Below are 112,188 nucleotides of genomic sequence, written 5' to 3'. Positions count from 1 at the left end.
ACCCAAGGTGTCGCGAGCCAGCCGTTTACTCACCCTGTTGCAGATGCTGCGGGGCAAGAGCCGTCCCGTCACCGCAGCCACCCTGGCGGCGGAGCTGGAGGTGTCCGAGCGCACCCTGTACCGCGATATCGCCGAGCTCACTTCACTGGGCGCGCCGATCTACGGTGAGGCGGGCATCGGCTATGTGTTGCGCAGCGGGCTGTTCCTGCCGCCCTTGATGCTCAATGCCGACGAGACCGAGGCCGTGGTCCTGGGCTTGCGTTATGTCGATCAGCGTGGCGACGAGGTGCTGAGCAAGGCTGCGGCTGATGCCATGGCCAAGATCGCCGCCGTGCTGGCCCCGGCGGCCCAGGATGCCCTGCGCAACCCGACCTTGCTGCCGGGCCCCGCGGGCTGGGGCTTTCCCGACAACAGCGTGTCGTTGAACGTGTTCCGCCAGGCGATCCGGCACCAGGCCAAGCTGTTGATCGACTATGCCGACGTCAATCGCAACCCCAGCCAGCGGCTGATCTGGCCCTTGGCTCTGGGGTTTCTCAACGAGGCCCGGGTGATCGTCGCCTGGTGCGAGCTGCGGGGCGATTACCGGACCTTTCGCACCGACCGCATTGCCGCGGCCCAGGAGCAGGGACAGGCCTATCCGGGGCGGCGCAGCGATTGGCTGCGAGCCTGGCGCCAGTGCCTGCAAAAGGACGAGCAGGGCGGTCAATTCACTCCTGACAGGAAATGACGCGCGGGGCTTTTAACATGGCGCGATCATCGACTCATCAGGAGCTTTTCTCATGTCAGGTATCGACGCTTCACTGGCCCCGGCGATCCGCGCCTACGTGATGGCGGCCAACACTGGCGACAGCTCGGTGGCGGCGGCGATCTTTGCCGCCGAGGCCCAAGTGTTCGACGAGCGAGAGCACCGGGTAGGGCCGCAGGAGATTGCCCGCTGGATGGACGCCAGCCATCGCGTGCGTCCACGGCTGCAGATCCTCGGGGTCCAGCAGCGCACCGGCAAGGTGTTGCTGGACAGCCTGGTCTGCGGGGATTTTTCCGCCAGCCCGCAGACGCTGCGCTACACCTTTCGCCTGGACCCGCAGGGACGGATTGCACGGCTGGATATCTCCCGCTGAGGCTTGTCGACCGGTGTGTCGGGCGGTTCGCCGGCAGCCGGTTCCTCCATGGAATGGGGCGCGGTGGCATACTGCGGTTTTTTTGCCGGGAGGCCAGCGGCCCATGCCATTCGATTCCCCCTTGAGCGCCTATCGGCATGCCCTGGAGCAGGACGGCTTCGTCGCCGATGAGGCACAGGCGCGGGCCGTGCAAGCCTTGCAGAACTGCCACGAGGCCCTGCATCAGGGGCGTACAGCGGTGCAAGGGGTCTATCTGTGGGGTGCGGTCGGGCGGGGCAAGACCTGGCTCATGGATCAGTTCTACCAGAGCCTGCGGGTGCCGGCGCGGCGTCAGCACTTTCATCACTTCATGGGCTGGGTGCACCAGCGTTCGTTCCAGCTCACCGGCACCGCCGATCCCTTGCGGGCCCTGGCCCGGGAGCTCGCCGAAGAGGTGCGGGTGCTGTGCTTCGATGAGTTGTTCGTCAACGACATCGGTGACGCGATCATTCTCGGACGCCTGTTCCAGGTGATGTTCGAGCAGGGCGTGGTCATGGTCTGCACCTCCAACCAGCCTCCCGAGCAGCTGTATGCCGAGGGCTTCAATCGTGAACGTTTCCTCCCGGCCATCAGCGCCATCAGCCAGCACATGCAAGTGGTGGCGGTGGACGGCGAGCAGGATCACCGTCTGCATCCGGGGGCCGCGGCGCAACGCTACTGGCTCAGTGTCGAGGGCCAGCCCAGCGCCCTGGAACCCTTGTTCCAGCAGTTGAGCGGCGGCCAGGCGGTCTCCACCGAGCCGCTGCTGATCGGCTATCGGCCGGTGCAGGTGGTCAAGGCCGCCGGCAGCGTGATCTGGTGCCGTTTTGCCGATCTGTGCGAACAGCCGTTTTCCGCCATGGACTTCATGGCGCTGTGTGACAGGTTCAGTGCGATCCTCCTCAGCCAGGTCCCCAACCTCAGTGCCCAGCAACGCCCGGGACGCATTGCCCGAGGCACCGAGGATGGCGCCCAGCGGGTGGTGGCAGGGGATCGCGAATTGCCGCAACTGTCGATCCATGACGACAGCGTGCGCCGCTTCATTGCCCTGGTGGATGAATGTTACGACCGCAAGGTGCCGCTCTATCTGGAGGCCCAGGTACCGATGGAGCAGCTGTACACCGAGGGTTACCTGGAGTTTCCCTTCCGCCGCACCCTGAGCCGCCTGCAGGAAATGCAGTTGCAACGCTTTGCCAGCCAGCCTAGCGCTTGAGGGGAAGGGCTTCCGGCTGTGGTTCATCCTGGCCAATCATTAGGATTTTTCTGCAGAAGGAGGGAGAAAAATCTTCGTTTGGTCAAATCCCCCAGCCTACAATCGAGGCTGCCTGAGCCCTGAACGCTCACTTTCACTGCATTGATCGAGGATGAACATGGACGTTGCCGATGTCGTGGTGCTGCAAGCCAGTTACAGCAACCCGGTGCATGCCGAAGCCATAGGCGTGCTGCTCAATCATTACGCCCAGGACCCCATGGGCGGCGGCCAGGCCCTGGCGCCGGACCAGCTTCAGCAACTGCCGGCAGAGCTGGCCAAGCGACCTCAGGCGTTCAGCGTACTGGCCTTTGCCGGGGGCCAGCCGGTGGGGCTGGTGAACTGCTTCGAGGGCTTTTCCACCTTTGCCTGCCGGCCCCTGGTGAATGTTCACGACGTGGTGGTGCTGGACAGCTTTCGCGGCCAGGGCCTGAGCAAGCGGATGCTGCAGAAGGTCGAGGACATTGCCCGGCAACGGGGTTGCTGCAAGATCACCCTGGAAGTGCTGGAAGGCAACGCCCAGGCCCAGGCTGCCTACCAGGCCTGCGGTTTCGCCAATGCCATGCTCGATCCCGCCCATGGCCGCATGCTGTTCTGGAGCAAAGCTTTGTAATGTCCGATGCCAGGCCCCCCGGCTGATTGGCGCCCTGGTGCTGTAGGGGAGCGGGGCTGACTGCTTTAAGCGTCGTGCAATGCCGGGTCGAGCTTGGGGAACACCAGGCGGAACTCGGTGAGGCTGTCCGGTACGCTGTCGACCTCGGTGCGGCCCTGATGCAGGTTCATGATCGAGCGCACGATTGCCAGGCCCAGCCCGGTGCCGCCTTCGGCTCGGGTGCGGCTGCTGTCGACCCGATAGAAACGCTCGAACAGATGGGGCAGGTGGCAGGCGGCGATGCCCGGCCCGGGATTGCCCACGGCGAGGCTCACGCTCTGCAGTTGGCGCTCGATCCGCAGGTCGATCCGGCCCTGATCCGGGCAATGGCGGATGGCGTTGGACAACAGGTTGGAAATGGCCCGCTGGATCATCAGGCGATCCCCCAGCACCCAGGCGTCACCGCGCAGTTCCAGCTGCAGTTGCCTGTCCTCGGCGCTGAGGGCAAACAGGTCCATGACCCGCCGCGCCTCCTCGCCCAGAGACACCCGGGCAAAGCGGGCCTGGGAAGCCGGCTGGCTGACCTGAGCCAGGAACAGCATGTCGGCGACGATTCGTGTGACCCGTTCCAGCTCCTCGATGCTGGCCTCCAGCACGGCCTTGTATTCCTCCGGGGGGCGCTCGCGAGACAGGGTCACTTGGGCCTTGCCCATCAGGTTGCTGATGGGCGAGCGCAGTTCGTGGGCCAGGTCGTCGGAGAACTGCGACAGGCGTTGTACGCCGCCATCCAGGCGCTGCAGCATGACGTTGATGCCCTGGCCCAGTTCCGCCAGTTCCCGGGGCAGCTTGTCCAGGTTCAGGCGATGGGTCAGGTCCTGGGTGGTGACCTTGGCGGCGACCCGGGTGAACTGTTGCAGGGGTAGCAGGCCCCTTTGCACCAGCCACCAGGCACCCATGCCGATCAGCAGCAGCAACAGGGGCAGGGCAATCACCGTGGAGCGCAGGTAGGCGCTGAGCAGTGCCTGGTCATTACCGCGGTCCAGGCTCAACACCACTCGCACCGGCTCGCCATTGCGCAGGTTCATTTGCCGGGTGGCGCTGAGCAAGGGATTGCCGCGGCTGTCACGCCAGTCGAGGTAACCCTCGGTGCTGCTCTCCCTCAGGGCCCGGGGCAGCGGTTGTTCAGCGATGCCGCCAACATTGAGCAAGGGTTCGGCCAGGGGCGCGCTGCTCAGGATGTTCAATTGCAGATTGTCGTGGCCCATCACCAGGTCCAGCAGGGAGTGGGGGCGGGCGGCCAGGTCGCTGCTCTTGAGGTCGCTGGTGAGGCTGTGCTGGATCTGTTCCAGCTTGCTCTCCAGGCCCTTGCGCGCCAGGTTGTCCAACTCGTGGTTCAGGGCCAGATAGGCCAGGGTTGCCAGCAGCAGGACCAGGGCCGCCCCCATCAGGCTGACGGTCAGCCCCAGGCGCATGGACAGGCTGCTGTTGGTCGGCGCCGCCGGCTGGGGCGTCATTGGCGCACTTCCAGGACATAACCGACACCGCGCAGGGTGTGGATCAGCTTGACCTCACTGGCATCATCGATCTTGGCCCGCAGGCGGCTGATGGAGACTTCCACCACATTGGTGTCGCAGTCGAAGTTCATGTCCCAGACCAGGGAAATGATTTGCGTGCGGGTCAGCACTTCCCCCGAGTGGCGCATCAATACATGCAACAGGGTGAATTCCTTGGTCGTGAGATCTATTCGACGGTCGCCGCGATAAGCCCGATGCCGGCGAGGATCAAGTTGCAAGTCGGCCACTTGCAATACTTGCGGCTGGGACACGGGTTCGCTGCGGCGAATCAAAGTCCGGACCCGGGCCAGTAACTCGGGAAATTGAAAAGGTTTGACCAGATAATCATCGGCGCCCATATCCAGCCCTTTGACTTTGTCTTCCAGGCGCCCGCGAGCGGTCAACATCATGACCCGGGCCGGAGAATGTCCGCGCATATGTTCCAACACTTGCCAGCCATCTTGGCCCGGCAGGTTTATATCCAGGATCACCAACTCGTAAGGTTGTTGCTGTATCAGGTGCAGACCGTCCACGCCATTGTTGGCGCGGTCCACGACATAACCACTTTCACTCAGGCCTTGATGCAGGTAGTCCGCTGTTTTGGGTTCGTCTTCAACCACCAGAATACGCATTGCCAGATCCTCTCCAAACCGCTTGGGCATTATCGAATGAGTGCAGGGTGAAGCCTGAAGTAGCTATAGGGTCAAGAAAAATAATCATCTAATTCATAGAATTAGCCAGGTCAGCCGATAGCGGGTGAGCGCTTGGGCGCAGGCATGCTAGTTGATTGCACGCAGGGAAAGTGGCGGATGACAGAGTTGTAATATTCCTGTCATTGGCGTGACAGTGAGGGCCTGCCAGCGGATATAAAAAAGGCGCCCTGTAGAGGGCGCCAAACGTCCATCTCTGCCAAAGGAGCGCATTGTCCAGAGTGGGTACTGCGTTGAAGAGGTATCAGGCGCCGGGCTGTTGTTGCTTGGCGTCCGGCGCGGAATAGTGGGTACCGGCCTTGTCTTGCTCGGTCTTGGCGAGGTTCTGGTTTTTATCGCCGTGAATCTGTTGCTGATTGACGCGGAAGTTCTCGTAAAAGCGTTGCATATGCTCGGCTCCGCCTTCGGCAAAGGCTGCACTGGAAGTGGCGAGAATCAAACCGCTAAATACCAAGGTTGAAAGTTTCATACTGCGTTTCCTACTTAAGAGTGTTCGGTAACTTGTTTCGTCCCTGCACAAGAAGTGATGGGGCAAGTTTCAGCGAAGTGTATTAAGTGAGGGTTAACGTCAGCCTGAGCGGGATATTACATTCTTGACATTATGTGTCTGCAGACAATCAAAGCCTGTAGCAACTGGTTGACCAGTGAGGGCGTCGCAGAGCTCGCTGCAAGGCAGGGTGGCGCCTTTGCCGGCATGCCGGGCGCAGCAGGGATGGGGGCCGTTGCGGCCCCCGAGTCGGGTTCTTACTTCTGGACCACGGTCGCTTCCGTCGGCGCTTTGGGTTTCATCAGGCTGAAGTCGATCAGCGCCTTGCTCTGGCGCGAGTAGGGGTCGCCAATCAGCAGCGGGCGCGGCTTGAAGCTGTCGCTGACCAGGCTGCGGCTGTGGTCCAGCTGGTCGAAACTCAAGCCCGCCAGGTCGGCCCAGGTATGAATCAGCTGGGAGCTGCTGTAAGGGCGGCTGAGGTCGGAAGCAAAGTTCCAGTCATGGGTTTGCCGCCACTTCGGCGAGGCCCAGGCCATGAACGGGATGGTGTACATCGGCGCCGTGGGCTTGCCTTCGTTGCGTCCCAGGGTGTCGTGGCCGGCGGAGTCGAAGACGTCTTCGCCGTGGTCCGACAGGTACAGCAGGAAACCGTTGGGGTCGGTCTTGGCGTAATCCTTGATCAGGCTGGAGACCACGAAGTCGTTGTACAGCACCGCGTTGTCGTAGCTGTTGTAGGTCGGCAGTTGATCGTCACGCACACCGGCCGGCACGCCCTGGCGATCGGTGAATTTGTCGTAGCTTGGCGGGTAGCGGTACTGGTAGCTCATGTGGGTGCCCAGCAGGTGGACCACGATGAACTTGCGCGGGGCGCTGTCGGCCAGGGCCTTGGAGAAGGGCTCAAGCACGTCGCCGTCGTACTGGCGGGCGTTCTGGTTGCGATTGTTGTTCAAGTACACCTGCTCGTCCGCCTGCTCGGAGAAGGTGGTGAGCATGGTGTTGCGCTTGGTCATGGTCTGCTGGTTGGTGATCCAGTAGGTCTTGTAGCCGGCCTGCTTCATCACGCTGACCAGGGACGGCGTCTTGAGGTAGAGATCGGGGTTTTCTTCGTCGGCGAAGGTCAGCACCTGTTGCAACGCCTCGATGGTGTAGGGGCGCGGGGTGATGACGTTGTCGAACACCGCCAACTGATCCTTGAGCTTGTCCAGCTCCGGGGTGGTCTGGCGCGGGTAGCCGTAGAGGCTCATGCGCTGACGGTTGGTGGACTCGCCGATCACCAGCACCAGGGTGGCCGGCTGATTGGCCATGCTGTCCTTGAGGTTGGTCAGCGGCGGGATCTTGCTGACGCTGTCGAGCATGCCCTGCATGCCGTTCAGTTGCTCACGGTAGCGGCGATAAGCGACCACCATCTGCCACGGCACGGCGGGTTCGATACGGGTTTCAAATTTCTCCAGGCCGTCGGCCAGGGTGTCGGTGCGAGCGATTTGCTTGATCAGCGGGTAGCCGACAATCGCCACCAGGATTGCCACGGCAGCCGCCAGGGCCTGGCCCCGGGGCAGGTACACCGGGCGCAGGCGGGTCCAGAGGAAGAGGGCGAAGGCGGTGTGGGCCAGGAACGCCAGGAGCATCCACCAGGCAAAGTACTGCGTCAGGTATTCACCGGCTTCCGAGGGGTTGGACTCGAACATGATGAAGATGACGCTTTGCGAGAACTCCTGCTGATAGACGAAGAAATAGCCCAGGCTGGCCATGGAGCAGGCCCAGAGCACCACGCCGATCACTGCCGCCATGACTTTGGTGCGTGCCGGGAACAGCAGCATCGGCGCCAGCCAGATGGCGCTCATGAAGAACGCCTGGCGGAAACCGGCGAAGCCGGACGTGTCCGTCAGTTGAATCAGCAGTTGGGTGATGCCGGAGAAATACCAGAAGAACAGGAACAGCCAGAGCAGCCCCATCCAGTCAAAACCTGTCGCAGACGTGTTACTGCGTTTGAACAATGCCATTCAGCGCTCCCCGCCGTTCCGTGATCATTGCGCGCCGGTTCAGCGCTGCGAATGAAGGCCGCCGTCTGTAACAAGACGGCCACAATGGCCGGGAGTATCGATAGGCAAGTGTGAAAAGTTCGTTAGCGCAGCGTTGGATTTTTGTCCGGCGTAGCAGGCGGCGGGATCAGGTGTGGCGGCAGATGGGTGGCAGGAAAGGGAGTGGGTAGAGCGGGGAACGCAGGCCGGGCCTGCGTTCCGGGGCACAGCTGAGGTTGCTCAGGGGCGCTGCAGCGCTACGGCAGGGGCTTGTCCCTGGTTCTGCAACATCAGGCGCAATTGGGCGAGTTCCCGTTGCAGTTGATCGCGCTCGTCTTTGAGTTGGCGCAATTCGTCACGACGAATGGTCACGTAGAGAGTCTGTGCTGGTCGTGCCGGTAGTACTGTGCCCATTGCTTCACCTCGCAAATGGAGTGCCTCAACTATGCTTCGCTGGTCGCATCCCTTGCGCAAAGCACCATCGTTGGCAGCGCGAAAATGACGGTGTCAGGCAACCGTCTTGCCTTCACTCGTGACGTTTCCACGCAGCCTGAAGGCGGCAATTTTATTTCTTTTTAGCGCAATTGGAACTTTTTTATTTTTCGTGGTCGTTGTGCCTTCCTGGTGTTTTGCGTCGTTATCCCCCCAAGTTCTGAGAAACTTCGCCCCCAGTGCCGGGACTAATCTCCACGCGGTTCGCGCCGGCCGAGGGGCAAGAGATCGGGCTTGGGCGCGCTGCGTTGCGCGCAGGTGGCCGCAAAAACTGGCGTTATGTCTGAAGATTGCGCTGTCTTGGAGCGTCTCGCCTTGTATAGTTGCGCCCCTCGACGTTTGCACCCAGCCCTTTGGGCTATACATTTTTGATCTGATTTTTTTGCAGTAGGAGCATCAGCACATGCAACTGGGGATTATTGGACTGGGCCGCATGGGCGGCAACATTGCACGGCGCCTGATGCTCAATGGGCACGAGACCGTAGTCTTTGACCGCAACACCGATTTCGTCAGCACCCTGGCCGCCGAAGGCGCCAAGGGCGTCGCCGACCTGCCGGCCCTGGTGGCTGGCCTGGAAAAACCGCGCGCGGTCTGGGTCATGCTGCCCGCCGGCGCACCCACCGAAGAGACCATCGACACCCTGAGCCAGTTGCTGGAACCGGGTGATGTGATCATCGACGGCGGCAATACCTACTATAAGGACGACATCCGCCGTGCCCGGGACCTGGCGCAAAAGGGCCTGAAGTACATCGATGTCGGCACCTCCGGCGGCGTCTGGGGCCTGGAGCGCGGCTACTGCATGATGATCGGCGGCGATGCCGATGAAGTGCTGCGCCTGGACCCGCTGTTCGCGGCACTGGCCCCTGGCCTGGGTTCGATTCCACGGACCAAGGACCGTGTTTCTGATGACGACCGTGCCGAGCGTGGCTATATCCATGCCGGTCCTGCCGGTGCCGGGCATTTCGTCAAGATGATCCACAACGGCATCGAGTACGGGATGATGCAGGCCTTCGCTGAGGGCTTTGACATTCTCAAGACCAAGTCTTCGGACATCCTGCCGGAGGATCAGCGCTTCGACCTCAATGTGGCGGACATCGCCGAAGTCTGGCGGCGCGGCAGCGTGGTGTCCTCCTGGCTGCTGGACCTGACCGCCGATGCCCTGGCCGGCGATCCGAAGCTCGACGGTTTTTCCGGTGCCGTGGCCGACAGTGGTGAAGGGCGCTGGACCATCGAAGCGGCCATGGAGCAGGCGGTTCCGGTTCCGGTGCTGTCCAACTCGTTGTTCTCCCGCTACCGCTCCCGCGGCCAGGGCACCTACGGCGACAAGCTGCTGTCGGCCATGCGCTTCGGCTTTGGCGGCCATGTGGAGACCGGTAAGAAATGACCTCTACGCGAAAGAAGTCCAAGGCGTTGCCCGCGCCGCCGACCACGTTGTTCCTGTTCGGCGCCCGCGGTGATCTGGTCAAGCGCCTGTTGACGCCGGCGCTGTACAACCTGAGCCGCGACGGTCTGCTGGATGAGGGGCTGCGGATTGTCGGCGTCGACCACAACGCGGTGAGCGACGCTGAGTTCGCCACCTTGCTGGAAGACTTCCTTCGCGATGAAGTGCTGAGCAAACAAGGCCAGGGGGCGTCCGTGGACGCCGCCGTCTGGGCCCGCCTGACCCGTGGCATCAGCTACGTCCAGGGCGACTTCCTCGACGACTCCACCTATGCCGAACTGGCGGCGCGAATTGCCGCCAGCAGCACCGGCAACGCGGTGTTCTACCTGGCCACCGCGCCGCGCTTCTTCAGTGAAGTGGTGCAGCGCCTGGGGGCTTCGGGGTTGCTGGAGGAGGGGCCGGAGGCCTTTCGCCGGGTGGTCATCGAGAAGCCCTTCGGCTCCGATCTGCAGAGCGCCGAGGCCCTCAACGCCTGCTTGCTCAAGGTCATGAGCGAAAAGCAGATCTATCGCATCGACCATTACCTGGGCAAGGAAACGGTGCAGAACATTCTGGTCAGCCGTTTTTCCAACAGCCTGTTCGAGGCGTTCTGGAACAACCATTACATCGACCACGTGCAGATCACCGCGGCGGAAACCGTCGGGGTCCAAACCCGTGGCAGCTTTTATGAACACACCGGCGCCCTGCGAGACATGGTGCCCAACCACCTGTTCCAACTCCTGGCGATGGTGGCCATGGAGCCCCCTGCGGCCTTTGGCGCCGATGCAGTGCGCGGCGAGAAGGCCAAGGTGGTGGGGGCGATCCGTCCCTGGTCCCTGGAGGAGGCGCGGGCCAACTCGGTGCGCGGCCAGTACCGCGGCGCCGAAGTGGCGGGCAAGGCCCTGGCGGGTTACCGCGAAGAGGCTAATGTCGCGCCGGACAGCAATACCGAAACCTATGTCGCGCTGAAGGTGATGATCGACAACTGGCGCTGGGTCGGGGTGCCGTTCTACCTGCGCACCGGCAAGCGCATGAGCGTGCGCGACACCGAAATCGTCATCTGCTTCAAGCCGGCACCCTACGCGCAATTTCGCGATACCGAAGTCGATCAGCTGTCGCCGACTTACCTGCGGATTCAGATCCAGCCCAACGAAGGCATGTGGTTCGACCTGCTGGCGAAAAAGCCCGGGCCGAGCCTGGACATGGCCAATATCGAACTGGGCTTCGCCTATCGGGATTTCTTCGAAATGCAGCCGTCCACCGGCTACGAGACGCTGATCTACGACTGCCTGGTCGGTGACCAGACGCTGTTTCAGCGGGCAGACAATATCGAGAACGGTTGGCGCGCCGTGCAGCCTTTCCTCGATGCCTGGAAGCAGGACGCGAGCGTGCAGACTTACCCTGCGGGTGAGGATGGTCCGGATGCCGCTGATGAGTTGCTGGCCCGGGATGGTCGCGTCTGGCACGCCCTCGGGTGAAGGGGGGCAAGGTGCGGTCCATCGCGTTCCTGCTTAGCGATATGGACGGCACCCCGTTGCACCCGGATCAGCGCCTCAACCCTTCAAACATCCTCCAGCGCTACAACCAGTAACTCACCGCGTACCAGCCCAGCAGGCCCATCACCACGGTGTAGGGCAGGGCCATCCACACCATCCGTCCGTAGGACAGGCGTACCAGCGGCGCAATCGCCGAGGTCAGCAGAAACAGGAAGGCGGCCTGGCCATTGGGCGTGGCAACGCTGGGCAGGTTGGTGCCGGTGTTGATGGCGATCGCCAGGGTCTCGAAGTGTTCGCGACTCATCTGCCCGGAGACAAAGGCCTGTTTCACCTCGGTGATGTAGATGGTGGCGACGAACACGTTGTCGCTGATGGCCGACAGCAGGCCATTGGCAATGAACAGCATGCCTGGCTGCTGGTCCGCCGGTAGCGCCAGCACCCACTGGATCAGCGGCACGAACAGCTGTTGCTGGTGAATCACCGCCACCACGGCAAAAAACACCACCAGCAGGGCGGTGAAGGGCATGGCGTCCTTGAAGGCGTTGCCCAGGCGGTGCTCGTCGGTAATACCGGTGAAGGCGGTGATCAGCACAATCACCAGCAGGCCGATCAGCCCGACTTCCGCGACGTGCAGGGCCAGGCCGACAATCAGGATCAGCGCCGCCAGCCCCTGGACCAGCAACGCCGCCCGCTGCCGCGCGGTGCGCTGGGCGTCGTCTTCGGCCGCGTAGTTGGCCAGCACCTTGCGCACGTTATCCGGCAGCAGCGTGCCGTAGCCGAACCAGCGCAGTTTTTCCAGGAGTACGCAGGTCACCAGTCCGGCGGCCAGCACCGGTAGTGAAACCGGCGCCACCTTGAGGAAGAACTCGGCGAAGTGCCAGCCCATCTCATGGCCGATCAACAGGTTCTGTGGTTCGCCCACCAGGGTGCATACGCCTCCCAGCGCCGTGCCTACGGCGCCGTGCATCAACAGGCTGCGCAGAAAGGCGCGGAACTGCTCCAGGTCGTCGTGGTGCAGGGTTGGCAGATGCTGATCGTCGCCATAGCCGCTGTCCTGGCGCGGGTCATTGCCGGAGGCCACCCGGTGGTACACCGAGTAGAAGCCCACCGCGGCGCTGATGATCACCGCGGTCACGGTCAGGGCGTCGAGAAAGGCCGAGAGGAAGGCCGACAGAAAGCAGAACAGCAGCCCCAAAAGCGTCTTGGAGCGTACCCCCAGCAGCAGCCGGGAGAACAGGAACAGCAGCAGTTCTTTCATGAAGTAGATGCCGGCCACCATGAACATCAGCAGCAGGATCACCGGGAAATTGTGCACCAGTTCGTCGTACAGCGCCTGGGGCGTGGCCATGCCCAGCAATAGCGCTTGCACCAACAGCAGACCACCGGGCATCAAGGGGTAGCACTTGAGGGCCATGGCCAGGGTGAAGATGAACTCGATCACCAGGCACCAGCCCGCTGCGGCCGGGCTGACCGCGAAGAACAGCAGCGGATTGAGCAGCAGGAACGCGACAATGCTTGCCTTGTACCAGCGGGGTGAGTGGCCGAGAAAATTGTGCGCGAACGCCTGGGCCATTGAGCCGGACATGGGCTGCTCCTAATAGTGAGAAGCGCGCAACTTGCCGCAAGCCGGATTGAGAATCAAGAACCCATGAAATCTTTTGCCACAATCTGCCCGAGCCAAGCATCTGCACAAGCGCCGGCACACTCTTGCAGGAGCCAGCTGGCTGGCGAAGGCGTTCTCAAGTGCAACAGCGTCGTGAGGGCCATTCGTCGGCAAGCCGGCTCCTACGCTCAGGGGGTGCGTTTGGCAACCAGGGTCAGGATGTCGTAGCTGGCCACCAGCTCACCCAGTTGATTGGTCACTTCCACGTCCCAGGCCACCACCCCCTGCGGCGTGCCCTGAGGGCTCTGTTTACCCTGGTCGATCTTGCGCTTGCAGGTCAGCCGCGCTTGCAGGGTGTCGCCAATGCCCACCGGGCTGATGAAGCGCAGGCTGTCCAGGCCATAGTTGGCCAGCACCGGGCCCGGTGCCGGGGACACGAACAGCCCGGCCGCCGCCGAGAGCACGAAGTAGCCGTGGGCAATACGCTTGCCGAATTGGGAGTCCTTGGCGGCAATCTCGTCGAAGTGCATATAGAAGTGGTCCCCGGACAGGCAGCCGAAGTTCACCAGATCGGTCTCGGTCACGGTGCGGCGGTGGGTCAGCAGGGACTCGCCGATCTGCAGGTCCTGGAAGTGCCGGCGGAACGGGTGGACCTCGGTTTCGATGACCTTGGCGCCGCGCACGTATTCACCGGTCACTGCCGCCAGCATGCTCGGCGAGCCCTGCACAGCAGCTCGCTGCAGGTAGTGCTTGACCGCCCGCAGGCCGCCCAGCTCTTCACCGCCACCGGCGCGACCGGGGCCACCGTGCTTGAGTTGCGGCAATGGCGAGCCGTGGCCGGTGGATTCGCCGGCGCACTCGCGGTCCAGCACCAGCAGGCGGCCGTGCCAGGCCGCGGCCCGGGGAATGACCCGGGCGGCGATGCCTGGGTCCTTGGTCACCAGGCTGGCCACCAGGCTGCCCTTGCCGCGCGCGGCCAGTTCCAGGGCCTGGTCCAGATCGTCGTAGGCCATCAAGGTACTGACCGGGCCAAAGGCCTCGATATCGTGAGCACCACCCTGGGCCAGGGGATCACGGGACAGCAGCAGGGTCGGGGCAAAGAACGCGCCCTGGCTGACGTTGTCGCCCCGGGGCTCGAAGCCGTCCCGGGCGCCGAACAACAGGTCGCTGCTGTGCAGCAGGCTTTCCAGGCGCTCGGCCACGTCCCGCTGTTGCGCGTGGGAGGCCAGGGCGCCCATGCGCACGCCTTCCAGCGACGGATCGCCGACCACCACCTTCGACAGGCGCTCGCGCAAGCCCGTGGCCACGGCGTCCAGCTGTTTGGCCGGAACGATGGCGCGGCGGATGGCGGTGCATTTCTGTCCGGCCTTGACCGTCATTTCCCGCACCACTTCCTTGATGAACAGCTCGAATTCCGGGTCGTCCGGGGTCACGTCCGGCGCCAGGATCGCGCAGTTCAGCGAATCGGCCTCGGCGTTGAAGGGCACCGAGTGGCGGATCAGGTTGGGGTTGGCCCGCAGCGTGGCGGCGGTGACCGCCGAGCCGGTGAAGGTCACCAGGTCCTGGCCTTGCAGGCGATCGAGCAGATCGCCGGTGCCGCCGATCACCAGTTGCAGGCTGCCTTCGGGCAACAGGCCGGACTCATGCATCAGGCGCACTGCCGCCTCGGTCAGGTAGCTGGTGGCACTGGCCGGTTTGACGATGCAGGGCATGCCGGCGAGGAAGCAGGGGGCGAACTTTTCCAGCATGCCCCAGATGGGAAAGTTGAAGGCGTTGATGTGCACCGCCACGCCGCCGCGGGGCACCAGGATATGGGTGCCGGCAAAACTGCCAAGCTTGCTCAGGGTCTGTGCCGGGCCTTCGTGCAGCAGGTTGCCCGAAGGCAGCTCGCGGGCGCCGAGCCCGGCATAGCTGAACAGGGTGCTGTTGCCGCCCTCGATGTCGATCCAGCTGTCGGCCCGGGTCGCGCCGCTGTGGTGGGACAGGGCGTACAGCTGTTCCTTGCGCTCGCCAAGGTACAGCGCCAGGGCCTTGAGGCGCCGGGCGCGCTCCTGGAAATCCAGGGCCAGCAGGGCCCGGGCTCCGTTCACGCGCCCATGTTGCAGCGCTTCGGCGAAGTCCAGGGGCTCTTCATGGGTGCGCGCCACTTCATGGCCATCGATGGCGCTGCGCAAGGCCTGGGCCGGGTGCTGGCCGATCCAGCGGCCGCCGATAAAGCTTTGCAGGGTAGGAGACTGTGGCATGGGAGAAAGGCTCCGAAGGGTCAAGTGGGGGCCGGCGCACCGTACCGGGCGCCGGGAGACAACTCAGTGATGGCTGGCGCCGCCAGCGCCGATGCCGGTCATGGAACGGATGAACTGCGCCAGGTAGCGGCCGCGCTCCAGCTCGGCCCGGGGCGAGCGGTCGCTGACGGACAAGGCCCAGGCCGTAAGGAACGCCAGGCTCATGGAGAACAGCGCCGGGTTGGCGTAGGGAAACAGCGCCTGGGGGTGGTGCAGCACATTGACCCAGACCGCCGGGCTGAGGATCAGCAGGACAATCGCCGAGATCAGCCCGGCCAGGCTGCCGCCCACCGCGCCCCGGGTGGTCAGGCCTTTCCAGAACATGGAAAGAAACAGCACCGGGAAATTCACCGACGCGGCAATCGCCAGCACCAGCCCCGAGAGAAAGGCGATGTTCTGCGACTCGAACAACAGCCCCAGCAGCACCGCCAGGACACCGATGCACAGGGTGGCGATCTTCGAGACGCGCATTTCCTGCTGGGTGCTGGCCTGGCCTTGGCGCATCACGCAGGCATACAGGTCATGGGACACCGCCGAGGCGCCGGACAGCGCCAGCCCGGCCACCACCGCAAGAATGGTGGCGAAGGCCACGGCCGAGATGAAACCCAGGAACAGGTTGCCACCCACCGCCTGGGCCAGGTGCACCGCGATCATGTTGGCGCCGCCGATGATCGCGCCGCTGGCGTCGCGATACTCGGGCTCGGTGCCGACCATGACGATCGCGCCGAAGCCGACCACGATCAGCAGCAGATAGAAGTAGCCGATGAAACCTGTGGCATAGAGCACGCTCTTGCGCGCTTCCCGGGCGTCGCTGACGGTGAAGAAGCGCATGAGGATATGGGGCAGCCCGGCGGTGCCGAACATCATTCCCAGGCCCAGGGAAATGGCGTCGATGGGGTTCGACAGCAGCCCGCCGGGGGCCATGATCGCGCTGCCCTTGGCGTGCACCTCGCTGGCGCGGGCGAACAGCGCCTCGCTGCTGAAACCGAAGTGCTTGAGCACCATGAAGGCCATGAAGCTGGTGCCCGAGAGCAGCATCACCGCCTTGATGATCTGCACCCAGGTGGTGGCCAGCATGCCGCCGAAGGTCACGTAGCAGACCATCAGCAGGCCCACCAGCATCACCGCGTGGAGGTAGCTGAGGCCGAACAGCAGTTCGATCAGCTTGCCGGCGCCGACCATCTGCGCCACCAGGTACATCAGGGCCACGGTCAGGGTGCCGAACGCCGAGGTCAGGCGCACCGGCGTCTGGGCCAGGCGATAGGAAACCACGTCGGCGAAGGTGTAGGTGCCCAGGTTGCGCAGGCGTTCGGCGATCAGGAACAGGATGATCGGCCAGCCGGCCAGCACCCCGAGGGCGTACAGCAGGCCGTCGTAGCCGTTGAGGAACATCATGGCCGAGATGCCGAGGAAGGACGCGGCGGAGATCATGTCACCGGCAATCGCCAGGCCGTTCTGCAGGCCGCTCATGCCGCCGCCGGCGGTGTAGAAGTCCTTGGCCGAGCGGGTGCGCAGGGCGGCCCAGCGGGTGATGCCCAGGGTCAGCAGGACGAACACCAGGAACATGCCGATGGCGTTCCAGTTCAGCGCGCGGGCGCTGTCGTCGGCGGCCAGGGCCAGGTCCCAGGCCAGCAGGCAGGGCAGCAGGATGACTCCTGCACCGCGTTTCATGACCGGTACTCGCGCTTGAGTTTGTCGTTCAGCGGGTCCAGCAGCCGGTTGCTGCGATACACATAAAGACCGGTGAGGGCAAAGGCCAGGAGAATCATCGCCACGCCCACCGGCATGCCGACGCTGGTGGCCCCGCCGGACAGCGAGCGGCCCAGCAGGCCGGGATTGAAGGCCACCAGCAAAACGAAGCCGTAGTAGGCCAGGAGCATGACCAGGGTCAGGGACCAGTAGAGTCGCTGCTTGCGCCGGACCAGCTGGATAAAGTCCGGGTGGCGGGTGATGCGGTCTATTTCTTGCGGGCTCATGGGCGGGTTCTCTCTTGTTGTTGTTCTGGGGCACGCGTACCGACGCTGGGTTCAGGGCTGGTCGAAGTCCAGGACCACCTTGTCGCTGAGGGGATAGGACTGGCAGGACAACACATAACCGGCCGCCACTTCGTAGTCTTCCAGGGCGTGGTTGCTGTCCATTTCCACCTCGCCTTCGATGACCTTGCACTTGCAGGTGGAGCAGACCCCGGCCTTGCACGAATAGGGCAGTTCGGCGCCCTGGGCGTTGCCGGCATCCAGCAGGCTCTGGCTGTTGCGCGGCAGGTCAAAGGCCAGGGCCCGACCGTCGCTGATCACGGTGATCCGGCTGACCTGCGGGTCCTGGGCGCGGGCGGCTTCCCGGGCCTGGCGCTTCTGCCCGTCGCCGGCGGCATGGAACAGCTCGAAGTGGATGCGCTCGGCCTTCATGCCGGCGGCCTTGAGGCTGTCGCGCACGGTTTCGGTCATGGCCTGGGGGCCGCAGATGAAGGCCGCGTCCAGTTGCCTGACATCGAGCCAGCGGGAAAACAGTTGCCGGCATTTGTCCTGGTTGATGCGGCCGTTGTAGAGGTCGATGTCCTGCTGTTCGCGACTGAACACGAACACCAGGTTCAGGCGCTGCAGATAGCGGTTCTTCAAGTCCTCCAGCTGTTCGCGAAACAGCGCCGAGGCGCTGGAGCGGTTGCCGTAGAGCAGGGTGATGCGACTCAGCGGCTCGCCTTCCAGGGTGCTCTTGATGATCGACAGGATCGGCGTGATGCCGCTGCCTGCGGCCACCGCCAGGTAGTGGCCGTGACGCGCCGGATCAAGCTCGACATGGAAACGGCCGGCCGGAGGCATGACCTCCAGCGACTGCCCGGGCTTGAGCCGTTCGTTGGCGAAGGCCGAAAAGCGCCCGCCGCTGACGCGTTTCACCGCGATGCGCAGCTCGTCGTCATTCACCCCGCTGCAGATGGAGTAGGAGCGTCGGACTTCCTCGCCCTCCAGTTCGGTGCGCAGCACCAGATGCTGGCCCTGGGTGAAGTGGAACTGCCCTTGCAGGTGCCGGGGAATCTCGAAGGCGATGGACACCGCATCGCGGGTCTCGCTGCGTACATCCTTGATGGTCAAGCGGTGGAACTGGCTCATGGTGATTCTCCTCTGAGGCGCGGGCGGCTCAGATGCACTTGAAATAGTCGAAGGGTTCCAGGCAGTCGCGGCAGCGGTACAGGGCCTTGCAGGCGGTGGAGCCGAACTCGCTGAGGCGCTCGCTGTGGGCACTGCCGCATTGCGGGCAGTGCACCTGGGGCGCGTCCCCCAGCAGGCTGCGCTTGCTGCTGCCCGAGGGCGGCGCGATGCCGTAGGCCCGCAGGCGCTGGCGACCGCGCTCAGTGATCCAGTCGGTGGTCCAGGCCGGGGTCAGTTGGTGCACCAGGCGCGGAGCCTTGAAGCCGGCCTGTTCCAGGGCCTGGCGAATGTCGTTCTCGATCACCTCGGTGGCCGGGCAGCCGGAGTAGGTGGGGGTCAGCGCCACCTGCAGATGGCCGGCTTGCCAGTCCAGGTCGCGGACGATGCCCAGGTCGAGCACGCTGACCACCGGCACTTCCGGGTCCATGACCTGATCCAGGGTGCTCCAGGCCAGGTCCAGGTCGCCCCGTTGCAGGCTCCGCGCGCCCTGGTCGCTGCCGATCAGTTCACCAGACCGCATCGGGGTAGGCCCTCGGCAGGAATTGCATCTCGGCCAGCAGTGGGCCCAGGTGCTCGGTGTGCAGGCCCCGGCGTGCATCCAGGTAGAAATGGCTCGGCGCCTCGGGCACGGGCAGGGTGGCCCGGGCGAAGTGGGTTTCGACGGTGGCGCGCCAGCCCTCGGCCACCTGGACCGGATCGGCCCACAGGCCGGCCCGGTGCAGCTCGATTTCCGTGGCGTGGTGCTCGACCAGCTCGCCGGTGAAGCGCCACAGCCGGGGGATCGCCTGCAGCATGCGCTGGTGGCTTTCCTCGGTGCCGTCGCCCAGGCGCTCGACCCATTCGCTGGAGCGCCGCAGGTGGTAGGTGACTTCCTTGAGGGCCTTGGCGGCGATGCCGGCCATCCGCTCGTCCGCCGACTGGCTCAGGCCCTTGAGGGTTTCCAGGTGCCAGGCGTCGTAGAAGAACTGCTTGAGCAGGGTCACCGCGAAATCGCCATTGGGCTGCTCCACCAGCAACAGGTTGCGGTAGGCCCGCTCGTCACGACGGAAGGCCAGGTGATCGGCGTCGCGGCCATCGGCCAGCCGTTCGGCGGCATAGTCCAGCCAGTTGCGGGCCTGGCCCACCAGATCGAGGCCGACGTTCATCAGCGCCAGTTCTTCTTCCAGGGCCGGCGCCCGGCCGCACCATTCGCACAGGCGCTGGCCCTGGATCAGGGCGCTGTCGCCCAGGCGCAGCAGGTGGTTGATCAGATGGTTTGCAGGGTTCATGGCCGGCCTCACATGTGTCCGACTTCAGGGGGCAGCTGGTAGAAGCTGGCGTGGCGGTAGACCTTGTCGTCGGCCGGATCGAACAGCGGGTCCTTGTCATCCGGGGAGGAGGCAACGATCTGCGCCGAGGGCACCACCCACAGGCTCACGCCTTCGCTGCGCCGGGTGTACAGGTCCCGGGCGTTGGTCATGGCCATGGCGGCGTCGGCGGCGTGCACGCTGCCCACATGTTTGTGGTTGAGGCCGTGCTTGCTGCGCACGAAGACTTCGTAAAGGGTCCATTCAGACATGGGATTGACTCCGGATCAGGCAGGCGCGCTCAGGCGGCGTTCTTGTTGGCTTTCTTCTGGGCGTGGGCCACGGCGGCGGCCCGCACCCAGGCGCCGTCGTCGATGGCCCGGCGGCGGGTTTCCAGGCGCTCCTGGTTGCATGGGCCATTGCCCTTGAGCACCTCGTAGAATTCCTGCCACTGGATTTCGCCGAAGTCGTAGTGGCCGCGTTCGGCGTTCCACTTCAGCTCCGGGTCGGGGCAGGTGCAGCCCAGCAATTCCAGTTGCGGGATGGTCTGGTCGATGAAGCGCTGGCGCAGTTCGTCGTTGCTCTGGCGCTTGATTTTCCAGGCCATGGACTGGGCGCTGTTGGGGGAGTGTTCGTCGCTGGGGCCGAACATCATCAGTGCCGGCCACCACAGGCGGTTGATGGCGTCCTGGACCATCTCCCTCTGCGCCTGGTTGCCCTCGCGCATCATGGTCAGGAGGATTTCGTAGCCCTGGCGCTGGTGGAAGCTCTCTTCCTTGCAGATGCGCACCATGGCCCGGGCGTAGGGGCCGTAGGAGGTGCGCTGCAGCACCACCTGGTTGACGATGGCGGCACCGTCCACCAGCCAGCCCACCGCGCCCATGTCGGCCCAGTTCAGGGTCGGGTAGTTGAAGATGCTCGAATACTTGGCCCGGCCGCTGTGGAGCTTGGCGATTTCCTCGTCGCGGTCGGCGCCCAGGGTTTCCATGGCGCTGTACAGGTACAGGCCGTGACCGGCTTCGTCCTGGATCTTGGCCATCAGTTGCAGCTTGCGCTTGAGGTTCGGGGCGCGGGTGACCCAGTTGCCTTCGGGCAACATGCCGACGATTTCCGAGTGGGCGTGCTGGGAGATCTGCCGGATCAGCGTCTGGCGGTAGGCATCGGGCATCCAGTTCTTGGCCTCGATCTTGATTTCCCCGTCGATTTTTTCCTGGAAGGTGCGCTCCTGCTCGGACATTTCTGCCAGCGGCTTGATGCGCTTGATCCCCGTCTCTACCAGCTGTGCGTACATGAGTGTCTCCCGGGTTGCAGGTGTGGGTGAGGCTGTGAATGTTTATATGTGATACATAAATAAATATCAAACACAAAATAGCGTGTCATGTTTGTTTCTGTATCGCTTTGCCTCACAACTTGAATGGCAGGCGAAAAAAAGCCCCGTCATGACGGGGCTCCAATGCTTGCGGCAACGCTATTTGCGGCGATCGACCACGCGGCAGGCCTTGCCTTCCGAACGCTTGATGCTGAAGGGGGGCTGTAAAACGATACGCGAGCTGATGCCGATATGGGTCTTTATGTGGCGACTGAGCTCGCTGCAGATGGCCCTTTGCTGTTCATCCCCCAGTTGCTGATGCTCGCTCTTGAGCTCGACGTGAATGTCGACGCTGTCGAGGTTGCCGTGGCGATACAGATGGATCTCGTAACAGGGGGCCAGGTGCACGGCTTTGAGCACTTGCTCCTCCACCTGGGTGGGAAACACATTGACCCCGCGAATGATCAGCATGTCGTCGCTGCGCCCGGTGATCTTGTCGATGCGCCGCATGGGCCGCGCCGTTCCCGGCAGCAGGCGGGTCAGATCGCGGGTGCGGTAACGGATCATCGGCAGTGCCTCCTTGCTCAGGGAGGTGAGCACCAGCTCGCCCATTTCGCCATCGGGCAGCACCTGAGCGGTCAGCGGGTCGATGATTTCGGGGTAGAAATGATCCTCCCAGAGGGTCGGGCCGTCGCGGGTCTCGGCGCATTCCATGGCCACTCCCGGACCGATGATCTCCGACAGCCCGTAGATATCCAGGGCGCGGATGCCCAGGCGCTGCTCGATGGCGCTGCGCAGTTCGTCGGTCCAGGGTTCGGCGCCGAAGATTCCCAGGCGCAGGGCCAGTTTGTGGGGATCGAGGCCCTGGCGTTCGATCTCGTCGGCGATATTGAGCATGTAGGACGGCGTGACCATGATGATGTCCGGCTGGAAATCCTTGATCAGTTGCACCTGCTTCTCGGTCTGGCCGCCGGACATGGGAATCACGGTGCACCCCAGGCGTTCGGCACCGTAGTGCGCCCCCAGGCCGCCGGTGAACAGGCCGTAGCCATAGGAGACATGCACCTTGTCGCCGGGCCGGCCGCCGGCCGCGCGGATCGACCGGGCCACCACCTGGGCCCAGGTGTCGATGTCGTTGCGGGTATAGCCCACTACCGTGGGCTTGCCGGTGGTGCCGCTGGAGGCATGCAGGCGCACCACCTCCTGCATGGGCACCGCGAACATGCCGTAGGGGTAGTTGTCCCGCAGGTCGGACTTGGTGGTGAAGGGCAGTTGGGCAAGGTCCTCCAGGCGCTGGATGTCCTGGGGGTGCACGCCCAGGGCGTCGAAGCGCTGGCGATACAGGGGGACGTTGGCGTAGGCGTGGTTCAGGCTCCAGCGCAGGCGCTCCAGCTGATGCTGGCGCAAGTGGTCGATGCTGGCGGTTTCCATCGGGTCCAGCGGCGCTTCGGGCACGGTTCTGGCTATCGGCATGTTCATGGTGTCACTCGTATTGTTGTTGTCGTTCAACCCGTCACTGCGGGTTCTGAGTGCATGACCCGCAAGAGGCACGAAGGGCTTGCGGGGAGTTCTGCAGGCGCGGGCTGGCGCCTCTGGAGGATCAGGGTGGTGCCCACGCCCCGGCACCCACTGCGGCAGTTTCTGCGGTACGACGCAGCGGGGCCATGTCAGCGCCCCTTGAACACAGGAGGGCGCTTGTCCATGAAGGCACTGACACCTTCTCGATAGTCTTCGCTGCGTCCCGCCAGGCGTTGCAGGTCGCGCTCCAGCTCCAGTTGCTGGTCGAAGCTGTTGTGCAGGCTGGCATTCAGGCTGCGCTTGATCAGCGCCAGGCCATAGGTGGGTTGAGTCGCCAGGTGTCGGGCCAGGCTCAGGGCTTCATCGCGCAGCAAGGCGTCGTCCACGCACTGGTAGATCAGTCCCCATTGCTCGGCCTGTTCGGCGCTCAGGCGGTTGCCGAGCAGGGCCAGGGCCTTGGCCCGGGCCATGCCCACCAGCCGTGGCAGCAGCCAGGTGCCGCCGGAATCGGGAATCAGCCCGAGTTTGCAGAAGGCCTGGATAAAGCTCGCGGAGCGCGCCGCCAGCACCAGGTCGCAGGCCAGGGGCAGGTTGGCGCCAGCGCCGGCGGCCACGCCATTGACCGCGCAGATCACCGGCAATGGCAGGTCGCGCAGCTCACGCACCAGCGGGTTGTAGAACTGTTCGATGGATTCCCCCAGGTCAGGCGCTGCATCGCCGGGGGCGACGTCGCGCTCGCCAAGGTCCTGCCCCGCGCAGAAGCCGCGGCCTTCGCCGGTCAGGAGCAGGACCCGCACCTCGGGGTTGTTGCGCACGTGCTTGAGGGCCGCCTGCACCTCGCCATGCATCTGTGGGTTGAAACTGTTGAGCTGTTCGGGACGGTTGAGGCTGAGGAGGGCGACGCCCTCGCTGATGGAGAACAGGATGGTGGCAAAGTTCATGGTCGGGTGTTGAGGCATGGTGGATGTCCTCGGAGTGATGCGGCCGGTTGCCGGCTCGATTGTCGGGTCGGCCCGGGAGCCGGTTTTCGCCGAGTATATCGCCAATGTGATACATAAAATCAAGGTTAATGGATTGTTAATGTGTCCTATCTTTCGGCTTCAGCTGTGTTCTATTCGGGGCGGAAGGTCGACGGAATGCTGACTTGGGCCGGTAATTGAGGCCGTATCCTTTATGCTTTGCGGGTTGTGGCGCCTGTGGCGAGCCAGGCCTGTGTCTTGGAGAACGGTTGTGTACCGAGAATAACCTGATACAAAATGCCGTCCGCGTTGTATCGGTATCCTGGATTGGGTGGCGTCGTGCATTCTCGGCGTTGTATTCGCGGGCAAGTGCAGCGCCCCCCAGCCGCTCCAACAACAGCAGTTTCTGCTGATCAGAGAGGGAAGCAGCATGACGTGCTACAGCCTTGATGGCTTGATTCCGGTGGTCGATCCCAGTGCCTATGTGCACCCTTCGGCGGTGCTGATCGGCGATGTGATAGTCGGCCCCCGTTGCTATGTCGGCCCCCTGGCCAGCCTGCGGGGGGATTTTGGCCGGATTGTCCTCGAAGAGGGGGCCAATCTGCAGGACACCTGCGTGATGCATGGTTTCCCCGATAGCGACACGGTGGTGGAGCGCAATGGCCATGTCGGCCATGGCGCAGTGTTGCACGGTTGCCGAATTGGCGCCGACGCGCTGGTGGGCATGAATGCGGTGGTGATGGACAACGCCTTCATTGCACCGCGTTCCTTCGTTTCGGCGGCGGCGCTGGTCAAGGCCGGTTTCGAATGCGCGCCGCAATCGCTGGTGATGGGCGCGCCGGCGCGGGTCACGCGTCAGTTGAGCGACGAGGAAGTGGCCTGGAAGCTGGCCGGCACTCGGGAGTACCAGCACTTGACCCGTCGCTGCCTGGAGCAGATGCAAGTCTGTGAGCCGCTGTCTCGGGTCGAGGTTGATCGGCCGCGAATCGCCGACGGCGGCTTTCGTCCCAAGGCCGGCCAATGAACACCCCGGGCCGCTGCGACGGCCTGAAACCGGCTATATTCCTTCCTTTTTTTCCGGTACGCCCATGTCGTCCCTAGCGCCACTGAACCACCTGATCAAACGCTTTCAGGAGCAGACCCCGATCCGCGCCAGTTCGCTGATCATCACCCTGTACGGCGATGCCATCGAACCCCATGGCGGCACCGTCTGGCTGGGCAGCCTGATTCAACTGCTGGAGCCCATGGGGATCAACGAGCGGCTGATCCGCACTTCGATCTTTCGCCTGAGCAAGGAGGGTTGGCTGACTGCCGAAAAGGTCGGGCGCCGCAGTTACTACAGCCTGACCCTGGCCGGTCGCCGGCGATTCGACAAGGCGTTCAAGCGGGTCTATAGCGCCGGTGTGCCGGCCTGGGATGGTTCCTGGAGCCTGGTAATGCTCGGACAATTGCAACCGGAGTTGCGCAAGCAAGTGCGTGAAGAGTTGGAGTGGCAAGGGTTTGCCGCGATGTCGCCGCTGATGCTGGCGTGCCCGCGCAGCGATCGCGCCGATATCAATGCCACCTTGCTGGAGCTTGGTGCCCAGGACGACACCATTGTCTTTGCCACTGCACCCGAGGACGTGCTCGGCTCCAGAGCCCTGCGCCAGCAGGTGCGCGAGAGCTGGAACATTGACGAACTGGCAGCCCATTACAGTGAATTCATCCAACTGTTTCGCCCCCTCTGGCAGGCCCTGCGCGAGCAGGAGCAGTTGCAACCATCCGACTGTTTCCTGGCTCGCCTGCTGCTGATTCATGAGTACCGCAAGCTGTTGCTGCGCGACCCGCAGTTGCCGGACGAACTGCTTCCCGGCGATTGGGAGGGTCGTGCAGCGCGCCAGCTGTGTCGCAACATCTATCGCTTGATCCAGGCCAAGGCTGAGGAGTGGCTGGCCACGGCTCTGGAGAGCGCTGATGGACCGCTACCGGATGTGGGGGAAAGCTTCTATCGGCGCTTCGGTGGGCTGCTCTAGCTTGAATAAGGATTGACCTTGGAATTTGTCTTGTTCTAGGGTCGCCAGAGTCCGCTGGGCAACTAAGGCTGAGTGTTTCAGGCTTGTTGCAGTGAGATGAAGTTCAGGTGATTGGCAGTAGTGAGTGCACGGCCAGAGGGAGTATCCGGTCTTGCAGGGAAAGCAGGCAGATAAAGGAACTATCAATGAGATCGATACGCAAGGTGGCAGTGCAACTATGTTTGGCTGGAGTCTTAGTTGCTTTTGGGAGTCTGGCCGGTGCCTCGCAACTTGTTCCGGCACTGGGGCTGGCCAATGATCAATATGCCAAGTCTCCAGGGCCGTACAAGGTCACTACCAATGCGGTCTTGAGTGACTGTCGCGGTCTGTTGGGTGTATTGGCGAGGATCATGCTGCTGGACAACAGCGTTCAATGTAATTCGTCCTTTCCCTATGGATTTGCCAGTCCGGTTTCCACCAGTGTTTATTACCCGAGCAATATAAGGAATCTGGACAAGTTGCCGGTGGTCAACTTTGTTGGCGGCATCCTTTCCAATCAGGGGCAATACACCGATTTGATGAGGCTGTGGGCGAGTTACGGCTTTATCGTGATCATCTCCTCCGACTTCATCAATACCGCGCCCACCATGCATGTCCTGGGTGCCCTTGAGCTGAGCAAGCTCAACCAGGACCCAACCTCAGCGTTGTTCGGCAAGGTCGATCTGTCTCGCACCATAGTGGCGGGGCACTCCGCTGGCGGCGGGGCGTCGATCCTCTCGTCGAGCCTGCTGCCTGGCACCTTGCAGGACATCGATCCACAGCTGCGCTACATCGGCTCGCTGCCCATCGAACCTGGGCCCATAGGCCTGGGCTCCACCGTCAAGACCCCAACCCTGGTGCTTACCGGGGCCGCGGATGTGGTGGTGCCGGCCTGGGCCTGGCCGCGGCTCTGGCAGGGCGGGTTGATCAAGGCGGTGCCGGGATGGAGTGCCACGGCCCATAACGCCACCCATTTCAGTCCGGTGCGCAGTGTCCGGGAAAACGAGTTCGCCGGTATTACAACCGCCTGGATTCTATATCTCGGCAAGCATGATCCGGGGGCCAAGGAGTACTTTGTCGGTCCGGACTACAAACTCGCGCGGGACCCGCAGTTTATCCGGCTGGCGTTCAATCCGTTGCGGGTTCAACGCAATGAAGTGGCGGACAATCTTCAGTAAGGCAACGGGTCGATATTGTTTCTGGACCTGGCCATTGATGACAAGTTTGCAGGCTCGGGTGTTTTCTTCATGAAACATTCTTTTGCAACTTTGAAAAAATGGTCTATTTGCGAAGTCTCAGGTCTGGGCAATACCGGCTTGATGTAATTGCAATGGCAATGTCACTGCCTTGTTATTTGAAATGAATACTTTTGCTTGCAGCGTCATATATCGCGCTGCAACCACAAGGATTCAAAGACCCATGCCCAGTCTTTCACGCAGGAAGCTATTGCAAGCGGCCGCTATCGGTTCATTTTTTTCATCCTTGCCCCTGGCTATTCGCCAAGCCCTGGCCATACCGGCGAATAACCGTACGGGGACGATCAAGGATGTCGAACACGTAGTGATCCTGATGCAGGAAAATCGCTCTTTCGATCATTACTTCGGTACTTTTCCCGGGGTACGGGGCTTCAGCGACCGCTTTACCATTCCACTGCCCGGTCAGCGCACGGTCTGGGAGCAACAGGGTAAGGGCCGGCTGGTGATGCCCTATCACCTGGACAGCAGCAAAGGCAACGCCCAGCGCGTCAGTGGCACGCCTCATTCATGGGTGGATGCCCATTCGGCCTGGGACAACGGCCGCATGAGTGCCTGGCCGACCCACAAGACAGCGACGTCCATGGGTTATTACCGTGAGCAGGAGCTGCCATTCCAGTTCGCCCTGGCCAACACCTTCACCCTGTGCGACGCCTATCACTGTTCGGTACACGCCGGGACCAACCCCAACCGGTTGTTTCTCTGGACCGGCAGCAACGGCCCGAGCGCGGCAAAGGTCGCCGCGGTGGTCAACGAATGGGATGGCCCGGGTGCGGTAAACGTCGGCTACAGCTGGAAGACCTATCCCGAACGCCTGGAAGAGCAGGGTGTCAGTTGGAAGGTTTACCAGCACCTGCCGGACAATTTCGGCGACAACCCCCTGGCCGGCTTTCGTCAGTACCGCGCCGCCAGCGTACAGGTGGGCAATCCGGCCCAACCGCCCAAGGACTTCAATGCCTTTGTGCCTTACAGCGATGCCTTGAACGCCGTCGCTGCGCTGTACAAGGGCAATGGCAATACCTTGCCGGCCAGCAGCGGCAGCAATCTGGAGGCGATCATTGGTGGATTTCGCAATGACGTGCAGGCCGGCAAGTTGCCCCAGGTCAGCTGGATTGTGGCGCCGGCCGCCTATTCCGAGCATCCCGGCCCATCGAGTCCGGTCCAGGGCGGCTGGTTCACCCAGGAGATTCTCCTGGCGTTGACTGGCAATCCCGAGGTCTGGAGCAAGACCGTGCTGTTACTGACCTACGATGAAAACGATGGCTTCTTCGATCATATGCCGTCGCCGTCGGCACCTTCCCAGCGTCAGGATGGCAGCTTTGCCGGCAAGTCCACGCTGGGTTTCGACAGCGAACTGTTCAAGCATCCGGCGCCACCCGGTTCGACCCAGCAACCGCTGCCCGATGGCGGCGTGTATGGCCCCGGGCCGCGGGTACCGATGCTGGTGCTGTCTCCCTGGAGCCGGGGAGGCTGGGTCAATTCCCAGGTGTTCGATCACACCTCGGTGCTGCAATTTCTCGAAAAACGCTTTGGCGTGCGCGAGCCCAACATCAGTGCATGGCGGCGGGCGGTATGTGGCGACCTGACGTCGGCGTTGAATTTCGTCGACCCCAACCATGAGCCATTACCGGCGCTGCAGACCACCACCCGGCAGGCCGCCGACGGTTTGCGCCAGCGCCAGGAGAAGCTGCTCCAGGTGCCGCTACCCTTGGCCAGCCAGCAGTTGCCACCGCACCAGCCGCGGCTGGCCCGACCTTCACGGGCACTGCCTTATCGTCTGCATGTCGATAGCCAGGTGGACCCCAAGGCCAAGACCCTGTCCCTGAGCCTGCAGAACACTGGCGAGCAGGGCGCGGTGTTGCATGTCTACGACGGCCTGCACCTGAGCGATATCCCGCGGCGCTACACGGTGGAGGCCGGCAAGGCGCTGCAGGACAGCTGGCCCGTGGTGGAGCGCTACCAGCTGTGGGTATTGGGACCTAATGGCTTCCACCGCAGCTTCAGCGGCCAGCTGCAACAGCTCCAGCCTGAGCTGTTGGTGACGTCCAGCAATAACCAACTGCAATTCACCCTGAGCAATCCGGGTGTGCATGGGGTATCGGTCACTATCGATCGCTGCCCTTATACCCAACAGGGGCCATGGACCCTGGTCGTGCCTGGGGGAGCAGAGGTGCGCCAGGTTTTCGCCTGTGAGTCCAGCGGTGGCTGGTATGACTTGACCCTGCGCAGTGACGCAGGCTGGTTGCGCAGGGTAGCCGGACGACTGGAAACCGGGGCACACAGTATCAGTGACCCGCTGATGGGGCGGCCCTGAGAGGGCATCGATGAAGCACAAGGGACACTAGTTGGAAATAGCGAGGAGGTGCAGCTTCTGCACTAGCGAAAACAACCACTACGCTACAGATAAAAGTTGCTGCGAGGGAAAAATAGATAGCGTGCTTAGTTGTTTTGCCTAAATAGCGGATCACCTGTTCGGGTGATCCGCTAACAGCATCACTTACTTGGGCATGGCCCAGGACTGCAAGATATAACCTTCCTGGCTCAGTTCAGCGCGGGCTTGTTTGAGCAGGTCTTCCAGTTGGGCTGGATCGGAGTAGGCACTGCTGGGAATCTGGGTGTGACCGATACGGGTACTGGTACGGTCGATGACGCTCAGGCTGAGCTCGCCGTTCCCGTCCTGTGGGGCCCAGGCCACGCATTGAAAAGGCTTGAATGCGCGGTCGGCGATCAAAAGTGCTTCGTTTCTACGGAGCGGGGCGTTCATGGGGTCTTCTCTCTATGTGCCCAATCAGATGATGTGCCGTCGGTTGGGCTTACCGTTCGGCTGGTCACTTGTACTGATGCACTGAGGTAGTGATCGGGTCACACTGAAAAACAAGTTTTTACAACTTTCGTACGTGGGCCCTGTGACAACACCATTAGTTACGGGGTTCTTAAAAAATGACTGCGACAATCAGTCGCTCGGGACGAAGTTCTGGTAGCGCCTTAGTTCCTTTGGTAAGCAGCGCTATAAGCAATTGATACATTCAAGCGTCAAGTTCTTGCTAACGTTACAGCCAGGTTTGCCAAACCACTGTTTCTAATAACTTTTCCCTCTTTTGGCGCCAAGGACCAGTCATGCTCGAAGCTCCCGTGCAGCGCCGCTTGCTGGTGGTCGACCCCTGTGATGACTGCCATCGTCTTCTGCCCGGGCTGCGTGCTATCGGCTGGGATGTGGACAGCTGTGACCTGGAGTCTGCCCGCGAGCGCTCCTGCGATGTCGGCTTGCTGCGCCTGCAACCCTTTCACCTGGAGCGTCCGGAAGCGGTCAAGGACCTGATCAGCCACAGCGGCACCGAGTGGATCGCGGTGCTGAGTCCGGAGGTCCTGCGCCTGCAAAAGGTCGGTGACTTTGTCTGCGAATGGTTTTTCGACTTCCATACCCTGCCGTTCGACGTCTCCCGGGTCCAGGTGACCCTGGGACGGGCCTTCGGCATGGCCCGCCTCAGGGGCCAGGGCGCGGTCCATGTGGACCAGCCCGAGCACGAGTTGTTGGGGAGCAGCCGGCCCATCCGCGACCTGCGCAAGCTGCTGAGCAAGCTGGCGCCCACCGAGTCGCCGGTATTGATCCGCGGCGAGAGCGGCACCGGCAAGGAGCTGGTGGCGCGTACCCTGCATCGCCAGTCCCAGCGTCACGACAAGCCATTTGTGGCGATCAACTGCGGGGCGATTCCCGAACACCTGATCCAGTCCGAACTCTTCGGCCATGAAAAGGGGGCTTTTACCGGGGCGCACCAACGCAAGGTAGGGCGCATCGAGGCGGCTCATGGCGGCACCTTGTTCCTCGATGAGATCGGCGATCTGCCGCTGGAGCTGCAAGCCAATCTGCTGCGCTTCCTGCAGGAAAAGCACATCGAGCGTGTAGGCGGCAGCCAGCCGATACCGGTGGATGTCAGGGTCCTGGCTGCGACCCACGTGGACCTTGAGGCGGCCATCACCAGCGGTCGTTTTCGTGAGGACCTGTATTACCGGTTGAACGTGCTGCAGGTGATTACCGCGCCACTGCGTGAGCGTCATGGCGATTTGGGGATGCTGGCCAGCCACTTTGCCCACTTCTACAGCCAGGAAACCGGACGCCGGCCACGCAGTTTCAGTGAGGACGCCCTGGTGGCCATGGGCAAGCACGACTGGCCGGGCAATGTCCGCGAACTGGCCAACCGGGTGCGCCGGGGACTGGTACTGGCCGAAGGCAGACAGATTCAGGCCAGTGATCTGGGCTTGCAAGGCCTGCAAGCCCAGGAACTGCCCATGGGCACCTTGGAGGACTACAAGCACCGCGCCGAGCGTCAGGCCCTGTGCGACGTGCTCAACCGGCACAGTGACAACCTCAGCGTTGCCGCCCGGGTACTGGGCATCTCGCGTCCGACTTTTTACCGTTTGCTGCACAAACACCAGATCCGCTAGGGCGGCAAAAACGCCAGGGCCCGCTGCGATTGGGGAATCGCTGCGGGCCTTGGCGTTTCTGCCGGTGGATCAGAAGTAGTAAGGGAATTTCAGGCTGAAGGTGAAGGCCGGGGCGTCCTCGGTCATGCCGATGGACAGGTTGGGCACAATGGTCAGGTTGTCGGTAGCCGCAATGGTCATGCCGACGTTGAAGTAACCGGCGTTGGCGTCGCTGGAAACCACCGATTGCCAATCGCCGCCATCCTGCTTGAGTTTGCTCTTGCGCTGTATCAGGTCGGACACCGAGAAGGACATGCTCATCTTCTCGTTGAGGGCGAACGCCACACCGGCGCCGATCTGGAAGCTGTCGCCCAGGCGAACTTTGCCAGGGGTCTTGCTGCCAACCGTGGAACTGATGTCGTCAAACGACTCTTCCAGGTTGTGGGTGTAGGCCAGGGTGCCGAACAGCACCGCCGGATCGAAAGTCTTGACCAGGGAGATCCCGGGGGTGATCGACCAGACACCGTTACCGGTCGGCAGGCTTTCAGGCACGTACAGGTTGTTGTTGCCCGCGGATTGCACCAGCTTGATCCCGAACGGTTCCTTGCCGGTGGGGGCCTTGACTCGCAAGGTGGCCACGGCGTCGGGCCAGAACTCCGATTCGTCGAGGAATTTGTAAGCCACGCCGAAGTTCACGTCCCCCAATGTCGGGTCACGGGTCACCGATTCTTCGGTGGTCTGGGTGCCGGCACCGCCGCCGCCACCGGACTGGAAGGTGGACTCGCGATACAGCACGGGGGCGTTGATGTCGAATTGCCAGCGGTTGTTGAGGTTGTAGCGAGCGGTCAGGTCCAGGGTCCAGGTATCGGATTTGATCCGGTCCAGGTTGATGTTGCCGAGAAAGATCGAGTCCAGCGCAAGGAAGCCGTTGACCGTGAGTTGCCGAGCGTCGTAGCGGGCGTAGGTCAAGCCGGTCTCGACGCTGAACTTGCCGCCACCGAAGAAGCCACTGGCCTCGTCGTACAGGTTGCTGACGCTTTGGGCCGGAGCCGAATCATCCTTGAGCGACTGACCGTAGGAAGCGCCCCCGGCTGCTCCTCCGGACGCCGCTGCGGCGCCAGTGCCGGCAACCTGTTGATTGCCTCTGAGATCGGCTGGCGATTTGGCCAGGCGCTTGGGCGGTGGTGCCGCGGGTTGATCTTCTACCTGCCGGACTCGCTGCTCCAGTACCGCCAGGGCCTTCTGCTGCACTTCGTAACGTTGCTTGAGCTCCAGAAGTTCGCGTTTCAGGGTCTCTACATCGGCATCCGGCGCGGCTTGAACCAGCGCCGCTGGAAATAGAGTGCTTAAACAGATGACAGCGCGCAGTGAAACCGATCGATACATGAAATAAACCGTCCCTTTTGAACCCCAATGGTCGAGAATCAGCGTAGTTCAAGATCAGAATTTGCGTAGAGCGTCGAGCGTTGTCAGGTTGCAGTCCAAAACACCGTTGCTCGGCCCGTTGTTTCTGAGCACCACATTGAGTTGAGTCAGGTTGTTGACCAGGTTGCTGTTACCCATCAACTGGGTGTTCTGCAACAGATTGCCCTGGGCCACTTGCTGCAGGGCGCTGCCCTGATTGCCGTTGGCCTGTATCGCCATCTGGATACCGCCATTGAGGGCCGATACCGCCACGCTACCGGCGGCGTTGCTGCCGGTGATGGTCTGGCCGCTCATCAAGGCCTGGCCGGCGCCAGCGGCCAAGGCGGGCGCCTGGTTGGCCTCTGTGACATTGATGCTGATGTTGTTGTAGGCAGTATTGCCATCCCCGGCGGCTCTCACGCTCTGTGTCACGCCCTGGCCACTGGCCAGGCCTGCACCACCGATCACATTGCCGGTGCCTGGGGGCGGCGTGGTGCCGTCACCGGTCTGGGTGATGGTGGAGACGTAGAATTCCGGTTTGATGGTGGCTTGCTGGATCTGCAGCGAGGTGGTCGCACCGATCAGGTCACCGCTGGCGTTGCGCCAGGTACTGCTCATGACGATGCCGAAGCTGATAATCCGCCCCGGCATCACGTAACGGCCCCGTAACTGCGATAATTCCTGATCCTGGATAAGTTCGGGCTTGAAACCAGCATGGGCTGGAAGAGCTGCTGCCAGGCAAGCGGCGGCCAGCCAGTATGAAGTCTTCATCTGCTTGCTGCTCCCGGAGCGTCCTGCTCCTTTATGATTGTTCGGGCTCCTAGAAGAAGTCGCTCTGAATGAAACCGAAGTCCATCAGGTCCGAGTCTTTGACCGGGTAGAATCCATCGAGCTTGTTTTTCGCGGTCAGCGGGGCAGGCGGGTCGAGCAAGGCGTTGGTCTTGTCGTAGCCGGGACCGATGATGGCGAACACGATTCCATTCCAGCCTTTGACGAAATCTTCATGGGTGTAACGCTTGTGACCCAACACCGGATCACCGATGTAGACCCAGCCTTTCTGGGCGCGCTGCATCACCACGAAGTGCTTGTAGCCGCGAATGTCCATCAGTACCACCACCGGAATGGTCACCGCTTCGAGCTTGTCGGGCGGAATCCGGTAGCCTCGGGCGCGCATGCCGATGCTTTCCACGTAGCGCTTCATATCGAGCATGGAGAAGCCCTGGGTGCGGACCAGATTCTGATCCGAATTGACCAGCATGCCCTTGATGACGTGCTCCTCATCGACATCAAGCCAGTAGGCCTGGCGCAGAACGGTCGCCAGCGCGGCGGCGCCGCAACTGAAGTCGGTCTTCTGCTCGACGATGTCGCTGAACTTGCGTTCACGCACGCTCTGCACCTGTTTGAAGATCAGGTTGCCACCGGGCAGGCCGGCGACGGCCATCTGTGCAGCCTCAACGGGAACACAGAGACACAGCAGGAGGGAGAGGATCGCAGTACGCATGATCGTTACGCCTGAGTCGGACTGTGGAAAAGCCCCGTTTCCGGGGCTTTCGTTACGATCGCGATTACATGCAGGCTTTGCAGCCAGCGGCGATGGACAGCGAGTTGCTTTGTTGGTTGCCCACACCGGCCGAGACGTTGGCGCCACCGTTGCCGGAGAAGCCGTTCATCGAGTTGGTCATGCTGGCGTTGTTGACCACTGGGTTTTTCCAGCCGTCTTTGGTCAGCACTTGCTGGGTCCAGTAGCCAGCCAGTTCGATGGTGCCTTGTTCCTTGAAGGTGAATTTTTGATCGTCGTTGTCGTGGCCACCACCGCGGTTGTTGTTGCCATAGCCGCCGCCGTGATGATCGTCGCCTTCGATCTTGCCGCTGCCGGTGCCTTTATAGGTGCCGTAGGCCACGAAGCCGCCCGAGAGGGTGTCTTTTTTGTAGGCCTGGACGCCTTTGTTCTCTACGACCAGATTGGTCGAAGATTGGTTGGCCGCCGCTGCTGCGGTTGCCACGCGGCCGCCGGACACGGCGATGGCCAGGTTGTTTTTCTGTTGGTTGAAGTTGCCGGCGGTGACGTTGATGCCGATGTTGCCGGAACCGTTGTTGCCGGAGTTGTTCAACACAGCGTTGTTCTGTGTCGAAGAGTTTTTCACATGGTTGTTGCTATTGATCTGGGTGGCGCTGGAAGCCGCCACGGCGCTGCCGAAGATGAAGCTTTCGTCAGCGGTTGCCAGAGCAGCGGCGTTGTCTTGTTGGTTGCCGTCGCCGGCGGCGACGTTGGCGCCCATGTTGCCGTTGGAGTTGTTGAGGGAGTTGTCCATCTTGGCGTTGTTGTTGGTGCCCTGGTTTTTCACCACGTTGGAGGTGCTGGTCTGCACGTCGATCACTGCAGCACCGGCCCCGGCGGTGATTTGCAGCAGAGTGCCGAGGTCTGGACCTCTATCATGATCGTCATGGCCATTGCCATGACCGCCGTTGTGACCGTTGTTATTTCCACCTGCCTGGGCGGCCATTGCCATGACTGCGGCCAGTGCGAAAACCAGTGGTTTGAGAGCCATTGTAGGTTTCATGGTGTTTCTCCGGTGCTTATTAGTTGGTTAAGTGTTGGTACTTTCTAATTGCACTACGAGGGGTCAATCTGCGACCCGTATGCTCAGGGTGTTAGCCATTCGGTTCCCCACCCCGGCACTCTGGTTCACCTGAATCACTCCACGGCTGCCGGTGAAGGCCTGGTCGCTGGTAACGACCTGGCGGCTGCCTTGTTGAGCGCCAGTTGCTCCCGAGTTTGGTAACAGCGCCACGTTCTGTTGGGACAGGGCGCTGTCGTCAATGCTTTGCGGATTGGCGCTGATGCTGATCCGCAGGGCATTGGCCATCTGGTTGTTGGCCCCGGCCGACTGGTTCACGCCCAGTGCGCCGCTGCCGTTGCTGAAAGAGTTGCCGCCGATGGTGCTGCTGGTATTGACCGAGCGGTCGGCTGGCGTGGTGATGCGTTGGTTGACGCTGGTGGTGGCCGTGGCGTTGGTGCCGATGGCAATGGCCCGCACGTTGGTCTGTTGTTGCTGGTCGCCGGCGGCCTGGTTGACGTTGAAGTTGCCTGTGTAGCCGGTGCCGGAGTTCTGGATGCTGGAGGTGGCGGCGGCTTGATTGGCGGAGTCGGCCATGGCCCCGGAGCAGGCGAGCAAGGCAAGGAACAGGACTGAGTGATTCATCTTATTGGCCCCCGATATTTTTCAAGGGAGCCATGCCGGTGTTGATGCTCCGATTGATCGAGCCGGAAATACTGGCCCCGGCACCGCCACCATGACCCACTGCCATGCCTGGCAGGCCATGGCCATTGCTGTTGCTCAGGACATTCATCCCCGGTACACCGCTGTTGCCGGACAGCACGGTGCCGCGGATCAGCGCGCCAGTCCTGATGCCGGCAAAATCGCCATCGGTCATTTCATTGCCGGTCATCTGATTGACCAACGCCGAAGGGTTGGTATTGACCGAAATCGGATTGGGGTCTTTCTGCAGAGGCGCACGGCCAATGGGCTGTGCCTGTAAGGTGCGCTGGATGATGATCTCGCCATTGCCCGCCGCCAGAACCGGAAGACTGGACACCGCGCTGACGGCACAACCGATCAGCAGTAGGCGGGTGAAACTTTTGTTCAGAGTCCCCACGGCGGTATTCCTTCTTCTCAGTGCTGGCCCTAGTCAGCGTTGAGAGGGAGAGAGCAGAAGCCGTGCCGCTTTTGATTTCTTGCGAAGAATCAATGGGTTGGGAAAATGCTGGGGGGAAAGGGCGCAGCAGGTGTTTCAGGATTGAGACAGGCGCCACCGACGGCCATTGGCCATAAGCGGGACAATGCTCTGGAACAAGGGTTGCTGCGGGGGTGTATCAGTGGCGCAACAGTTTCGCCGACAGTGGGCGCCGCCCCCGAAAATGGCGGCCTGATCGCCAGGGGAGTGTTTCAGGAATGGACACTCTGCGGGGTGGCGCGCACCTGCGGCGGGATCAGTCCAGCAGCAGTTGCCGAACCAGGGCGAAGGCTTGCTGCCGGCGCTCCTGCCAATCGCCGCGAATGACCCGATAAGGCTGCGCGTGCAGGTCCAGCCACTGCTGCGTGGCGTCGAAGAAAGCCTGACGCTGCGCCAGTTGCGGCTGGCAGCGCTGACCGTCGTCGCTCCAGGCCACATCCTCCGGGGACAGCAGCAGGTGCAGGTGGTAATGCCGGGCCAGCAACTGGGTTTCCAGCCACGGCGGGCAGTCGCCGAACAGGGTCCGGCTCCACAGCAGGTTGCTCAGCAGGTGGGTGTCGAGAATCAGCAGGGCGGGTTGCCGGGCCCGGGCCTGGTCTTCCCAGGCCAACTGGCCACGGGCGATCTCGGGGATGTCCGCCAGGCAGGTATCGCGGCACTCCTGCTCGATGAAGTGGCGCACGTACTCACCCACCTGGATGCCGCCGAAGTGCGCTTGCAGCTCGGCCGCCAGCCAGCTTTTGCCACTGGACTCGGGGCCGGTCAGCACCAGTACCTTCACGGCTGCAACGCCGGGTCGGCGCGCCAGGTGCGCCAGCCCTGGACCGCCAGCAGGGTGAACAGGGCGTAGAGGGCCGCGGTCAGGTACAGCTCCTTGTAGATGAACAGACCCACGAAGATCACATCCACGGCGATCCACAGCGGCCAGCATTGCACGCGCTTCTGCGCCATCCACCATTGGGCTACCAGGCTGAAGGCGGTCAGGGCGGCGTCGAGCCAGGGTTGCGCGGCATCGGTCCAGTGGGCCATGGCCGCTCCCAGCATCAGGCTGCCCAGTGCGCCGAGGGCCAGGCCCTGGAGCAAGCCGCCGGGCTGCAACTGGCTGACCGGGCGCCCCTGATGCTGGTCGCCGCCACGGGTCCACTGCCACCAGCCATAGAGCTGCAGCACGGCGTAGACCACCTGCAACAGCATGTCGGAATAGAGCTTGACCTCGTAGAAAATCCAGCTGTAGAGCAACACCATGACCAGGCCGATGGGCCAGCACCAGGGATTCTGTTTAACCGTCAGCCAGACGGCGATGACGCCTAGCGCAGCGGCAAACAGTTCAAGCCCGGACATGGCGGTTCCTTGGGGAAGTGGAGGAGGGGGCGGATTGTACCCAGTCTGGGCCTTGGGCGTCAGCCCGGGGCCCAGACCCTGAAGTGACTCAGACGCGGAACTGACGCAGCAGGCCATTGAGCTGTTCCGACAGCTCCTTGAGGTGGCGGCTGGCGGCGCTGGAGTGCTGGGCCGCCAGAGCGGTGCCCTGGGACAGGCCTGCCGCCTGGCCGACGTTGTGGTTGATGTCTTCCACCACATGGGCCTGTTGCAGGGTGGCGCTGGCAATCGAGGCGTTCAGGCCGTTGAGGGTCCGCAGCGCCTGGCCGATGGCATTGAGGCTGGTACCGGCCAGGCCCGCCTGCTCGATGGTCAACTGCGACGCGCGGCTGCTGTCGCCAATCACCTTGACCGCCGCTTCCGAGTGATTCTGCAAGCGCTCGATCATGCCCTGGATTTCTGCGGTCGATTGCTGGGTGCGCTGGGCCAGCAGGCGCACCTCGTCGGCCACCACGGCAAAACCCCGACCCTGTTCCCCGGCCCGGGCCGCCTCGATGGCGGCGTTCAGGGCCAGCAGGTTGGTCTGTTCGGCAATGGAGCGGATCACTTCCAGTACGGTGCCGATCTGGGTGCTTTCTGCCGCCAGGGTGCGAATCACTTCCACCGCCTGATCGATGGCGCTCGACAGCTGATCGATCTGCTGCAGGCTGCCGTCGATATTGACCTGGCCTTGCTGGGCCTGGGCTTCGGCCTCGCGCACTTCACTGGCGGCGTGCTCGGCATTCTTCGCAACATCCTGAACGCCACTGGTGACCTGACTGATGGCTGCGGCCACCTGTTCCATCTGCTGGGACTGTTGCTGGCTGCGCTCCTGGGCCTCGGCGGCATTGCTGCCCAGCTCGCTGGAGGACTGTTCCAGGGCCGCGGCGCTGGTCTGCAACTGCGTCACGACCCCACGCAATTTGGCGGTGAAACCGTTGAAGTGTCGGGCCAGCTCGGTGACTTCATCCTGGCCATGGGTATCCAGGCTGCGGGTCAGGTCGCTTTCGCCGCTGGCGATATTGGCCATGGCGTGAACGGTCTCGCGCAGCGGGCTGACGATGCTGCGCACGATCAGCACCACCAGGCCCGCCATCAGCAGGGCAATCACCAGGCCGACAGAGGAGGCCCGCAGTACCTGGGCATAGAACTCCTGTTGCAGGTCATCGATGTAGATCCCGGAGCCGATGATCCAGCCCCAGGGCTGGAACAGCTGGATATAGGAGGTCTTCTGCACCGGCTGCTCGGCCCCGGGCTTGGGCCAGCGGTAGTCCACCATGCCGGCGCCCTTGGACTTGGCCAGGGCCACCATTTCGTTGAACACTTCGAAGCCGTCCGGGTCCTTGACTGCCGCCAGGTTCTGTCCGTCGAGCTTGGGGTTGGCCGGGTGCATGATCATGACCGGCGTCAGATCGTTGATCCAGAAGTAGTCGTTCTGGTTGTAGCGCAGCCCGCGAATCACCTGCAGCGCCTGTTTCTGCGCCTGTTCGCGGCTCATGCTGCCGGCGGCTTCCAGGCCCTGGTAGTAAGTGAGCACGCCGGCGGCGGTCTGCACCACGTGCTGGGTCTTCTGCGCCTTGGCCTGGTACAGGTCGCCATGAATCTGCTTGAGCATCATCACGCCCAGGGTCACCAGGGTCAGCACCGCCACGATCAGGATCAGCCACAAACGCTGACTGATGGATATCTTGCGTAAGCTATTCATCATCCGGTCACTCCAGATTCTTGTTCTTGTCATAAAAGGCCGTGAGCATCCAAGCACGCCTGCCTTCGAGCGCCAACCCTACGGAAGTCCAATAACACCACAGGCGCATTTTGCGCCTGTCTGTTAGGATTTCGGCGCCTTCACGCAAAACCTGAACCTTTCTGAATTTTTCACAGAATTTTCATAGGTTTGTGTTGATCTTATGGGCGCCGAAAACTCGGCTACGCTCGTCGCAGCAATGGCTTTGAATACTTAAAAAAGAGGCATGCCTGGAGCATCGCCTTATGGGGGATTGATGGATTTTTGGACCGCCGCGCAGGCATTGATACTTGGGATTGTCGAAGGCCTGACCGAGTTTTTACCCATCAGCAGTACCGGGCACCAGATCATCGTCGCCGACTTGCTCGACTTCGGGGGCGAGCGGGCGATGGCCTTCAACATCATCATTCAACTGGGGGCGATTCTTGCGGTTGTCTGGGAATTTCGGCGCAAGATCTTCGATGTGGTGCTGGGCTTGCCCACCCAACCCAAGGCCCAGCGCTTCACCGTCAACCTGCTGATCGCTTTCCTGCCAGCGGTGGTGCTGGGGGTGATCTTCGCCGACCTGATTCACGCTTACCTGTTCAACCCCATCACCGTGGCTTCGGCCCTGGTGGTTGGCGGCATCATCATGTTGTGGGCCGAGCGCCGGCAGCATCAGGTACATGCCGAGACGGTGGACGACATTACCTGGAAGGACGCGCTCAAGGTCGGTTGCGCCCAATGCCTGGCAATGATCCCGGGGACCTCGCGTTCCGGCTCGACCATCATTGGCGGGCTGCTGTTCGGCCTGTCGCGCAAGACCGCCACCGAGTTCTCGTTCTTCCTGGCGATGCCCACCATGGTGGGGGCCGCGGTGTACTCCGGCTACAAGTACCGCGACCTGTTCCAGCCGGATGATTTTCCGGTGTTCGCCATCGGCTTCGTCACGGCCTTCATCTTTGCCATGATCGCGGTCAAGGGCCTGCTGAAGTTCATTGCCAGCCACAGCTATGCGGCGTTTGCCTGGTATCGCATTGCCTTCGGCCTGCTGATCCTGGCGACCTGGCAGTTCGGTTGGGTCGACTGGACGGCAGTTAAGCCGTGACGACGGGCCGCAGCGAACCGCGCGCCGGCAGTGGCGCGCACATCCACAACCTGAAGCTCAAGTTGCTGGTAGGGGGCCTGCTGTGCGCACTGCCGTTGTTCGGCTCGTTATCCCTGTGGTGGCGAGCAATCTCGATCATCCCCCTGGTCGCCTATGGCGCCGTCAGCCTGTTGACCTTCCTGCTGTACTGGCACGACAAGCGCCGGGCCAGGGCCCAGGGGCAGCGCACGCCGGAGAAGGTCCTGCACGCTCTGGAGCTGGCCGGTGGCTGGCCCGGTGCCTTGCTGGCTCAGCAACTGTTGCGGCACAAGACCCGCAAGGTGTCCTATCAGACGCTGTTCTGGCTGATCGTGGCCTTGCATCAGGTCTATTGGATTGATCGGTTGTTCCTGGAAAGCGGTCTGCTGAGCCTGTTCTAGAGCAGCAGGCCGACCTGGGTGCGCTTGGGCAGCTTGCTCACCACCAATTGATGGGACGCTTGCAGCAGGGCCTTGAGTTCATCGGCCCCCAACGGGTAGGGGCTGTGCATGATGATCCAGTGAGCCCGGGCCAGGTAGGGCGCCGGGGCAATGCCCGGACGGTCGACATGGCCAAGAAACAGTTCCCGGTCGACCTTGAAGGCCAGGGACTCGCCCCGCAGGTTCTGCAACGCAAACATCTTGTTGCCGGCAATCGAGAACACCCGCACGCCGCCCCATTTGTAGTCTTCCCGCGCGCCTGGCAGGCCCAGGCAGAATTGCGCCACTTGCTCTTCATTCAGGGTTGCAGCTTTCACAGGGCACGTTCTCCACAACGTTCGAAGGATTCACTCAGGTGTTCGATCCAGGCCCGCACGGCCGGCAGCACACCCCGGCGGTGAGGATACACCGCTTGCAGCCAGCCGCCTGGCAGTGACCACTGGGGGAGCAGTTGCACCAGCTGACCGCTGGCCAGTTCGGCCTCGCAGTACAGCATCGGCAGCACGGTGCAGCCCAGGCCGGCGAGGGCGCAGGCGCGACGGACGATGAAGTCATCGATGCCCAGGCGCGCTTCCAGGGCCAGGTCGCAGGCGTTGCCCTGTTGATCCAGCAGCCGCAGGTGTACCAGCCGGTCGGCCTCCAGGGCGCCGAGTATGGGCAGGTGCCTCAGGTCTTGCGGGTGGGTCACCGGGTTGTCCCGCAGGAAGGCCGGGGAGGCGACCATCGCCGTCTGCGCCGGGCGCAGGCGCCGGGTGACCAACAAAGGGTCTTCGTCGCCTTGCTCGCGTACTCGCAGGGCCACATCTATGCCTTCGGTCACCAGGTCGACACGGCGGTTGAGCAACAGCATCTCCAGCTGCACCTGCGGGTATTTCTCCAGAAAGCTGCTCACCAGTGGCGTCAGCAATTCATGGGCCAGGCCCACCGGGCTCGACACCCGCAGGCGTCCCCGGGGCTCGCTGGCCATGCTGGCCACGGCTTCGTCGGCCATCTCCGCTTCCAGCAACATGGCCTGGCAATGGCGCAGGTAGCGCTCGCCCACGGCGGTGAGCTTGAGCTGCCGGGTCGTGCGCTGCAGCAGCCGGGCCTTGAGGCGCTCCTCCAGTTCGGCGATGCGCCGCGACAGACGCGACTTGGGAATGCCCAATTGGCGCCCGGCGGCGGCGAAGCCACCGGCTTCCACCACTTTGGCGAAGTAATAGAGATCGTTGAGGTCTTGCATGGGGAAAGGTTCGATTGTCCTATTGGTAGGACGAACTATCGCATTTATGCCGACTAATCAGCTATTGAATTCATCTGTAGGATTGCCAGCATCCGATCGCCCAGCGGCGGTCCTCACTTGGAGATCCCACATGAAACTCTTGCATATCGATTCCAGCATCCTGGGTGACAACTCGGCGTCCCGCCAACTGAGCCACGCCGTGGTCCAGGCCTGGAAAACCGCCCAGCCTGACCTGGCAGTGACCTATCGCGACCTGGCCGGCGATGCCATCAGCCACTTCTCCGCTGCGACCCTGGTGGCCGCCGGCACCGCCGCCGAGCTGCGTGATGCGGCGCAAAAGCACGAAGCCGAACTCAGCGCCCAGGCCCTGGCCGAATTCCAGGCCGCCGACGCGTTGGTGATCGCGGCGCCCATGTACAACTTCACCATCCCGACCCAGCTCAAGGCCTGGATCGACCGCATCGCCGTGGCCGGCCAGACCTTCCGCTACACCGAAGCCGGCCCGCAAGGCCTGTGCGGCGGCAAGAAGGTCTTGGTGGTCTCCACCTCCGGCGGCTTGCACGTCGGCCAGGCCACTGGCGCGGCTCATGAGGACTACCTCAAGGTGCTGTTCGGCTTCCTCGGTATCACCGATATCGAATTCGTTCGCGCTCACGGCCTGGGGTACGGTGAAGACGTGCGCAACAAAGCCATGAGCGACGCCCAGGCGCAGATCAGCGAGCAGCTTTTCGCCGCGGCGTAAGGCTTGTGTAAAGACGCTTTCCGGCACGGCAAGCGCCACTAGACTCCGTATTCTGATGACTGCTTGAAGTGATCAGAATGCGGAGTTTTTTTGTGGGCGTTTCCAGTGTTGCTGGCCCAGGTTATGCAGGTTTTTCGAGGCCGGGAGTCGTGCTCCCTGGCGGTGCATTCGCATTCATGGGCCAATCTGGCTTCAAGGCCTTGGCAGCAAGGGATGGCAGGGGTAACGGGCTTTCTCGATCCGGCGGCAAAGGTGGGCGTGTGATGAAGCGTGTTTGTGCAGTGTTACTGATGTACCTGCTCGGCAGCCCGATTTCAGTGCAGGCCGCTCCCGCGCCCCACCCGCACTGGAGCGTCGGCTTCCATGAAATGAGTTTTCTCGATCCCCTGGACCGGCAGCCGATGCGCGCCATTGCCTTTTACCCGTCCACCGGCATCGAGCACCCCAGTTTGGTCGAGGGGTATCAGATCGCCGCATCCCGGGATGCCAAGGTCGCCATCGGCCGCTTTCCGATGCTGATGCTGTCCCACGGCAATACCGGTACACCCCTGGCCCTGCACGACCTGGCGACGTCCCTGGCACGCAAGGGTTTTGTCGTGGTGGCGGTGATTCATCCCGGTGACAACTCCAAGGACCACAGCCGCCTGGGCACCTTGAGCAACCTCTACGGACGGCCGATCCAGATTTCCGAAGCCATAACCGCCACCCTTGGCGACCCCATGCTGTCGCCCTTCGTCAATGCCGATCAGGTCGGGGTCATCGGTTATTCCGCCGGCGGCGAGACCGCCTTGATCCTGTCCGGCGCCACGCCTGACCTGGACCGCCTGCGGCGTTACTGCCAGGAACGTCCCGATGATCGCGATGCCTGCAATACCCAGGGCGAACTGATTGTCGACCGCGAGGATCTGCAGCCAGTGGCCGACCCGCGGGTGCATGCACTGATGCTGATGGCGCCCCTGAGCCTGAAATTCGGTCGCCAGACCCTGGCCGGGGTGCATGTGCCCGTGCTGCTCTACAGCGGCGATGGTGACCAACTGGTGGCCCTGGACAAGAATGCCGCGGCCCTGGCGCGCAAGCTGCCCGTGGCTCCGGACTTCAAGCTGCTGGCCGGTGCCGGGCACTTCGTGTTCATGGCGCCGTGCAGCGCCGAGCAGTTGGCGGCCATGCCGGCCCTGTGCACCGATGCCGACGGCGTCGACCGCGAAGATATCCATCGCAACCTGATTGCCGAGGCCGGCAGGTTCTTCACCCATACCCTGGGCCGGCCGAGCCGGGCAGGGATGCAGACCGCCGACCAGTAACTCAGGCACCGGCCCGGCGCTTGAGCAGCAGCGTCAGTCCCAGGCCGGTGATCGAGAGCAGGGCGGCGCAGAAGAAAATCCACGAATACCCCAGGTTCAGGGCCACCGCGCCCATCAAGGGACCGGCGATGGCCAGGGCCAGATCGAAAAACACCGCATAGGCACTCAAACCGGCACCGCGGCTGCTGTTGGGCACCTGCTTGATGGCTTCCACCCCCAGCGCCGGGTACACCAGCGACAAGCCGAAGCCGGTGAGCCCGGCGCCAATCAGCGCCCAGGCCGTGGACGGCGCCAGCCAGAGCAGGGTCAGCCCCAGGGTCTCGACGCACATGCAGGCAATGGCCGAGCGAAAGCCGCCAAAGCGGCTGATGCTGGAGATGAACAGCAACCGCGAGCAGATGAAGCACACCCCGAACACCGTCAGGCAATAGGCGGCGCCGGTCCAGCCGCGGCTCAGGTAGAACAAGGTAATGAAGGTGGTCAGGGTGCCATAGCCGATGGAGGCCAGGCTGAGGCTGGCGCCGAAGGGGGCAATGCGCCCGAAGACCGCCCAGAACGGCAGGCGCTCGCCGCGAATCACCGGCACCGAGGGTTTGTTGCGAATCAGCAGCAGGGCCAGCACCGCCAGAACCGACAGGGCGATGCCCAGGCTGGTGAAACCGTATTGCTCAACCATCACCACTCCCAGCGGCGCGCCGATGGCAATGGCGCCGTAGGAGGCAATGCCGTTCCAGGAAATCGAGCGGGCCGTGTGTTCCGCGCCCACCTGGCCCATGCACCAGCTGATGGTGCCGACCCCGATCAAGCCCTGGGCCACGCCCAGCAGCAGGCGTGCGCCCAACAGCACGGCAAGGCTCAGCAGTGGCCAGTGTTCCAGCCACACTGAAATCAGGGTCAAAAGCCCGCTGAGGAGAATCCCCAGCAAGCCGTAGATGATCGAGCGCTTGGTGCCCACGGTGTCCGACATGCGCCCGGCCATGGGCCGGCTGAGCAGGGTGGCCAGGTATTGCGCGCCGATGGTCAGCCCGGCAATCACCGCGCTGAAGCCCAGCTGTTCGTGGACGTAGCCCGGCAGCACGGCGATTGGCAGGCCGATGCAGAGGAAGGCGATAAAGGTATAGAAGACGATGGAGACGATCTGCAGGGTGATCGCCATGGAGCTTTGAGCGGAGGTCTGTGGCTCGGGCATGAAGGCTCGTTCGCGGGCGGCGGTTAGAGAGCCGCATCATCGCGTGCCGCGATCATAAAAGGAAGCAGGCTAACGATCTTTCCCCAACGCCTCGCAGACCGCTGATGTGCAAGGCCTGAAGGCTGCTTCGCCGATAAGCCCAGCGGCGCTGCGAGCCCTGCAAGCGCGGGCTTACCGGCGAACACGCTGATCGATAGTGCACAAGGTTCGAAGGTTTCTGCACCGGCCAGCGAGGCCCAAATGAAAAAGCCCCGTCACACTGGACGGGGCTCTTTTCTGGTCGCTTGACGCTCGCTGCCGCTTTAGAACATCACGCCCTGGCTGCGCAGGTAGTCGTCGTAGGTGCCGCTGAAGTCGGTCACGCCGCTTGGGCTCAACTCGATGATGCGGGTGGCCAGGGACGAGACGAACTCACGGTCGTGGCTGACGAAGATCAGGGTGCCCGGGTAGTTTTCCAGGGCCAGGTTCAAGGCCTCGATGGATTCCATGTCCAAGTGGTTGGTCGGTTCGTCCATCACCAGCACGTTGGGCTTTTGCAGGATCAGCTTGCCGAACAGCATGCGGCCTTGCTCACCACCGGAAATCACCTTCACCGACTTGAGGATCTCGTCGTTGGAGAACAGCATGCGGCCCAGGGTGCCACGGATCATCTGCTCGCCCTGGGTCCACTGGCCCATCCAGTCGAACAGGCTGACGTCGTCTTCGAAGTCATGGGCGTGGTCCTGGGCGTAGTAGCCGATTTCCGCGCTTTCAGTCCACTTGACGGTACCGGCGTCCGGGGTCAGCTCGCCCACCAGGGTGCGCAGCAGGGTGGTCTTGCCGATACCGTTGGGGCCGATGATCGCCACGCGCTCGCCGGCTTCGACGGTGAAGCTGAAGTTCTGGAACAGGGTCTTGCCATCGAAACCCTTGGACATGCGCTCCAGGGTCACCGCCTGGCGGTGCAGCTTCTTGGTCTGTTCGAAGCGGATGAACGGGCTGACCCGGCTCGACGGCTTGACTTCGGCCAGCTGGATCTTGTCGATCTGCTTGGCCCGGGAAGTGGCCTGCTTGGCTTTCGAGGCGTTGGCCGAGAAGCGGCTGACGAAGGTCTGCAGTTCGGCGATCTGGGCTTTCTTCTTGGCGTTGTCCGACAGCAACTGCTCGCGGGACTGGGTCGCGGCGATCATGTACTCGTCGTAGTTGCCCGGGAACAGGCGCAGCTCGCCGTAGTCCAGGTCGGCCATGTGGGTGCAGACGCTGTTGAGGAAGTGCCGGTCGTGGGAAATGATGATCATGGTGCTGTTACGCGCCGTGAGAATGTTTTCCAGCCAGCGGATGGTGTTGATGTCCAGGTGGTTGGTCGGTTCGTCCAGCAGCAGCACTTCCGGATCGGAGAACAGCGCCTGGGCCAGCAGCACCCGCAGTTTCCAGCCTGGAGCGACTTCGGTCATCGGGCCGAAATGCTGTTCCAGGGGAATGCCCAGGCCCAGCAGCAGCTCACCGGCGCGGGATTCGGCGGTGTAGCCGTCCATCTCGGCGAATTCGGTTTCCAGCTCGGCCACGGCCATGCCGTCTTCTTCGGTCATTTCCGGCAGCGAGTAGATGCGGTCGCGCTCGGCCTTGACCTTCCACAGCTCTTCGTGACCCATGATCACGGTGTCGATCACGGTGAATTCTTCGTAGGCGAACTGGTCCTGGCGCAGTTTACCCAGGCGCACGTTGGGCTCCAGCATGACCTGGCCGCCGGACGGCTCGAGGTCGCCACCGAGGATTTTCATGAAGGTCGACTTGCCGCAACCGTTGGCGCCGATCAGGCCGTAACGGTTGCCACCGTTGAACTTGACCGAAACGTTCTCGAACAGTGGCTTGGCGCCGAACTGCATGGTGATGTTAGCTGTGGAGATCAATTACTTACCTACCAATGATTTAGCGCCAGCCTTGAATCCACGAAGCGCGATCTGGAGCCTTCCAGGTCGGGCCGGTCTGGGTGTGGAACTGAGCCAGCGGGCGTACGTCGAGCGCAACATTCCGGCGACGGGGCCGGGTTGCTGAGCAAAGAGTGCGGGGTGCATGTTGGAATTTGTGCGCATTGTCGCATATGTAACCGAGCAGTTGTATGACGCTCGGGTAGGGATTTTCGCCGCAATGGCCGATGTTCAACTGCCGTTAAGTGCAACCCGGGCCTGAGCCAACGCGTGCATGAACCGCTGCAAGTGTGCGGCGGCCTCAGTGGGGGCGGCCTGAAGCAGGCAGTGAGGGCCGTCGATGGCCACCAGCCGGGCGTCGTTGCGCAGTTGCCGGACCAGGATGGATGCCGAGGCCGGCACCAGCCGGTCGTGGCGGGCCTGGAGGTACAGCAGCGGTACCTCCGTGGCCACCAGGGCCTGGCTTGCATCCACTGCAATCACTGACTGCAACCGGGCCCGCAGTACTTGGGGCGTTACCTGGGCGATGGCTGCCGCCAGGGCGCTGCGCAGGGAGGCGGTGGAAAAACCGCCGAGCAACAAGGCATCCATCGGCCAGAACGGCAGGTGTCGCAAGGGCAGCAGCTTGAGCAACGGTGACAGCGGCGCCAGTGCCGAACGCGGATTGCGCACAAAACTGCAGCACAGCACCAGCCCCAGCATGGCGCTGGGTCGTCGGGCGGCGATGCTGACGGCCACCGGCCCGGAAAACGACTCGCCCAGCAACACGAAAGGACGGTCCAGCGGCAGTTGTTGCCATACCTGCTCTACCAGGGCGGGGTAGTCCAGCACCTGATTGGTGGGATAACGCAGCACCTGCACCGCTAGGTTCGGGGGCAGGGCGTGGAGCAGGGGGGCGAACAGGCTGCCGGTGCCATCCATTCCAGGCAGCAGGACCAGGATCGGGAGCGGTGTGGGGTCGATCAATTCAGCGATCCTTGCCGGGTACAAAGAAAAAAAGCGCCCGGCAGGATACCTCGGGAGTCCGGCCAACACAGCTCGTTTGTGCTGGCCAGAGGGCTGGAGGGCATTTTATTGAGCTGAAGCAAAACCTGGCGCAATACAGGCAAATTTCGACAGAAGTCGCGCAGCTTTTCACAAATTTGAGTTAACCATTGGTTACAAACTGTGGCTAAAATGCGACCCGACGGCCGGACGCCGAGGGTCGGATCGACGACGAAGATGTTCGCCGATTGCGCTTTTTTCAACTCAGACGCTGCCATTTGCCTTTGGCCCTTCGGGCTTTCAGGGGCGCAGCATGCTCTCTTCTGAAGTGTGACAATTTCCGTGAAACTCATCATTGCCGCTGTATACGTTTTATCCATTGCGTACGTACACCTGCGGGGGCGCGTGCGCCACAAGCTGGGTCGCCAACTGAGTGATCACTCCACCTTCCTGGCCCCCATCAACTGCTTCCTTTATCTGTTCTCCAAGTTTCCCAACCGGCCCTACCTGGACCCGGCCGACTTCCCCGAGATGAACAAGCTGCAGGAACACTGGGAGGAGATTCGTGCCGAGGGCCAGAACCTGTTGCAGGCCGGTGAGATCAAGCGCTCGGATCAGTACAACGATGTGGGTTTCAACTCGTTCTTCAAGACCGGCTGGAAACGCTTCTATCTGAAGTGGTACGGCGACAGCCACCCTTCGGCGATGAAGCTGTGCCCGCGCACCACCGAGCTGGTGCAGAGCATCGGCTCGATCAAGGCAGCGATGTTTGCCGAGCTGCCTCCGGGCTCCAAGCTGGTGCGTCACCGCGATCCTTATGCCGGTTCCTATCGCTACCATCTGGGGCTGTCCACGCCGAACAACGAAGGCTGCTACATCGAGGTCGATGGCGAGCGCTATCACTGGCGCGATGGCGAAGCGGTAATGTTCGACGAGACCTACATCCACTACGCGGAAAACACCACCGATCAGAACCGCATCATTCTGTTCTGCGACGTGGAGCGGCCGATGAAGTATCGCTGGGCTGCGGCGTTCAACGGCTGGTTCAGCCGCACGGTGATGTCCGCTGCCGGTTCGCCCAACGATGCCGGGGACAAGACCGGCGGCCTGAACCGTGCCTTCAACAAGCTGTACAAGATCCGCCTGCGGGGCAAGGAACTGAAGAAGCGCAACCGCACCCGTTACTACCTGGAAAAGTGGGCGATCTTCGCCGCACTGCTGTTGCTGTTCATCTATATCTGATGGGCCATCCGCCTTCTGCACAGCGGTAACGCGGCGCCGCCAATGGCGGGCCGCGGATACCGGGTGTTACATGTTCTGCAGGAATATTTAATTAACAAAGCCGAACCCTGGGCGTAGCGTGGAATCGAATTCGATACCTTGTCGCTCTTCAGGAGGCTTGTCATGAACAGTCTGGCCCGCAGGTTTGCCGCATTCATCGCGCTGAGTTGGGCCAGTGGCGCCGTTTGGGCCGCCGCTCCTGAACCGCTCCCATCCCCGCACTTGCCCAGCACTCTGCTGCTGGCGCAGAACCTGCCCAACAGTGGCAACAACGATCCCTACAGCAACCCCATTCGCCGGGCCAATCCCAACAGCATGCAGGGCACCCAGCCCATCAGTCCGCCTGTGCGCGGCCCTGGCACCGGCCCCAGCGTGCGGCGGCCCACCCTGGAGAACGGCGGTATCGGCAACGGTTATCCCCGGGGCGGCGTGCAGCGACCCAACCCCGATCCCCGAGTGCAAAGCCCCCGAGCCAACGATCCGAACAACCGGCGCTAAGATGCCGGTGTGCTGCGTTGTCGGCGCCGCCTGCCTGGGGGCGCGAGGGAATTTCTTGATCCACAGAAGGAAGCGAGCATGTTGCGTAAAACCCTTTTCGCCACCTTGTGCGCCAGCGTCCTGCTGGGCAGCGCGTTGCCGGTCTCGGCGGCGGGCGAACAGTCGTTTCCCAGCGAGCAGGGCACTCTGAGCCTGACGCCGCTGGTGCAAGGTTTGAACCACCCCTGGGCCCTGGCCTTCCTGCCGGATCGCCAAGGCATGCTGGTCACCGAGCGTCCCGGCAGCCTGCGGCTGGTGAGCCCGGACGGCAAGCTTTCGGCCCCCTTGAACGGGGTGCCCAAGGTCTGGGCCAATGGCCAGGGCGGCTTGCTGGACGTGGTGCTGTCGCCGGACTTCAAGCAGGACCGCCTGGTGTATCTGTCCTACGCCGAAGGCGGTGGCGAGAACGGCACAGCCGGCACTGCGGTCGGCCGGGGCCGATTGGCCGACGACCTCAGCGGGCTCAAGGACTTCAAGGTGATCTTCCGCCAGGAGCCGAAGCTGTCCACCGGCAACCACTTCGGTTCTCGCCTGGTGTTCGACCGCGATGGCTACCTGTTCATCACCCTGGGCGAGAACAACAACCGGGCCACCGCCCAGGACCTGGACAAACTCCAGGGCAAGATCGTGCGCCTGTACGCCGATGGCCGGGTGCCGGACGACAACCCCTTTGTCGGCCAGCCCGGGGTGCGTCCGGAGATCTGGAGCTACGGCCACCGCAATCCACAGGGCGCGACGCTCAACCCCTGGAGCGGCACCTTGTGGGAGAATGAGCACGGACCCAAGGGCGGTGACGAGATCAACCTCATCGAACGGGCCAAGAACTACGGCTGGCCCCTGGCGACTCACGGGGTCAACTACTCCGGCCAGCCGATTCCCGAGGCCGGCGGCCAGACAGCACCAGGCACCGTGGGCCCTCATCATGTCTGGGAGAAGTCTCCCGGCATCAGCGGCATGGCGTTCTATGACGGTGATCGCTTCAAACCCTGGCAGCACAACCTGTTCATCGGCGCCCTGGCCAGCCGCGAACTGATCCGCCTGCAATTTGACGGTGACCGTGTCACCCATGAAGAGCGCCTGCTGGGCGAGCTCAATGCGCGCATCCGAGACGTGCGCCAGGGCCCGGACGGTTATCTCTACATCCTCACCGACGAGGATCAGGGCGGCCTGTACAAGGTTGGCCTGGAATAATCCGCGCCATCCCCATCCCCATCCCCGAGCCAGCTCGCTGCTGTAGCGGGCTCGCCAGCCAAGGGGGCGGCGCGGGCAGGGCCGCTGCGCCGGCAAGCCGGCTCCTACGCTTGGGCGGGCGTGGAGAGGATGACGGCGGCCCGCAGTTTGCTGCTGCCGAAGCTGCACATTTTGTCGAACTCGCTGTGGCTGACCGGCAGGTGCTGGCAGTCCATCGGCTGGCGATGCTGGCTATGGTCGACATCCGGGTCATGCAGGTAGACAAAGTCCTCGTCGCAATCGGTGACTATCACCCAATGGGGCGCCTTGGAGCGGGTCAGGCGATAGCTGCTGATCAGCACCAGGGGCTGGCCACCCGCACTCAATAACCTCGGCAGATCCAGAGGGCCACCCAGTACCTGTTGCACATCGCTGGCATCCAGCTCCTTGCAGAACTCGTCGTGGACCAGGCGCATGACGTCTTTTTTATGCTCGTCGCGCACGCCGCTGAGAAACAACGGCCCGGCGCTGTTGACCTGCAGGCGCACGCCAAAGCCGCGGCGCCAGGCGGACAGCGCCAGGCCCTGGGGGCTGCAGCCGCCATGGCCGGCGGTCATGAATACGGTGGTGGCTTCACGCCAGATCTGCAGTTCCTCTCGGCGCTCCAGGGGCCGCGATGGCTGCAGGGCGGCCATGGCCATCAGCAAACAGGCCGGACCGCAGGTGAAGTCGGTGGTCTGCTGGTAGTAGGGCACGCGGATGCTGCGGGTCTCACGGTGCTGGAGAATGCGTTTCTCCAGGCGCAAAGCGTCGGCGTGGTCTTCGTAGTAGTCGTGGATGCGGGCAAAACGCCGGTAGCCATGGCGTTCATACAGGGCAATCGCGGCCGGGTTGTCGGTGCGCACTTCCAGGCGCAGATAGGCGCAGTCGTGTTCCAGGGCACAGGCCTCGATCCGTTGCAGCAGGCGCCGACCCAGGCCCAGACCCCGGGCGTCTTCGGCAATGGCGATGGAATACAGCCGCGCCAGCGAGGTGCCGCGATGAAACAGCACCACGGCATAGCCCAGCAATCGCGCCTGATGCTCGGCCACCAGCAGTTGCCCGTGGGCGCGGCTGATCATCCATTGGAAGCTGCGTGGAGTCAGCCGGTCGCTGGTGAAACATTGCTGTTCCAGGGCCACCAGCGCCGGCAGATCGTCGGGGGTTGCAGTGCGAAAGACAAGATCCATATAACCGCCGTAAAAGTTGCGTAACGAAACGAGACTTCGAAAAAAGTTCGTGCTTAATAGAAAGGGTCAGGTTCTTAAGCGAGAGCGAACTTTATGTCAGCGGTACAAGGTCATTGGCGAGAAGTATCCGAGCAAAGTTTGCCGGCGACAATCACTTCGGCAAGTTATTTTTCCCCCGGGGATAAAGCTTCAAGTCAGGTGATTATCATTGTCGAACGCAAGGAAGACTGGGCTTCCTACTTTCCCAGTGAAGATATTCTCACGGCCCAGGAGTACCTCGAGCAGAGCCGCGAACGTGCTCCGGGCAAACGGGTTCAGGTGATCAACCTGTGCCGCAGCTACAAGTACCTGGGACATGGCTACTACTGCTCGCTGCTGGCTGAAGCCCGCGGCCACCGGGTGATTCCATCGGTACGGACCATCAGTGAACTGACCCGCAAGGCCCTCTATGGATTGGCCCTGGACGACCTGGACAAGGCCCTGGAAAAAGCCCTGAGCAATCACCTCTACAGTGATACCGAAGGTTTTACCCTGACGCTGTATTTTGGCCGGACCCATATCGAGCCCTTGCAGGAACTGGCTCGTCAGTTGTTCGAGCTGTTTCCGTGTCCGATCTTGTTAGTTGATTTCAAACGAACTAACACATGGCGTATCGAAGGCGTGAAGTCCGGTGCCTTGCATAAGTTGCGAGAGGATCAGGAAGATCAATTTGCCAACTCCCTGGACAGTTTCAGTCGCAAGGTCTGGCGTATTCCACGCTCAAGGCAGTTGGCCCGTTATGACCTGGCGATACTTCACGATCCCCAAGAAGTCCTGCCGCCTTCCAATGCCCGGGCGCTGGAAAGCTTCATCCGGGTTGGCAAGGGGCTGGGCATCGATGTGGAGTTGATCGAGAAGAAGGATTACTCCCGTCTTGCCGAATACGATGCGTTGCTGATTCGCGAAACCACCAGCGTCGACAACCACACCTATCGTTTTGCCAAGAAGGCCGAGAGTGAAGGGCTGGTGGTGATGGATGACCCCACCTCGATCCTGCGCTGCACCAACAAGGTCTATCTCACTGACCTGCTCAAGGGCCATCACTTGGGGATGCCCGCCACCGAGATCCTCTACAAGGAGCGACCGGAAGACTTCGAACGGGTCGGCGAACGCCTGGGCTTTCCCCTGGTGCTGAAGATTCCCGATGGCTGTTTCTCGCGAGGCGTGATCAAGGTCGAAAGCCAGCAGGCCTTGCTGGCGGCCACCGCCGAACTGTTCGAGCACTCGGTGCTGCTGCTGGCCCAGGAGTTCTTCTACACCGAGTACGACTGGCGCATTGGCGTGCTCAACCGCAAGCCGATCTTTGCCTGCCAGTACTTCATGTCCAAGGGCCACTGGCAGATCTACAACCACAAGGCCAAGGGCCAGGACATCAACGGCGAGTGCCGCACCCTGGCGGTACACGAGGCGCCGCGGGCCGTGGTGGAGCTGGCGGTGAAGACCGCCAACCTGATCGGCGACGGTCTGTACGGGGTCGATCTCAAGCAGTCCGGCGACAAGGTGGTGGTGATCGAGGTCAACGACAACCCCAATCTCGACGCCGGTATCGAGGACGCCTACCTGCAGGACGACCTGTATTCCCTGGTACTGGAGGAGTTCGTGCGCCGCCTGGAGCTCAAGCGTCGCGGCCAGGCCTGGTGAGGCGGCGATGATCCACAGCTATCGACTGGCCCATGGCGGCCTGCAAGCCGTCCCGGAACTGGATGCCCAGGTCATGCTGTTCAGCAACCCGGACCTGGCAGAGCGTGATTTGCTGCACAGTGCCTTCAAGCTTGATGAGCACGCCCTGGCCTCGGCGCTGGACCCGGACGAGGTGTCGCGCATCGAGTTTCATCCCGATTACCTGTTCCTGATCTGGAAGCGCCCGGAAAACTATTCCGGCGGCGGCAGCCTGTCCTTCGAGGTGTCGTCCTGCGGCCTGCTGTTTTCTGCGGACCGGTTGCTGGTGATCGCTCCCGACGATACGCCGCTCCAAGGGCTGGGTGCGCGGCACAACCTGCACAGCCCGCTGGATGTGCTGCTGGACCTGCTGTTCAACAACATCCATCACTACCTGGGCCACCTCAAGGTGATCAAGCTGGTGGCCCGGGAGCTGCAGCACAAGTTCAACAGCTCGATGGAAAACCGTCACCTGATGCAGATGTTCAATCTCAGCGAGAGCCTGATCTATTACCTCAATGCCTTGCACAGCAACGGCGCGCTATTGACCCGCCTGCGCAATCACGCCGAGAAGGAGCAGTTCGGCAGCCAGGCCATCGGCCTGATCGACGACCTGATCATCGAGAACAACCAGTGTTACAAGCAGGCGGAGATCTACTCCACGGTGTTCGCCGGGCTGATGGATGCCCGGGGCAACCTGATGAACAACAGCACCAACCAGTTGCTGCGCAAACTGACCCTGATCAACGTGGTGTTCCTGCCGCTGAACCTGATTGCCAGCATCGGCGGCATGTCCGAATTCAGCATGATGACCGCAGGCACGCCGTGGTGGATCGCCTACTCGTTGTTGCTGCTGGCCATGTTGCTGGCCGCTGGGGCCATGTCCCTGGGGCTGCGCCGGCTCACCGGCCATGGCGACAAGGTCGTGTGAGCCTTATGGCGCTTGCAGGGTCAGCACTTCGAAGCCGTCGCGGGTCACCGCCACCGTGTGTTCCCACTGGGCGGAAAGGCCATGGTCGCGGGTGACCACGGTCCAGCCGTCCTTGAGCCCGCGGACCCGGGCACTGCCCTGGTTGAGCATGGGTTCGATGGTGAAGACCATGCCTTCGCGCAGTTCCAGGCCGGTGCCCGGGCGGCCGAAGTGCAGGATCTGCGGTTCTTCGTGCATCTGCCGGCCAATGCCGTGGCCGCAGTATTCGCGGACCACGCTGTAACCCCTGGCTTCGGCATGAGACTGGATGGCATGACCGATATCGCCGAGGCGAGCGCCCGGACGCACCACCTTGATTGCCGCCCACATGGCCTCGAAGGTGGTGTCGACCAGGCGTTGAGCCTTGGGGCCGACCTGGCCGATCAGGTACATCTTGCTGGCATCGGCGATGTAGCCGTGCTTCTCCAGGGTGATATCGATGTTGACGATATCCCCGTCCTTGAGCACCGCCTTGGGGTGAGGCATGCCGTGGCACACCACTTCGTTGATCGAGGTGTTGATGCAGTAGGGGTAGTTGTACTGACCCTTGCTCGCCGGGCGTGCCTTGAGCTCGTGGCGGATGAAATGTTCCACCGCGCTGTCCAGCTCCAGGGTGGACAGGCCGGCGGCGACAAAACCGTCGAGAAAGTCGAACACCTGGGCCAGCAGGCGCCCGGATTCGCGCATCAGCGCCAGTTGTTCAGGGGTCTTGATCAGGGCCTGGGTCATGGGCGCCCCCTGAGCAGGTCGGGTTTGTTCAGCAGCAGTTTGTTGATCAGGTCGTTGTAGGCCAGGTGTGGGTTGAGCTCGGCCAAGAGACCGATCTTGATCCAGAATTCGGCCTGGGCGTTGATCGAGCGGTCCATGGCGGCGCTGGCGACGCGGATCTGCTGGTGCAGTTCATCGGAGATTTTGACGATACCCATGTTGATAGGGGGCTCTCTTGAGGGAATATATGAATCGTATATGTTTCGTATAGTCAGCCGCAAGCGGGGAGCAGGTGGGGGAGATGTGTTGCTGTGCGTGAGCCTCGCAGAAATGCGTTGACCGCCAGGGGCTGGCGCGGTTAGTTTCCGGTCCATGACTTTTTCTGCCCATCGTTCCCAGCCAAGCATTATTACCGCCATTCCTGATTGGCGGGCTTGCTGACGACTGCACCCAACCCGCCCTGGAGGCGGGTTTTTTCTCTCTGTCTCCCGGGCTCCGAACACAGCCAGGAGATCCATCATGCATTGCCCCAGCCGTCTTGCCAGCACGCCCCAGCCCAGCGCCGACATGGCCCTGCTGGAACGCTATGTGAAGATGATCCTCGCCGCGCCGGTCTACGACCTGGCGATCTGCACGCCGCTGCAGGCGGCGCCCGCCTTGTCGCAGCGGCTGGGCAACCAGATCCTGCTCAAGCGCGAAGACCTGCAGCCGACCTTTTCCTTCAAGATCCGCGGCGCCTATAACCGTCTGGCCCAGCTCACCGCCGAGCAACGGCAGCGCGGGGTGGTCACCGCGTCCGCCGGCAATCATGCCCAGGGGGTGGCCCTGGCCGCGCGGGAGCTGGGGATCAAGGCCAGCATCGTCATGCCCGACAGCACTCCTGAGCTCAAGGTATTGGGCGTCAGCAGTCGTGGCGCCGAGGCGATCCTGCATGGCGAAAGCTTTCCCTTTGCCCTGGCCCACGCCCTGAGCCTGGCCCAGCGCACTGGGGGCACCTTTGTTTCGCCTTTCGATGACCCCCATGTGATTGCCGGCCAAGGCACCGTGGCCATGGAGATCCTGCGCCAGCAACAGGGGGCGCTGGACGCGATCTTCGTCCCGGTGGGCGGTGGTGGGTTGATCGCCGGGATCGCCGCCTACGTCAAATACCTGCGGCCGGAGATCCGTATCGTGGGTGTCGAATCCGAGCATTCCAATTGCCTGCAACAGGCGCTCGCCGCGGGGGAACGGGTGGTATTGCCCCGGGTCGGGACCTTTGCCGACGGCGTTGCAGTGGCGCAGATCGGCGAGCATGGCTTCCAGATCTGCCGCCATCATGTGGATCAGGTGATCAGCGTCAGCAACGACCAGTTGTGCGCCGCAATCAAGGACATCTACGACGACACCCGCTCCATCACCGAGCCGTCGGGCGCCCTGGCGGTGGCCGGGATCAAGGAATACGTAGCCCGCAGCGGCAGCAGCGGCCAGACCCTGGTGGCCATCGACTCCGGCGCCAACATCAATTTCGACAGCCTGCGCCACGTCGTCGAACGCGCCGCCTTGAGCAGCCTCCCGATGTAGGCGCGAGCTTGCCAACGAAGATGCCGGCCAGGGCGACCCCCGCCTTTAAGGCCTCTTCGCCGGCAAGCGGAACGCCACCCGGCTGGTTCTCAGGAGAGCAGCGGGCGCAGGAAGCTGCGCTCGTAACTGAGGATGAATTTTTTCTTCATCACCGACGCCACCAGGGCCACGCTGTCCGGATCGCTCAGAGCGCTCTGGCGGTAGGCTTCGTAATCGGCCAGGGACGGGAAGCTGAACAGGCAATAGGCAATGTTACTGGCCCCTTCCGAGGGCAGGAAATAGCCATGATGGGTGCCGCCCAAACGCCTGACCACAGCGATCCAGGCTTTGGAATAGGCTTCGAACTCGGCCAGTTGGTAGGGATCGATCACGTATTTGACATGGCAGGTAATCAAGGAGGGAACTCCGGGCGAGGGCAAGGATCAGCGTTGTATCAGGTGTGACTCTTCGAGCGGGCCACGCTGTTGAGCAAGGCTGGCACAACGACCCGGGCATTCTGCGGGGCGGCAAACCAACAGCGCAACCGCCTGCCATTCGCGGCGTTAAAGTCAAAACCCCTGGTACTGAGAGCGAAATCGAATTTAGCAAGGTCGCCAAAGCCGCTTACTCTGTAGTCTGGCTTCGTCTGTCAGGACAAAACGGACCTGAGCCAGAATCGCTAGCGAACATGGACGTCGCGGCCAGCAGGCATTCGCCCAATCATTGGTCGTGTTGAATAAAAGGAGAGCGTCAGCATGTTTTTATCTGCCCTGGAACTGCGCAACATCATTGAGAGCAGCTTTCTGCCCAAACGCTGCCAATGCACCCTGAGCCCGGACCTGTCGATGACGGTCAAGGTCTATGGCGACCATGAAACCGACCGGGTCGAGCTGGTGGTCAGCGGTATCGACGCTGCGCAGCTCAATGGCTGCCGGGAAATCAACGAACTGATCGCCGAATTGCGCTACGACCTGGCCAATGCCCCGGGCGGGCTGTCTGGCCTCAAGCGCAGGGCCCATTGAGCGCGGTCCCCTGACAACGCTCACCAGCGCGTGCCGCTCTGGCCAGGGCACGGCGCATCAGTTTTCGTACATGCAGGCGTGGGCGTGCTTCTGGTAGGAGATTTCCGCCAGTTCTCCAGCCTTGTTGATGTAGCGCATATTGGCGGTCACGACCTCACAGCGGCTGGTCGGCGGCTCGGTCATGGAGATGACCTTGGCGACGTCCAGGCGCATGCCGTACTCATAGGGCACCACCTCGACATTGACATCCGAGGCCTGGGCCAGGCCGCTGAATCCGCACAGGGCCAGGGCGGCCAGGGCAAAGCGCTTGGGTGTGTTCATACTGGTTCTCCATTACAGGCAATGACGGTTCAGTCTGGGGACTGAACCCGCTGCACGAAGCCCTAAAAGCGTTGCGGGCCAGTGCGCTCCGGAACAGAGTGCTGATTTAGGATTAATCTATCATTAAGAGGCAATTGATAGATTTTGAAGTATTTAGTTCCCGTCCCATATACGATCCAGCGAGCGACTGCTCCCGGGTCACGCCCGGTCCGGTTTCACAGTTCGCTGTAGGCAATCCGCTGATGACTGGGCAAGGCGCGGTTCAACAGTTGCTCCAGGGATTGTTCCGGGGGCAGGTAATCGTCGCCAAAATCGCCGTCGGCCAACTGCGTCGGGTGGGCCACCACTTCGACCACCCCCGCGGGGATGAAGCCGTCCAGCAGATCCTTCGGCGTACACACCGTGTTCACCCAGCGTCCCGCAAGCCAGCCAATACGCCGGTTCAACGCACTTTTGAACAGGCGCTTGAGGGGGCCGATATTGCCGCCGACATTGCGCGCCAGGCGCACCGGCACCCCTTGGCGGGCGGCGAAGCGGGCAACGATGGCCGCCACCGGCCACAGATTGTGCACGTGCTGGTGGGAGTCGATATGACTGGGCCGCAGCCCCTGGTCGACACAGCGCTGCCATTGCGCCGCCAGTTCCTGCCACACGGCCTCGGCAGCTGCCGGCGGCAGGCGCAGGACGGAGCGCGGCAGGTTCAGGTCGAACTGCCCCTGGGCATTGCAGAACACGGCCTGGCTGCGGATGCCCTGGCTCAGGGGCGCGCCGTAGGTCAGGTTGAAATGCAGGCCTATGCGTCCCAGCAGGGCGTGCTCGTGGCTGAGGCGACAGGCATCCTCGAAGGCCGGCATGTTGGCCATCAGGGTGGCGGAGCTGATCACCCCGCGCTGGAAGGCACGCAGGGTCAGTTGGTTGTAGTCCGGGTCGAGGCCGAAGTCGTCGGCGTTGACGATGACCCGCTGCGCTCGGGTGACGGTCAGGGTGTGTTTCATGGGCGAGCCCCTTGTGCGGTGGTGGTCTGGCGGCGCTCGCGCCAGGCTTTGAGATGAGGTTTGAGCTGTTGCCAGAGGCGCTCGGCGACACCGGCCAGCAGGCCCCGGGGACGCCAGGAGTAGAAGCTCCAGCGCTGGTGCTCCACCAGGCCGCTCATGCGTTCATGCAACTGATGGCTGGAGCGGCTGAGGCTGACCCGGGAGGCGTCCACCCACTGCCAGCCTTCCTCCAGGCCCCAGCGAATCCATTCGTCCAGCAGCAGGCGGCCACTGCCCAGGTTGGCGTAGTCGGCGAGGAAGGCGATGTTGTAGTCATACAGGCGACCGCGCTCCAGCAGGCCCAGGCGATAGCTGATGCAGCGGCCCTGGTGTTCCAGCATCACCACCCGCACGCAACCCTCGGCCGCCAGGCCATGCAACGCCGTGTGCATCCACTGTTGGCGCTGTGCTCCGGAGAAGATCCCCAGGCCGTCGGCGCCTTTCCAGCTGGCCTGTTCCACCTCGCGGAGCATCTCCAGTACTGCATCGATACCGTCGGCCTGGGGCGTCACGCGGATCACCCGGGCGTCAATCTCCGCACAGCGCTTTTTGGCCCGGCGCAGCTCGTAACGCAGGGTGCCGCTGGCTTCCTCCTGGTCGCTGGGGACGATCAGGTGTTCTGGCGCGCGGCAGCTCAGGGACTGTTCGCTGTACCCGCTTGCCCGGCGCCAGGGCGCCAGCAGGGGGGCGGCATCCACCAGTTCATGGAATTGCAGCAGGTCATGGGGCAGTTGCCGGCGGATTTCCCGCAGGGCCGCGGGCATGGCGTCTTGTGCTGGAGCGGCCACCAGCAGCGCCAGGCGGTCGCTCAACGGATGGCCCAGGTGGCGGACCACCTGCAGGGTCAGCCCGGCCCTGGATTCGCGGCCGCGGATCAGCGGCAGGCACAGCAGCAGGCGCTGGTCCTGCCAGCCCAGCAGAATCTGCAGCTGCTGATCCTGCAGTGCCTGTTCGGCGCCTCGCAACCAGCTCAAACGATTGAACGGCGTGGCCTGCTCGACGGTTTGTCGCAGCTGTTCATAGGCCTTTACGGGGAAATCCTGGGCACTCAGGCTGGTGCACCATTGCCAACGCAGGTTCACGTTCGCTCCTTGTCTATTTCAGTGGCTGGGGCCGGTGACTCGGCCAGGCGACCCCGGCGCAGGTGATGCAGGCGCGTCTGGTGATAAGGGCGACGCCGGTGGAAATGCAGGCAGCGCAGCAGGCAGTAGACGTGCAGGGATTCGCCGACTTCCTGGAAACCCAGGCGCATGTGCATCTTCAGCGCCGGCTCGTTGCGCACATTGACCAGGGCCCGGGTGGCTTTGAAGCCCCGCTCGCGGTACTCGTCCCAGAGCATCTTCTGCGCCAGGATCACCACCCCCGAGCCGCGAAACGGCGGCGCGCATTCACCGGCGAACTGATACAGGCAGCCCGGCGGCATGCGCATCCAGCAGCGGTACAGCTGATCGTCGTAGTAATCGCGCTCGCTGACCCAGACCATCATCATCACGTTGCCGTCCGGGTCCAGGTGCGCGCTGCCCCGGTTGCCCTTGTCCAGCAGGCCGCGAATGGCCGGCAACTGGGCCTTGAAGTACTTGTCGAAGGCCGGCAGCAACTCCCGGGTAATGGGCACCTGGGGCCAGCGGCTGGGGTTGATGGGGCAGGGCACCGGCAAGGCCAGGGAGCGCTCCAGAGTCAGCAGCTCCCAGTGGTAATAGAAGAAGCGTTCAGAAAAAACCCGCAGGCTGCCCCGCAGGCCCTTGCGGCGGATTTTGGCCAACAGGCCGGTCAAGCGACTCATAGGGTTGTCCAGGTCAAGGCAAACAGGGTTTCACCGGGCACTTGGAAGCTGGCCCGGCCATCGCTGCAGTGCAGCTCGGTGTGACGGCTGCGGCCATCGGCGCCCAGCAGTTCGAGGGTGGGGCTCGCTTGGCAGATGGTGGCGTCGCCCAGTTCGACGTTTTGCGTGCGCGGCGTCTTGGCCACCCCCAGCAGGCTGTGGCGCTGACCGTCGCGCAGGGCCAGGGCATCCACCTCAAAGGAGGGGTTGTCCAGGGCCTGGACCTGGCCCAGCCAATGCTGCCGGATGAACTGCTGGGCCACGGCCACCGGCTTCAGGCTGAAGCGCTGTGCATCCTGCTGCGACAGCATGCCCTTGGGGTAGTCGGGTTCGTCGGCGGCCTGGAACCAGTTGAGCATGTCGAGCAGGCCGTCCTGGGAGGCGTTGATCACCACCGAGGTCCACCACAGGGCGGCGTAGTGGGTGTCCTGCTGATAAGGGCTCAGGTCCGGGCCACTGGAGATGTTGGTCTGGCTCAGCAACAGCGCCTTGCGTGGCCGGCCCTGCTCATCGAGCCCCACCAGATCGGCGGCGGCGCGCACGCTGGTGCGATAGCGACGGGTGGCCAGCAGGTCGCGGACCATCCATTCGTGCCAGGCCAGGGCATCGATGTCGGCACCGTGTTCGGCCAGCAATTGCCGGGCCCAGTCGATGCCCCGGCGTTGCCCGGCGCCAATGCGAAAGGGACCGTCCAGCAGTCGTGAACTCACCGGCATGGCAATGCGCACTCCGGCGGCGCGGGCGTCGGAGTTGGCCTTGGTGTGTTCCAGCATCTGCGCAAAATAGGCGGCAAACGCTGCGTAGCTGGGGAAGTTGAGGTTGGGTTCGTCGGCAAAGGCCAGGTAATGCAGGCCCTGGTTGCCCAGGCGCACGCTGTCCGCCAGCCAGGCGTCGAGCCCGGCCAGGGTGGCGCTGTCGGCGTCCAGCACGGCCCGGCGGCCGGTGCCGGCCAGCAAGGTGATGTCGCGCTCGATCTTGAAGTCTTCGCGGTACAGCCGGCGAAAGGTGATTTCCCGCTGGGGTTCTTGCTGGATCACATCGACGAAGCTGTAGAAGTTGGCAGCCTGCGGGCCCAGGGCGCGCAGCAGTTCGAAGGTCGACGACGGCGGCTCGGCATAGGGCAGGGCGATCCCCAGGTGCGGGCTGGGACCGCGCACCTGGGGTTTGAGGCGCAGCTCGACCCGCGCCGGGGTCCATTGCAGCGGGTGCAGCTGACGCAGGTCCTGGGCGAACAGGTTGGCAGTGCCGTCGAGCCAGAACGCCACCTTGCCGGAGCCGCCCAGGGACAGGCGCCAGACTTCGTCCTGCTGGGCCACCGGCAAGGCGCTCTGGTCGAATTGCCCATATTGCGGGTGCTCCACCAACGGCAGGCGTACCTGCTGGCCGTCGCTCAGGCGCGTGGCCTGAAGCACGCTGACTCCGCCGTAGTACTTGCCCGCCAGCAGCGCCTGCTCGCCAGCGGCCACGCGAAAGTACAGCTCGACGCCGCTGGGCACATCGGCACTGAAATGCACCTTGGCCGGCTCGAACTGGGCCAGGGTCGAACGGTCGTGGCCGACCTTGAAGTTGCGAAAGCTGTAGCCCGGCACTTGCAGGCGATAGTCGCCGCGGGCGGCGGGCAGCTGGATCTCCCGCTGGCCGTAAGGTTGGTCGGCGCGGATGTCCAGCTGTTGCAGCAACTGGCCGTCCGGTTGCAGCAGGTACAGCTGTTCCTGGTTGGCGTCGCTTTGCCAGGCCGGGCTCCAGCGCAGTTGCAGGGTGTCGGCGCGGTCGGCTTGCAGATACAGGCTGCCGTCGCGGATATCCCCCCATTGCATGGGCTCCGCGTGCAGGGATGAGGCCGCCGCGATCAGCATCAGGGCGAGCAGGGAACAGGGTTTCATCAGGCCGTTTCCTTAGGGCGCAGTAGATGGCGCACGTAGACAATGTCTCCAGGTAGCAGGATCAGGGTGCGGTACCAGGCCACGCCGCTGAGGTGGCAGTACAGGCCGAGCATCACCAGGCTCACCGCCAGGTAGGCCATCGACGAGGCCAGGCCGGCGCCGACGATGCCCAGTGGCGCAATCAATACCGCGTTGAGGATCAGGTTCAGCAGCGCGCCCCCGGCCAGCAGCAGCGACAGGCTGCCGGGGCGCTGTTTGCCCAGCAGGTCCAGGCGCAGGATGCTGGCGTAGCACAGGCCGAACAGCCCCGGCAGCAGGGCCAGCAGCGCGTCGTAGGCTGGGGCGTAGGCGGCGCCGAACAGGGTGACGATCAGCCACTGGCCGATCAGCGCCATGCCCAGGCAGGCGCCAAGCATCACCGTGGCCGTCAGGCGCAGGGCCAGGGCCGTCAGTTCTTCGATACCGGAACCTTGCTGCAGCAGGCGTTTCATCAGCGGCGTGGTCACCGCCTCGGGAATGATCAGCAGCAGTTCGGCGGCGGCGCTGGCCATGGCGTACCAGCCCAGAGCGACGGGGTCCAGCAGGGCGCCGATGAACAGGTAGTCCGAGCGCAGCATCAACTGTTGCGACAACACCCCCGGGTGGCTCTGGGCGCTGTAGCGCAGCAGCTTGCCCTGCTCACCGGCCTGCCAGCGCAAGCGCAGGTCATGCCAGCGGCGCAGCCAGCACCAGCCGACCACCACCACCAGCACGGTGCCGCCCAGCCAACTGACCAGGGCCGCCGACAGCGGCTGGTCGCGCCAGACCCACCACAGCCCGACGAACAGCAGCAGCGGCACCAGGGATTCCAGCAGGCGCAGGGCATTGAAGGCCTCGACCCGACCGTCCGCGTTGTGCAAGGTCAAGAGACCGCTCTTGAGCACGGTGATCGGCACCGCCAGCAGCAACAGCCAGGCCAGGTCGCCCAGTTGCAGGCTCAGTTCCCAGTGGCTGCCCCAAGTGTTCATCAGGGCCAGCCCGGCCAGAGTCAGCAGGCTGGCCAGCAGGCAGCCGTAGACCAGCACCTGAGTCAGCAACAGTCCCATGGGGCGTTGGCGGGCGGCTTCATAGCCGACGGCGGTATTGAGGCCGCCGCTGGTCAGGGCCGCGATCAGGTCCGGCAGGGTGCTGAGCAGGGCGAACAGGCCGCGATCCGCCGGGCCCAGAAGGCGCGCCAGCAACACGTTGCGCAGCAGCCGCAGGCCGATCATCGCCAGTCGGGTGCCCATGCTCAGGGCCAGGTGCCAGAGGTAGCTGCCGCGCTTCATGCCCGGGCTCCCTGGAGCAGGCGCCAGGCCAGCAGCCCGGGGCGTCCGGCGCTGGCGTGGCTGACATCGATGCGGGGCAGGGCCAGCAGCGGATTGCCATCGGCCTCGATCAGCCCCGGGCGGGTGCCCAGGGCATAGCGATAACCCAGTTCGGCCACCGCTGCGCGCACCTCGGGATTGTGATCGCCATTGGGGTAGCAATAGACCCCCAGCGGCGCCTGGCAGTGCTCCTGCAAGGCGTGGTGGGAGCGCTGCAGATCGGCCCGCATCGCGGCGCCGTCAAGCCGGGTGAGAATGCCGTGGCTGGCACCATGGGGACCAAAGCGCACCAGTGCCGAGCGTTCCAGGCGCTGGACCTGGGCCCAGTCCAGGCTGTGGGGCGCGCTGTCGTCGGGGCAACTGTCGGCCAGGGCTTGCAGGGTCTGGGGCGGCAGGCCTTTGAGCTGTTGCAGATAGCCCCCGAGGATGCTGCTGCGAGCGCGGCTGGCGCCGGGTTGCAATAGCTCCGGTGGTGGTGCCAGTGACAGGGCCCGCAACTGTGTCAACAGCGGTTGAGCGGCGGCGCTGTCGGCCTGTTGCCACAGGGTTTCACCAATGGACTCCCACCAGAAACCCTGGCGCTTGCCGATGAAGTCCGTGGACAGGAAGATGCTCGCCGGCATCTCGTAGCGCTCCAGCAGGGGATAGGCGACCTCGGCATTGTCCCGCCAGCCATCATCGAAGGTCAGGGCCACCCGGGGCCGGTCGCCCGCAGGCAACTCCAGCAGGTGCTGCAGGGGCACACAGTCGAAGTGCCGACGCAGCCAGCGCAGCAAGTGTTCGAAATGCCCCTGGCCGACGCACAGCGGCGCCCGATGGGGCAGGCTGGCTTGCGCGGAATCGGCCACTACCCGGTGCAGCATCAGCACCGCGCCGGCGTCGCTCAGGCGGATACGGCCGAAGCTGTGCAGATAGGCGCTGCCCAGCAGGCGCTTGAAGGATTGTTTGATGGCCATGTCAGCGATTCTGTTGTGGGTTCCACAGGGCGTAGCGCCGCCCGCGGAGAAACTGCCAGAGGCCCATGCTCATGCCGGCCAGGGTCACCAGCACGAAGCCGGCGAGACGAAATACCTTGGGCAGGCGCCCGCGACTGTCCAGCAGCCCCATCACGCCGGCCGCGTAACCCAGCAGTTGGGCCGCCAGGCCCAGGCTGTAGAAGGCGCCGGCGTTCCACAGCCACAGATTGCTCAACAGCAATGGCAGCAACAGCACCGGGGCCAGGCGGCGGATCAGCTTGTGGCTGATCAGGGCAATGGCGTAGGCACCGTGGCGCAAGGGGTTCATCAGCTCGCGGCGCTGAGCCAGGCTCTGCAGGCCGCCGACCGTGACCCGCAGGCGCCGGCGATATTGCTTGCCGGCTTCGTCCACGCCCTGGTCCAGGACCTGGGCCTCCTCCACATAGACGATGCGCTTGCCGGCCACCGGGGCGCAGGTGCTGATGAAGAAGTCATCGTTGACCTCGGCGGGAATGCGCTGGAACAGCTCGCGGCGCAGGGCCAGCAGCGCGCCGTCGGCGGACACCATGCAGCCGGTGCGGTTCTCGGCCTGGCGCAACCAGGCTTCGTAGTGCCGGTACAGGCTGTCGCCCAGGCTCAGGTTGTGCCCCGGGTCGGGGATGATCATGTGCCCGCCGCAGGCGCCAACCTGTGGGTCGGCCAGGGGCGCCAGGAGCTTGCCCAGGGTGTCGCCGGACCATTGGTTGTCGGCGTCGGTAAACACCAGGATGTCGTTGCGCGCCAGTTCCACTGCGGCGTTCAGGGCCCCGGCCTTGCCCACCCGGGGCAGGTCCAGGACCAGCACCCGCGAGTCGCGCACCGCCAGGGCGGTGGCCACGGTATCGTCGCTGGAACCGTCGCTGGCGAGGATGATCTGCAGGTCCGTGGCCGGGTAGTCCTGCTGCAGCAAGGTGCGCAGCTTGTGCTCGATGTGCGGGCCTTCGTTGTGGGCGGCGATGATCACGCTGACCGACAGCGGCTCACCCGCCTGCAGCGGGCGCGGCCGCACGAACAGGCTGAGCAGGGCCAGTAGCAGCGGATAACCGATCCAGGCATAGAAGGGCAGTAACAGGCACAGCCAGAAAATAGTGTTAGCCACGGTCAGGTCTCACGACAGAACGGTTGAACAGACCCTGCACCAGGGCCACGGCGCCCAGGTGCAGGCGCACCCAATGCAGCAGCCAGAGTTGCAGGACAAACAGCAGATCGCGCTGGCGCAGCCCCTGGCGCAGGGCCAGGACCAGAGGCGCCAGGGAACCCAGCAGCAGGCATAGCGCGGCGGCGCCCGGTTGGCCCAGCAGCAGGCCGAACAGCGCCAGCAGGCTCAGCAAGGCACAGCTCAGGCACAACAGGGGAAAGCGCAACAGACGCAGGTTGAGGCCGCCCCCCTTGAGCAACTGCAGGTGGCTGCCCTGGCGCCAGCGCTCCTTGCCGGCCCATTCGCCCCAACTGCCTTCAAAGCCCCAATGCAGCACCTGGGGCTCAGACAGGCTCAACTGGCGGGCGCCGGCTGCGTGCAGCCGCAGACCAAAGTCCTTGTCTTCGCCGGTACGCAAGTGTTCGTCGAAGCCGCCGACCCGCTCGAACCAGACCCGTTTCAGGCACAGGTTGGGGGTCGGCATCCAATGCAGCAGGCGCGCCGGCTGACTGCCAGCCAGGCTGCGGCGCTGCCAGGCCCGGGCGAACCAGGGCGCGCAGTCCGGGGCGGCGCAGTCCAGGGCAAAGACCTCGGCGCGGTTGTCCGCCAGGGCCTGCTGCCAGAGTTGCAGCCAGTTGCCGGGCACCTCGATGTCGGCGTCGAGAAACGCCAGGCAATCGCCAGTGGCCACGGCGGCGCCGCGATTGCGCAAGGCGCCGATGCCCAGGCCCGGGCACAGCAGCACCCGCGCCCCCAGCTCACGGGCCCGTTGCGGCCCCTGGTCGGTGGAGCCGTTGTCCACCACGATCAACTCGTAGTCGATGGCTGCGACCCGGGCGGCGAGGATCACGCTGTCCAGGGTCCGGGTGATGTGACGTGCCTCGTTGTACATGGGCACGATCACGCTGATCCTTTGCATCTTTGCCTCCCTTGGCCAGGTTTGCATTTATGAGGTGGGCGCCGGATCTTCTTCGGCTTCGAGCCGCAGCACACTGGACAGGGCCAGGAAGATCCACAGGTACTTGTGGTTCGGCGCGCTGAGAAACAGCAGGAACAGCGCCATGGCCAACAGGCTCAGGCCCAGGTGGGTGGCGATGTCCGCCTGTTCACGCTGGCCCCGGGCGAGGAAGCCCTGGCGCGCCCGCTCGAAGTTGCGCAGGCCCATGAGCATCAGCACCACGAAGCTCAAGCCGCCGGGAATGCCCAGTTCGCTGAACAGTTCCAGGTAGGTGTTGTGGGCCCGGCGGAACAGGTCGGGCTCGTTCATGTTTTCCGAGAAGCTGCTGGCGAAGCCGGTCTGCGCGTAATGAATCGGGAAGGTGCCCAGGCCCGAGCCCAGCAGCGGGTTCTCGCGGATCATCTGGCCGCCCACCACCAGGTAGGAAGTCCGTCGGCCCAGGGAGGTGTCCGCCGAATGCGCGCCGGACTTGAGCATGCTCAGGGACTGAATTCGCGCCACGTATTCGGCTGGCAGCACCGCAATGCCCAGGGGCACGACGATCGCCACGGCGAACATGGCGAACCCCAGGTGCTTGGGCCGTAGGCCCTTGAGCCGGTCGCGGTAGTGCCACAGGCCAATGGCGATGGTGAACAGCACCACCAACAGGCCGGAGCGCGAGTCGGTCTTGGTCATCCCGGCCATCAGGGTCAGGCTGATGCCGACCCAGAACAGTCGCCCCGGCCAGTGGGGCGAGCGCAGGGCGAGGAGGATCGCCGGCGGCACCGCCATGGCGATCAGCAGGGCGAAGTAGTTGGCGTCCTGCAGCAGGCCGATGGCCCGACCGCCTACCTGGTACTTGGCGGAGATCAGCGCGATCACACAGGTGATGGCCACGCTGACCGCCAACAGGCGACAGAGCATCAGCAGGTGGGTTTCCCGGGCGATCAGCAAGGTGACGAAGAACAGCACCAGGCCCACGGCCAGCTCCCGCAGGCTGTCCAGGGACACCAGCAGGTTCTCGCTGTACATCAGGCTCAGCAGCAGGCACAGCAGGAACGGCCCCAGGGCCCGCCACAGGTTGCTGCGCAAGCGGGTATCGGGGATGTGCCGCAACAGCAGCTTGAACAGCATGATCAGGATCAGCGAGGCCCCCAGCAGCTTGGCCCCGGAGAACGCGCTGTCCTTGAACAGGCCCTCGAAGGGCACCAGGGCGCAGATGCCCAGCAGGCCCCAACCCGGGCGGCGGTAGAGCAGGGCCAGGCCCACCAGCCCGACCACCACCAGCGGCGCCAGAAACGGCCAGGGGCTGGCGAGCAGCAGCAGGCTGGCCAGGCCCAAGAGGAGGCCGAGAAACGGGGCGGCGATCATACCGGGGTGCTCTCCCTGGCCAGGCGATACAGCTCATCCCAACTGCGGGCCAGGGTGGGCAGGTGATAGTGCTTGCGCTGGGTGACGCGGGCGGCCTGGGCCAGTTCCTCGGCCAGGGCCGGGTCATCCAGCAATTGGCCGATGCGCCGCTCCAGATCGACGCTATCCAGGGGCTTGGCCAGCAAGCCGTTCTGCCGGTGTTGCAGGACATCGGGAATGCCGCCCACGGCAAAGGCCACCACCGGGGTGCCGGCCTGCATGGCTTCCAGCAGGATCATCGGCGTGCCTTCGGTGCGCGAACTGAGCACCAGCACATTCAGGCGCTTGAGCCAGGGCTGCATGTCCTGCTGGTAACCGGGCAACAGAATGCGCAGCGACAGCCCGGCGGCGTCGATGCGCTGGCGCAGGGCCTGGTTCTGTTCGCCGTCACCGAGCAACACCGCCTTGAGCGTGGGGCGCTGCCGGCACAGGCTGATCAGTGCGTCGAGAAACAGGTCCGGGCCCTTTTCCGCGCTCAGGCGTCCGACGAAGCCCACCATCGGCTCCATCTCGTCGCGGCGTATTTCGGCCTCCCGCAGCGGCGGCCCATCCTGGTTCACCGGCAGCACCCGCTTGGGCTCGGGCAGGCCGTTGGGAATGACCCGCAGCTTGCCCTCGGCCACGCCGGCCTGGCGGTGCAACTGGGCAATGCTTTGGGCCACACAGGCCACCCGGCGCACCTGAGGGCTGCGGCACAGGCGCAGGCTGATCCAGGTGTAGAGCTTCTGTTTCAGGCTGCGCGGCGTGAAGCCGTGCTGGGTCAGCACCAGGGGCAGTTGCAGGCGCCGGGCACAGACCCAGGCGAACACCTGGGCCTTGAAGTTGTGGGCGTTGAGCAGGCCGGGCTGCTGCCGCAGATGGGCCAGCAGCGCCTTCAGACAGTGGCAGTTATGGCTGGCCACACCGGCCTCGCTGAACCGCTGCAGCAAGCTCTGCGGAGCATTGATGAACACCACCCGATGCTGTCCCGGAGTGATCCGGCAATGATCCAGCAGCATGCGTTCGGCGCCATAGAAGCCGCCGCTGTGGATCAGGTGCACGATAGGCTGTGCGGCCAGGCTCAGGTCGTTCACTGTTTGGCCCAATACCAGGCCCAGCGCCAGGTCCAGCGTGGATAGGGATTGACCTGTTGCTCTTCAACCGCGTTGAGCACCATCAGTACCGGCAGGCCGAGGTGATCGCTGACCTGGGCCGGGTGCTTGAAGCGGTGATCGAAGAACTCGTAGACATAACCCAGGGCAATCGCCAGCAGCAGGCCGGTGAGCAAGCCCAGGGGAATGATCAGCATCGGCTTGGGAAAGGCCGCTTCGCTGGGTTCGTAAGGCTGGCTGAGCACCCGGGCGTTGGACAGCTCGCCACTGATCAGGCGCTCGCCGCGGCTCTCTTCGTAGCGCTGGGTGTAGGTGAAGAAGGCTTTGTGCAAGGCGTCGATTTCAGTGTCCAGTTGGCGCAGCTTGCTCAGCACTTCCTGCAGGTCGCGGACCCGGGCCTTGTAGTCGTTGATGCGCGCGGTTTTCTGTGCGATCACCGATTGGGTGATCTGCAGGTCGCTGCTGCGCTCGCGAACACGGTTTTCCACCACTTTGAGGAACTGCGCCCGGGCCCGCACGATCTGCTCGCGCTGCTGCTGCATCGGTACGCTGTCGGCGCGGTAGGTGTCGGCGGTGGTGCCGTACTGGCTCACCAGATTGGTCAGTTGTTCGCCCAGTTGCTTGATCTCGCGGTCTTCGTAGGCAACGTTGTCCACGGTGTTGGCGAAGGCGAAGGGGAAGGTGTAGTCGGTGATGCCGGCCTTGCGTGCCGCCGCCAGATTCTTCTGCAGGTAGTCCAGGCGGCGCTGGTTCTCCAGGGCCTGGTCGCGGTAGCCGTTGAGGGACTGTTCCTCGGTGTTGATGGCATTGAGGCGGAAGGTGATCTCCTCCTTGGGGTCGGAGGCGTGGGCCGCTTCCAGCAGCGCCTGGCGCTTGCCTTCCAGGTCATCCAGGCGCGACTGGTACTGGGCCTTCTTCTGCTCGTAGAAGGCTTCGGGCAGTTCGTTGGATTGCAGGTCCTGGCGGTTCTTCAGGTAGTTGGCCAGCAGGCGCTCGACGAAGCGTGTGCCTTCGGCGGCATTGGGGCTGGCGTAGACGATGGAGATCACGTTGGAGCCGGGCAGGGTGCCGATCTTCAGGTCCTTGACCGCCTGATCGGTGAAGGCATCCAGGCTGGTGTCACGCACCGGGTCCACGGCCAGGCCGAAGAAACCGCGTACCGGGTTGATCACATGGTTGCGCAGCGGATCGATCAGGCCATTGCGGATGGGCTTGAAGATCAGCCGGGTCAACAGGCCTTCGCTGCCGCCGAACTGGCCTTCGCCGCGCAGCTGCTCGATCGTGGTACGGATCAGGGTTGGTGAACGCAGGATATTGCTCTCGGTCTCCATGTCCGCCAGGGACGGCGGGATGAACTTGTCGCTGTCCGGGGTGAGCACGGTGTTGGCGTCGGTCTGCGACAGTTTCTTGGACTGCACAATGACTTCGGCGGTGATCTCGAAGCTCTGCTTGAGCACCAGCGGCAGCACCAGCGCAATCAGGGCGAAACCGAGGAACACCCGCTTGATCAGGCGTCGATTGACAAAGAACACAAGCAGAAACTCGTGCAGGTAGTTTTCGATCTTGGTCATCAAGAGGGAACTCAGTTGTTGTTCGTTTCTTTGTTGTCGACGCGGTAGCCGAAGCTGAACCCGACACCCTGGAACATGATCACGTCCGCCAGCTGCTTGCTCAGGGCGCCGGCCTTGGCCAGGCGGGTCTTGGGCACGTAGAGCATGTCGTCCGGTTGCAGGTAGGCGAACTGCAGAGCCTTGCCGTCCAGCGCCGCATCGGCGTCATAGACCCGGGCTTCGACCTGATTGCCCTTGCGCCGCATGATCACCACCGAGTCCAGGCGCGCGGTGGGTCCGGCGCCCTTGGCCAGGGTCAGGGCTTCAAGCACCGAGATCGGCCGGCGGATCGGGTAGGCCCCGGGCTGGCCGACTTCGCCCATCACGAACACTTCGTTGGCGGCGGTGGTCTTGAGCAGCACGTCGACGCTGACCTGTCCCACTTCCTTGGCGTAGCGCTGGTTGATCAGGGTCTGCAGCTCACTGAGGCTCTTGCCCTGCAAGGACAGGCTGCCCAGCAGCGGAAAGCTGGCGCGGCCATCGGAACCCACCACGATCTCCCGGCTCAGGCCGGTGGCCGGGTTGGTCAGGCTGGTGCGCAGGTTGTCCAGCTGGGCCATGGCGTGGGAGATCGAGAAGGTGATCTGCGGCTTCTTCAGCACCTTGGCGTACTGGGCTTCCAGGGCCTGGCGCGCCTGTTCGGCGGACAGTCCGGCGACCTGGATGTTGCCCACGTAGGGCATGTCGATGCTGCCGTCGGGCAGTACCAGCTTGCTGCCCCCCAGTTCCGGCGCGGTGAGGAAGCTCACGTCCACCTGATCGCCGGGCTGCACCCGATACGGCTGCTGGCTGGTGGTGCCGATGTGGAAGATCACGTCCAGCACGTCCTGCGGGCGCAGCACCTGTTCGATGGGCATGACCTCGGTGAGCTGGGCCTGGTCGGCCGGGGCGCTGAGGATCTGCACCGGCATCTGCTGCGGCTCGCGGTTGACGCAGCCGCCCAGGGCCGCCAGCAGCGACAGGCCCAGCAGGGAGAGTCTTGGCTTGTTCATGGTTACACGGTCCTTGTGCCGGTCAGAGACGGTCATAAACCCACTTGGGCATGTAGTACTTGCGGGCGTTGAACACGCTGCCGATCAGCTTCGCCTCGGCCTGGATCAAGCGCTGCGCCGCGGCCTGGGCCACTTCCCAGCGGGTTTCCTCGCTGCGTACCACCAGCACCACGCCGTCCACCTGAGTGCTCAGGGTGAGGATGTCGCCGCTGCTGTACACCGGGTCGCCGTCGATGATCACGAAGCGATAGTCCGCGGCCAGGGCCTGCAACAGTTCCTGCAGCAGTTCCGGGGTCAGGCGCTCGGCGTATTGCTGGCGGCGGCCCAGGGGCAAGAAATCGAAGCCCAGTTCATCGCTGCTTTCGATGCACTGCGCCAGGAGCGGCGGGGTATCGGCCAGGGCCAGGTCGAGAAAACCGGGGCGTTCGCCCAGGTCCAGGCGCCGGGTCAGGCTGTTGTCCGAAAGGCTGGTGTCCACCAGCAGGACCCGGCCGCGGCTGGTGCGCGCCAGTTCGCTGGCCATGCTCAGGCTGCTGCTGGTGATGCCGCTGTTGCGGTTGGCCGCCGTCAGCAGGATCACCCGCAGTTCCCGGTCGAGCACGGTCACCGCCAGGTTGCTTTCGCTGGGACGCTGGATCTTCAGACTGGCTAGGGTTGCTGCCGCCATTTCAACTTGCTCCATGGCCATTGAGGACCTTGAAAGGGGTTTTGATCAGGATCTTCAGGTCGAGCCAGGGGCTCTGCTGGAAGATGTAGGTCATGTCGAGGGTGACCCGACCGTCGAAGTCCACGTCGCTGCGTCCGGACACTTGCCACAGGCCGGTGATCCCGGGGTAGATGCTCAGGCGCCCGAGGTGGTGTTCCTTGTAGGTCTGGGCGTGGAACGAGGTCGGGCGCGGGCCGACGATGCGCATCTGGCCGAGCACCACGTTGATCAGGTTCGGCAATTCGTCGAGGCTGGTGCGCCGCAGGAAACCGCCGATGCCGGTGATCCGCGGGTCGCGATCGATCTTGAAGTCCACCGAATCCGGGCCGTGCTTGTTCAGGTGGCGCACCGAGTCCTTCAAGGCTTCGGCGTTGACCACCATGGTGCGGAATTTGTACATGCCGAAGCGCCGGCCACGAAAACCGGTGCGCAACTGGACGAAGAACACCGGCCCGGGGCTGGTGAGCTTGATCAACAGCGCGACCGTCAATAGCACGGGCGACAGCAGCACCAGCAGCGTCGCCGCCAGCAGCGCCGAGGTCAGGCGTTTGCTGCGTGACAGGGTCCAGGGCCGGCCGCCGTCGCGGCCGCTGATCCAGCCATGCTGCTGCAGCTCGATGGCGGCCTGGACCTTGCGCCGGAACGGATCGTTGCGCCGGTCGATGCGAGCAGGCGCCGGCACCTCGGTTGCAGGCAATGAGAAGGGTCTTTCCATATCCACCGGGAATACTTCCATAGCAAAGGTTGGGTAAAAACGCCCAGGGGTGTGGGCTCAGGACGCGCCGCCCGGGTAGTAGCTCAGGTACCACTGGACGAAGTGCTTCAGGCCCTCTTCCAGGGTCACCTGGGGGCCGAAGCCGGTGAGGTTTTCCAGGGCACTGACGTCGGCGCAGGTGTTGAGCACGTCACCGGGCTGCAGGGGCAGGTACTCCACCTGGGCCTGGCGTCCGAGGAGCTTTTCCAGGGTTGCCACGTACTCCTTGAGTTCCACCGGACGCTGGCCGCCGATATTGAACAGACGCCAGGGCGCCATGCTGGTGGACGGGTCCGGTTGTTCGCGGTCCCACAGCGGGTCGCGCGCCGGCGGCTTGCCCAGCAGGCGTACCAGGGACTCGACGATGTCGTCGACATAGGTGAAGTCGCGCTGGTGCAGGCCGTAGTTGAACAGCTTCAACGGCCGGCCCTGGCTGATGGCGTCGGCGAACAGGATCGGCGACATGTCCGGCCGGCCCCAGGGACCGTAGACGGTGAAGAAGCGCAGGCCGGTGGCCGGCACCCCGAACAGGTGGCTGTAACTGTGGGCCATCAGCTCGTTGGCTTTCTTGCTCGCCGCGTACAGCGACAACGGGTGGTCGACGTTGTCGCTGACCTTGTACGGCGTCTGCTGGTTGGCCCCGTACACCGAGCTCGATGAGGCGTAGATTAGGTGCTCCACCGGGTAGCGCCGGCACATTTCCAGCAGGTTGAGGAAGCCCGAGAGGTTGCTGTCCAGGTAGGCCTTGGGGTTTTCCAGGGAGTAGCGCACCCCGGCCTGGGCGGCGAGGTTGATCACTACTTGGGGCCGGACTTCGGCGAACAGCCGCTCCAGGCCCTCGCTGTCCGCCAGGTCCAGGCGTTGCAGGGGGAAGTGTCCCACCTGCTGTTCGACCCAGCGCACCCGGTCGCGTTTGAGCTGGGGGTCGTAGTAGTCGTTGAAATTATCCAGTCCGGTGACCTGATGCCCATCCTTGAGCAAGCGCAGTGCGGTATGGGCGCCGATGAAACCGGCGGCCCCGGTGATCAGGATATTCATGCGCGCAGCGCCTCCGGTACGCGGTAGGGCAGGCCGATGCTCAGGTAATGCAGGCCGGCGTCCGCTGCCTGTTGCGGGTTGTACAGGTTGCGGCCGTCGACGATCAGGCGATCGTTGAGGGTGTCGTGCAGCAGCTTGAAGTCCACCACGCGAAAGGCTTTCCACTCGGTGCAGATCACCAGGGCGTCTGCGCCTTGCAGGGTGTCGTCACGGGTTGCGCACAGCTGCAGGTCGTCGCGGTAGCCGTACAGCCGTCGGCATTCGGTCATGGCTTCTGGGTCGTAGGCATGGACCTTGGCCCCGGCCTGCCACAGTGCTTCCATCAGGTAGCGACTGGTGGCTTCGCGCATGTCATCGGTGTTGGGCTTGAAGGCCAGCCCCCACAACGCAATGACCTTGCCCTTGAGGTTGTCCCCCAAGTGCGCCTTGAGCTTGCGAAACAGCACATGGCGCTGCTGTTCATTGACGTCACGCACGGTCTTGAGCATGTGCGGCTCCAGCCCGTGGCTTTCCGCGGTGTGGATCAGCGCCCGCAGGTCCTTGGGGAAGCACGAGCCGCCGAAACCGGCGCCGGGGTAAATGAAGTGGTAGCCGATGCGCGGATCGGCACCGATGCCCTTGCGCACGGCGTTGATGTCCACCCCCAGGCGTTCCGCCAGGTTGGCCATTTCGTTCATGAAGCTGATGCGGGTGGCGAGCATCGCGTTGGCGGCGTACTTGACCAGCTCGGCGCTGCGGTTATCCATGAACATCAGGCGGTCATGGTTGTGGTTGAACGGTGCATACAGCTCGCTCAACTGCTGGCGGGGCCGTTCGTGGGAACAGCCGACGACGATCCGGTCCGGACGCATGCAGTCGGCCACCGCCGAGCCCTCCTTGAGGAACTCCGGATTGGAGACCACGTGCACCCGCAGTTGGGACTTGCCCAGGTCCGCCAGTTGTTCGGCGACCGTCTCGATCACCAGGTCAGCAGTACCCACCGGTACGGTGGATTTGATCACCAGGGTCTTGTCGCTGTGCATCAGACTGGCAATGTTGCGGGCCACCGCCAGGACATGGTCCAGGTCCGCCGAGCCGTCTTCGTTGGAGGGCGTGCCGACTGCGATGAAAATCACCTGGCCATGGCCCACTGCATCGCTGGCCTGGGTGGTGAAGTGCAGTCGGCCGGCCTTTTGATTCTCTTCGATCAGGGTCGCCAGACCCGGCTCGTGAATCGGAGGAATGGAACGTTGCAGCTGGGCAATCTTATGGCTGTCGATATCGACACAGACCACGTTATGCCCGACATCGGCGAGGGCAACTGCTTGCACCAGACCGACATAGCCAGTACCAAAAACGCTGACTTCCAAGGGAACGACCTCGTCCATGATGAGTGTTGGGGTGAGGGCATGCCTCACCTTCTGAAAAGGCGTGTGGCACATGGCCGCTATCACGCTCTTTTTTTGACACTACCATAAGGCCGAGACGTTTAATTGACGTTTTGCAGTGATGCATAAATGACGCCGGCGTTTTCGGCGAATCTGATTTTGATAACAAATCCTTTTTAAACAATAAGTTAGATTGATTAATGATGGTCATAATGGAAAGCGTCAAATACTTGATCAGTTGTTCAGAAAGAATAATAAAACCGACGAACGGTAGGTAAAAACGTAAAAAATATGATGCTTTTTCGCCACTATTGACTACTGCACTGTCTTGGTCGGGTGGTTTTCTGATTATTTAGTCAGGTTTTTTGACCGGTCTTATCGTGCTGACAGTTATCAAAATTGACAGCTTTTCTGCTGGTTATGGCTGTTCGACGACATGGGCAGTGAGTGCAGTCGTAGCGACTGGAGGAGTCAGACTAAAGTCGGGTTGGGGGCGGGGCGGGCCATCTGCCATCATTGCCGGCCTTCATTGATTCAATCAATTCAACCTGCGGATTTTGATTCGCGGGATGGATTTCACCTGGGTCTTTCTTTACCTCGCGTCACTGATTTTCTGCTGGAGCCCGTTCATGCGTCCCCCTTTTGCGTTACTCAATCCGTGCCCGCTCCTGGGCCTCGGAGCTGTCGTCCTGTGCGCAGGATTTGCCCCACTGGCCCAGGCCGGTGGTTTTTTCGAGGACAGCAGCGCCAAGCTGGAGTCACGTACGGTCTACTTCAATCGGGACTTTCGCGACGGTCACACCCGCACTGATCAGGGGGCTTCCAAGCGTGAAGAGTCGGCCCAGGGTTTGATCCTCAACCTGCAATCGGGCTACACCGAAGGCACCGTGGGTGTTGGCCTGGATGCCTTGGGCATGTTGGGCATCAAGCTGGATTCCAGCCCTGACCGCAGCAACAGTGGTCTCTTGCCGTCCAGCGGACACGACCCACGGGGTTCTGCGGACCAGTACGCCAAGCTGGGCTTGACCGCCAAAGTGCGAATGTCCCAGACCGTATTCAAATACGGTGCGCAACTGCCGGACCTGCCATTGCTCAAGTACAACGACGGGCGCCTGCTGCCGACGATGTTCAACGGTGCCGTGCTCACGTCCAAGGAGGTCAAGGGCCTGACCCTGACGGCTGCGCGCCTGAACCGTTACACCGCCCGGGACTCCACCGATGCCCAGGACATTCGCGTGCACTGCAAGAACAAGCGCTATGCCTGCAACACCACCGCGGACCACTTCGACACCTATGGCGTGGACTACCAGTTCAATGAGCGCCTGACCGGCCAGTACCACTACGCCGAGCTGGAAGACATCTACCGCCAGCATTTTGTCGGCCTGCTGGCCAACCAGCCGCTGGGCCCTGGCGTGCTCAAGGGCGACCTGCGCCTGCTCAAGAGTGCCGACACCGGCGCCGAGCGCGCCGGTGGCATCGACAACCGCGCCCTGAGCACCTTGCTCGGCTACAGCCTCAGCGGTCACACCCTGAGCGCCGGCTGGCAGCGCATGTACGGCGACAACTCGATGCCCTACCTGGATGGCAGCAACCCGTACCTGGTGAACTACGTCCAGGTCAACGACTTCGCCGCGATCCAGGAACGTTCCTGGCAACTGCGCTACGACTACGACTTCAAGGCCGTTGGTCTCAATGGCCTGAGCTTCCTGACCCGTTACGTCAGCGGTGACCACATCAAGGTGCCGGGCAGCCTGCGTGAAGGTCGCGAGTGGGAACGCGACAGCGAGCTCAAATACGTGGTGCAGAGCGGCACCTTCAAGGACGTGAGCCTGCGCCTGCGTAACGCCACTTACCGCAGCAACTACCAGAAGATCGCCCGTGACATGGACGAGACCCGCCTGATCGTCAGCTATAACTTCTCGTTGCTCTGACCAAGGCCCAGGAAAAGCACCACGGTGGCGCTGAATGTTGCAGGAGCTGGCTTGCCGGCGAAGGCGCCGCCCGAATCGGCGCAAGGCTGACGGGCCTCTTCGCCGGCAAGCCGGCCCCTACAGCGGTTGCAGTTGATGGCGGTAGGGCAGGTCCGGGCCGGTGCGGGTGCAGGTCAGCGCCGCGGCCTGGACGGCAAATCGCAGCAGGCTGTCGATCTGGGCAGGGGTCAGTTGCCCCAGGCCCTGAGGCGAGTCCAGGCCCTGTTCGGTGAGCCAGGCGATCAACGCCGCCTGGAAGGTGTCACCGGCGCCCACGGTGTCGGCCACCTGCACCTGGGGCGAGGTCACCGACCAGTTGCCATACCGTGCACTGAATACTGTGGCGCCCTGGCTGCCACGGGTCAGGAACACCAACTGCGCATGCTCTTGCAGCCAGCCCTGGATCAGTTCCTCGGGCGCCTGCCCGGGATACAACTGGGCCAGGTCCTCGTCGCTGACCTTGATCAGGTCGGCATGCTGCACCAGTTCACCGATACGCTGGCGCCACAGCTGGATATCCGGCTGCGGGTTGAGTCGCACATTGGGATCGAGACTGATCAGGCGTTGCCCCCGCTCACGGTGCACCAGGGCCAGCAGGGTGTCGGCAATAGGCTGCACCACCAGGGAAAACGAGCCGATATGCAAGCCGCGCACGCTCGGGTCCAGCTCCGGCAGGTGTTCCTGCAGAAGCTGGCGATCGGCACAGCCTTCGCCACGGAAGCTGTAGTGGGGCGAGCCGTCGGCGCCGACCGCCACCATGGCCAGGGTGGTGGGGGCGTTGAACTCCTGCAGGTACCGGGTGTTGACCCCTTCGTCCTGCAGTACCCGTCGCAGGCGTTGGCCCAGGTAATCCCGCGACAGCCCGGCCAGCAGGGCCACGTCAATGCCCATTCGGCGCAGGCCCAGCGCCACGTTGAAGGGCGAGCCCCCGGCAATGGCCTGGAACTGCACTTTATTGGCTTGGGTACTTGCGTCATCGACGCTGAAACAATCAAACAGCGCTTCGCCACACACCAGATACATAGTCATTCGCTCTTCAAAGGGTTGCCAGATGCTGTTGATAGCGCGCATACGCCGGCTCGTAGGCCTTCACCTGTTCGGCCTGGGGCCAGGTCTGGCTGTCGAGGTCGAGGCTCACGCAGCGTTTACAGAGTTGCGCCAGGCTAAAGGCCGGGTCCGTCTGCCGTCCATGGCACCAGGCCGCCTGGATCGCCGCACCCAGGGCGGCGGCTTCGGCTTCGCGGGTGCAGATCACCGGGGTGTGCATGATATCGGCGACCATCTGCCGCCATAGCGGACTTTTCGAGCCGCCGCCGATCAGGCGGATGCTCTGGCTTTGCAAGCCATTGGCCCGCAACAGGTCGAGGCCGTAGCGCAGGCCGAAGGTGGTGCCCTCCAGCACGGCGCGGCACAGGTTGGCCTGGGTCAGGTTGTCCAGGGTCATGCCCAGCAGGCTGCCACGGGCCTGGGGCAGGGCGGGGACCCGCTCGCCATTGAAGAACGGCAGCAGGCACAAGCCCTCGGCGCCGATCGGCGCCTGGCCCGCCAAGCGGTTGAAGCTGTCCAGGTCCAGCTCCAGCAGTTGGCGCACCAGGGTGGTGGCGTTGGTCAGGTTCATGGTGCAGATCAGCGGCAGCCAGCCACCGCTGGACGAGCAGAAGGAGGCCACCGACGCGTGGCTGACCAGTGGCTGCTCGGCATAGGCATACAGGGTGCCGGAAGAGCCCAGGCTCAGGGTGATGATGCCGGGCTCGATATTGCCGGTGCCGATGGCCCCGAGCATGTTGTCGCCACCGCCGCTGGCCACCAGGGCCTGGGGGTTGATGCCCAGGAGCCCGGCCATCTGCGGCAGTATCGGCCCCACCGGCTGCTGGGCCTGGATCAGTTCCGGCAAGGCACGCTCCAGGCGGCCCTCGGGGTCGATGTGGGCCAACAGGGCCCGGTCCCAGTCACGCCGGCGGACATTGAAGTAACCGGTGCCGGAGGCGTCGCCGTACTCGCTGCAGCAGCGCCCGGTCAGCCAGAAGTTGAGGTAATCGTGGGGCAGCAGAATATGGGCGATGCGCTGGAACAGGGCGGGGTGCTGTTCCCGGGTCCACAGCAGCTTCGATAGGGTGTACCCCGGCGCCAGGGCGATACCCAGGCGCTCAAGAGACCCTTGCTCGCCCCCCAGGTGATCCAGCAGGCGCTGGTTCTCGGCCACGGTCTCGGTGTCGCACCACAGCTTTGCCGGACGCAGCACCTGGCCTTGGTCATCCAGCAGCACCAGGCCGTGCTGCTGGCCGGAGACCGCAAGGCCAAGAATGTCCCGGCCATCGACCCCGGCCGCCTGCAACGCCTGGTGGGTGGCGCTGATGCAGGCTTGCAGCCATTGCCCGGGGTCTTGCTCGCGTCGGCCGTTGGCGCCGCTGATCAGGCTGTGGGGGGCGGCGCCCAGGCCCAGGACGGCGCCGCTGTGGCTGTCGAGGATCAGGGCCTTGGTGCCCTGGGTGCCACAATCGAGACCCAGGTACAGCGCGGCTGTGCTCATCCTGCGCTCCGCGCTGGTTTGGCCAGCAGGCGTTCCAGGGTCCGGCTGACGCCATGCTCGCGCAGGCTGTTGAAGCAGCGCTCAAAGGCGTCGACGAACTCGGCGGACCTGGGGATCGCCGGGCCGAAGATTTCCTCCACTCCCAGCAGGCGCTGGGTCAGCAGGGTGTCGTCCGCCACCAGGGCCTGGCAGAACTCGGCCCGAGGATCGGCAATCGTGTAGCGCACGCCGTTTTCGTCCACGCCCCGCAGGTACAGGGCCCAGGCGGCCACCACCAGGGCCGCCCGCTCGGTATCGCGGCCCTCGGCGATCAGGCGGTTGAGGGTGGGCACGGTGAACTTGGGAAATTTCGACGAGCCGTCGCTGCACACCCGCTCCAGCTGGTCGGCGATGGCCTGGTTGGAAAAGCGCTGGACCAGCGTGTCCTTGTAGGCCGCCAGGTCGATGCCCGGCACTGGCGCCAGTTGCGGGGTCACGTCCAGGTCCATGTAGGCGCGCATGTAGGCGACGAACAGCGGGTCGTTCATGGTTTCGTGGACGAAGCGGTAGCCCTTGAGAAAACCCAGGTAGGTCAGGGCCAGGTGGCTGCCGTTGAGCAGCTTGATCTTCATCTCTTCGTAGGGCGTGACGTCGTCGGTGAACTGCACGCCCACCTGTTCCCAGGCCGGGCGGCCGTTGACGAACTGGTCTTCCAGGACCCACTGCACAAAGGGCTCGCACACCACCGGCCAGGCATCGTCGATGCCGTGCTGGTCGTGCAGTTGCAGGCGGTGGGCGGTGCTGGTCATGGGGGTGATGCGGTCCACCATGGCATTGGGGAAGCTCACCTGGCTGGCGATCCAGTCGTGCAGGTCGGCGTCGCGCCGGGCGGCAAACGCCAGCAGTGCCTTGCGGGTCACGGCGCCGTTGTGGGGCAGGTTATCGCAGGACATCAGGGTGAAGGCGGCAATGCCCGCGGCGCGACGCTTGGCCAGGGCGGCACAGAGGAAGCCGAACACCGTGCGTGGCTGCTGGGGGTGGGCCAGGTCGTGCTGGATCTGCGGCAGGTGGAGCATGAACTCGCCGCTGCTGTCATCGATGCAGTAACCGCCCTCGGTGATGGTCAGGGAGACGATGCGGATCGCTGGGCTGGCCAGCTTGTCGATCAGCGCCTGGGGGTCGTCTTCGGCCAGCAGCATCTGGCTGATGGAGCCGATCACCCGCACTTCGTGGTCGTTGCCGTCCCCCAGTTCGAACAGGGTGTAGAGGCAGTCCTGGCCCGCCAGGTCGTCCCGGGCGCGGCGGTCCTCGGCGCGCAGGCCGACCCCGCAGATGCTCCAGTCCAGGCCATGGCCCTGATTCATCAGGGCGTCGGTGTAGTAGGCCTGGTGCGCCCGGTGAAAACCGCCGACGCCGATGTGCACGATGCCCTGGCGGGTGTCGGCGGCACTGTAGGCCGGCACCTGCACCTGGGGCGGGAGCTGGCTGAGGTTGAAGCGATTGAGTTTCATGCAAGGGCTCTCGGTAATCGAGCGGCGGCCATCAGGCGGCGGCGCGCAGGGAACGGGGAACAGCGACGCCTTGGGCATCGAACAGGTGGCAGTGCTCGGGGTCCAGGCGCAGGTGCAGTTGCTCGCCACAGCGGCTGGCCAGATCACCGCGGATGCGCAGGGTCAGGGCCTCGCCGCAGGTGCTGCGCACATGGCAGAAGGTGTCGCTGCCCAGGCGTTCGGCCACGTCGCTGGTGACTGGCAGGCTGCCGGGACCGGGCTCGCCCAGCTCCAGGTGTTCGGGGCGAATGCCCAGGGTTACCGGACTGCCGACCTTGAGCTGTGGATGGCTTTGGCTCAGGCGCAGGCGTGCCCCGGCCTGCAGTTGCACCTCGCACCCCTGGCCGTCCACCTGGCTGACGCTGCCCTTGAGAAAGCCCATCTTCGGTGTGCCGAGAAAACCTGCGACAAACAGGTTGGCCGGGTTGTGATACAGCTCCAGGGGCGAACCCACCTGTTCCACCCGGCCGCCGTTGAGCACCACCACCTTGTCCGCCAGGGTCATGGCTTCGACCTGATCGTGGGTGACGTAGATCATGGTGGCCTGCAGCTCCTGGTGCAGACGCGCCAGCTCCAGGCGCATCTGCACCCGCAGCGCGGCATCGAGGTTGGACAGGGGTTCGTCGAACAGGAAGATCTTCGGGTTGCGCACAATCGCCCGGCCGATGGCCACGCGCTGGCGCTGGCCGCCGGACAGTTGCTTGGGCTTGCGTTCGAGCATCGGCCCCAGTTCGAGAATGCGCGCCGCCTCGTCGACCTTCTGTTGCACCTGGGCCTTGTCGACCCCAGCCAGGTCCAGGGCGAAGGACATGTTCTTGCGCACGCTCATGTGCGGGTACAGGGCGTAGGTCTGGAACACCATGGCCAGGTCGCGCTTGGCCGGGCTGACTTGGGTGATGTCGCGCCCGTCCAGCTCGATGCTGCCGCTGCTGACTTCCTCCAGCCCGGCGATCAGCCGCAGCAGGGTGGACTTGCCGCAGCCGGAGGGGCCGACGAAGACCACGAATTCCTTGTCGTTCACTTCAAGGTCGATGCCCTTGATGATCTCGAAGCCTTCGAAGCCTTTTTGCAGGTTGCTGATTTTCAGGTGAGCCATGGGGTGTCTCCAACAATTCGAGGGTTACTTCACTGCGCCAAAGGACAGGCCGCGCACCAGTTGCTTCTGGCTGATCCAGCCGAAGATCAGGATCGGCGCGCAGGCCAGGGTCGAGACCGCCGAGAGCTTGGCCCAGAACAGCCCTTCGGGGCTGGAGTAGGAGGCGATCAGCGCGGTCAGCGGGGCGGCATTGGAGGAGGTCAGGTTCAGCGACCAGAAGGCTTCGTTCCAGCACAGGATCAGCGACAGCAGCGCGGTGGAGGCCAGGCCGCCCTTGGCGATGGGCATCAGCACCCGGAGCATTTCCTGGGCCAGGGTCGCGCCGTCCAGGCGCGCGGCTTCGAGAATGTCCCGGGGGATGTCCTTGAAGTAGGTGTAAACCATCCACACCACGATCGGCAGGTTGATCAGGGTGTAGATCACGATCAGCGCGATGCACGTGTCCAGCAGGCCGAAACTCTTGGCCAGCAGGTAGATGGGCATCAGCACCCCCACCGGCGGCAGCATCTTGGTGGAGAGCATCCACAGCAGGGTGCGCTTGGTGTTGCGGGTCTCGTAGAAGGCCATGGAGTAGGCCGCCGGCACCGCGATCAGCAGGCACAGGGCGGTGGCGCTGAAGGAGATCACCACCGAGTTCCAGGCGAAGGCCAGGTAGTTGCTGCGCTCGTTGATATGCAGGTAGTTCTCAAGCGTCGGCGTGAAGATGAACTGCGGCGGCGTGGCGAAGGCGTCGATTTCGCTCTTGAAGCTGGTCAGCACCATCCAGAAGATCGGGAAGAAGATCAGGATCGCGATGGCCCAGGCCAGGGTGCCCAGTAGCAGGCTTTGCAGGCGTCGGGATTGTTGCAGGGTCATGGCGGGCACCTCAGCTCTGGTCAGTCAGGTTCTTGCCGATCATCCGTACCAGGATGATCGCGGCGATGTTGGCGATGACCACGGCGATCAGGCCGCCGGCGGAAGCCATGCCCACGTCGAACTGCACCAGCGCCTGGTTGTAGATCAGGTAGGCCAGGTTGGTGGAGGCGTAGCCCGGGCCGCCGTTGGTGGTGGTGAAGATTTCGGCGAACACCGAGAGCAGGAAGATGGTCTCGATCATCACCACCACGGCGATGGGGCGCGCCAGGTGGGGCAGGGTCAGGTGCCAGAAGATCGCGATGGGGCCGGCACCGTCCAGGCGCGCGGCCTCTTTCTGTTCCTGGTCCAGGGACTGCATGGCGGTCATCAGGATCAGGATGGCGAACGGCAGCCACTGCCAGGAGACGATGATGATGATCGACAGCAGCGGGTAGTGGGCCAGCCAGTCCACTGGCTGGGCGCCGAACAGCTTCCACAGCGCCGCCAGAATCCCCGAGACCGGGTGGAAAATCAGGTTCTTCCAGATCAGCGCGCCCACCGTGGGCATGATGAAGAACGGCGAGATCAGCAGGACCCGGACAATGCCCCGGCCGAGGAATTCGCTGGCCTCCAGCAGGGCACTGATCAGCACTCCGAGCACCACGCTGATCAGCAGCACGCTGCCCACCAGCAACAGGGTGTTGGTGGCCCCGGGCACAAAGCCCGAGTCGCTGAGGAAGTAGCTGAAGTTCTCCAGGCCCACGAACTGGTTTTCACCGGGGTACAGCAGGTTGTAGCGGATCAGCGAGAAGTACAGGGTCATGCCCAGGGGCACGATCATCCACAGCAGCAACAACGCCACCGAGGGGCTGACCAGGAACCAGTCGGGGTTGGCCAGGCGACGCTTGCGGGGGGCCGCCTGCACTGGCAGATGGAGCTTGGCAGTCGAGGTATTCATGAGGATCACAACCAGTTGGGTATGAGGGGGCGCGACACTGCGCTGGCGTGGCCGGGTTGCGCGTAGGAGCTGGCTTGCCAGCGAAGGCGTCCTTGAACACTGCGCAAGACTCAAGGGCCTCTTCGCCGGCCAGCCGGCTCCTACCAGGCGTGCCGGGTTATTTCGGGTAGCCGGCGCGCTTCATTTCCCGCTCGGTGCTCTGCTGCGCGGCTGCCAGGGCCTGGTCCACGGTGGTCTGGCCGATCAGCGCCGCGGAAAACAGCTTGCCGACCTGGGTGCCGATGGCCTGGAACTCGGGAATGGTCACCAGCTGGATGCCGATGTAGGGCACCGGCTTGAGGGTTGGTTTGCTCGGGTCCACCGCCTTCAGCGATTCCAGGGTGATCCGGGCGAACGGCGCGGCGCTCATGTAGGCCTGGCTGTAGGTGGAGGCGCGGGTGCCCGGCGGCACATTGGCGATTCCGTCCTTCTCGGCCACCAGGGCTGCGTATTCCTTGGAGGTGGCCCAGGTGGTGAAGGTCTTCGCGGCGTCCTTGGCCTTGGAGCTGGCGGGGATCGCCAGGGACCAGGAGTACAGCCAGGCGCTGCCCTTGTCGGTGACCTGGTGTGGCGCATAGGTGAAGCCCACCTGCTGGGCGACCTTGCTCTGGCTCTGGTCGGTGACAAAGGAGCCGGCCACGCTGGCGTCGACCCAGATCGCGCACTTGCCGCTGTTGAACAGCGCCAGGTTTTCATTGAAACCGTTGCTGGAGGCCCCGGGAGGGCCGGACTTCTTCATGTTGTCGACGTAGAAGGTCAGGGCGTTCTTCCACTCCGGCCCGGTGAATTCGGGCTGCCATTGCTCATTGAACCAGCGCGCGCCGTAGCTGTTGGCCAGGGTGGTGATCAGGGCCATGTTCTCGCCCCAGCCGGCCTTGCCCCGCAAGCACAGGCCGTATTGCTCCTGCTCGGGCTTGTTGAGCCTGGCGGCGAATGCGCCGATCTGCTCCCAGGTCGGCCGCTCCGGCATGCTCAGGCCGGCCGCCTGGAACAGGTCGGTGCGGTAGTAGGTCATGGAGCTTTCGGCATAGAACGGCAGGGCGTAGAGGGTGCCCTTGACCGACAGCCCTTCACGGACCGAAGGGAAGACATCGTCCAGGTCATAGGCGGCGGGCAGGTCCTGCATCGGTTGCAGCCAGCCCTTGGCGCCCCAGAGTGCGGCTTCGTACATGCCGATGGTGAGCACGTCGAACTGGCCGCCCTGGGTGGCGATGTCGGTGGTCAGGCGCTGGCGCAGGACGTTTTCTTCCAGCACCACCCAGTTCAGCTGGATGTCCGGGTGCTGGCTCTCGAAGGTTTTCGACAGCCGTTGCATGCGGATCATGTCGCTGTTATTGACGGTGGCGATGGTCAGGGTCTGGGCGCCGAAGGTGACGCTGCTGAGGGTCATGCAGGTGCTGAGGAGCAGGGCTTGGGTGCAAGGTTTCATCGGTCACTCCTCTTCTGCGCCAGTGCTGACGACAGAAGGACGGTTATTGTTGTTATGTCTTCCGCCAGAGAGGAAGAATGTGGGCTGATTACAGCCCTCAAACGCGGCGCTGACAAATCATCCATGACACTGGAGTTGATACTTTTTTGCACTGCTTTGCTGGCGCTGCCAGGGCTCGGGTCTCGATTTGCAGGGCTTGCCCCGGGTTCAAGCCGCTACGGAGCCCGCGAATCCGTATCGGTTTCAAGGGGGGCGGGAGGCGACTCTTAGCCCAAAGCCCACTGGCATTTTTCCGATCACTGCCTAAGATGGCCGTCCTAAACCCCGATCCAGGAAACCCTTGGCCACGATGTCCGAAAAAGACACCATCTCCATGCAACTGGTGCGTGAGGCGCTGCTGCAAAGCTGCGCTCCGGGCGCGGCCACCGATGAAGTGCTGCACAAGGTCGGCATCGATCCGGCGGGCTTGCAGCAGGGCCGGGCACGGGTCCCGGCCAGTGCCTATGCGCGGCTCTGGCGCCTGCTGGCTCGGCGTCTGGATGACGAGTTCTTCGGTATGGACCCGCGCAAGCTGAAGTCCGGCAGCCTGGCCTTTCTCTGTCGCTCGGCCATGGCCCAGCCGACCCTGGCCATGGGGCTGGATTCGGTGCTGGGCTTTCTGTCGCTGATGTTCGAGCGCCTGCCGGCGCAACTGGTGCACCAGCAGAGCCTGGCGGAAATCGTCCTGCTGGAGGATGAACACGAGCCGCGGCGGGCCTTTACCTACTTCACTTACTGGATGATCGTCCACGGCGTGGCCTGCTGGCTGGCGGGTCGGCGGATTCCGATCCTGGCCATCGAACTGCGTTGCCCGCAGCCGGATTTCTGCGACGACTACCGGGTGATGTTCTCCGACAACCTGCGCTTTGACCGGCCGCGCACGCGGATGATCATCGCCGCCGACTGCCTGGACCTGCCCATCAAGCGCAGCGAGGCGGAACTCAAGCGCTTTCTGGCCCATGCCCCGGCCAATATCCTGGTGAAATACCGCGATCCCGAAAGCCTGGCCAGCCGCATCAAGCAGCAACTGCGGCAATTGCCGGGGGAGCAGTGGCCGGAGAGTGAAAGCCTGGCCCAGAGCCTGTGCATGTCCGCCTCGACCCTGCGCCGGCGCCTGGCGGAAGAGGGCCAGAGCTACCAGGCCCTCAAGGACAGCGTGCGCAAGGAACTGGCGATTGTCTGGCTGGCGGAGCCGCAACTGAGTTTCGCCGAGATAGCCGGGCGCCTGGGGTTTGCCGACACCAGCTCGTTCTACAAGGCGTTTCGCAAATGGTCCGGCTCCAACCCCGGGCACTATCGCAGCCTGATCCTCAACGACCCGGACCTCTCGTAGGAACCGGCTTGCCGACAAAGGGGCCGCTAGCCATGCGCCGCTCCGACAGATCCGGCCATCTCGCCGGGGCAGCGCGGGCGCTTGGCCAAACCGGTCACGCAACTTGATAGCTTTGACCATTGTTCCGCAAGGGCTCTGGCGCCAGTATTTCCCCGGTTTTCATGAGGTTCCCATCCTAATAAGAACAGCGAGGGATTCTGGCAATGCGCAATTACCTGTCCGCTATCAAAGAGTTCAACTATAAGCACACCGTCGACGCCGCCCTTGCAGGCTCGCTGTCGGCGCTCAATGCCTGTGTCGAATGCTGTGACCGGCATGCATTGCCCGGTCGTATCGCGCTGTTCTGGGAAGGCCGGGACGGCAGCAGCGCCACCTACACCTTCACTGAACTGCAGGACAAGGCCGCTCGCCTGGCCAATTTCCTCCTGGCCCAGGGGGTCGGCAAGGGCGACAAGGTCGCCGGACTGTTGCCGCGCAATGTCGAACTCTTGATCACGGTGCTTGCCACCTGGCGTATCGGCGCGGTGTACCAGCCGCTGTTCACTGCCTTTGGCCCCAAGGCCATCGAGCATCGCTTGAACAGTTCCCAGGCCAAGGTGGTGGTCACCGATGGGGTCAACCGACCCAAGCTCCTGGAGGTCGCCGATTGCCCCACTGTCGTCACAGTGGGAGGCGCCAAGGGCCAGGGCATCGTGCGCGGCGATTTCAGTTTCTGGGCCGAGCTGGAACAGTACCCGGCCCAGTGCGAACCGGTGCTGCTCAGTGGTGAAGACCCCTTCCTGCTGATGTTCACTTCCGGCACCACCGGCCCGTCCAAGGCCCTGGAAGTGCCGCTCAAGGCCATTGTCGCGTTCCAGGCCTACACCCGCGACGCTGTGGACCTGCGCCCGGAAGACGCCTTCTGGAACGTCGCCGACCCGGGCTGGGCCTATGGCATCTATTTCGGCGTCACCGGGCCCCTGGGCCTGGGCCACCCGATCACTTTCTACGACGGCCCCTTCACCCTGGAAAGCACCTGCCGGGTGATCAACAAGTACGGCATCACCAACCTCACCGGTTCGCCCACGGCCTACCGCCTGCTGATCGCCGGCGGCGACCAGTTCGCCCGGTCGATCAAGGGCCGCCTGCGCATCGTCAGCAGCGCCGGCGAGCCGCTGAACCCGGAAGTGATCCGTTGGTTCGCCGAGCAGCTGGATGTGGTGATCCACGACCACTACGGCCAGACCGAGCTGGGCATGGTGCTGTGCAACCACCACGGCCTGGACCACCCGGTGCATGTCGGCGCCGCCGGCTTTGCCTCGCCGGGCCACCGCATCGTGGTGCTGGACGAAGAGTACCGGGAGCTGGGTGTCGGTCAGCCGGGGATCCTGGCCATCGACCGCAGCCAGTCGCCGATGTGCTGGTTCGCCGGTTACGCCGGGGTGCCGACCAAGGCCTTTGTCGGCGATTACTACCTCAGCGGTGACACCGTCGAGCTGAACCAGGACGGCAGCATCAGCTTTGTCGGGCGCAGCGATGATGTGATCACCACCTCCGGCTATCGGGTGGGCCCTTTCGATGTGGAAAGCGCCCTGATCGAACACCCGGCGGTGGTGGAAGCGGCGGTGGTAGGCAAGCCCGATCCCGAACGCACCGAGCTGGTGAAAGCCTTTGTGGTGCTCAGCGAGCAGTACCGCGCCACCCCGGAGTTGGCCGAGGAGTTGCGCCAGCACGTGCGCAAGCGCCTGGCGGCCCATTCCTACCCCCGCGAAATCGAATTTGTCAGCGACTTGCCGAAAACCCCCAGCGGCAAATTGCAGCGCTTTATCTTGCGCAACCAGGAAATCGCCAAGGCTCAAGAGGCCGCGGCGTCAACAGCTACCGCATGAACAGGATTTGAATGATGGACATTGCAAACCAGGTGTTTCTCGTCAGTGGCGGTGCGTCGGGCCTCGGTGCCGCCAGCGCTGAAATGCTCGTCGCCGCCGGCGCAAAAGTGATGCTGGTGGACCTCAACGCCGAGGCCGTGGCGGCCAAGGCCCAGCAACTGGGCTGCCAGAGCGTGGTGGCGGACATCAGCCAGGAAGCGGCGGCCGAAGCGGCGGTGCAGGCCACGGTCAAGGCCTTTGGCAAGCTCAACGGGCTGGTCAACTGCGCCGGTATCGTGCGGGGCGAGAAAATCCTCGGCAAGAATGGCCCCCACGCTCTGGCCAGCTTCAGCCAGGTGATCAACGTCAACCTGATCGGCAGTTTCAACCTGTTGCGCCTGGCCGCGGCGGCCATCGCCGAAAGCACTGCCGACGCCGAGGGCGAGCGCGGGGTGATCATCAACACCGCCTCCATCGCCGCCTTCGACGGGCAGATCGGCCAGGCCGCCTATGCCGCCTCCAAGGGTGCCATTGCCAGCCTGACCCTGCCGGTGGCCCGTGAGCTGGCACGCTTCGGCATCCGGGTGATGACCATCGCCCCGGGGATCTTCGAAACCCCGATGATGGCCGGCATGAGCGACGAAGTACGGGCCGGGCTGGCCGCTGGCGTACCGTTTCCGCCGCGCCTGGGCAAACCCGCCGAGTACGCCGCGCTGGTGCGGCATATCATTGAAAACAGCATGCTCAACGGTGAGGTGATCCGTCTCGACGGTGCCTTGCGCATGGCCGCCAAGTAAGGAGGAATTCTCATGTCCATTGCCCACGATCCGATTGTCATTGTCAGCGCCGTCCGCACCCCCATGGGCGGTTTCCAGGGTGAACTCAAAGGCCTCAGCGCCCCGCAACTGGGGAGCGAGGCCATCCGCGCCGCGGTGCAGCGCGCCGGCATTGCGGCTGACGCAGTAGAAGAAGTGCTGTTCGGCTGCGTGCTGTCTGCCGGCCTCGGCCAGGCCCCGGCGCGCCAGGCCGCCCTGGGCGCGGGCCTGGACAAGGGCACCCGTTGCACCACCCTGAACAAGATGTGCGGTTCCGGCATGGAGGCCACCATCCTGGCCCACGACATGCTGCTGGCCGGCAGCGCCGAGGTGGTGATCGCCGGTGGCATGGAAAGCATGTCCAACGCCCCATACCTGCTGGACCGTGCCCGCAGCGGCTACCGCATGGGCCACGGCAAGGTCCTGGACCACATGTTCCTCGATGGCCTGGAAGACGCCTACGACAAGGGCCGCCTGATGGGCACCTTCGCCGAAGACTGCGCCGAGGCCAACGGTTTCACCCGTCAGGCCCAGGATGAGTTTGCCGTGGCTTCCCTGACCCGCGCCCAGCAGGCGATCAAGGACGGTCTGTTCAAGGACGAGATCGTTCCTCTGCAGGTGATGATCGGTAAAGAGTCGAAGCTGATCAGCGATGACGAGCAGCCGCCCAAGGCCAAGCTGGACAAGATCGCCACTCTGAAGCCGGCGTTCCGCGACGGTGGTACGGTGACCGCGGCCAACTCCAGTTCGATCTCCGACGGTGCCGCGGCCCTGGTGCTGATGCGTCGTTCCGTAGCCGAGCAACGGGGCCTCAAGCCCTTGGCGGTGATCCATGGCCACTCGGCCTTTGCCGACACCCCGGGGTTGTTCCCGGTGGCGCCGGTGGGTGCCATCGAGCGATTGATGAAAAAGACCGGCTGGTCCTTGCAGGACGTGGACCTGTTCGAGATCAACGAAGCCTTCGCTGTGGTCAGCCTGGTGACCATGAGCAAGCTGGAAATCCCCCACGCCAAGGTCAACGTCCACGGCGGCGCCTGCGCCCTGGGCCACCCCATCGGCGCTTCCGGCGCGCGGATTCTGGTGACCCTGCTGTCGGCCCTGCGCCAGAAGGGCCTCAAGCGTGGCGTGGCCGCGATCTGCATCGGCGGTGGTGAAGCCACGGCCATGGCCGTTGAATGCCTGTAACGAGGAATCCCGATGTTGCCCAATGACGAACAACTGCAGATCAGCGACGCCGCCCGGCAATTTGCCCAGGAACGCCTCAAGCCTTTCGCCGCCGAGTGGGATCGCGAGCACCGCTTTCCCAAGGAAGCCATCGCCGAAATGGCCGAGCTGGGCTTCTTCGGCATGCTGGTGCCTGAACAGTGGGGTGGCTGCGACACCGGCTACCTGGCCTATGCCATGGCCCTGGAAGAAATCGCCGCCGGTGACGGTGCCTGCTCCACCATCATGAGCGTGCACAACTCGGTGGGCTGCGTGCCGATCCTCAAGTTCGGCAATGACGAGCAGAAAGAGCGTTTCCTCAAGCCCCTGGCCAGCGGCGCCATGCTCGGCGCCTTTGCCCTGACCGAGCCCCAGGCCGGCTCCGATGCCAGCAGCCTGAAGACTCGGGCTCGTCGCGATGGCGATCACTATGTGCTCAACGGCTGCAAGCAGTTCATCACCTCGGGGCAGAACGCCGGGGTGGTGATCGTGTTCGCGGTCACCGACCCGGCGGCCGGCAAGCGCGGCATCAGCGCCTTTATCGTGCCCACCGATGCGCCGGGCTATAAGGTCGCGCGCATCGAGGACAAGCTCGGTCAGCACGCCAGCGACACCTGCCAGATCCTTTTCGAGGATGTGAAGGTGCCGCTGGCCAACCGCCTGGGGGAGGAGGGCGAGGGCTACAAGATCGCCCTGGCCAACCTTGAAGGCGGGCGCGTGGGCATTGCCTCGCAGTCGGTGGGCATGGCCCGGGCGGCGTTCGAAGCGGCGCGTGACTACGCCCGTGAGCGCGAGACCTTCGGCAAGCCGATCATCGAGCACCAGGCCGTGGCGTTCCGCCTGGCGGACATGGCCACCCAGATCGCCGTGGCGCGCCAAATGGTGCACTACGCTGCCGCCCTGCGCGACAGCGGCAAGCCGGCCCTGGTGGAAGCCTCGATGGCCAAGCTGTTCGCCTCGGAAATGGCCGAGAAGGTCTGTTCGGCGGCGTTGCAAACCCTGGGCGGTTATGGCTACTTGAGCGACTTCCCGCTGGAACGCATCTACCGCGACGTGCGCATCTGCCAGATCTACGAAGGCACCAGCGACATCCAGCGCATGGTCATTTCGCGCAATCTCTGACTTTTAGCAGGAGCTGATTCATGAGCTACGAAACCATTTTGTTGGACATCAAGGACCGTGTCGGTCTGATCACCCTCAACCGTCCCCAGGCGCTGAACGCCCTCAACGCGCAGATCGTCGGCGAGGTGAACCAGGCCCTGGACCGTCTGGAAGCCGACCCGCAGATCGGCTGCATCGTCATCACTGGCTCGAAGAAAGCCTTCGCCGCCGGTGCCGACATCAAGGAAATGGCCGAACTCACCTACCCGCAGATCTACCTCGACGACCTGTTCAGCGACAGCGACCGCGTGGCCAACCGGCGCAAGCCGATCATCGCCGCGGTCAACGGCTTCGCCCTGGGTGGCGGCTGCGAACTGGCCTTGATGTGCGACTTCATCCTGGCCGGTGACAACGCCAAGTTCGGCCAGCCGGAAATCAACCTCGGCGTGCTGCCGGGCATGGGCGGCACCCAGCGCCTGACCCGCGCCGTGGGCAAGGCCAAGGCCATGGAAATGTGCCTGACCGGACGCTTTATCGACGCCGTGGAAGCCGAGCGTTGCGGCATCGTGGCGCGCATCGTCCCAGCGGACGACCTGGTGGAAGAAGCCCTGAAAGTCGCCGCCCTGATTGCCGCAAAATCGATCCCGGTGAGCATGATGATCAAGGAAAGCGTGAATCGCGCCTTCGAAGTCAGCCTGTCCGAAGGTGTGCGCTTCGAACGCCGGGTGTTCCACGCGGCGTTCGCCACCCAGGACCAGAAAGAGGGCATGGCCGCCTTCATCGCCAAGCGTGATCCGCAGTTCAAGGATCAGTAACCGCACCGCCCCTGGCAGGACGCGGCGTCCATCCAGCGTCCCTGCAGCCTCAACCGCAGCGCCTAGGGTCTGTTCCCGTTTGGCCCAGCAACGCGGCTCGTCACCAAACGGGAACAGACCCTAGCTGCGGTTGATGGAGACTCCCCCCTCAACCAGCATCGCTGTCCCGCTGACGAAACTGGCGGCGTCCGACGCGAGGAACAGCGCCGCGCGGGCAATTTCCTCGGGACGGGCGAGGCGCTTGAGGGCATGCAGGTTTTCGACAAAAGCGCGTTTCTCAGGCGTGTCGGTGGCTGCTCGGCCCATGGGCGTGTCGGTGCCTCCGGGCAGTAGCGCGTTGGCGCGAATGCCATGGGGGCCTTCTTCAGCCGCGATGACCTGGGTCAAGCCGATCAGCGCGGCCTTGCTCGCGGCATACGCCGCCATGCCGGGAAAACCGACGTGGTGCCCGACAAAGCTGGAAGTGAAAATGATCGACCCTGCGCCCCGGCTGCGCAGAGCCGGCAACTGGTACTTGGCCCCAAGAAAGGCACTGGTCAAGTTGCAGTCGAGCACGGCCTGCCACTGGTCCAGGGTCAGCTCGGAGACGGACCGGGTTTCACCGGTCATTCCGGCGTTGTTGAACGCGATATCCAAGCCACCGAAACGCTCCAGCGCCAGCGCCACAAGGCGCTCGGCCAGTGCCTCGCTGCGAATGTCACCGGCAACCCCAAGTGCCTCGCCACCGGCTTGCTGGATCTGGGCCACCAACGCATCCAGGGCGTCGCCCCGACGGCCGGTCACTATCAGGCGCGCGCCCTCTTGGGCGAACAGCCGGGCGGCAGCCTGACCGATTCCCGACGTGGCCCCCGTGACAATCGCGACTTTGTCTTGCAGTTGTTTCATGATTGACCTCCTTTGCCTGAGCGTTGGGCCAACCCTAGGCCGCGGCGAACGGCGCGGAACTCCGGATCTTGCGTTGAATATCTTTTTCAACGCACCGCGCTGATCGCCGGCAAATCGATGTTTTTTGCCTCGGCGGCACCTGTGACAATCAGGCGCCCCGAGTCCGAGTGCCTTTCAGAGAACTCCTAGATTTATCGTCCTGGTCCTTTGTTAAGGTGCGGCGCCGGCTTTGTTTTACGCCGCATCAGTGCCATCAAGGAGGACTAGCACAATGAATGACGCCGTTCGGATGAGGACCATTTGCACCGGCCAGGCAATCACTATGCCAGGCGGTGGCGACGTCCACCTGATCGCGCCGCCGCCCAAGCCCTGCGTGACCATCGTGGTGCACGGTGTCAACGACCTGGCCGGTTGCTACGAGCGCATCGAGCGCGGCCTGTGCGAGGGGCTCAACGAGCGCCTGGACATGTCGCCGACCCTGCCCAATGGCGTGAGCAACCCGGGCTTTCTGCGTCCGGCCAGCTACAGCCTGCCCGAGGACGATGAGGGCAAGGCCCGCAACCCCGACGCGGTGTACTACCGGCGCAAGTTCGCCGCGGCGGCCAACGGCGCCGACACCCGCAGCGTGGTCATACCGTTCTATTGGGGCTTTCGCGAGGAAGAGCGGCACATCATCAAGGATGCGCCCCACGGCGAGTGGATGGATCGCAACAGAAACCGCCTGGACAAGGCGGGCACGCTGGAGGGGGGACATTTCGTCAATGCCACCACCAACCTGCCGGACATGTGGGGCAAGGGCTTCAACGGCAAGCTGTTTGGCTTCATTTCCCTGGATCTGTTTGCCGGCGAGCTGACTCACCCGTTGTTCTCCGCGCCTGGACGTCGCTACATGGTGCTGGCGGCGATGCGCCTGGCGATGCTGATCAGGATCATCCGCAAGCGCTACCCCAACGACACGGTGAATGTGGTGGGCCACAGCCAAGGCACGCTCATCACGTTATTGGCCCATGCCTTTCTCAATGAGGACAAGGTGCGGCCGGCCGACGGCGTGGTGATGATCAACTCGCCCTACAGCCTGCGCGAACCCAACATGGAGAAGCTTCAGGGCTTCGGCGCGCAGCAGACGGCCGAGGCCCGCCTGGCGACCCTTGACGCCATCCTCAAGTTCATGACCGCAGCGCCCAATCCGTATCCGGCCTTGTCGAGTATCGCCCTCAAGAACTGCCAGGGTTATGGCGCTATTGGCGGGCCTGGCTGGAGCGGTGGCAAAGCCTGCGAAACCACGATTGACGCCAAGCGCATTGCCTTCAACGAGCGCGATAACCGAGGCAGTGTCTACCTGTATTTCACCCCTCAGGACCAGACCGTTGGCCTGGCCAACGTCCAGGGGATCGGCTGGCAGGGCGTTGATGAGCAGCTGTATGGCAAGCCACTGCGCCGGACCTTGCCGCTGAGTTTTCACCAGCGAATCTTTACCCTGCGCAAGCGTGGTGGCGAAAAGGAACTGATCGGTCTGCGCACGCGGCCCCATGCCTACCCATTGCTGCTTCGGGGAGAGGACACCTGGGAAGATGCCGGTCTGCCATACAAGCAGCGGATGTCCGTGGCCCGCGCCTCCCTTGAGCAAGGGAAGTCGGTGATGCTGACCGCACCGTTATTGCCAGTGCCCGTTGAAACCAACTTTGACGCCGATGGCACGGTGGTCATGCCGGGAGCGGACTCCAACAGCGGTGTCTATCAGATCAAGGACAAACTGGCGCCCATCGACGCCGCCATTGCGATCAGCAATAAAGCCTGGACCCCCGAAAGCACCCAGCACAGCCGGCTGGAGGCGATCGACGAGGCCGTCGCCTTCAAGCACGGACGCGACATTGCCAGCGTTCAAAAGGCCCTCAACGAAGGCAAGGAGATATCTGAAACCACCCACGTGTTTGCCGCCCGAGCGACCGATGACGGCAAGGTGCTGGTGACGCGTTCGGAAACACCCTACGAGGCACGCATGCGCCTGCAAAGTGGCGGCAAGGACAAGGAGCACGAAGAGGCGCTGTCTTTCCACTCGGCCATTCCCAACAACCCTGAACACAGCCGGCGAGTGCTGGCGTATGACGTGGCGATAGGGGCGGGGGAGAGCGTGGATGATGTGACGTTTTATGCGTATTTGTGTCGGGTGGCGGATTGGCGATTGGATTGGGAGAGCACAGACGGAGGAGGGTATGAGGTAAAGAGTTTGGAGCAAGATCTGCCAGACGAGGCTGTGGAGAAGCTTTACTTTTTAGAAGAGGTCGAGTCTCGCAAGCTGATTGACTCCACAACTGCGTATCGCATGACTGGCGTACTGCCGACAAGTGTGAGGGATAAAATGCCTTCTCTGGTAGCCACCCAGTCTCTGGCGGGACGTAAAGCGGGAACTCCTGTCAGTTTTGGGGAAAACGTTTGATGTGCCGTTTGTTTACATACTGGTCTTTCTCCAGCCTATTACTGATCAGTCACTTGACTCAGGCCACTGAGTCTTCACTGACATCTATCTGTTGCTTTGCCAGTCCGGCCACGGCTGTGTCTGCTTATACCTCGTCCAGGAAGGCTTACTCCATGACCGTTGAACCCCATTACCGTGCACCCACCAGCTCGTCGCGATTGGAAACCCTAGATGTGCTCAGCCTCGGTGTGAGCTTGGATGTTTTTCGTCAAGGCCAACTTTGGCAGGTGTTGCAAGAGCAGAGTCTGAAACAGGCGGAGTCACTGCACGTAGGTAGCGTGCTGCCTACAGACCCGAAGAAGTACCCGGTAACTGCTAGTGATAAGGATATGGCTTGGGATAAGCGTAAGGCAGATGCGCTGGAAATGGGATTACGAGACTTTTTGGAGAAGTGGCCAATCCCGACTATCACCGTGGTAAGTGATTGGAGCCCTAAGACACCGAATTTACGTTTCACTCCTGAAAGAACTCAACATAGTCTGTCCGTCATGGTCGACAATATGCGAATCCCCGCAGGGTTACATTGGCACCGCATTCGTAATTTTCCTGATGGAATTGTCTGTAGAAATACCTCCGAGGAGTTGCTTGAGAAGCTTTTCCTAATATTCGAGCGTAATCCAGACTTACCGGCCATTCTGGTTTATAGCGCTGAAGGTCATAACATGAGCTTTGCGCTTGCAAGCAAGGACAAAAATACATGGCCGGTTGGCCAGGGAAATGGTCCTCGCTTACCAGGTGAACTCACCGATTCAATGGTCGCCCTGGTCGTCGGCCGCCCCGAACGTGTCGAATGGCTGCGCTATTACGCCCCCTTCACCAAGGTCAACAAGAACAAGATCGATCCCGAATTCACCGGTTGGGGCTGGCGTAAACCAGCGGTGGAGTTCCAACCTTCGGAGTTCATCCCGCAGCCCTGGACCGAGCGCGCTTTTGAACAATGGGACGCCTTGCCAGTGCTGGCCAGGATTCATCGCCCGGTCACGGTTTCCCTGCAGCACCCGGACAACGGCGAGCGCCTCAAGCGCGAAGCCTTGACCACGCAACTGGCCGCTGGCTGGAACAAAGCCACTGACGCCGTTACACCAGCACCGGCCCGGGTGTTCTACGACGGCGGCCTGAACAGCACGCCTCTGGCCGAGTTGCTGCCCGCGTTGACGGCTGCCCGCAGCTCGTTGGATTTGCTCGACTCCCGCGAGGGCTACGACCTGACTCAGCGTTTGGGTGATACCGGCGCCGCCTCGCCGTTCGTGGGTATCGCGCTGGCGACCATGGCCAGTTATCTGAATGCCGATACCAGCGTGGTCATGCCTTTGCGCCGTAAGGACCAAGCAACCCTTATCACCATCACCTCGCCGACACCCGGGCAAAAGCCCGTTGGCAACAAATTTGGCATCAACCTTATGCCCCAAACCGCCAGCAGTGATGACGGAGCCTCGGTAAACCCTGCGCCGGCTGCTCCTTCCGCATCGCGGATGCCGGTTGTGGAAGAGGATTACACGCTGGAAGAGTTTCTGGCTGAGCTGAGGCCCAAGGACAATTGGATGGATGATCTCTAGCGCTGGCTGATCAAGCTGCGCTGAAGACTTGAGTCAAAGGGAGAGGGCTGTTTCGATGCACCGCATAGTGTTGTTGATGGGCTGCCTGTTGTTACTCAGTCACTGGGTTCAAGCCGCTGAACAGCCCCTGAGCTCTGGACGTTGCTTTGCCAGTTCGGCCACGCCCGTGGCGGCTTATACCTCAGCCAGGAAGGCTTCCACCATGACCGTTGAACCTCGATTGTTGTAGAAAGCCGCTTGCGAAGGGGCAGGCTTGTGTAGGCGCTGGCTTGCCAGCGAAGGCGTCCAGCAGGGCGCCGCCAAACTCAAAGGCCTCTTCGCCGGCAAGCCGGCTCCGGGGGAGCAGCCACAAAAAAATCGCAGCCTGGGCTGCGATTTTTTTGTGGGCGGCGTTAGCGCCTAGAGTTGATAGTGCTTGAGCTCGCGGGCAATCAGCAGGCGCTGGATCTCGCTGGAACCTTCGTAGATCTGGGTGATCCGCGCATCGCGGTAGTAGCGCTCCACCGGATAGTCCTCCAGATACCCGTAGCCGCCATGGATCTGCATCGCCGAGGAGCAGACCTTCTCGGCCATTTCCGAGGCGAACAGCTTGGCCTGGGAGGCTTCGGACAGGCACGGCTGGCCGGCGCTGCGCAGGCGCGCGGCGTGCAGGATCAGCAGGCGTGCGGCATTCAGGCGGGTGTGCATGTCGGCCAGCAGGTTGGCGATGCTCTGGTGCTCGATGATCGGTTTGTCGAACTGCACCCGTTCCCGGGCGTAGGCCAGGGCCGCTTCAAACGCGGCGCGGGCGATGCCCAGGGCCTGGGCGGCGATGCCGATGCGACCGCCTTCGAGGTTGGACAGGGCAATGGCCAGGCCCTTGCCCCGTTCGCCCAGCAGGTTGGCTTCGGGGATGGTGCACTGGTTGAGGGTCACGGCGCAGGTGTCGGAGGCGCGAATACCCATCTTGTGTTCGGTGCGGTCGACGATGAACCCCGGGGTGTCGGTGGGCACCAGGAACGCCGAGAGACCTTTCTTGCCCAGTTCCGGGTCGGTCACTGCAAAGACGATGGCCAGTTGGGCGCGCTTGCCGTTGCTGACGAACTGCTTGGCGCCGTTGATCACCCACTGGCCGTCGCGCAGCTCGGCGCGAGTGCGCAGGTTGTGGGCTTCGGAACCGGCCTGGGGCTCGGTCAGGCAGAAGCAGCCGATGGCTTCTCCGCTGGCCAATCGCGGCAGCCACGCGTGCTTCTGTTCCTCGCTGCCGTAGTTGAGGATCGGCCCGCAGCCCACCGAGTTGTGGATGCTCATCAGCGCGCCGGTAGCACCGTCGCCGGCGGAGATTTCCTCCACCGCCAGGGCATAGGCCACGTAGTCCAGGTAGCTGCCGCCCCATTCTTCGGGAACCACCATGCCCAACAGGCCCAGTTCGCCCATCTTGCGCACCAGGGCGTCGTCGATCCAGCCGGCCTTTTCCCAGGCCTGGGCATGGGGCGCGATCTCGCCCCGGGCAAAATCCCGGGCCATGTCGCGGATCATCACTTGTTCTTCGGTCAATTCGATGTCGTGCATGAGTTCAGCTCCCGCTGCCGTCGAAACCGCTGAAGAAACTCGCTACCCGTTCAGCCTCAAGGGCTGCCAGGGTCGGCGGATTCCAGAGGGGGGTCTTGTCTTTGTCGATGATCAGGGCGCGTACGCCTTCCATCAGGTCACCCCGCTCGAACCATTGACGGTCCAGGTGCAGCTCCAGGGCGAAGCACTGTTCCAGGCTCAAGTGGCGGCCGTGGCGCAGCATCTGCAAGGTCACGGCCATGGCCAGGGGCGAGCGGATTTCCAGCAAGTCGGCGGTGGTCTTGGCCCACTCGTGGCTATCGGCAATCGTCACGCTGCGCAATTGCTCGACGATGCTGGCCATGTCCGGCAGGGCGAAGAAGTGGTCGATGGCCGGGCGCAAGGCTTGCAGTGGCGCATCAGGCAAGGTCTGTACCGCCAGCTTGGCCAGCAGGCCCTGCAGGTCCTTGAGTGGAGAGTCGCTCCAGTGCAGGCGATCCAGGCGCTGGTCCAGCAGGCTCAGCTTGTCGCTTTCCAGGTGCCAGTCCGCGAGGCCGCAGTACAGGGCATCGGCGGCGCGGATCTGCACGCCGCTGACCCCAAGGTAGATGCCCAGTTCGCCGGGAATCCGTGAGAGGAAGTAGCTGCCGCCCACATCCGGGAAGTAACCGATGGCCACTTCCGGCATCGCCAGGCGGCTGCGCTCGGTGACCACTCGCAGGTCGGCGCCTTGCACCAGGCCCATGCCGCCGCCGAGGACAAAGCCGTCCATCAGGGCCAGCACTGGCTTGCGGTAATGGTGGATGGTCAGGTCCAGGGCGTACTCCTCGACGAAGAAATCCTCGTGCAGGGTATCGCCGCTCTGGTAGCTGTCGTACAGCGAGCGGATGTCGCCGCCGGCGCAGAAAGCCTTTTCACCGGCGCCGCGCAGCACCACCGCGTGAATCAGCGGGTCCTGGGCCCAGGTGTCCAGTTGTTGCTGCAAGGTACGCACCATCGACAGGGTGATGGCATTGAGACCGGCGGGGCGGTTGAGGGTCAGGTGACCGATGTGGTTGCGCACCTCGACCAGTACTTCGCCGGGGGTGGCGTCGAGGTCCTGTGTCGCCTGGGATGAAACCTGAGCAGTCATCACTAACTCCCTGCTTTTATTGTTTTTTATATGAGGCTCGCGCGCGAGCATCGACGGATCGTAACAGTGCAATTTTGCCCAGTACAACCCCGAAAACTGCAGGTTGACTGTGCATTTTTGCATGTTGAAAAAGCCGCCCTCAATCTTGCGCCAGCGCTCTGGCCCGCAGCGCCCGTACCGATCCGGCGAATGTCCGCGGCCTAAGGGCACGACGGCGCGAGCGCCGCTACAATGGCGCTCGAATTTTTTTGCCGGCGAGGCACCATGGACATCGATCTGGCCCGCACCTTCCTGGAAATCGTCCGCAGCGGCAGCCTGATCGCCGCCGCCGAACGCCTGCACCTGACCCAGACCGCCATCAGCGCCCGGGTGCAGAACCTGGAAGGCCAGCTCAACTGCAAACTGCTGGTACGCAACCGCGCCGGCGCCCGACCCACCGCCGATGGCGAGGCCTTTATCGCCTATGCCAATCAGCTGGTGCAGACCTGGGAGGCCGCCCAGCGTGACCTGCCGTTGCTGGCGGGCTATCGCAATGTGCTGCACATCGGCGGTGAGTTGAGCCTGTGCAATCCGCTGATGCTCAATTGGGTACGAGGCCTGCGCCAGGCACTGCCCAACCATGCGGTACGCACCCAGATTGCCGAAGGCGCGAGCCTGCAACGGCAACTGGAGTTGGGCGTACTGGACGCGGCGCTGGTGTTCCAGCCGCTGTATTGCGCGGGATTGCAGGTCGAGCAATTGCTGGAGGAGAAATTGATCCAGGTGCGCCTGGCGGGGCGTCCCGAGCCTTATGTGTACATCGACTGGGGCGATGATTTTCGCCGTCAGCACGACGCCGCATTGCCGGAACAGGCCAAGGCCGCGGTGGGCTTCAACCTTGGGCCCCTGGCGCTGCAGTTCATCCTCGACGCCGGTGGCAGTGGCTATTTCCGCACCCGGGTGGTGCAGAGCTACCTGGACAGCGGTGTGCTGGAACGAGTGGAGAGGGCCCCGGAGTTCAGTTTTCCCACTTACCTGCTGTATGCCCGGGAGCGCGACTCGGTGCAGCTGCAGCAGGCTTTTGCGGTATTGCGCGAGGTGATCGAACAAGACCACGACTGGTCCCAGCGCTGGTCGCCGATGGTTTGAACCAACTGACTTGAGCCTGGCATCGCACTTGAGCGCGCCTGCGCTGGCCAGCCAGTGGCTGCGCCTGGCGCGCTCAAGTGCGATGCCCTTGCAGGAACCGGCTTGCCAGCGAACAGGCCCTTGAAGCGTGCGCCGCTTCTGAAGCTGTCTTGGCTGGCAAGTCAGCACCAGCCAGGGCGAAGGTTAGGGCGCTATCAGGGCCGCGAGGACAGGACCTGGCCAATGCTGCGCCGGCGGGCGTGGGCTTCGCTGGCGTGGATCAGTTGCTCAAGGTCTTCAGGGGTGACGTCGAAGAATTCTTCCATCTCGGCCAGGGCCTGCTTGAGGTCTTCGGCGGTGATCGCCAGGCTGTCGGCGGGGGCCGCCGAGGGCAGCAGCATTGGTGTATCGCTCGGGCCCTTGGGGTAACGAATCCGCGTCAGGTTGTTGTAGGCCAGGGCACTGGCCAACAGGCTGGCCGCCGCGAGCATCACCGGACCCAGTTCCCGCCACTCCAAAGCCACGCTGGCCGGGTCTGCCAGCACCAGGGTCAGGGCCAGGGCGCCGGCCGGGGGATGCAGGCAACGCAACCAGCACATCAGCACCAGGGCCATGCCCGCCGCGAGGCAGGCGCTGCCCAGGGTCCGCCCCAGGACATGAGCCACCAGCAAGGCCACGACCCCGGCGCACAGGTAGCCGCCGAGGATCGACCAGGGCTGGGCCAGGGCCCCGGAAGACACGGCAAACAGCAACACCGCCGAGGCCCCCAGCGGACCGATCAGGTGCAGCGCCACCGGCATGCCGAACACCTGGGCGCAGAGCCAGACACTGAACAGGGTGCCCAGGGCCATGCCGATGGCGGCGCGGCTCCATTCCAGGGGGCGGGTATTGATGGCGGCGGGTTTCCAGCGGGCAAACATCGGCAAGAACGGTCCAGGGCTGAACGACGGGCAAAAAGAAGGGCTTGCCTGGATCACCAGAAAGCCCTTGAACGTTCCAACATTTGGGGGAGGAACGGGCACAGTGTGCCGAGCATTGGTGCAGCTGACAAATTCATAATAATGCCGTTTAAGTGCATTTATTTTGCTGTATGACGCACCGGCTTGCCGGCGAAGGGAGCTAAGAGGGCTTGGAGTTGGGGGCGGGTCTTGAGGGCGCTTTCGCTGGCAAGCCAGCGCCATAGCCAGCTGTGGCAGTGCGTTTTTTACAAGGTCAGGCGCATGGCGCAGCGGCGTGATTCGGGCAGGCCGTGCTGTGTTTCGTCGGCCAGGACCTGGCGCAGGCGCGGGCTCAGTTGTGCAGGTTGCAGAGTGACAAAGCCCTGGCGCTGGTAGAAAGGTTCGTTCCACGCCAGTTCACGGAAGGTGCTGAGGGTCAGTGCCGTGAGCTGCTGTTCCAGGGCGAACTCGCGCGCCGCCTGCAACAGGCGCTTGCCAATGCCTTGGCCCTGGTGGCCAGTGGCAACGGAAATTTCCCACACATGCAGTTCCTGGTCGCAGACCTGGGCAGTGAGAAAGGCGCAGCGGGTGCCGTCCTTTGTCAGCGCAACCCAGACCGGGTGCTGTTGGATGTTTTCTCTATGGCTCTGGGCATCGGCCACCTCGGCGTCGGCCAGCCAGGCCAGTTGCGGATCACTGCGAAACAGTGCCGCAGCCGAGGTTTCAATGGCGGGGAGGAAGGCCGCGTCAGCCACCCGCGCCCGGCGGATCTGGATAGTCATGGGCGCGAGTGTAAGGAGCCGCCAAGGGGTTGCGCAACGCTTTCAGGGTGGCGTGGCAGCGCTCTTGGGCAGGTGCAGCAAGACGAAGTCGTTCTTGTCGAAACGCCCGCTTAGCACCGGAGTCAGCCCGGCCAGGGGCGTGCCTTGCAGGCTGGGCAGGTCGCTCTGATCAAGAATCACCCAGGCCGGGGCCGGCACTTGGGCCAGGGCGGCAGCCTGATCGGTGAACTGTGGCTGCAGGTCTCGATCCAGGTTGACCATGAACTTGATCGCCTTGGCGTCCTTGCCCATGCGGTGCAGGACTAGCGGTGCCGGGTCGGCCTCGATCAGTTGCATGGCGCCGAGGCTGAAGGCGCGAGTGTCATAGAGACGGTGCTCCACCGGTTCGAAGACCCCGATGTAACAGGCCCAGACCGCCAGCACCGCGCTGTAGGCCAGGCCCACGGCGCGCCACTGGCGCTTGAACAGCAATCCCAGTGACAGCGCTTGCAACAGCCCGAGGATCAGCAGCATGGGCAAGAGGTGGGTGAGCTGTTCAGGGAATTTGCGCCGCAGTACCAGCAGTCCCACCATCAGCAACCCGGGCAGCAGCACCCACAGGCCCTGGATCAGCACCCGCAGCCAGCCCATGACCCGCCCGCGTCCGGCCTGGAACGGATAAGCCGCAACGATCGCCGCCATGGGCAGCATCGGCAGCAGGTAGCGGGCCTTTTTCGCTTGGGGAATCGACAGGCCGATCATCACGATCAGCCCGGCAGCAGTGCACAGACGCAACAGTTTCAGGGCCGGGCCCTGTTCTGCAGGGCGATTGAGCAGCACCGCAACCCAAACCAGGATCGCCAGGGGATAGGCCAGGGCGTAGTTGCCCAGGGAACTGGTGAAGTAGTAGAAGACGTTGCTGGAGCCTTCGCTGCCGTCCATGCGTCCCATGAACTGCATGCGGATCACCTCGTCGACAAAGGCCTGGCCACCGCTGAGCTTGGCCAGCCACAGCAGCAGGCCGACGCAGGCCACCAGCAGCAACAGCGCGCTGAAACCGACGCCGAACAAACGGCGCCATTGACCGCCCAGCAGGTAGTAGCTGCACAGCATGCCGGTGGGAATCACCAGGCCGATGGGGCCGCGAATGGCAAAGCCCAGCACCAGCAAGAGGAAGATCCAGCCCAGGTGCCGACGGGCACCGAAATGGTCGTGGGCATAGCCGAGGTAGAACACCGCCAGGGATACCGCGGCGAGCATCTGGTCCAGGGAGACGGCACGGGTTTCGCTGATAAAGGTATTGCTCAGCAGCAGCAAAGCCACGCTGAGCAGGGCCCAGGTGCGGGAGTAGGGTGCCAGCAGGCGATAGATCAGACTGACGATCAGCGCCGAAGCAATGGCCGTCGGCAGCCAGGCGGTAAAGCTGGTGACCTGCCCGGTGGGCAGGGAAAACAGCCACACCAGCAGGGTCGAGGCGCTGGAATAGTCAGCGTAGGGCTGGCCATAGGTGGTAGGGAAGAACCCCGGCCCATGGCGCAGCATCTCCTTGGCGAAGAGCACAAAGCGCGAGTCGAAGCCGATGACCGAATCGTGGCCGGCGCCGGCGCAGAACAGCAGCAAGGCCAGCAGCCCCAGCCCCAACGATTGCCAAAGTAATGTGTTCGCAGGGGAACTGGAGTGCGGGTTCATTCAGGCCTCGGTGGACCACTGCTGGTGTGGAATCGGCAGGTTGCGCGATTCACCGCGACCGATCGGGAAGTAGGTGAAACCGTTGCGCGCCAGGCGCTCGGCGTCGTACAGGTTGCGTCCATCGAAGATCACCGGGGCCTTGAGACGCTGCTGGATCAGGTCGAAATCCGGCGCCTTGAACTGCTGCCATTCGGTGCAGATGATCAGCGCGTCGGCGCCATGGAGCACCGATTCCGGAGTGCCCATGAGCATCAGGCGCGATTCGTCCGGGTACAGACGCTGGGTTTCCTGCATGGCTTCCGGGTCGAAGGCCCGGACTTCAGCACCGGCCGCGAACAGCGCGTCCAGCAGCACCCGGCTCGGTGCGTCGCGCATGTCGTCGGTGTTGGGCTTGAACGCCAGGCCCCAGAGGGCAAAGGTCTTGCCTTCAAGGTCGCCTTTGTAGAACGCCTTGATGCGTTCGAACAGCTTGTGTTTCTGCCGCTCGTTGATGGCTTCCACCGCTTGCAACAGGTCACTGGAGCAATGGGCTTGCTCGGCGCTGTGGATCAGGGCGCGCATGTCCTTGGGGAAGCAGGAGCCGCCGTAGCCGCAACCGGGGTAGATGAAGTGATAGCCGATCCGCGAGTCGGCGCCGATGCCCAAGCGCACCGATTCGATGTCCGCCCCCAGGTGCTCGGCCAGCTCGGCGATCTGGTTGATGAAGCTGATCTTGGTGGCCAGCATGCAGTTGGCCGCGTACTTGGTCAGCTCGGCGCTGCGCAGGTCCATGAACATGATGCGGTCGTGGTTGCGGTTGAACGGCGCGTAAAGGTTGCGCATCACGTCGCGCACTTCCTCGCGTTCACAGCCGATGATGATCCGGTCCGGACGGCGGCAGTCGGTGACGGCCGAGCCTTCCTTGAGAAATTCCGGGTTGGAAACGATATCGAACTGCAGCTGGCGGCCGTCCAGGACCTTCTCTATGTGCGCCTTCAAGGTGTCGCCGGTGCCCACCGGCACCGTGGATTTTTCCACCAGGATCACCGGCTTCTCACGGTGGCGGGCCACTGCGTCGCCTACCGACAGCACATAGCGCAGGTCCGCCGAGCCGTCTTCGCTGGACGGCGTGCCCACGGCAATGAACAGCACCTGGCCGTGTTGCACCGCGAGCTTTTCATCGGTGGTGAAGTGCAGGCGCTTGGCTTCGAGGTTTTCCTTGACCAGGCTGGCCAGCCCCGGCTCGAAGATGCTCACGTAGCCTTGTTGCAGCTGTTTGACCTTTTGCTCGTCGATGTCCATGCAGATGACATCGTGGCCGACTTCAGCCAATACGGCGGCTTGTACGAGGCCGACGTAACCACTTCCAAATACACTGATTTTCATGGGGTATTCCTGGGACTTGTCGCGGGTGCAGATCGAGAGTTGATGGTGATGACCCCAAGGATGACCAGAGCCACCCCGAGGCTTTTGCCAAGCGTGAAGGGTTCGTTGAACAGCGGCAGGCTGGCGGCCAGCAGGTAGACCAGGGCGTAGCTGATGCTGAGCAGCGAATAGGCCCGGCCCAGCGGCAGGTCGCGCAGGGCCAGGAGCCAGCAGAGCATCGACAGGGCGTAGGCACCGATGGCCGTGATCACCACCGCCAGGGCGGCGAGATCGACGTTGCCAGCACTCAGCGCCGACAGCCACTGATCCGGGGCGGGCAGGCGGGTCATGCTCCAGCGCATGCCCAACTGGGCGCCGCTGACCAGCGCCACACTGCCCAGGGCGAAGGCAAAACCCTTGACCCGGCTCATGCGTGGCGACTCAACAGCAGCACGCCACCGATGACCAGGGCCACGCCGAGCCAATGGCGGCGGTCGATGGACTCATGGAAGACGAAGCGGGCGATCAGGGTGATAAACACGAAATTCAGGCTGAGCATCGGGTAGGCCACGCCCACCTCCATGCGCTGCAGCACCAAAAGCCACACCAGCAGGCCCAGGCCGAGGCTGAACAGGGCCAGCCACAGCCAGCCCGAACGCAGTTTTTGCAGGATGCCGGAGGGCTGGTCACGCCAGCTTTCCACGGCGAACTTCTGCGCCACCTGGCCCAGGCAGGTCAGAGCGCAGGCGAGCAACAGCAACAACAGGCTCATGGCTGACTCTGGGGAATGATGAAGATCACGATATTGCCTTGCTCGTAGCGCTTGGCATCCTTGGGCAGCAGCTCGACTTCATGTTCCTCGTCGCTGCTCTTGACCCGCATCACCACGCCGATCGAGCCTTGCTTACGGGCTTGCTCGATCCACGGCTGGACTTGGTTCAGGTCGACCTTGCGCGCCGCAGTGTCCTCGTAGCCCAGGCCGTACTTCACTTCGCCCTGGGTGTTGTAAAGGGTCACGTCGGGGCGACGCAGGCGCCAGGCCAGCGCAGCGGCAGCGCCCAGGTCGTTGCTCAGCAGGGCCTTGGCCTGGCCCAGTTCGGCCACGTGATCGATGATGAACTGGTCGGGAATCTTGTTGTAGACCACCTTGTTCGGCAGCGCCGCCGGGGCCAGGGCCACCAGCAGGAAGCTGCCCAGGGCCGGGGCGGCCCACAGGCTCAAGGGGCGCATGGCCTGCAGCAGGTTGCTGATGATCCAGCCCAGCAACAGGATGTACACCAGGACCAGGTGCTGGGGTTCGTCCACATACACCGGCTTCTTCAGCTGGAAGTACACCAGGGCCAGCAGGGCCATCAGGCCGGCCAGCAGGTTGAGCACACCATTGAGGCTGAGGATCCGGGTCGTGCCGGTGGCCAGACGGTCCGTCAGGGTGTGCCCCATCAGCAGGGCCACAGGCAGCAGGCAGGGCAGAATGTAGGCCGGCAGCTTGCCTTTGCTCAGGCTGAAGAAGGCCAGGGGCAGCACCAGCCACAGCAGCAGGAAGCCGCTGCTGTTCAGCCGCCGTTGTTCCCAGGCCTGCTTCAGGCTGGCCGGCAACAGCAGCACCCAAGGCACGCAGAAGCCCACCAGCAACGGCAGGTAATACCACCAGGGCGAGGCGTGCTGCGCGTCTTCACCGGCAAAGCGGCGGATGTGCTCATGCCAGAAGAAGAACCGCCAGTAGTCCGGCTCCTGGGCATGCACCGCCAGGGCCCAGGGCAGGCTGACCAGAATCGCCACCAGCACGCCGATGCCGCCATAGGTCAGCAGCGAGCGCAGGCGCTTCTGCCAGATGGCATAGGGCAGGGCCACCAGCACCGGCAGCAGCCAGGCCAGAAAGCCCTTGGTCATGAAGCCCATGCCGCAGGCCAGGCCCAGCAGCACCCAGGCGCCGATCTGTCCGCGTCGGCTCTGGCAGTCGAAGGTGAACCACAGTGCCACCAGGCTCAGGTTGACCCAGAAGGTGAACTGCGGATCGAGGTTGGCGTAGCCGGCCTGCAGCGCCACCACGCTAAAACTCATGTAGAGCAGGGCGCTGGCCAGGCTCTTGCGCGGGTCGTTCCACAGGCGCCGGGCCAACAGGTAGGCCAGGACCACGCTCAAGCCGGTGCTCAGGGCCGACGCCACGCGCACGCCAAACAGGTTGTCGCCAAACAGCGCCTGGCCGATGGCGATCATCCAGTAGCCGGCCACGGGTTTTTCGAAATAGCGGATGCCCATGAAGTGCGGCGACGCCCATTTGCCGGTCAGGAGCATTTCCTGGCTGATCTGTGCGTAGCGGGTTTCATCGGGAATCCACAGGCCGTGGGTGGCCATGGGCAACAGGTAGAACAGACCGAAAGCGATCAGCAGCAGCGGCAGGGCCCAACGTCTGGTCATGCGCCTTGCACTCCCAGCCAGCCTTCCCGGCCTTGCAGCGTGCCACGCACGACCTTGCCTGCCGGCAGGCTGGCCAGATCCGCCGGGAGCATCTGCCCCAGGGGTTGAAAGTGGATGTCGCGTTGCTTGGCACTGGCCAGCAACTGGCGGAAATCATTGGCCATGAGAATCCCTTCTACTTCTGCATGCACGGTGTAGACATTGAGTTTGTCCGGACTGAACCGGTCGAGGATGTAGCGGTTGAAATCCTTGGCGGCCACCACCGGCCCGACCACTTCGTCGAAGGTCGGCAGGTCCACCGGAATCTGTGGGGCGCCCAGGCTGCCGTCCGCCAGTCTTGGCCGGAACAGGCTCTGGCCACGGCAGTCGCTGTTGTAGCGAAAGCCGAACTGTTGCTTGGCTTCGATGACGCGTTCATCGGCGCGCCAACCGGCAGACGCCGAGCAGCTCACCGCTTGCCCGAGAATATCGTTGAGGCTGTCGACGCCACGGCGGATCTGTTCGATCAGCTGTGCCTGACTCCAGCGCCCGGTGTTGGCCTGCCAGCCGTGATGATCCCAGGCGTGCAGGCCGACTTCATGACCGGCGGCCAGGGTCTGGCGCATCAAGTGCCCCAGGTCGCGGCCGATGGGTTTGCCCGGCCAGGCCGTGCCGGCCAGGAGAATGTCCCAGCCGTACAGGCCCGCGGCATTGGAGCGCAGCATTTTCCAGAGGAACTGCGGACGGATCAGGCGCCACAGGTGGCGCCCCATGTTGTCCGGCCCGACGCTGAAGAAGAACGTGGCCTTGACCCCGGCTTCCTCCAGCGATTCGAGCAGCCGTGGCACCCCCTCCCGGGTGCCGCGGTAGGTATCGACATCAATGCGCAGACCTGCTTGCATCAGCGAGCTTCTTCTTTGGAACGATCGGCGATTTCCAGCATGGCTTCGCGCAGGAAGAAGTCCAGGGTGTTGCCGATGGTTTGGCTCATCTCCACGGTCGGCTCCCAGTTCAGCAGGCGCTTGGCGTTGGCGATGCTGGGCTTGCGGTGTTCCACGTCCTGGTAGCCGGCACCGTAGAACGCCTTGCTCTCGACGTCGCGGAAACCGGCGAACGGCGGGAAGTTGCTGCGCAGCGGGTGAGCTTCGAACTGACGCAGCAGTTCTTCGCCCAACTGGCGGATGCTGGCTTCGTTGTCCGGGTTGCCGATGTTGATGATCTGGCCGTTGCAGCAGTCGTTGTCGTTGTCGACGATGCGCGCCAGGGCCTCGATGCCGTCGGCGATGTCAGTGAAGCAGCGCTTCTGCTCGCCACCGTCGAACAGACGGATCGGGGTGCCTTCCACCAGGTTGAGGATCAGCTGGGTGATGGCGCGGGAGCTGCCGATACGGGCCGAGTCCAGGCGGTCCAGGCGCGGGCCCATCCAGTTGAACGGACGGAACAGGGTGAAGTTCAGGCCCTTGGCGCCGTAGGCCCAGATCACCCGGTCCAGCAACTGCTTGGACACCGAGTAGATCCAGCGCTGCTTGTTGATCGGACCCACGATCAGGTTGGAGCTGTCTTCGTCGAAGTTGTTGTCCTGGCACATGCCATAGACTTCCGAGGTCGATGGGAAGATCACCCGCTTGTTGTACTTGACGCAGTAGCGAACCAGCTTGAGGTTCTCTTCGAAGTCCAGCTCGAACACGCGCAGTGGGTTGCGGGTGTATTCGATCGGGGTGGCGATGGCCACCAGCGGCAGGACCACGTCGCACTTCTTGATGTGATATTCGATCCACTCGGAGTGGATGCTGATATCGCCTTCGACGAAGTGGAAGTTCGGATGGCTGCGCAGGCGCTCGATGGCGTCCGAGCCGATGTCCAGGCCGTAGACGTCGTACTTGTCGTCACGCAGCAGGCGCTCGGACAGGTGGTTACCGATAAAGCCGTTGACACCAAGGATCAGCACACGGGTGCGGCGTGGCTTGCGGCCGGACTCGGCACCGCGCAGCAGGGAGCCGTCCACCAGACCCAGCTCATTGGCCAGTTGCGGGCCACCCAGGTACAGGCCGTTGGCGTTGCGCTGGCCGGAGGTGATCACCAGGGAGTCTTCGCCACAGGCGATGCGCAGCGGGTCGACGCTGATGACCCGCCCCGGGGCCTGGCCT

At 63.4% G+C, this 112,188-nt stretch carries 103 protein-coding genes and 3 pseudogenes (1 of these 106 cut by a window edge); 33 read left to right on the top strand and 73 right to left on the bottom strand.

The genetic code is table 11. From position 1 onward, the window contains the following. The first annotated feature begins 7 nt into the window (after positions 1–7). From DWF74_RS01395 to DWF74_RS01380, 4 genes are all read left to right on the top strand, one after another. Entirely contained in the window at positions 8–727 is a 720-nt protein-coding gene (locus DWF74_RS01395) for a helix-turn-helix transcriptional regulator (RefSeq protein WP_102863480.1), read from the top strand. Between the two features lie 52 nt (positions 728–779). After that, the gene (locus DWF74_RS01390; protein WP_102863481.1) at positions 780–1,118 is read left to right on the top strand and encodes a ketosteroid isomerase; all 339 of its coding nucleotides are present in this window, start codon (positions 780–782) and stop codon (positions 1,116–1,118) included. Between the two features lie 103 nt (positions 1,119–1,221). Further along, positions 1,222–2,349, top strand: coding sequence for a cell division protein ZapE (gene zapE, locus DWF74_RS01385; protein ID WP_115580109.1), 1,128 nt, complete (start codon positions 1,222–1,224; stop codon positions 2,347–2,349). Between the two features lie 157 nt (positions 2,350–2,506). Continuing rightward, positions 2,507–2,998 carry a GNAT family N-acetyltransferase gene (locus tag DWF74_RS01380; protein WP_102863585.1) on the top strand — a complete coding sequence of 164 codons (492 nt, stop codon included), beginning with the start codon at positions 2,507–2,509 and terminating at the stop codon, positions 2,996–2,998. Positions 2,999–3,063: 65 nt separating this feature from the next. Here DWF74_RS01380 and DWF74_RS01375 read toward each other — a convergent pair whose 3' ends face one another. The 5 genes from DWF74_RS01375 to DWF74_RS30305 all read right to left on the bottom strand — a co-directional run bounded on the left by DWF74_RS01375 (position 3,064) and on the right by DWF74_RS30305 (position 8,159). Beyond that, positions 3,064–4,491: a heavy metal sensor histidine kinase gene (locus DWF74_RS01375; RefSeq protein ID WP_115580108.1), complete on the bottom strand. Its 1,428-nt coding sequence runs from the start codon at positions 4,489–4,491 to the stop codon at positions 3,064–3,066. After that, entirely contained in the window at positions 4,488–5,162 is a 675-nt protein-coding gene (locus tag DWF74_RS01370) for a heavy metal response regulator transcription factor (protein ID WP_102863484.1), read from the bottom strand. The genes DWF74_RS01375 and DWF74_RS01370 overlap by 4 nt, the downstream gene beginning before the upstream one ends. A 322-nt stretch (positions 5,163–5,484) precedes the next feature. Next, on the bottom strand, positions 5,485–5,709 hold the full coding sequence (locus DWF74_RS01365) for a hypothetical protein (protein ID WP_102879229.1): 225 nt from the start codon (positions 5,707–5,709) through the stop codon (positions 5,485–5,487). Positions 5,710–5,984: 275 nt separating this feature from the next. After that, entirely contained in the window at positions 5,985–7,727 is a 1,743-nt protein-coding gene (locus tag DWF74_RS01360) for a phosphoethanolamine transferase CptA (protein ID WP_102863486.1), read from the bottom strand. Between the two features lie 258 nt (positions 7,728–7,985). Further along, positions 7,986–8,159 carry a DUF6026 family protein gene (locus tag DWF74_RS30305; RefSeq protein WP_162884050.1) on the bottom strand — a complete coding sequence of 58 codons (174 nt, stop codon included), beginning with the start codon at positions 8,157–8,159 and terminating at the stop codon, positions 7,986–7,988. 481 nt (positions 8,160–8,640) lie between these two features. On the opposite strand from DWF74_RS30305, the gene gnd reads away from it, so the two are divergent. Together gnd and zwf are read left to right on the top strand one after the other, a co-directional pair. Further along, entirely contained in the window at positions 8,641–9,621 is a 981-nt protein-coding gene (gene gnd, locus DWF74_RS01355) for a phosphogluconate dehydrogenase (NAD(+)-dependent, decarboxylating) (protein ID WP_102879231.1), read from the top strand. Further along, positions 9,618–11,135: a glucose-6-phosphate dehydrogenase gene (gene zwf, locus DWF74_RS01350; protein ID WP_102863488.1), complete on the top strand. Its 1,518-nt coding sequence runs from the start codon at positions 9,618–9,620 to the stop codon at positions 11,133–11,135. The genes gnd and zwf overlap by 4 nt, the downstream gene beginning before the upstream one ends. Positions 11,136–11,235: 100 nt before the next feature. Here the strand turns inward: zwf and nhaB are convergent, their stop codons facing one another. The 11 genes from nhaB to paaG all read right to left on the bottom strand — a co-directional run bounded on the left by nhaB (position 11,236) and on the right by paaG (position 23,235). Beyond that, a complete protein-coding gene (nhaB, locus tag DWF74_RS01345) occupies positions 11,236–12,738 on the bottom strand; it encodes a sodium/proton antiporter NhaB (RefSeq protein WP_115580107.1) in 1,503 nt (500 codons plus the stop codon). 206 nt (positions 12,739–12,944) lie between these two features. Then, positions 12,945–14,999, bottom strand: a complete 2,055-nt coding sequence (gene paaZ / locus DWF74_RS01340; RefSeq protein WP_115580106.1) for a phenylacetic acid degradation bifunctional protein PaaZ — start codon at positions 14,997–14,999, stop codon at positions 12,945–12,947. Positions 15,000–15,062: 63 nt separating this feature from the next. Further along, the gene (locus DWF74_RS01335) at positions 15,063–16,709 is read right to left on the bottom strand and encodes a cation acetate symporter (RefSeq protein WP_115580105.1); all 1,647 of its coding nucleotides are present in this window, start codon (positions 16,707–16,709) and stop codon (positions 15,063–15,065) included. Further along, entirely contained in the window at positions 16,706–17,014 is a 309-nt protein-coding gene (locus DWF74_RS01330) for a DUF485 domain-containing protein (RefSeq protein WP_102863492.1), read from the bottom strand. The genes DWF74_RS01335 and DWF74_RS01330 overlap by 4 nt, the downstream gene beginning before the upstream one ends. Before the next feature lie 51 nt (positions 17,015–17,065). Further along, positions 17,066–18,142 (bottom strand): 1,2-phenylacetyl-CoA epoxidase subunit PaaE, encoded by a 1,077-nt coding sequence (gene paaE / locus DWF74_RS01325; RefSeq protein ID WP_115580104.1) that lies wholly within the window; start codon positions 18,140–18,142, stop codon positions 17,066–17,068. 28 nt (positions 18,143–18,170) lie between these two features. Continuing rightward, complete coding sequence (paaD, locus tag DWF74_RS01320; protein ID WP_115580103.1) at positions 18,171–18,701, bottom strand: 1,2-phenylacetyl-CoA epoxidase subunit PaaD; 531 nt, start codon at positions 18,699–18,701, stop codon at positions 18,171–18,173. Next, positions 18,688–19,449, bottom strand: a complete 762-nt coding sequence (gene paaC / locus DWF74_RS01315) for a 1,2-phenylacetyl-CoA epoxidase subunit PaaC (protein WP_115580102.1) — start codon at positions 19,447–19,449, stop codon at positions 18,688–18,690. The genes paaD and paaC overlap by 14 nt, the downstream gene beginning before the upstream one ends. An 8-nt stretch (positions 19,450–19,457) precedes the next feature. Next, positions 19,458–19,739, bottom strand: coding sequence for a 1,2-phenylacetyl-CoA epoxidase subunit PaaB (paaB, locus tag DWF74_RS01310; protein ID WP_060843646.1), 282 nt, complete (start codon positions 19,737–19,739; stop codon positions 19,458–19,460). A 29-nt stretch (positions 19,740–19,768) separates the two neighbouring features. Then, the gene (gene paaA, locus DWF74_RS01305) at positions 19,769–20,758 is read right to left on the bottom strand and encodes a 1,2-phenylacetyl-CoA epoxidase subunit PaaA (protein ID WP_115580101.1); all 990 of its coding nucleotides are present in this window, start codon (positions 20,756–20,758) and stop codon (positions 19,769–19,771) included. A gap of 177 nt (positions 20,759–20,935) precedes the next feature. Then, positions 20,936–22,255, bottom strand: a complete 1,320-nt coding sequence (gene paaK / locus DWF74_RS01300; protein ID WP_102879242.1) for a phenylacetate--CoA ligase PaaK — start codon at positions 22,253–22,255, stop codon at positions 20,936–20,938. Positions 22,256–22,443: 188 nt separating this feature from the next. Further along, entirely contained in the window at positions 22,444–23,235 is a 792-nt protein-coding gene (paaG, locus tag DWF74_RS01295; RefSeq protein WP_102863586.1) for a 2-(1,2-epoxy-1,2-dihydrophenyl)acetyl-CoA isomerase PaaG, read from the bottom strand. Between the two features lie 448 nt (positions 23,236–23,683). Between paaG and paaY the strand changes: the two genes are divergently transcribed. The 4 genes from paaY (at position 23,684) to DWF74_RS01270 (ending at position 28,850) form a co-directional block, all read left to right on the top strand. Further along, positions 23,684–24,277: a phenylacetic acid degradation protein PaaY gene (gene paaY, locus DWF74_RS01285; protein WP_115580099.1), complete on the top strand. Its 594-nt coding sequence runs from the start codon at positions 23,684–23,686 to the stop codon at positions 24,275–24,277. Positions 24,278–24,341: 64 nt separating this feature from the next. Next, complete coding sequence (paaX, locus tag DWF74_RS01280; protein WP_102863499.1) at positions 24,342–25,265, top strand: phenylacetic acid degradation operon negative regulatory protein PaaX; 924 nt, start codon at positions 24,342–24,344, stop codon at positions 25,263–25,265. Positions 25,266–25,450: 185 nt separating this feature from the next. After that, a complete protein-coding gene (locus DWF74_RS01275) occupies positions 25,451–26,461 on the top strand; it encodes an adenylate cyclase (protein WP_102863500.1) in 1,011 nt (336 codons plus the stop codon). 241 nt (positions 26,462–26,702) lie between these two features. Then, a complete protein-coding gene (locus DWF74_RS01270; protein ID WP_115580098.1) occupies positions 26,703–28,850 on the top strand; it encodes a phosphocholine-specific phospholipase C in 2,148 nt (715 codons plus the stop codon). A gap of 183 nt (positions 28,851–29,033) precedes the next feature. Here the strand turns inward: DWF74_RS01270 and DWF74_RS01265 are convergent, their stop codons facing one another. Further along, the gene (locus tag DWF74_RS01265) at positions 29,034–29,300 is read right to left on the bottom strand and encodes a hypothetical protein (protein WP_102863502.1); all 267 of its coding nucleotides are present in this window, start codon (positions 29,298–29,300) and stop codon (positions 29,034–29,036) included. 353 nt (positions 29,301–29,653) lie between these two features. Here DWF74_RS01265 and DWF74_RS01260 point away from each other — a divergent pair, with 353 nt between their 5' ends. Beyond that, entirely contained in the window at positions 29,654–30,979 is a 1,326-nt protein-coding gene (locus tag DWF74_RS01260) for a sigma-54 dependent transcriptional regulator (protein WP_102863503.1), read from the top strand. Positions 30,980–31,048: 69 nt separating this feature from the next. On the opposite strand, the gene DWF74_RS01255 is transcribed toward DWF74_RS01260, so the two are convergent. The 10 genes and pseudogenes from DWF74_RS01255 to DWF74_RS30880 form a co-directional block, all read right to left on the bottom strand. After that, a complete protein-coding gene (locus DWF74_RS01255) occupies positions 31,049–32,344 on the bottom strand; it encodes a hypothetical protein (protein ID WP_102863504.1) in 1,296 nt (431 codons plus the stop codon). A 54-nt stretch (positions 32,345–32,398) separates the two neighbouring features. Further along, positions 32,399–33,133, bottom strand: a complete 735-nt coding sequence (locus DWF74_RS01250) for a hypothetical protein (RefSeq protein WP_115580097.1) — start codon at positions 33,131–33,133, stop codon at positions 32,399–32,401. A gap of 49 nt (positions 33,134–33,182) precedes the next feature. Then, positions 33,183–33,863, bottom strand: coding sequence for a C39 family peptidase (locus tag DWF74_RS01245; RefSeq protein WP_102863506.1), 681 nt, complete (start codon positions 33,861–33,863; stop codon positions 33,183–33,185). Positions 33,864–33,927: 64 nt separating this feature from the next. Then, a complete protein-coding gene (locus DWF74_RS01240) occupies positions 33,928–34,923 on the bottom strand; it encodes a heme utilization protein (RefSeq protein WP_115580096.1) in 996 nt (331 codons plus the stop codon). 63 nt (positions 34,924–34,986) lie between these two features. Beyond that, positions 34,987–35,565, bottom strand: coding sequence for an adhesin (locus DWF74_RS01235; RefSeq protein WP_102863508.1), 579 nt, complete (start codon positions 35,563–35,565; stop codon positions 34,987–34,989). A gap of 1 nt (position 35,566) precedes the next feature. Further along, positions 35,567–36,019 (bottom strand): hypothetical protein, encoded by a 453-nt coding sequence (locus DWF74_RS01230; protein ID WP_115580095.1) that lies wholly within the window; start codon positions 36,017–36,019, stop codon positions 35,567–35,569. Positions 36,020–36,353: 334 nt separating this feature from the next. Next, positions 36,354–36,878 (bottom strand): AAA family ATPase, encoded by a 525-nt coding sequence (locus tag DWF74_RS01225; protein WP_102863510.1) that lies wholly within the window; start codon positions 36,876–36,878, stop codon positions 36,354–36,356. Beyond that, positions 36,875–37,438, bottom strand: a complete 564-nt coding sequence (gene pnuC, locus DWF74_RS01220; protein WP_115580094.1) for a nicotinamide riboside transporter PnuC — start codon at positions 37,436–37,438, stop codon at positions 36,875–36,877. The genes DWF74_RS01225 and pnuC overlap by 4 nt, the downstream gene beginning before the upstream one ends. Before the next feature lie 88 nt (positions 37,439–37,526). Next, positions 37,527–38,261 (bottom strand): methyl-accepting chemotaxis protein, encoded by a 735-nt coding sequence (locus DWF74_RS30885; RefSeq protein WP_430757481.1) that lies wholly within the window; start codon positions 38,259–38,261, stop codon positions 37,527–37,529. Between the two features lie 123 nt (positions 38,262–38,384). Beyond that, positions 38,385–39,071: pseudogene (locus tag DWF74_RS30880) on the bottom strand (cache domain-containing protein); the annotation flags it as partial. A gap of 385 nt (positions 39,072–39,456) precedes the next feature. Here DWF74_RS30880 and DWF74_RS01210 point away from each other — a divergent pair. Both DWF74_RS01210 and DWF74_RS01205 read left to right on the top strand, forming a co-directional pair. Continuing rightward, positions 39,457–40,287: an undecaprenyl-diphosphate phosphatase gene (locus DWF74_RS01210; protein WP_115580093.1), complete on the top strand. Its 831-nt coding sequence runs from the start codon at positions 39,457–39,459 to the stop codon at positions 40,285–40,287. Next, complete coding sequence (locus tag DWF74_RS01205) at positions 40,284–40,706, top strand: DUF1294 domain-containing protein (RefSeq protein ID WP_115580092.1); 423 nt, start codon at positions 40,284–40,286, stop codon at positions 40,704–40,706. The genes DWF74_RS01210 and DWF74_RS01205 overlap by 4 nt, the downstream gene beginning before the upstream one ends. Here DWF74_RS01205 and DWF74_RS01200 read toward each other — a convergent pair. Then, entirely contained in the window at positions 40,703–41,047 is a 345-nt protein-coding gene (locus tag DWF74_RS01200; RefSeq protein WP_181433961.1) for an MmcQ/YjbR family DNA-binding protein, read from the bottom strand. The two genes, DWF74_RS01205 and DWF74_RS01200, sit on opposite strands and share 4 nt — an antisense overlap. A gap of 11 nt (positions 41,048–41,058) precedes the next feature. After that, a complete protein-coding gene (locus tag DWF74_RS01195) occupies positions 41,059–41,967 on the bottom strand; it encodes a LysR substrate-binding domain-containing protein (protein ID WP_102863515.1) in 909 nt (302 codons plus the stop codon). A gap of 130 nt (positions 41,968–42,097) precedes the next feature. Between DWF74_RS01195 and DWF74_RS01190 the strand changes: the two genes are divergently transcribed. Both DWF74_RS01190 and DWF74_RS01185 read left to right on the top strand, forming a co-directional pair. Further along, complete coding sequence (locus DWF74_RS01190) at positions 42,098–42,709, top strand: FMN-dependent NADH-azoreductase (RefSeq protein WP_102863516.1); 612 nt, start codon at positions 42,098–42,100, stop codon at positions 42,707–42,709. A gap of 263 nt (positions 42,710–42,972) precedes the next feature. Next, positions 42,973–44,010 carry an alpha/beta hydrolase family protein gene (locus tag DWF74_RS01185; RefSeq protein ID WP_102863517.1) on the top strand — a complete coding sequence of 346 codons (1,038 nt, stop codon included), beginning with the start codon at positions 42,973–42,975 and terminating at the stop codon, positions 44,008–44,010. A gap of 1 nt (position 44,011) precedes the next feature. On the opposite strand, the gene DWF74_RS01180 is transcribed toward DWF74_RS01185, so the two are convergent. From DWF74_RS01180 to DWF74_RS30300, 4 genes are all read right to left on the bottom strand, one after another. After that, positions 44,012–45,199: an MFS transporter gene (locus tag DWF74_RS01180; RefSeq protein ID WP_060839364.1), complete on the bottom strand. Its 1,188-nt coding sequence runs from the start codon at positions 45,197–45,199 to the stop codon at positions 44,012–44,014. A gap of 302 nt (positions 45,200–45,501) precedes the next feature. Beyond that, on the bottom strand, positions 45,502–47,088 hold the full coding sequence (locus DWF74_RS01175; RefSeq protein WP_102863518.1) for an ABC-F family ATPase: 1,587 nt from the start codon (positions 47,086–47,088) through the stop codon (positions 45,502–45,504). 249 nt (positions 47,089–47,337) lie between these two features. Continuing rightward, positions 47,338–48,072, bottom strand: coding sequence for an alpha/beta fold hydrolase (locus DWF74_RS01170; RefSeq protein WP_115580091.1), 735 nt, complete (start codon positions 48,070–48,072; stop codon positions 47,338–47,340). Further along, complete coding sequence (locus DWF74_RS30300) at positions 48,069–48,470, bottom strand: hypothetical protein (protein ID WP_162884042.1); 402 nt, start codon at positions 48,468–48,470, stop codon at positions 48,069–48,071. The genes DWF74_RS01170 and DWF74_RS30300 overlap by 4 nt, the downstream gene beginning before the upstream one ends. Between DWF74_RS30300 and lpxO the strand changes: the two genes are divergently transcribed. The 3 genes from lpxO (at position 48,433) to DWF74_RS01155 (ending at position 51,099) form a co-directional block, all read left to right on the top strand. Then, positions 48,433–49,332, top strand: a complete 900-nt coding sequence (gene lpxO, locus DWF74_RS01165) for a lipid A hydroxylase LpxO (protein ID WP_102863520.1) — start codon at positions 48,433–48,435, stop codon at positions 49,330–49,332. The genes DWF74_RS30300 and lpxO overlap by 38 nt on opposite strands. 162 nt (positions 49,333–49,494) lie before the next feature. Then, positions 49,495–49,869, top strand: a complete 375-nt coding sequence (locus DWF74_RS01160; protein ID WP_115580090.1) for a hypothetical protein — start codon at positions 49,495–49,497, stop codon at positions 49,867–49,869. A gap of 78 nt (positions 49,870–49,947) precedes the next feature. Continuing rightward, positions 49,948–51,099 (top strand): PQQ-dependent sugar dehydrogenase, encoded by a 1,152-nt coding sequence (locus tag DWF74_RS01155; RefSeq protein ID WP_102863522.1) that lies wholly within the window; start codon positions 49,948–49,950, stop codon positions 51,097–51,099. Between the two features lie 104 nt (positions 51,100–51,203). Here DWF74_RS01155 and rimI read toward each other — a convergent pair whose 3' ends face one another. Then, on the bottom strand, positions 51,204–52,307 hold the full coding sequence (gene rimI, locus DWF74_RS01150; protein WP_102863523.1) for a ribosomal protein S18-alanine N-acetyltransferase: 1,104 nt from the start codon (positions 52,305–52,307) through the stop codon (positions 51,204–51,206). A 93-nt stretch (positions 52,308–52,400) separates the two neighbouring features. On the opposite strand from rimI, the gene DWF74_RS01145 reads away from it, so the two are divergent. Both DWF74_RS01145 and DWF74_RS01140 read left to right on the top strand, forming a co-directional pair. Then, the gene (locus DWF74_RS01145; RefSeq protein WP_102863524.1) at positions 52,401–53,987 is read left to right on the top strand and encodes a RimK family protein; all 1,587 of its coding nucleotides are present in this window, start codon (positions 52,401–52,403) and stop codon (positions 53,985–53,987) included. Between the two features lie 7 nt (positions 53,988–53,994). After that, the gene (locus DWF74_RS01140) at positions 53,995–54,936 is read left to right on the top strand and encodes a magnesium transporter CorA family protein (RefSeq protein WP_102863525.1); all 942 of its coding nucleotides are present in this window, start codon (positions 53,995–53,997) and stop codon (positions 54,934–54,936) included. A gap of 3 nt (positions 54,937–54,939) precedes the next feature. On the opposite strand, the gene map is transcribed toward DWF74_RS01140, so the two are convergent. Both map and DWF74_RS01130 read right to left on the bottom strand, forming a co-directional pair. After that, a complete protein-coding gene (gene map, locus DWF74_RS01135) occupies positions 54,940–55,704 on the bottom strand; it encodes a type I methionyl aminopeptidase (RefSeq protein WP_102863526.1) in 765 nt (254 codons plus the stop codon). Then, the gene (locus DWF74_RS01130; protein WP_102863527.1) at positions 55,701–55,901 is read right to left on the bottom strand and encodes a ParD-like family protein; all 201 of its coding nucleotides are present in this window, start codon (positions 55,899–55,901) and stop codon (positions 55,701–55,703) included. The genes map and DWF74_RS01130 overlap by 4 nt, the downstream gene beginning before the upstream one ends. 301 nt (positions 55,902–56,202) lie before the next feature. Between DWF74_RS01130 and ilvA the strand changes: the two are divergent. Continuing rightward, positions 56,203–57,225: pseudogene (gene ilvA, locus DWF74_RS01125) on the top strand (threonine ammonia-lyase, biosynthetic); the annotation flags it as partial. 107 nt (positions 57,226–57,332) lie between these two features. On the opposite strand, the gene DWF74_RS01120 reads toward ilvA, so the two are convergent. Beyond that, positions 57,333–57,638 (bottom strand): NIPSNAP family protein, encoded by a 306-nt coding sequence (locus DWF74_RS01120; protein ID WP_102863529.1) that lies wholly within the window; start codon positions 57,636–57,638, stop codon positions 57,333–57,335. Positions 57,639–57,977: 339 nt separating this feature from the next. On the opposite strand from DWF74_RS01120, the gene DWF74_RS01115 reads away from it, so the two are divergent. Continuing rightward, positions 57,978–58,244 (top strand): DUF1652 domain-containing protein, encoded by a 267-nt coding sequence (locus DWF74_RS01115; protein WP_102863530.1) that lies wholly within the window; start codon positions 57,978–57,980, stop codon positions 58,242–58,244. Positions 58,245–58,301: 57 nt separating this feature from the next. On the opposite strand, the gene DWF74_RS01110 is transcribed toward DWF74_RS01115, so the two are convergent. From DWF74_RS01110 to DWF74_RS01030, 17 genes are all read right to left on the bottom strand, one after another. Continuing rightward, positions 58,302–58,565, bottom strand: coding sequence for a DUF2790 domain-containing protein (locus DWF74_RS01110; RefSeq protein ID WP_102863531.1), 264 nt, complete (start codon positions 58,563–58,565; stop codon positions 58,302–58,304). 215 nt (positions 58,566–58,780) lie between these two features. Then, positions 58,781–59,560 carry a ChbG/HpnK family deacetylase gene (locus DWF74_RS01105; protein WP_115580089.1) on the bottom strand — a complete coding sequence of 260 codons (780 nt, stop codon included), beginning with the start codon at positions 59,558–59,560 and terminating at the stop codon, positions 58,781–58,783. Further along, positions 59,557–60,681 (bottom strand): GNAT family N-acetyltransferase, encoded by a 1,125-nt coding sequence (locus DWF74_RS01100; protein ID WP_115580088.1) that lies wholly within the window; start codon positions 60,679–60,681, stop codon positions 59,557–59,559. Before DWF74_RS01100 ends, DWF74_RS01105 begins: the two co-directional genes overlap by 4 nt. Next, on the bottom strand, positions 60,678–61,382 hold the full coding sequence (locus DWF74_RS01095) for a GNAT family N-acetyltransferase (RefSeq protein ID WP_102863534.1): 705 nt from the start codon (positions 61,380–61,382) through the stop codon (positions 60,678–60,680). Before DWF74_RS01095 ends, DWF74_RS01100 begins: the two co-directional genes overlap by 4 nt. After that, the gene (locus tag DWF74_RS01090; RefSeq protein ID WP_102863535.1) at positions 61,379–63,304 is read right to left on the bottom strand and encodes a hypothetical protein; all 1,926 of its coding nucleotides are present in this window, start codon (positions 63,302–63,304) and stop codon (positions 61,379–61,381) included. Before DWF74_RS01090 ends, DWF74_RS01095 begins: the two co-directional genes overlap by 4 nt. Next, entirely contained in the window at positions 63,304–64,611 is a 1,308-nt protein-coding gene (locus tag DWF74_RS01085) for a lipopolysaccharide biosynthesis protein (protein WP_115580087.1), read from the bottom strand. Before DWF74_RS01085 ends, DWF74_RS01090 begins: the two co-directional genes overlap by 1 nt. Further along, entirely contained in the window at positions 64,608–65,606 is a 999-nt protein-coding gene (locus tag DWF74_RS01080; protein ID WP_115580086.1) for a polysaccharide deacetylase family protein, read from the bottom strand. The genes DWF74_RS01085 and DWF74_RS01080 overlap by 4 nt, the downstream gene beginning before the upstream one ends. A gap of 1 nt (position 65,607) precedes the next feature. Next, positions 65,608–66,744: a glycosyltransferase gene (locus DWF74_RS01075; RefSeq protein WP_102863538.1), complete on the bottom strand. Its 1,137-nt coding sequence runs from the start codon at positions 66,742–66,744 to the stop codon at positions 65,608–65,610. Beyond that, a complete protein-coding gene (locus tag DWF74_RS01070) occupies positions 66,737–67,702 on the bottom strand; it encodes a glycosyltransferase (protein WP_115580085.1) in 966 nt (321 codons plus the stop codon). The genes DWF74_RS01075 and DWF74_RS01070 overlap by 8 nt, the downstream gene beginning before the upstream one ends. 27 nt (positions 67,703–67,729) lie before the next feature. Next, positions 67,730–69,091, bottom strand: a complete 1,362-nt coding sequence (locus DWF74_RS01065; RefSeq protein WP_115580084.1) for an O-antigen ligase family protein — start codon at positions 69,089–69,091, stop codon at positions 67,730–67,732. Then, on the bottom strand, positions 69,088–70,215 hold the full coding sequence (locus tag DWF74_RS01060; RefSeq protein WP_115580083.1) for a glycosyltransferase family 4 protein: 1,128 nt from the start codon (positions 70,213–70,215) through the stop codon (positions 69,088–69,090). The genes DWF74_RS01065 and DWF74_RS01060 overlap by 4 nt, the downstream gene beginning before the upstream one ends. Further along, entirely contained in the window at positions 70,200–71,792 is a 1,593-nt protein-coding gene (locus DWF74_RS01055) for a GumC family protein (protein ID WP_115580082.1), read from the bottom strand. The genes DWF74_RS01060 and DWF74_RS01055 overlap by 16 nt, the downstream gene beginning before the upstream one ends. Before the next feature lie 11 nt (positions 71,793–71,803). Continuing rightward, positions 71,804–72,823 carry a polysaccharide biosynthesis/export family protein gene (locus tag DWF74_RS01050; protein WP_102863543.1) on the bottom strand — a complete coding sequence of 340 codons (1,020 nt, stop codon included), beginning with the start codon at positions 72,821–72,823 and terminating at the stop codon, positions 71,804–71,806. A gap of 22 nt (positions 72,824–72,845) precedes the next feature. After that, complete coding sequence (locus DWF74_RS01045) at positions 72,846–73,490, bottom strand: CpsD/CapB family tyrosine-protein kinase (RefSeq protein ID WP_102863544.1); 645 nt, start codon at positions 73,488–73,490, stop codon at positions 72,846–72,848. Position 73,491: 1 nt separating this feature from the next. Then, positions 73,492–74,244 (bottom strand): sugar transferase, encoded by a 753-nt coding sequence (locus DWF74_RS01040; protein WP_102863545.1) that lies wholly within the window; start codon positions 74,242–74,244, stop codon positions 73,492–73,494. Positions 74,245–74,301: 57 nt separating this feature from the next. Next, the gene (locus tag DWF74_RS01035; protein ID WP_102863546.1) at positions 74,302–75,321 is read right to left on the bottom strand and encodes an NAD-dependent epimerase; all 1,020 of its coding nucleotides are present in this window, start codon (positions 75,319–75,321) and stop codon (positions 74,302–74,304) included. Then, entirely contained in the window at positions 75,318–76,670 is a 1,353-nt protein-coding gene (locus tag DWF74_RS01030) for a UDP-glucose dehydrogenase family protein (RefSeq protein WP_180988575.1), read from the bottom strand. The genes DWF74_RS01035 and DWF74_RS01030 overlap by 4 nt, the downstream gene beginning before the upstream one ends. A 647-nt stretch (positions 76,671–77,317) precedes the next feature. Between DWF74_RS01030 and DWF74_RS01025 the strand changes: the two genes are divergently transcribed. Continuing rightward, positions 77,318–78,619 (top strand): OprD family porin, encoded by a 1,302-nt coding sequence (locus DWF74_RS01025; RefSeq protein WP_102863588.1) that lies wholly within the window; start codon positions 77,318–77,320, stop codon positions 78,617–78,619. 117 nt (positions 78,620–78,736) lie between these two features. Here the strand turns inward: DWF74_RS01025 and DWF74_RS01020 are convergent, their stop codons facing one another. The 7 genes from DWF74_RS01020 to DWF74_RS00990 form a co-directional block, all read right to left on the bottom strand. Continuing rightward, positions 78,737–79,681, bottom strand: coding sequence for a carbohydrate kinase family protein (locus DWF74_RS01020; protein WP_115580081.1), 945 nt, complete (start codon positions 79,679–79,681; stop codon positions 78,737–78,739). A 13-nt stretch (positions 79,682–79,694) separates the two neighbouring features. Continuing rightward, positions 79,695–81,188: a xylulokinase gene (xylB, locus tag DWF74_RS01015; RefSeq protein ID WP_115580080.1), complete on the bottom strand. Its 1,494-nt coding sequence runs from the start codon at positions 81,186–81,188 to the stop codon at positions 79,695–79,697. Then, complete coding sequence (locus DWF74_RS01010) at positions 81,185–82,678, bottom strand: mannitol dehydrogenase family protein (protein ID WP_115580079.1); 1,494 nt, start codon at positions 82,676–82,678, stop codon at positions 81,185–81,187. The genes xylB and DWF74_RS01010 overlap by 4 nt, the downstream gene beginning before the upstream one ends. A 31-nt stretch (positions 82,679–82,709) precedes the next feature. Beyond that, positions 82,710–83,813, bottom strand: coding sequence for an ABC transporter ATP-binding protein (locus DWF74_RS01005; protein ID WP_115580078.1), 1,104 nt, complete (start codon positions 83,811–83,813; stop codon positions 82,710–82,712). Between the two features lie 24 nt (positions 83,814–83,837). Continuing rightward, positions 83,838–84,668 (bottom strand): carbohydrate ABC transporter permease, encoded by an 831-nt coding sequence (locus DWF74_RS01000; protein WP_115580077.1) that lies wholly within the window; start codon positions 84,666–84,668, stop codon positions 83,838–83,840. A gap of 10 nt (positions 84,669–84,678) precedes the next feature. Beyond that, entirely contained in the window at positions 84,679–85,605 is a 927-nt protein-coding gene (locus DWF74_RS00995; RefSeq protein WP_115580076.1) for a carbohydrate ABC transporter permease, read from the bottom strand. A gap of 157 nt (positions 85,606–85,762) precedes the next feature. Next, entirely contained in the window at positions 85,763–87,034 is a 1,272-nt protein-coding gene (locus tag DWF74_RS00990; protein WP_240322088.1) for an ABC transporter substrate-binding protein, read from the bottom strand. Between the two features lie 388 nt (positions 87,035–87,422). Here DWF74_RS00990 and DWF74_RS00985 point away from each other — a divergent pair, with 388 nt between their 5' ends. The 6 genes from DWF74_RS00985 (at position 87,423) to DWF74_RS00960 (ending at position 94,226) form a co-directional block, all read left to right on the top strand. Further along, a complete protein-coding gene (locus DWF74_RS00985; RefSeq protein ID WP_102863555.1) occupies positions 87,423–88,445 on the top strand; it encodes an AraC family transcriptional regulator in 1,023 nt (340 codons plus the stop codon). A gap of 203 nt (positions 88,446–88,648) precedes the next feature. Continuing rightward, complete coding sequence (locus DWF74_RS00980; protein WP_115580074.1) at positions 88,649–90,313, top strand: AMP-binding protein; 1,665 nt, start codon at positions 88,649–88,651, stop codon at positions 90,311–90,313. A 14-nt stretch (positions 90,314–90,327) separates the two neighbouring features. Continuing rightward, entirely contained in the window at positions 90,328–91,089 is a 762-nt protein-coding gene (locus DWF74_RS00975) for an SDR family NAD(P)-dependent oxidoreductase (protein WP_110595733.1), read from the top strand. A 12-nt stretch (positions 91,090–91,101) separates the two neighbouring features. After that, positions 91,102–92,292, top strand: a complete 1,191-nt coding sequence (locus DWF74_RS00970; protein ID WP_102863558.1) for an acetyl-CoA C-acyltransferase — start codon at positions 91,102–91,104, stop codon at positions 92,290–92,292. Between the two features lie 12 nt (positions 92,293–92,304). Continuing rightward, on the top strand, positions 92,305–93,432 hold the full coding sequence (locus tag DWF74_RS00965; protein ID WP_102863559.1) for an acyl-CoA dehydrogenase: 1,128 nt from the start codon (positions 92,305–92,307) through the stop codon (positions 93,430–93,432). 20 nt (positions 93,433–93,452) lie between these two features. Next, positions 93,453–94,226 (top strand): enoyl-CoA hydratase, encoded by a 774-nt coding sequence (locus DWF74_RS00960; RefSeq protein WP_102863560.1) that lies wholly within the window; start codon positions 93,453–93,455, stop codon positions 94,224–94,226. A gap of 120 nt (positions 94,227–94,346) precedes the next feature. On the opposite strand, the gene DWF74_RS00955 is transcribed toward DWF74_RS00960, so the two are convergent. Further along, positions 94,347–95,111: an SDR family oxidoreductase gene (locus tag DWF74_RS00955; RefSeq protein WP_016964234.1), complete on the bottom strand. Its 765-nt coding sequence runs from the start codon at positions 95,109–95,111 to the stop codon at positions 94,347–94,349. 271 nt (positions 95,112–95,382) lie between these two features. Here DWF74_RS00955 and DWF74_RS00950 point away from each other — a divergent pair, with 271 nt between their 5' ends. From DWF74_RS00950 to DWF74_RS30850, 3 genes and pseudogenes are all read left to right on the top strand, one after another. Continuing rightward, positions 95,383–97,548 carry a T6SS effector phospholipase Tle3 domain-containing protein gene (locus DWF74_RS00950; protein ID WP_115580073.1) on the top strand — a complete coding sequence of 722 codons (2,166 nt, stop codon included), beginning with the start codon at positions 95,383–95,385 and terminating at the stop codon, positions 97,546–97,548. Continuing rightward, a complete protein-coding gene (locus DWF74_RS00945) occupies positions 97,548–99,143 on the top strand; it encodes a type VI lipase adapter Tla3 domain-containing protein (protein ID WP_346330277.1) in 1,596 nt (531 codons plus the stop codon). The genes DWF74_RS00950 and DWF74_RS00945 overlap by 1 nt, the downstream gene beginning before the upstream one ends. A gap of 55 nt (positions 99,144–99,198) precedes the next feature. After that, positions 99,199–99,363, top strand: a pseudogene (locus DWF74_RS30850) (type VI lipase adapter Tla3 domain-containing protein); the annotation flags it as partial. A 179-nt stretch (positions 99,364–99,542) separates the two neighbouring features. Here DWF74_RS30850 and DWF74_RS00940 read toward each other — a convergent pair. Together DWF74_RS00940 and DWF74_RS00935 are read right to left on the bottom strand one after the other, a co-directional pair. Further along, positions 99,543–100,694 (bottom strand): acyl-CoA dehydrogenase family protein, encoded by a 1,152-nt coding sequence (locus tag DWF74_RS00940; protein WP_110595727.1) that lies wholly within the window; start codon positions 100,692–100,694, stop codon positions 99,543–99,545. A gap of 4 nt (positions 100,695–100,698) precedes the next feature. Continuing rightward, on the bottom strand, positions 100,699–101,805 hold the full coding sequence (locus DWF74_RS00935) for an enoyl-CoA hydratase/isomerase family protein (protein WP_102864979.1): 1,107 nt from the start codon (positions 101,803–101,805) through the stop codon (positions 100,699–100,701). Between the two features lie 264 nt (positions 101,806–102,069). Between DWF74_RS00935 and DWF74_RS00930 the strand changes: the two genes are divergently transcribed. Then, positions 102,070–102,933: a LysR family transcriptional regulator gene (locus DWF74_RS00930; RefSeq protein ID WP_102864980.1), complete on the top strand. Its 864-nt coding sequence runs from the start codon at positions 102,070–102,072 to the stop codon at positions 102,931–102,933. A gap of 194 nt (positions 102,934–103,127) precedes the next feature. Here DWF74_RS00930 and DWF74_RS00925 read toward each other — a convergent pair whose 3' ends face one another. The 9 genes from DWF74_RS00925 to arnA form a co-directional block, all read right to left on the bottom strand. Next, a complete protein-coding gene (locus DWF74_RS00925; protein ID WP_102864981.1) occupies positions 103,128–103,832 on the bottom strand; it encodes an HPP family protein in 705 nt (234 codons plus the stop codon). Between the two features lie 284 nt (positions 103,833–104,116). Next, positions 104,117–104,632: a GNAT family N-acetyltransferase gene (locus DWF74_RS00920; protein ID WP_115580071.1), complete on the bottom strand. Its 516-nt coding sequence runs from the start codon at positions 104,630–104,632 to the stop codon at positions 104,117–104,119. A 42-nt stretch (positions 104,633–104,674) separates the two neighbouring features. Beyond that, entirely contained in the window at positions 104,675–106,300 is a 1,626-nt protein-coding gene (locus tag DWF74_RS00915; RefSeq protein ID WP_115580070.1) for an ArnT family glycosyltransferase, read from the bottom strand. Next, on the bottom strand, positions 106,301–107,665 hold the full coding sequence (locus tag DWF74_RS00910; protein WP_115580069.1) for a UDP-glucose dehydrogenase family protein: 1,365 nt from the start codon (positions 107,663–107,665) through the stop codon (positions 106,301–106,303). After that, entirely contained in the window at positions 107,662–108,075 is a 414-nt protein-coding gene (gene arnF / locus DWF74_RS00905; protein WP_115580068.1) for a 4-amino-4-deoxy-L-arabinose-phosphoundecaprenol flippase subunit ArnF, read from the bottom strand. The genes DWF74_RS00910 and arnF overlap by 4 nt, the downstream gene beginning before the upstream one ends. Continuing rightward, entirely contained in the window at positions 108,072–108,416 is a 345-nt protein-coding gene (gene arnE / locus DWF74_RS00900; RefSeq protein WP_115580067.1) for a 4-amino-4-deoxy-L-arabinose-phosphoundecaprenol flippase subunit ArnE, read from the bottom strand. Before arnE ends, arnF begins: the two co-directional genes overlap by 4 nt. Further along, a complete protein-coding gene (gene arnT, locus DWF74_RS00895; protein ID WP_115580066.1) occupies positions 108,413–110,062 on the bottom strand; it encodes a lipid IV(A) 4-amino-4-deoxy-L-arabinosyltransferase in 1,650 nt (549 codons plus the stop codon). The genes arnE and arnT overlap by 4 nt, the downstream gene beginning before the upstream one ends. Next, on the bottom strand, positions 110,059–110,943 hold the full coding sequence (gene arnD, locus DWF74_RS00890) for a 4-deoxy-4-formamido-L-arabinose-phosphoundecaprenol deformylase (protein ID WP_115580065.1): 885 nt from the start codon (positions 110,941–110,943) through the stop codon (positions 110,059–110,061). The genes arnT and arnD overlap by 4 nt, the downstream gene beginning before the upstream one ends. Next, positions 110,943–112,188 carry the 3' portion of a bifunctional UDP-4-amino-4-deoxy-L-arabinose formyltransferase/UDP-glucuronic acid oxidase ArnA gene (gene arnA, locus DWF74_RS00885; protein WP_115580064.1) on the bottom strand. It continues 761 nt past the right edge of the window, so only the last 1,246 of its 2,007 coding nucleotides appear in the window; its start codon lies off the right edge, out of view; the stop codon is at positions 110,943–110,945. Before arnA ends, arnD begins: the two co-directional genes overlap by 1 nt.

The organism is Pseudomonas protegens, from assembly GCF_003363755.1.
GTDB classification, from domain to species: domain Bacteria; phylum Pseudomonadota; class Gammaproteobacteria; order Pseudomonadales; family Pseudomonadaceae; genus Aquipseudomonas; species Aquipseudomonas danubii.
Note: the sequence above shows the minus strand (reverse complement) of the source record. Positions and strands in the feature narration are given on the sequence as shown.

Excerpts from the sequence above, each read along its gene's own strand:
- DWF74_RS01390 (WP_102863481.1), top strand. The coding sequence starts at position 780 with ATGTCAGGTATCGACGCTTCACTGGCCCCGGCGATCCGCGCCTACGTG.
- zapE (WP_115580109.1), top strand. The coding sequence starts at position 1,222 with ATGCCATTCGATTCCCCCTTGAGCGCCTATCGGCATGCCCTGGAGCAG.
- DWF74_RS01380 (WP_102863585.1), top strand. The coding sequence starts at position 2,507 with ATGGACGTTGCCGATGTCGTGGTGCTGCAAGCCAGTTACAGCAACCCG.
- DWF74_RS01375 (WP_115580108.1), bottom strand. The coding sequence starts at position 4,491 with ATGACGCCCCAGCCGGCGGCGCCGACCAACAGCAGCCTGTCCATGCGC.
- DWF74_RS01370 (WP_102863484.1), bottom strand. The coding sequence starts at position 5,162 with ATGCGTATTCTGGTGGTTGAAGACGAACCCAAAACAGCGGACTACCTG.
- DWF74_RS01365 (WP_102879229.1), bottom strand. The coding sequence starts at position 5,709 with ATGAAACTTTCAACCTTGGTATTTAGCGGTTTGATTCTCGCCACTTCC.
- DWF74_RS01360 (WP_102863486.1), bottom strand. The coding sequence starts at position 7,727 with ATGGCATTGTTCAAACGCAGTAACACGTCTGCGACAGGTTTTGACTGG.
- DWF74_RS30305 (WP_162884050.1), bottom strand. The coding sequence starts at position 8,159 with ATGGGCACAGTACTACCGGCACGACCAGCACAGACTCTCTACGTGACC.
- gnd (WP_102879231.1), top strand. The coding sequence starts at position 8,641 with ATGCAACTGGGGATTATTGGACTGGGCCGCATGGGCGGCAACATTGCA.
- zwf (WP_102863488.1), top strand. The coding sequence starts at position 9,618 with ATGACCTCTACGCGAAAGAAGTCCAAGGCGTTGCCCGCGCCGCCGACC.
- nhaB (WP_115580107.1), bottom strand. The coding sequence starts at position 12,738 with ATGTCCGGCTCAATGGCCCAGGCGTTCGCGCACAATTTTCTCGGCCAC.
- paaZ (WP_115580106.1), bottom strand. The coding sequence starts at position 14,999 with ATGCCACAGTCTCCTACCCTGCAAAGCTTTATCGGCGGCCGCTGGATC.
- DWF74_RS01335 (WP_115580105.1), bottom strand. The coding sequence starts at position 16,709 with ATGAAACGCGGTGCAGGAGTCATCCTGCTGCCCTGCCTGCTGGCCTGG.
- DWF74_RS01330 (WP_102863492.1), bottom strand. The coding sequence starts at position 17,014 with ATGAGCCCGCAAGAAATAGACCGCATCACCCGCCACCCGGACTTTATC.
- paaE (WP_115580104.1), bottom strand. The coding sequence starts at position 18,142 with ATGAGCCAGTTCCACCGCTTGACCATCAAGGATGTACGCAGCGAGACC.
- paaD (WP_115580103.1), bottom strand. The coding sequence starts at position 18,701 with ATGCGGTCTGGTGAACTGATCGGCAGCGACCAGGGCGCGCGGAGCCTG.
- paaC (WP_115580102.1), bottom strand. The coding sequence starts at position 19,449 with ATGAACCCTGCAAACCATCTGATCAACCACCTGCTGCGCCTGGGCGAC.
- paaB (WP_060843646.1), bottom strand. The coding sequence starts at position 19,739 with ATGTCTGAATGGACCCTTTACGAAGTCTTCGTGCGCAGCAAGCACGGC.
- paaA (WP_115580101.1), bottom strand. The coding sequence starts at position 20,758 with ATGTACGCACAGCTGGTAGAGACGGGGATCAAGCGCATCAAGCCGCTG.
- paaK (WP_102879242.1), bottom strand. The coding sequence starts at position 22,255 with ATGAACATGCCGATAGCCAGAACCGTGCCCGAAGCGCCGCTGGACCCG.
- paaG (WP_102863586.1), bottom strand. The coding sequence starts at position 23,235 with ATGAACTTTGCCACCATCCTGTTCTCCATCAGCGAGGGCGTCGCCCTC.
- paaY (WP_115580099.1), top strand. The coding sequence starts at position 23,684 with ATGACGTGCTACAGCCTTGATGGCTTGATTCCGGTGGTCGATCCCAGT.
- paaX (WP_102863499.1), top strand. The coding sequence starts at position 24,342 with ATGTCGTCCCTAGCGCCACTGAACCACCTGATCAAACGCTTTCAGGAG.
- DWF74_RS01275 (WP_102863500.1), top strand. The coding sequence starts at position 25,451 with ATGAGATCGATACGCAAGGTGGCAGTGCAACTATGTTTGGCTGGAGTC.
- DWF74_RS01270 (WP_115580098.1), top strand. The coding sequence starts at position 26,703 with ATGCCCAGTCTTTCACGCAGGAAGCTATTGCAAGCGGCCGCTATCGGT.
- DWF74_RS01265 (WP_102863502.1), bottom strand. The coding sequence starts at position 29,300 with ATGAACGCCCCGCTCCGTAGAAACGAAGCACTTTTGATCGCCGACCGC.
- DWF74_RS01260 (WP_102863503.1), top strand. The coding sequence starts at position 29,654 with ATGCTCGAAGCTCCCGTGCAGCGCCGCTTGCTGGTGGTCGACCCCTGT.
- DWF74_RS01255 (WP_102863504.1), bottom strand. The coding sequence starts at position 32,344 with ATGTATCGATCGGTTTCACTGCGCGCTGTCATCTGTTTAAGCACTCTA.
- DWF74_RS01250 (WP_115580097.1), bottom strand. The coding sequence starts at position 33,133 with ATGAAGACTTCATACTGGCTGGCCGCCGCTTGCCTGGCAGCAGCTCTT.
- DWF74_RS01245 (WP_102863506.1), bottom strand. The coding sequence starts at position 33,863 with ATGCGTACTGCGATCCTCTCCCTCCTGCTGTGTCTCTGTGTTCCCGTT.
- DWF74_RS01240 (WP_115580096.1), bottom strand. The coding sequence starts at position 34,923 with ATGAAACCTACAATGGCTCTCAAACCACTGGTTTTCGCACTGGCCGCA.
- DWF74_RS01235 (WP_102863508.1), bottom strand. The coding sequence starts at position 35,565 with ATGAATCACTCAGTCCTGTTCCTTGCCTTGCTCGCCTGCTCCGGGGCC.
- pnuC (WP_115580094.1), bottom strand. The coding sequence starts at position 37,438 with ATGTCCGGGCTTGAACTGTTTGCCGCTGCGCTAGGCGTCATCGCCGTC.
- DWF74_RS30885 (WP_430757481.1), bottom strand. The coding sequence starts at position 38,261 with ATGGAACAGGTGGCCGCAGCCATCAGTCAGGTCACCAGTGGCGTTCAG.
- DWF74_RS01210 (WP_115580093.1), top strand. The coding sequence starts at position 39,457 with ATGGATTTTTGGACCGCCGCGCAGGCATTGATACTTGGGATTGTCGAA.
- DWF74_RS01195 (WP_102863515.1), bottom strand. The coding sequence starts at position 41,967 with ATGCAAGACCTCAACGATCTCTATTACTTCGCCAAAGTGGTGGAAGCC.
- DWF74_RS01190 (WP_102863516.1), top strand. The coding sequence starts at position 42,098 with ATGAAACTCTTGCATATCGATTCCAGCATCCTGGGTGACAACTCGGCG.
- DWF74_RS01185 (WP_102863517.1), top strand. The coding sequence starts at position 42,973 with ATGAAGCGTGTTTGTGCAGTGTTACTGATGTACCTGCTCGGCAGCCCG.
- DWF74_RS01180 (WP_060839364.1), bottom strand. The coding sequence starts at position 45,199 with ATGCCCGAGCCACAGACCTCCGCTCAAAGCTCCATGGCGATCACCCTG.
- DWF74_RS30300 (WP_162884042.1), bottom strand. The coding sequence starts at position 48,470 with ATGGATAAAACGTATACAGCGGCAATGATGAGTTTCACGGAAATTGTC.
- DWF74_RS01160 (WP_115580090.1), top strand. The coding sequence starts at position 49,495 with ATGAACAGTCTGGCCCGCAGGTTTGCCGCATTCATCGCGCTGAGTTGG.
- DWF74_RS01155 (WP_102863522.1), top strand. The coding sequence starts at position 49,948 with ATGTTGCGTAAAACCCTTTTCGCCACCTTGTGCGCCAGCGTCCTGCTG.
- rimI (WP_102863523.1), bottom strand. The coding sequence starts at position 52,307 with ATGGATCTTGTCTTTCGCACTGCAACCCCCGACGATCTGCCGGCGCTG.
- DWF74_RS01145 (WP_102863524.1), top strand. The coding sequence starts at position 52,401 with ATGTCAGCGGTACAAGGTCATTGGCGAGAAGTATCCGAGCAAAGTTTG.
- DWF74_RS01140 (WP_102863525.1), top strand. The coding sequence starts at position 53,995 with ATGATCCACAGCTATCGACTGGCCCATGGCGGCCTGCAAGCCGTCCCG.
- map (WP_102863526.1), bottom strand. The coding sequence starts at position 55,704 with ATGACCCAGGCCCTGATCAAGACCCCTGAACAACTGGCGCTGATGCGC.
- DWF74_RS01130 (WP_102863527.1), bottom strand. The coding sequence starts at position 55,901 with ATGGGTATCGTCAAAATCTCCGATGAACTGCACCAGCAGATCCGCGTC.
- DWF74_RS01115 (WP_102863530.1), top strand. The coding sequence starts at position 57,978 with ATGTTTTTATCTGCCCTGGAACTGCGCAACATCATTGAGAGCAGCTTT.
- DWF74_RS01110 (WP_102863531.1), bottom strand. The coding sequence starts at position 58,565 with ATGAACACACCCAAGCGCTTTGCCCTGGCCGCCCTGGCCCTGTGCGGA.
- DWF74_RS01105 (WP_115580089.1), bottom strand. The coding sequence starts at position 59,560 with ATGAAACACACCCTGACCGTCACCCGAGCGCAGCGGGTCATCGTCAAC.
- DWF74_RS01095 (WP_102863534.1), bottom strand. The coding sequence starts at position 61,382 with ATGAGTCGCTTGACCGGCCTGTTGGCCAAAATCCGCCGCAAGGGCCTG.
- DWF74_RS01090 (WP_102863535.1), bottom strand. The coding sequence starts at position 63,304 with ATGAAACCCTGTTCCCTGCTCGCCCTGATGCTGATCGCGGCGGCCTCA.
- DWF74_RS01085 (WP_115580087.1), bottom strand. The coding sequence starts at position 64,611 with ATGAAGCGCGGCAGCTACCTCTGGCACCTGGCCCTGAGCATGGGCACC.
- DWF74_RS01080 (WP_115580086.1), bottom strand. The coding sequence starts at position 65,606 with ATGGCCATCAAACAATCCTTCAAGCGCCTGCTGGGCAGCGCCTATCTG.
- DWF74_RS01070 (WP_115580085.1), bottom strand. The coding sequence starts at position 67,702 with ATGCAAAGGATCAGCGTGATCGTGCCCATGTACAACGAGGCACGTCAC.
- DWF74_RS01065 (WP_115580084.1), bottom strand. The coding sequence starts at position 69,091 with ATGATCGCCGCCCCGTTTCTCGGCCTCCTCTTGGGCCTGGCCAGCCTG.
- DWF74_RS01055 (WP_115580082.1), bottom strand. The coding sequence starts at position 71,792 with ATGACCAAGATCGAAAACTACCTGCACGAGTTTCTGCTTGTGTTCTTT.
- DWF74_RS01050 (WP_102863543.1), bottom strand. The coding sequence starts at position 72,823 with ATGAACAAGCCAAGACTCTCCCTGCTGGGCCTGTCGCTGCTGGCGGCC.
- DWF74_RS01045 (WP_102863544.1), bottom strand. The coding sequence starts at position 73,490 with ATGGCGGCAGCAACCCTAGCCAGTCTGAAGATCCAGCGTCCCAGCGAA.
- DWF74_RS01040 (WP_102863545.1), bottom strand. The coding sequence starts at position 74,244 with ATGGAAAGACCCTTCTCATTGCCTGCAACCGAGGTGCCGGCGCCTGCT.
- DWF74_RS01035 (WP_102863546.1), bottom strand. The coding sequence starts at position 75,321 with ATGAATATCCTGATCACCGGGGCCGCCGGTTTCATCGGCGCCCATACC.
- DWF74_RS01025 (WP_102863588.1), top strand. The coding sequence starts at position 77,318 with ATGCGTCCCCCTTTTGCGTTACTCAATCCGTGCCCGCTCCTGGGCCTC.
- DWF74_RS01020 (WP_115580081.1), bottom strand. The coding sequence starts at position 79,681 with ATGTATCTGGTGTGTGGCGAAGCGCTGTTTGATTGTTTCAGCGTCGAT.
- xylB (WP_115580080.1), bottom strand. The coding sequence starts at position 81,188 with ATGAGCACAGCCGCGCTGTACCTGGGTCTCGATTGTGGCACCCAGGGC.
- DWF74_RS01010 (WP_115580079.1), bottom strand. The coding sequence starts at position 82,678 with ATGAAACTCAATCGCTTCAACCTCAGCCAGCTCCCGCCCCAGGTGCAG.
- DWF74_RS01005 (WP_115580078.1), bottom strand. The coding sequence starts at position 83,813 with ATGGCTCACCTGAAAATCAGCAACCTGCAAAAAGGCTTCGAAGGCTTC.
- DWF74_RS01000 (WP_115580077.1), bottom strand. The coding sequence starts at position 84,668 with ATGACCCTGCAACAATCCCGACGCCTGCAAAGCCTGCTACTGGGCACC.
- DWF74_RS00995 (WP_115580076.1), bottom strand. The coding sequence starts at position 85,605 with ATGAATACCTCGACTGCCAAGCTCCATCTGCCAGTGCAGGCGGCCCCC.
- DWF74_RS00990 (WP_240322088.1), bottom strand. The coding sequence starts at position 87,034 with ATGACCCTCAGCAGCGTCACCTTCGGCGCCCAGACCCTGACCATCGCC.
- DWF74_RS00985 (WP_102863555.1), top strand. The coding sequence starts at position 87,423 with ATGTCCGAAAAAGACACCATCTCCATGCAACTGGTGCGTGAGGCGCTG.
- DWF74_RS00980 (WP_115580074.1), top strand. The coding sequence starts at position 88,649 with ATGCGCAATTACCTGTCCGCTATCAAAGAGTTCAACTATAAGCACACC.
- DWF74_RS00975 (WP_110595733.1), top strand. The coding sequence starts at position 90,328 with ATGGACATTGCAAACCAGGTGTTTCTCGTCAGTGGCGGTGCGTCGGGC.
- DWF74_RS00970 (WP_102863558.1), top strand. The coding sequence starts at position 91,102 with ATGTCCATTGCCCACGATCCGATTGTCATTGTCAGCGCCGTCCGCACC.
- DWF74_RS00965 (WP_102863559.1), top strand. The coding sequence starts at position 92,305 with ATGTTGCCCAATGACGAACAACTGCAGATCAGCGACGCCGCCCGGCAA.
- DWF74_RS00960 (WP_102863560.1), top strand. The coding sequence starts at position 93,453 with ATGAGCTACGAAACCATTTTGTTGGACATCAAGGACCGTGTCGGTCTG.
- DWF74_RS00955 (WP_016964234.1), bottom strand. The coding sequence starts at position 95,111 with ATGAAACAACTGCAAGACAAAGTCGCGATTGTCACGGGGGCCACGTCG.
- DWF74_RS00950 (WP_115580073.1), top strand. The coding sequence starts at position 95,383 with ATGAATGACGCCGTTCGGATGAGGACCATTTGCACCGGCCAGGCAATC.
- DWF74_RS00945 (WP_346330277.1), top strand. The coding sequence starts at position 97,548 with ATGTGCCGTTTGTTTACATACTGGTCTTTCTCCAGCCTATTACTGATC.
- DWF74_RS00940 (WP_110595727.1), bottom strand. The coding sequence starts at position 100,694 with ATGCACGACATCGAATTGACCGAAGAACAAGTGATGATCCGCGACATG.
- DWF74_RS00935 (WP_102864979.1), bottom strand. The coding sequence starts at position 101,805 with ATGACTGCTCAGGTTTCATCCCAGGCGACACAGGACCTCGACGCCACC.
- DWF74_RS00930 (WP_102864980.1), top strand. The coding sequence starts at position 102,070 with ATGGACATCGATCTGGCCCGCACCTTCCTGGAAATCGTCCGCAGCGGC.
- DWF74_RS00925 (WP_102864981.1), bottom strand. The coding sequence starts at position 103,832 with ATGTTTGCCCGCTGGAAACCCGCCGCCATCAATACCCGCCCCCTGGAA.
- DWF74_RS00920 (WP_115580071.1), bottom strand. The coding sequence starts at position 104,632 with ATGACTATCCAGATCCGCCGGGCGCGGGTGGCTGACGCGGCCTTCCTC.
- DWF74_RS00915 (WP_115580070.1), bottom strand. The coding sequence starts at position 106,300 with ATGAACCCGCACTCCAGTTCCCCTGCGAACACATTACTTTGGCAATCG.
- DWF74_RS00910 (WP_115580069.1), bottom strand. The coding sequence starts at position 107,665 with ATGAAAATCAGTGTATTTGGAAGTGGTTACGTCGGCCTCGTACAAGCC.
- arnF (WP_115580068.1), bottom strand. The coding sequence starts at position 108,075 with ATGAGCCGGGTCAAGGGTTTTGCCTTCGCCCTGGGCAGTGTGGCGCTG.
- arnE (WP_115580067.1), bottom strand. The coding sequence starts at position 108,416 with ATGAGCCTGTTGTTGCTGTTGCTCGCCTGCGCTCTGACCTGCCTGGGC.
- arnT (WP_115580066.1), bottom strand. The coding sequence starts at position 110,062 with ATGACCAGACGTTGGGCCCTGCCGCTGCTGCTGATCGCTTTCGGTCTG.
- arnD (WP_115580065.1), bottom strand. The coding sequence starts at position 110,943 with ATGCAAGCAGGTCTGCGCATTGATGTCGATACCTACCGCGGCACCCGG.